This is a genomic window from Pseudomonas cichorii (genome assembly GCF_003700275.1).
In the GTDB taxonomy this organism is placed as follows: Bacteria; Pseudomonadota; Gammaproteobacteria; order Pseudomonadales; family Pseudomonadaceae; genus Aquipseudomonas; species Aquipseudomonas cichorii_B.
This window is the reverse complement of record NZ_RBRE01000035.1, coordinates 108,307-223,649: the sequence shown is the minus strand read 5'-3', so window position 1 is coordinate 223,649 and position 115,343 is coordinate 108,307. Positions and strand designations below refer to the sequence as shown.

Below are 115,343 nucleotides of genomic sequence, written 5' to 3'. Positions count from 1 at the left end.
GTTCCTGGAAGTCGAAGACGGTGCAGAACGCCTGCCATTGGCTATCACTCACCACGCCGATAAAGACCTGTTCGTTTTCTTGATCCGTATCGAACACGTCATAGATCGCCCAGGCAGAAATGCGGCTGGGCATGGGGGCGGCAGAGGCGCCCGTGACCACTTTCTGCATCATGTGCTGGGCCACAAGGAACGCCGAGTTCTCGAAGAGTCCAGTCTGGACGAATTGACCGCGCCCGGTTTCCTTGCGCTGCAGCAGGGCCGCCAGGATGGAGACGGCGCTGAACATGCCGCCCATTACATCGTTGACCGACGCACCGGCACGTAGTGGGCGCCCGACAGGGCCCGTCATGTAGGCCAATCCGGTCATCATCTGCACGACTTCGTCGAGTGCGGTGCGGTTTTCGTAGGGGCCCGGCAAGAAACCTTTCATCGAGCTGTAGATGATGTCCGGCTTGATGGTTTTGACCTGTTCATAGCCCAGTTCCAGTTTTTCCATGGCTCCGGGGCGGAAGTTCTCGGTGACCACATCGGCGGTGGAGATGAGTTTTCGCACCGCTTGCTTGCCTTCGTCGGATTTGATATCCACCGCAAAACTCTTCTTGTTGCGGTTGTAGGTCATCCAGTAGCCCGCGCCGGAGCCCATCAGGCGACGGGTGTTGTCGCCCTCTGGCACGGGCTCAACCTTGATCACCTCGGCACCGAGGTCGGCGAGCAGCAGGCCGCAGGTTGGGCCCATCACCATGTGGACGAACTCGATCACGCGGATCCCGGCCAGTGGCAGCTGTTTTTCTTCTGGCTGGCTCATACGCGCTCCTTGGCATAGGTGAAGTTCTTGCCCACGCCGGCATCCGGGATGAAGCCATACAGCGGTTCACCTGGCAGCCCTTTAACCAGCCAATCCCGTGCATGAACCAGGCGGTCAAGGTCAACGCCGGTGCGCAGGCCCATCGATTCGAGCAGGTAAACGAGGTCTTCGGTAACGATATTTCCCGAGGCGCCTGGTGCGTAGGGGCAGCCGCCAATGCCGCCTTGGGAACCATCGAACGTGGTGACACCGGCTTCCAGTGCCGCCACGACATTGGCCAGGCCCTGCCCGCGAGTATTGTGAAAGTGCGCACTGCCGCTGAGCGCGCCTATTTCGTTGCGTAGCCGGATGAATAGGCGGCGCACTTGAGTGGGGTTGGCATAGCCGACGGTGTCGGACAGGCCGACCTCATCTACACCGAGTTCGGCCATTCTCATGGCAATGGCGAGGGTCTCGTCATCCGTGACCACGCCTTGAAGCGTGCAGCCAAAAGCCGTGGAGACGCCTGCTTCTATTTGGATACCGGGGAAGCGTTCGTTGCGCAACGCAACCACTGCCTTCACCTCTTCGAACACCTGCGCGTGAGTCTTGCGGATGTTGGAGATCGAGTGCTGCTCACTGACAGAGATCGGCAGGGTGATCTTGTGTACACCGGCATGAAAGGCCGCTTCAGCCCCACGAAGATTAGGCACCAGGGCGGTCACGTGCAGGTTCGGCAGTGTCAGCGCATGGGCCACTACGAGCGCACAGTCCGCCATTTGCGGCAGCAGCTTGGGAGGCACAAACGAACCCACTTCAATCTCGCGTAGGCCTGCTGTCGCCAGGGCCGTTATCCATTCCAGTTTGAGTTCGGTAGACATGATGGCGTTGACGCTTTGCAGGCCATCACGCGGCCCCACTTCACTTACCAGGATGTCGATTTCAGCGGCGTCTTTCACAGTAGGTTCTCCTCATCTGCGGGACAGCCTGTTGAACATTCACGCAATGCGGCGGTTAGGAAAAGCACGTATTGTTATGTGTGTTCTGTCAGGCAGAATATTGTTCTATTTATAGTGTTAGCCTTAAAAATACCTGCTGTCAACGGCTGTCTCGATGCACTCTCAACCCCCTGCATCCCACGCATTCAAAGAGCTTCTGGTTATCCCGCGGAATAATCTTCGCTCTGCGCGCGCAACGCCCCAGCGAAATCTCGCGCTTGACAGGCGATCAAAATGCTTGGAAAGTTATTCCGTTAGAAGGAATGGTGTTCTATCTAGTAGAACATATAAAAACAAGAACTTCTGTGCATCTGGACGGCAGGGTGTTACCTGAAGCAATTAGGTTCGCCTTCCTTGTCACGATGCCAGTTGATACGCGGAGTGCTGCCATGAGCCTGTATCCCCCACCTCAGGAGAGGACCACCGAAGTCTTCACCCGGCTGCCCGAAAAGTTCTGGCGCAACGGCGACTCGGATTGGGTTCGCGCCAACAAACCGGGCCAGAAGGTTGCCAGTTTTCTGGAAGGACCTTCTTTCGACCGGGCCGGCAATCTTTACGTGACCGATATCCCCTACGGCCGCATCTTTCGCATTTCACCGCAGGGGGAGTGGGAGTTGGTCGTGGAGTACGACGGCTGGCCCAACGGCCTGAAAATTCATTGTGATGGCAGAATTTTCATTGCCGACTACAAGCGCGGCATCCTGGTGCTGGACCCGCTCAGCAAGCGTATTGAGCCTTTCCTTACCCACCGTCGCAGTGAGGGCTTCAAGGGCGTCAATGACCTGTTTTTCGATCGTGAAGGGCGTCTCTACTTCACCGACCAAGGCCAGACCGGCATGCAGGACCCCAGTGGCCGTGTGTTTCGCTATGACCTGGAAAACCAACGTCTGGATTGTCTGTTGGATAACGGACCGAGCCCCAATGGCCTGGTCATGGACCTGCACGAGCAAGCATTGCTCGTGGCCATGACCCGGGGCAATTCGATCTGGCGCCTGCCCATTCAATCGGACGGCACGACGTCCAAGGTCGGAGTGTTCACGGCCATGGCGGGCGGGGTGAGCGGCGCGGACGGCATTGCACTGGATGACCAGGGCAATCTGTTCGTTTGCGATGCGGGCAATGGCTGTGTATGGGTCTTCGATCGCCATGCGGTGCCTCTCTATCGCCTGCGGTCCTGCACAGAAGGACGGACCTTGACCAACCTGGCGTTTGGCGGTGAAGGCAATCGGCACCTGTTCGTGACCGACTCTTCAACCGGCCACATCCACAGGATAGCCATGGAGCATCCTGGCAAGCCGATGTTCTCGCACGCCGCTACGTAACTACTGATACGCAAGCCCAAGGCGCGTGGATTCGATTCGCCTCGAACCGCGCTAATGGCTGCTCTTTGCCCAAACAAAACCAATAAGAAGAGGGACACATGCTTACGATCCTCAGCTACACAATGATCGCCTGCTTCATGTACCTGATCATGAGCAAGCGACTGTCACCACTGGTTGCGCTGGTGCTGGTGCCCATCGTATTCGGCTGCCTCGCCGGGTTTTCCACCGCCCTGGGCCCGATGATGCTCGACGGTATGAAAATGCTCGCCCCGACGGGGATTATGCTCACCTTCGCCATCCTGTATTTCTGCATGATGACGGACGCAGGCCTGTTCAACCCGCTGATCAAGTTGATCCTGAAGCTGGTCAAGGGCGACCCACTGAAAATCGTGGTGGGCACCGCGATCCTCGGCATTTGCGTGGGCCTCGACGGGGATGGTGCAACGATGTACATCATCACCACAGCAGCGATGCTCCCGCTCTACCGCCGTACGGGTATAAGTCTGCAAGTCATGGCGACAGTGCTGATCCTGACCATTGGTGTGATGAACATCCTGCCGTGGGCCGGCCCGTTCTCCCGCGCGGCCAGTGCCATGCACGTCGACATTACCGACCTGTTTATCGAGATGATCCCAATCATGATTGCGGGGCTTGGCTGGGTGATCTTCAGTGCATTCTGGCTCGGCTTGAAAGAACGACGCCGCCTCGGGATCTTGACGCTCGACAACGATGAACTCATGGATCAGTTCACAGAGTTTCGCCTGGGTGACTGGCGCTTTCTGTTCAACGCCGCGCTGACCATCACCCTGATCGCGCTGATGATGCTCAACCTAATGCCACTACCGGTGCTGTTCACCATCGCCTTTGCCCTGGGCCTGATGGTCAACTTTCCCACGCTAAAGGCGCAGAAGGCGGTGATTGGCAAGCACGCCGACAACGTCATGGCCGTCACCTCGCTGATTTTTGCGGCAGGTATTTTTGTCGGCATCATGTCCGGTACCGGCATGGTCAAAGCTATCTCCGAAAGCCTGATCATGGTCATCCCGGATTCCGCCGGGCATTTCATGTCGGTGTTTACCGCCTTCATCAGCATGCCATTCACCTATGTCCTGACCAACGACGCCTTCTACTTCGGCATTCTGCCGATCCTGGCCGAGACCGCCAGCCATTACGGCATCGAAGCGCAGGAGATGGCGATTGCGAGCCTGATCGGTCAGCCGGTCCACCTGCTCAGCCCACTGGTAGCCTCTACTTATCTGCTGTGCGGCCTCCTGGATGTGGACTACGGCGACAACCAGCGAGCCTCCATTTTCTGGTGCGTCGGTACCTGCCTGGTGATGTTTGTAGCCGCTGTCGTGCTGGGTTCTATCGATATTTATAACTGAGGGTCTACGCCGTTATGCGGGGCGATTCACCACACCGGTTTTGCCATGGAGTATGACTTCACAAGCCTTCATCGGAATGAGCTTCCAACCCTCACACTCTGGCCGGTCACCTACACAGAAAAGCTGTTCGACATCACTCATATCTTCAAAGCTCACCGTTTGCGCAAGGATTACAACGAGCTTTTTGGCATTGCTGCATCGTTGTGCAAGGCTGTCGATTGGCAATACGAGCGTGAATGGCGCTGGGTAATTCCAGATGGCGATAGAGAGGTCAAAGGCTTCAACCGTCGAGCGCCCCTCAAGGCTGTTCATCTTGGGGCTGAAATCTCGGATGCGCATGCGCTTGAGATCTTGAACATCTGCAGCTAAATCGGCATCCCGGTCTACAAGGTTACGCTCGCGCCCAATGAGTTCCGGATGATCTCGCTGCCCACTAACCTAGATGATTGGTGTTCCATGAATGGACGGCAGCAGGGCAACATGCCTTGGGAGTGGATGATGCAGGAGGAGCCATTTCGGAGCGATCTGCCAGCAGAAGGCACTGACACGGCCTAAGTGCATTGTTGGTTACTGGTGTGAGGTGGCAGGCATGGTGAGAACTTCACGAGCCGCAGCACTAGGCGACTCGTGAAAGCCGATCGGAATCTACGATTCGAGCCCCAGCGCTTGTCTCATTCGCATGATCGCCATATCCGTCTCTCCGTTGGGCAGCGTCTCTGCTCGGTCAAGTACATCAACACGTGAGCCTGGAAGTGAGTGTGGGTGTCGAGAGCGACTGATTTAAATACATACATTTATGGTTTCGACTTCGGATCATAAGCTCTCGGGATCCCTAAAAAACATTTTGACTGGGCTATAGCGGAGTATTTTCAGCCTGAAAAAAACTAATTATGCCCCCAGTTTTGCCCCCATTTACACTGGGTGCGAAAGTGCTCGCGAGCGGCGATTTCTCATGGACACCAGTATGGCAGTGGCAGGCTTCCGGTGTAACTCCTCATTGGATCTGGAGGTAGGGTGCGGGGCTCATTAAGGACACGCTAATCCGCTCTCGCTCGAGAGTAACAACTCCGATCGGCTGTGTTCGACCCAATATTTGCATCCGCGTGCTGGGCTTGGAGGTTTCTACGAAATCAGGGGCTGATTCACTAAACCCAACAAGCCGCTCACGGATGATCAATTGGTTTTCACTCAGAGAGGCCCAATGCGGGTCACCACGTGGCGAATCTTCAGTTTTCGATACTGTTTCAAAAACTATCGGGCACCGATTATTCCGCTGAAAGCCTCAGACTGGACTATCGACTCGCAGAGAGTCGGGTCGGAGCTATTCTCATCAATAGTCTGTTTGGCCTCCGGCTGGGGGATCCTTTTCAAACCATCCAAAGAATGCGTGTTGGCGCTGATGCGGAAGAGCCCTACCTGTTGGGGCAAGACTGCCCCACCATGGATAGGTAGATACCCCGCGCAGACCGCCCTAGTCTTGAAGGCTGCTTGGGTCAGCGCTTTTTCGGCAGTTGAGTCAATTCTTCATCAGCACCTACAACCGGTAGAAATTATTGGCTCTGGATGCCTGATAGGTACGAGGTATAGCGCCCGCAGCTCCGATTTGATCTAACATTTGGGTGACGCATCATCAATCTTGAAAAGCGTTGGCCCGCACCCCCATCGCGGGCCTTTTTCTCGCTCAAGTAACTGCTGATTTACTATCTATAGTATAGGTAACTAAGCCAGCTCCTCGATCAAGTTGACGTGGTGGGGGAGAATCTTGAATTTCCTTTCTGGCGCCTCTTGGTACTTCGCAGCGCTCAGTGCGAGCTCTGTCAAATTGACATCTGCCTCGTTCAGTAAATGCCTCAGACCTTCTTTGGTTACGTTGTTCTGAAGTAGCATGGGCAGCAGGCTGATGAAGGTTGATGTATTGCTGCGCATCAGTTTCAGTGCAGTAATTGAGCTCGGGGTAGCGGTGTGGTCGAGGAGCTTGAGGTATTCATTTTCAGGCGACTTCAAGGCACCGACTGTCCACCGTACTCGGCGGATAGCAAGATGCTGTTGCATGAGTGCCCAGAAGTCGTCTCCATAAATGTCAATGCTCAACATTTCAGTTGTGGCATCCCACAGTGCTTGAAAGAGTGCGGAGGATTTGGGCGCGACTTCGGGCTCTAATGCGTCCTGGTCACTGGCGGTGCAATCAAGGATTCCCAACCCAATGTCCACTAGCGTACGCATTAAACCTGAGGCGTCTGCCGGCTTCCAGTCTCCCGAAATTTGGTATACTGGCCGGAACTCTAAGATCTCCCTCAAGACGACGCTGCCCTTCCACATCTTCAGCCAGTGATTTGTGAAGTCATCACTCAAGGCGATAGAGAACCCAAGTACTCGGCAGGCGTAAGTGTTAGGTTTGTTAGCATGATATTGATCTGTATGGCGCCTGAGTTGCTGACCCTTCTTCGAGTTCCAGTCAGTCGGTGTTAGGTACCATTCTTTTATGAAATTTTTTACATCGGGCGCAGAAAATTGCTCGGGCATTTTTGAATGCAATAGCGCGAGCATCGATTGATACACCCATGGCTCCCAAGAGTTGTCTAACATTTTGGAGATGCTTTTTGAGGACGAAGGGCTGATTTTTTCTGCTAATGCCCAGAAAATATCCTGGCTATCAAGAATTACTTTGCGACTAGGGGCTCTGATAGGAAAGTAAAGGTATTGGCGAGTGAGCCATGTGCCCCAACGTTTAAATATTCCTTCGAAGTCAGATCGTTGCGCCAGGGTATCCACGAAGCGGGTAAGGAGTGATCTGATATGCGGCTCCAAAACGGCTGGAGGGTGCTCCGGGCTGTCTCCTAAATGAACTATCTTGGCGCCTCCATGCCGGATCAGGCTGGGCAGCAATGCGCCACCCTGCCAAGAACCATCGCTTTCAAAGCTAACGGGAGCTTTAAGTGTCATGTGTTCCCAGAGTTCAAGGTTCCTGTCAAACTCGGGACTGTCGAGTATCCGATTAAGGAGAATCGGGCTCTGCATGAAGTTCATGAGTTCGAAAAGCTTGTTGGGGCTTAGGTTCGCCAATAATTTAACCCATGACCAACTGGAACTATTAGTGTAGCTCTCCCGGAGGTGCCCGTGCCAAATTTCATCTAAGGTGATTGGATTTTCAGGATCCATCCCATGTTTTTCGAGAAGTTCTTTCTCGGCATCGTTGAAATGCTTATCGGCTAATCCCAAGATTACAGATTTAAACTCAGTGTCTTTATTGGCTATGATAAGCGCGGCATCAACCCAAAAATTCTCAATCCACCGGGAGTGGCGAGCCAATTTCCAAAAGGCACTAAAGCGGTTTTCGGTTTCCGAAGAGGCCCATGCCACTACTATTGCAATGATCAAGGTCGCCTGTATGATTGGGTCGTCAGAAACGTCCCGTTCGTCGGGCGCGATATTCAATTGCGCTGTAAACCGGCTTAGCGCGGATTTCGGGTTGTCAGGTGTAGCTAAATAGTCCCTAATCGAAGAAATCAATTTCTGGGGAGGTTCAAAGTCGCCATCGGCAAAGCTCTTTATCAATGACATAGCGATGGTGTAGCTTTTGAACATGCGAGATTCATATGCTGGCGGTAATTGCCATTCTGTGCTCATGCCGATTTTCTCGATTTTGTATTAGACCTGTCCCAGGCTAAGTCAAAGAACTCTACCGCTTTATGGGTGTTGGCATCCCATCCGCGGCTGACAGCATTGACCCCCCGGTGAAAACCACCAACTGTGGCACCGAAGTGCCACAGTTCGTCGTCGATTATCGCAAATGGATCATGGATGTGGTTGAAATCACTGATCGAAAATAGAATTTTTATTTCAATGGGGGTGCCGATTTTCCTCGTGAATTGGTCACGAGTTCTTCCAGTTCGGCAAACTTAGACTCTATTAAGCCTTTTGATTTATGACCGCTTGTAAGGATCCTCACTGACTTTAGCTGCTCGGTAAGAAACCAATCTGCAACTCTCTGGATTCTGTTACTGTGATCATATTTTTCCCCGTCCTCAGAGAATATATGCTTGTCGATAATCCATACTCTTGACTGTGACGCGCTAATGGCTTGGGCAAATTCGTCGACTATCTGAACATGCTCAACATCCCTTCGGGCCATGATGGCATGAAAGCCGGGAAAGTGATGTCGGCTTTCGCCTTCCTGATATGACGGCTCGCGCGGGATCAATAACTGTGGAGTCAGTTGGATTCCGACGACTGTGTCAATGTTTACCGTAGATACGGGCGATAATTTACGCATCGGCTTCATCCGCCGGCGCTAAAAAATCATCCAAAGTGACCGATAGATCATACAAACTCATGAGGTGAGTTAGAATGATTTCGCCGTGTGGCACTCGCATAACGAGCGTTGGACGCGTGCCGATCGAGTTAAGCGAGCTGCCCAGCATCCAAACGCGACCGTCGACAGCGATAAATCGATCATGGAAGAGGCTGCTTTTTGATTTGACGACTTTGATTTCCAAGTCGTTATTGTGCACTCTGTGGAATGCGCCTAAGGTTTTTTCGAATAAAACTCGAAAATCCTGCAGCGGCTCTTCAGGCTCAGAGTCCGTCTCTTGATCTGCATTTTTGTTGAATGCCTGGAATGAAGTCAGGACTTTTATTTTGATGTCGTCGCGCTCAACGGCGAATAGGAATTGATTTATCTGGTTTGCATTAAAATAGGGGTCAGCTATAAATATTGACGAGCGTGCACTCTTGATTTTGCTTATGATATGGACAAGTGCTTCCTGGCGTTGTCCAGACATGAACCATGTCTGGTCATAAATTTTGGCGCTGTGATTAAGAATGCGTTCGCTTTTTGCGTCGATCAAGCGTCGGTACGCGTCCGTATTGTCTATCGGATCACCGTATGTTTGGGAGGAGGCTACCGTTTTCTTCTCAGTAACATAATTGTGCTGCGGGCTTTTCTTTCCATCCCTTTCCGGGACAGAAATTCTGTGTCGCTCCTCGATAACCTCAGTAGTCAGGTTCATCTGCCGCATGAATGACCGCATGGGTGTTTGGATCAGCACCCCTCGTTCTTTATGAGTTAGAGTTAATCCAGAGATATGGATCGCGGAGGGCCTATTGATTTCAACTAATCCATCCTCAGGAACGTCATAGGTTTCAACTGAGGTTAGCATTCCTTCTTGCCCTTCGAATGTCGTCACCCTGAGATCTCGAAGAGTCTGCCCTTGATGTGGCTTAAGATGAAAATACAGGGATTCAGAGCCGTCTTTTTTGGGGTCAACAAATTGCCTTATTGAGTGTACATCACGGTCAGGAACGGCGAGGGTCATGCCGCCTAGGTATTCTGGGTACTCTCTAAAGTCAACATGCATGTGATGCTCGAGGAAGCGGAAGGCTTCTTCGGATTCTTCGGTTTGTCCGTTAATATCCAGGAAGTCTGGCCAAGCTTGACTGTTGGAAATGCGGCGTGAATATCGAATAATGCCTTGATTGCGAAAAGGCATGGAGGAGTTTTCACGCTTAGCGGCTGGATCTTCACCCTCAATCGGCACACCTAATACTGGCCATCTAGGAAAGTCACTTAAGTGACCAACGTAGAGCGGGGTTCCATCACGTTCAAGTTTGTCATGGATGGGGGAGGGCGTTTTCATTTCATGAGATGCGCTTCTGTACCACTGAATCGCCTCTTCCGCTTCCAGAGTGATACGATCAATTTCAATGGTACCTTCCTTAAGTTTTTTTAAAAAAGGTTTGATTGGTCTTGGTGGAGGCTGTCGTCCTGGGGCCAGTAACCATACAGATGCGAAAGTCAATCGTTTAGGAGTGTCTTCTGCTGTGGGGGCAGGTGGCGTTAATACTGCTAAATGGACAACTGCATGCTTGAATCCTTCAAGAGATTTTGAATGTTGTTGATATTGTTCTTTGCTGTCCATGTGGGGCTCATTCTAAATGTTTGTTTGTGCGGTTCTGTATTAGGCGATTATCTAATTGGCGATAGTTTAAGCAGGGCAAGAAAGCAATCTTGCTTCTTGAGCGCCGCGTCCAGATGTTTGATGTAAATGGTCGTATACATACTGCTAAAGGGCGGACAGCAGTGTGCTAATCAGCAAAGGGGCACAAAAAAATCTGCTGAGTGAATCGTCCATGCGCTGCCTCAGGAGGGGGGTATTCTTCGGCCAGACTGACCCGCAAGATCCCACAGACGAGGAACGCCGAAGTTGAAGTTGTCTTGGGCGCTTCTCCAGCCGACTGCCTGGCACTGCTCCAGAATCGGCAGAATGTAGGTGATGTTGGTAGGGCCCGCCTTGCCTTCTGCTCTGTAACGAGTCACCCGGCAAAGAGGGCCGGTTTTTTCGTACGTATGGTTGGAACTGATTTCCACAGCGTGTGCTTGGCCGAAATGATTGTTACCGGCGAGGTAGTCCAACGTTTGCTGGAAAGCTGCCCGAGTCAGCGCCAACTGCGAGTCTTCCGATCCGGTCTCAATCACAACGCGATTTGCATCAACGGTCGTGATCCGGAAACGGGCGCCACGCGATGGTGTTTGCAGTTCCTTGCCTTGCAGGCGGCTGATCAATGCCCAGAGAGTATTGTCGACTTGAATGATGTGCTGCATGGGGTAATTTCCTTTATTGCTGAACGGACGCTAGATTTAACCTGAAGCGACTTATGGAATCTTGATACCCAACGCATTCAGCGATGGCGTATCCATCCGGCCATTCACGGTCAGCCCACTGTCTATCTGAAAGGCCATCAACGCACCACGTGTCGCCTTGCCCATCACGCCATCAATGGTGCCTTGATAATACTGGCGCACCATCAGCGCGGTCTGCACACGGATGACCAGGTTGCTTTTTTGCTCATTGGTCGCGCGGCTAGTGCTCGAACTTGTCCCGCTGGTAGTGCCAGACGACTTATAAAGACTGTTGCTGCTTGAGGTGCTGCTCGAAGCACTCGGCGCGCTGTAGCTTCGGGTACTGGTAGCGGGTGGACTGTAGTAGCGAGGTGCGCTATAGCCACCCGAGCCGCTGTAGTGAGAACTATGCGAACTGTGGGATCGGTGTGAACTGTGCGAGCGATGTGCCGCATAGATGTTGACGGTGTCTGGCGCATTGAGCGTATCGGCAAATACCGGGGGCTGTAGTTTATCGTTGGGTTGCCAGTTCGCATCGGCGAGTTGCAGATGGCCCGCCTGTGCCAGGGTGGTACCTGCTATTGGCAGCAGACTGATCCCACTGATCAGAACTTTCCAGCGGTCGAGCAATTTCACTGTGCACTCCTTGCATAGGCGCTAAAGGCCTCGGTCGATAGTAGTTGTACGCCGCGGCTCTGCCAGCGGTCGGTGTGGGATTTGAAGAAGCCAGAGCAATGTTTGACGGCAGCGCATTGTTGGCATGTATCGATGAACAGATTCTTCCAGTCTGAGATGCTCTGGCGGGCGAAACGCGAGAGGTGGGCCGGGATCAGGCACAGGGGCAAGTTGTAGATCGAAACCGGCACTCCGCGGTTGAACAGGAAATACACGGCCTGGCTCAACGACTCCTGATAGTCCAGCGGGTCAATCCACAGTTCTTCGTAGTTTTTCCTGGCCAGGCCGGTACTCTCGATACCCATCAGCGCAACATGCCGCACGAAGGGCAGGTTCCTGAATACGTAGTGAGCGAGTTCGGGCAAGCGTGGCGTGGTCAGGCGATTGAGCACCACGCGTATCTCGATGATCTGGTTGGCGCGGGCCAGGTTGTAAAGACCTTGCAGGGTTTCGCTGAAAGCGCCTGGAGCCTGCACCACATGGTCATGGTCTTCGGCATTGTCTGCATAAAGCGGGATGCCCCAGCTCAACTGAGGGTGGCCGATGGTAGAGATCGCTGCGATCCAGCTTGGGTCTTGGAACAGACGCCCGTTGCTGAGCACATGAATGGATTTCTGCGGCAAAACGGCTTTGCACTTGGCCAGGATTTCGAGCAAACCGTCGCGATAAAGCGTTGGTTCTCCGCCGCTGATTCCCAGGTTTTCCTCGCCCGGGTCCATCAGGTCGATCAGCCGTAGGTTCTCCTCGATGTGCCAACGGTCATCGATATCTTTGGGCGGCTGCGAGCACATCAGGCAGAGGCTGTTGCAACGGTCGGTCATGAACAGCAGGTTGCTGTCTGAGCCTCGTCGATAGAGCACTCGCACCAACGCGTTGCCTGGTGTGATGGCAATGACATCGCCGGGCTGCACGACATCCGTATCTTTTGGGGTGTGCAGGTGTGGCCGCGCGCTGTCGAAGTCTCCGATCAATGGCTCCGGGATCAGGAATCCACCCACTGGTAATGAGAGCAGATGCGGGCTCCGTAGCCGTTCTTCGTTTGGCAGCCAAAGCAGCAGGTCACCGAATTCAGCGCTTCCGGCACAAACAGCCAGGCCTTGTTCGATGAATTCATCCAGAGTGATGACTTTGAGCAGTTTCGGCTCATTCAGGTGATGGATTTCGAAGCGGGTATCTTTGCGCAGCATCGCCGTCAGCCCCTGTAACCCGGAAATCGAACATCGTTGTAAGAGCGCCTGCTCAACCAAGACAGCAGCACTCTCTGCACGTTGTCGTCGCCATCGCAAAGCAGGCCGAAAAGATGCTTCAGCAGCCCCATGTTCTTCTTGCAGAAGCTGCTGAACACTCGGTGTCCGATCGGGTCAGATTGACGGGCGTAGTGTTCGATGGGGTCAGCACCGCAGTACGGGACAAGTGCGCAATCGGAGCAGCCCGGCAGCGCCTCTGCTACACCACTGGCGAGCAACGCATTCATAACGGGCGATGCGAGTAATTCAGACAAGGGTTGCTGCACGGTGCCGAGCCTCAAGCCGTCTTCACCCATCTCCAGCAACATTCGGGCTTCGTCCGAGGGATAGACGTAACCGTCATAGTTGTAGACCAGCGCCGCAGTGCCTGCGCCAGCGGGGGAGCGCAGGTCTACATAGCCGGAGGAGAAGGGTGTCAGGATATTCTTCAGCAACAGGCTCGTATAACTCTCTGAAAGGTATACGCCCTGTTGGTTGATAAGCAGCAAATAGGCCAGTGCCTTCTTGTAGAAGGCCAGGTATCGCTCAATAGGGTAATCAAGTCGATGGGCACTCTTGGTGGCAAACCCATAGGGGCTCAAAGGCCGAAGCGAGATGCTGGAGAAGCCCTGGTTTACATACTCATCGATGATCGCTTCAGGTTGTTCGAGGCTTCTTGAAGTCAGCGTGGTCAGCGCGGAAACTGCATCATGGCCAAGGCGCTCACGGACCCACTGGATGCCTTTTACAGTGCGTTCGTAGGAGTCTCGTGACGGGGTAGGGCGGTTGGCATTGTGCAAGGGCGCCGGCCCATCGAGCGAGGTGGAAAACTGGATGCGATTTTGTTCTGCGAAGTCGAGTATTTCCTCCGTCAGGTGGTGCAGCGTGGTGGTAATGACGAACTGGATATCCCGTTGTTCGACCACGTTCCGTTCAACGACCCATTCGACAATCTGGCGGACGCGCCCGAAGGCCAGAAGCGGTTCGCCACCCTGAAACTCCACAGTCAGGGCGGGAGCGTTCGATTCGAACAGGCGATCGACCGCCGCCTGTGCATCCGCTTCCGACAGGTCGTGGCCGGATCCGCCCAGAGGGGCCCGCGACACCTGGCAGTACTGGCAGGTGTGGTTGCAGCGCAATGTAACCACGAACAAGTGCAGTGCAGGGCCCTGGAAGAGGAAGTCTTTGCGGCTGCGATACTGCGCGGCCATTTCCGGGAACGGGTCGTGGCGACCTGATTCGTAGATGAAGTGGCGGGCCAGCAGGTCCTTGTAAAAAGGCGTACTTGCTTGAACGTCGAAGTAACTGAGGGCTCGTAATTGCGCGTCGTTCACGTGCATGTACTCACCGGTATCGGAGGTGAGTAGGATGTCACGGTCTTGTCCCGTGTTCATGCGCATGAATCGAAAAGGCAGCAAGCGGTAGTGCTTGGCGTCTGTCGCAATTAGTGTCACTGGGAAATCCCACATCCAGCGAGCGCGGCTCGGGCCAGGATTTCACGTAACCCTGCTGTTTCGCGGTTGATATGGTCGCGCAGGGCGAAGTCGTTCAGGTGCTGGAGGATCAGTGAGTGAGCCTGCTCCGGGGAAAGCGTTAACCTTGCTTCAGCGGGGTGGGCCGTGAGGCTAATTTGATTGGCTTCAATACCGATCTGGATTGCGACAGTGTCGGCCAGTGAATAAGCGGCGCGTTGCACCACGCTGAGCGGGTAGGCTGAGATATCGAGCTTCAGCGTGACTGGCCATGTCATCGGAACCGCTCCTTAAAATCCGTTGGGAACGTGTGGATATTGCCGCTTTCCGAGGCATTATGCCATCATAATTTTTTACATTTGCACGCATCTATTCAGTGTGAATGCGAAGAATCATCAAATGTTCATCGGCTGCATGTTCACCGTTTCGCTGAAAATCTCAGGCCGGTATAGCAACTCACAGAGAGTCCGGTCAGAGCTATCCTCATCAATAGCCTGCTTGGCCTTAGGTTGGGGGCATCCTTTTCAAACCATCCAAAGCATGCCCTCAGATGTGCCCCCAATGTAGCAAACCACCGGAAATGAATGGAGCTCCATGGTTTGTGGAAAGGCAGAAATGATCAGCCGAACAGCCTGCCAGACGACGTCTAAAGACTCTCAGGATCCCCAAAAAACATCTGAATCCGCGACCTCAACCACCTTTCCCCCGGATCATTATCCTGCGCCCCGCGCCAGGCCATATGCAGTTCAAACGTCTGCGTCTCCAACGGCAGATCCTCCGCACGAACCCCGCCAGCCGCCGTCAACACCTGCGCCGCATAGTCCGGCACGGTGGCGATGATGTCGGTGCCGGTCAGGAGTGTGGCCAGGCCGTTGAATTGCGGGACGGCCAGGACGACGTGGCGTTTGCGGTTGATTGCTTCGAGGTATTCGTCGATGAAGCCGCTCAGGTCGCCGGCGAATGACACCAGGGCGTGCGGGCGGGTGCAGAAGTCGTCCAGGCTCAGGGCGCCGGGGATCGAGTCGGCGCGCAGCAGTTGCGGCTTGCTCCTGCGCAGTACCTTGCGCTTGGCGTTGGCGGGCAGGTCCTGGGTGTAGCTGACGCCGACCGAGATTTCGCCAGAGGCCAGCAGGGCGGGCATCAGGATGTAATTGACTCGTCGGATGACCAGCACGATGCCCGGTGCTTCCGAGCGCAGGCGCTTGAGCAGGGTTGGCAGCAGGGCGAATTCGACGTCGTCGGACAGACCGATGCGGAACACGGTGGTGCTGGTCGCCGGGTCGAACTCCGAGGCGCGGCTGACTGCCGTGGAGATCGAGTCCAGCGCCGGGGAGAGCAGGGCGAAGATTTCCGTCGCACGGGCGGTGGGTTCCATGCTGCGCCCGGTACGCACGAACAGCGGATCATCGAACAGCCCGCGCAGGCGCGAGAGGGCTGCGCTGATTGCCGGTTGTCCGAGAAACAGCTTCTCGGCCGCACGAGTAACGCTTCGTTCATGCATCAGGGTTTCAAAAACGATGAGCAGATTGAGGTCGACGCGACGCAGGTCGTTGCGATTCATGCGGGGTATCTCGGGCCATTTGTCGATTTGGTGCATTGCGAGGTTGCGATAGTACGAGCAAACGCCGATAACGCGCATCGAAAATTCATTGTGCCGCCTTAAATGTCCACACAGGTTGCAATGTTTCGTCGACATGCCAACAATGGCCGCCCATGAGTACACGGGCTTGCAGGGATTGTCAGGCGCTATCGCCCGGCCCATGAGAGACAATCGATGACAGGCATGTCGACTATTAATAGCTACTGATAGTGTTGTCGGCAGAGCCCGGATAGAGTTCACGGCATCAAGGTATACAAGGCGAGGTTCTAAATGTCCCGCACGATCCGTTTTCACCAGTTCGGCCCGGCCGAGGTGCTCAAGGTTGAAGAGCATCCTGACGCGCTGCCCGCTCCCGGCGAGGTGCAGGTGCGTGTCCAGGCAATCGGTGTCAGCTGGTATGACGTTCTCTGGCGGCAAAATCTTGCTTCCACCCAGGCGCGTCTGCCTGCTGGCCTGGGCTACGAGATGGCCGGTGTCGTCACGGCTCTCGGCGAAGGCGTCAGCGACCTGGCCGTTGGCGACAAGGTCGCCAGCTTTCCGGCTGCCGATGCCAACCGGCATCCGGTGTATGGCGAGTCCATCGTATTGCCGCGTTCGGCATTGACCCGTTATCCCGACGTGCTGAGCCCTGTCGAAGCCAGCGTGCATTACACGCCAATGCTGGTTGCCTACTTTGCCTATGTCGATCTGGCACGGATCAAGGCCGGGCAGACCGTTCTGGTCACGGATGCCAGTCACTGTTCCGGTCCGAGCTTCGTGCAGGTCGGCAAAGCGCTGGGCGCAAAGGTGATCGCGGCGACCAAAACTGCCGATGCGCGTGATTATCTGCTGTCGCAAGGTGCCGACAAGGTGGTGGTGACCGAAGAGCAGGATCTGCTCATGGCCATCAACAAGTACACCGACAATCGCGGCGTGGATGCCGTGTTCGATGGTCTGGGCGGTCCGCAGATGTCGATCATGGGCGATGTGCTGGCGCCGCGTGGCAGCCTGGTGCTGTATGGTCTGCAAGGTGGCAACCAGACACCGTTTCCAGCCTGTGCGGCGTTCCAGAAGAACATCCAGTTCTTCGTGCATTGCCTGGGCAATTTTACCGGCAAGCCCGAGCTGGATATCGTTCAGGACGCCGAGGCGCTGCAACGTGCCTTGCGCGACATCAATCAGTTGACGGCCGATCGGGTCCTGCTGCCGCTGCCGACTCGCAGCTTCCCGTTCGAGCAAGTGGTTCAGGCCCACCGTTACATGGATACCTGCCCGATTGGCGGACGCGCAGTGCTGGAAATCGATCCGCTGTAGTCCGTGCCACAAGTTCCTTGAAGCCCTCCTGTTCCGGAGGGCTTTTTTATGGGTGAAAGTTTCAGTCGGGATGCTTTTTCAGAGGCGGAGTTAGTTGTTTAAAGAATTCTCCGCGTGTCGGGATGAGTGGTTGTTGGGTGATGAGGTTTTAAAAGTTTTAGTGATGATGCTTTATGTTTAATTTGTCTGTCAGACACACACGGCATCGAATAGCATTTCCTACGGCCTGAAAAGTATTTTTTGTCGGGCGCTTCAGCGCTGTGAATGCGTAGCCCGTTTCCAGAGCGCTTGCCGGGTGGCTCAGGCTCGACAGGGCCGGGCATGGGGGGTGCGGGGTGGAGTGGTGCGCATTAAACCAAATGTTTATTAGTGGGCTTTGTTTAAACTTGGTGTATTGCTTTTGCTGTTGAACTGTACCTTGTAATTGTTTTAGGGATACCGATAATAGTTTGGTAATTCTTACTCAGGGAATGAGTCATGATCGATTATAAACTCGCGTATAAGCCTGATATTAAATGCCGCCCTTGTAGTGTGCCGTGCCTTGATAAAGGGGTGGGTGAAAAAGTATGAGCTCCATTCACGAACAAGCCATGAATTATGTCTACCAGCAAGTGTTGCAGCGCTTGCTGGGCTACTTCACAAGGGCCGAGCGCACGGCGCTGCAACTCTTGATTCAGCGATTGATCGTTGCAGCGGGCGGTATCGAGCGGATTTCCAGCTTCAAGGTGTTGATCGCTTTCGGCGGCGGCAAGGACAGCGCTTATACGCTGGCTTTCCTCAGGGCTGCGCAACTGAGTATTGCCGGTCGGTCGCCCGGGACCTTCAATCTGCGAGTGGCCAACATGCGCCATGTGGGCATGACCCAGGCGGTGATGGATAACATCCATCGCACCTACTCGGCGTTGTTCCTGTATGACGATCCGCGGGTGGAAATGCTGGTGGTCGACAATCAATACACCCAGACCTTCGAGCCGGACCTGCCGTTCTCCAGCGCCGGGCGCGAGCAGAACCGCTCGGACATGCTGCTTGGCGGTCATCTGACGGCGGGCGATGGGCGCACAACCTTCTGTAATCGTTGCTACCTTGGGCTGGCCGAGTTTCTGGGCCGGGCTTCGAGCTGGGGTAGTGGTGTGGATGCGGTGGTCAGTGGCGACTCGCGCAAAGAGCAGAAACACTACGTCACCTGGGCGATGCGTCTCGCCCAGCGCACGGGGCAGGGTAAAGGCAACTGGAGTGGCCAGAACCTCAATGGCATCCTGCGAACCATCGGCAACATTGGTCAGGCTTATTTCCATGAGCTCTATGGCGAAGGCGATGAAGAGGCCAAATCGCCGCGCGCCATCGTTTATCCCAATCAGGCGGTTGTCCCGGCATTCATCAGTATCTGTGACCTGGTCAATTGCAAGGTGGAGGAGCACTGGAATCTGCTGACTGAGTTTCTGGGCTTTCGCTTCGATGACCTGGCCTTTGCGTTCAGCGAGTCGGACTGCGCCAATCCGCTACTGATGGCCCATATCCGCGGTCTCAAGGCGCAATACCTGCAAGGCCGTCGCTATGCCGAGGGGATTGCCGAGTACCTGTCTCTGGCGCGGGTACTGATGCGCAGGAAACAGATGCCGTCGCGGCTGATCAAGCAGGCCATGGATAGCTATGAAGGCCCGGAACGTATCGAATCGCGTCGTGAGCTGGCCGCCAGTTATGCGCAGGACGGATTTGGCCTGAACGAGGCGCAACTGGTGTGCATGATCTTCTCGCCCTTTGTGGATCGCGGGCGGGAGCTTGAAGCCTTTCTGCGTTCCTGCCATCCGGGGATGCTGGTGGCATTGCCGGACCTGCACAAGGTGCTCTCGGGCCTGACCGCTCCCGAGCAGGTCATGCAATGGCTGGTCGATATCAGTGGCCTGAGCCTCAAAGGCTTACAAAACCTGTACTGCAAGTCGCGGGTCAACTTCGACAACGAGAGCTCGATCATCGCCAGGGTCCGTGCCGCCGACCCGGATAAATGCCGAATCGTGACGGTTGACCCCGAAACCGGTGGTGTCATGGCTGAAGTGCTCTCCGGCCGTTGAGTCTCTGTTCGGCGCATGGCTGCTGTCGTTGATGCGGTATCAGCCATGTCGCTATCGCCCTTTTGGCCAAGCGCCGGATCGTCTCCAATGAAAAACAAAACGGATTTCGCCTATCAGGCGGTCTACCGCTATCTCGTCCGTCTGATCGACGAAGTGCAAACCGACGCCACGACCAAAATGCCGTCTTTGCGGCAACTGGCCCGGCGTCTGCGGGTATCGATTTCGACGGTACAAAGCGCCTATTCGCTGCTGGAAAAGGAAGGGCGGGTGTGTTCAATGCCCAAGTCCGGTTATTACGCCTTGCCCAGCGGCAGCGGTGAGGAAAACCCGGAACCGCTCTTCGATAACGGTAATTTGCTGGAAGTCTATTACCGACATGTGCGCCGCCCCGGTGGCTGGGAACTGGGCAATGACGAACCGACGTTGCTGCAGTCGATGGAAAGCCCGCTGCTGGCCATGGAGCGCGAACTGCTGCGCTATTATCCGCGCCCGCTGAGTTCCGGATTTCAGCCCTTTGGCGATCTGGAGCTGCGTACCGCCCTGGCGGCTCGCTACACCCGTGATGCGCAGCGCTGCTGGCACCCGGAAAACGTCTATATCGGGCCGGATATGCCGGGCATGCTCAGCGCTGTGGTCGACGTCCTGCGCTTGCGTGGCGCCACTGTACTGGTGGAATCGCCGTGTTCCTGGACGTTGTTGCGGCTGTTGCAATCGTTCGATATTAGGGTCATCGAGATGCCGCTGGACGAGACAGGCGCCATCAATGCCGCGGCACTGGATCAAGTGCTGCTGACCGAAAACATTGGCCTGGCGGTTTTGCCTTCGCGGCTCAATCCGGTGCAGTGCAGCACCTTGCCGGCTGCCAACCTGCATGCCGTCGCCCAGTTGCTTAACCGTTATCGGGTCTGGGTGCTGGAAAACGACAGCCATGGCGAGCTGGTCTTCGATCCGCAGCAAGACCGCTTGCGGGATCTGGTCGATCCGCAACGGCTGTTGATTGTCGGCAGTTTCGACAAGCTGCTAGGCCCGGAAGCGCCTTATGGATATCTGCTGTGCAAACATTTCGATGTCCAGTGGCAGCAGTATTTCCTGTTGCGCGCTTTCGAGTTGCCGCCGATACGCCAGAAGGCTGTCGCCCGGCTGTGCAGCAGCGGACGGCTGGATGCTCATCTGGTCGAGCTCAGGGAACTGCTGGCGCAGCGCATGCAGATGATGGTGCAGTTGCTGGATCGCCATCTGGGGCAACTGCTGCGTTATGAGCTGCCGGAAGGCGGCTGCGGTATATGGGTGCAAAGTGTGCATCGGGTGGACATGCGCCAGGTGTTCGAGAGCCTTTTGCAGCAACGGATCATCGTTACGCCGGGGGAATTGTTCAGCCTGCAGGGCTTGCATCGACAAAGTCTGCGCATTGGTTACGCGATTGACTGGACGCAGAACATTTCCCGCCTGCTGACCGCTCTGGCCGAAGCCTTGAAGCAGGCACGGCTACCTTGAAGGCCCATGCGTAGAGCCGTCGATCCATTTGTGTTTGCCAGAGCCGGGTAAAGGCTGTTATCTGTACGCTTATCCAGTATCGGCAATCAACAGTTCCCTGTGCAGTGACCCTGACGATTCCTTCCCGCCCCGACCTGAAACCGCCCGCCATTGACGCCGAGCCCTCGCGTTATGTCGTGGCGGTGCGTGCGTTATGTGAGTTCACGGCCAAGACCGGCAGCCTGGACCTGCGCTTCACGCCTTCGCCGACGGCCCAGGAAGGGATTGCCGGGCACCGCACGGTGGCTGCGCGGCGGGGTGCGGCCTATCAGGCCGAGTTGTCGTTGAGCGGTGATTATCGGGAGCTGACGGTCAGGGGCAGGGCTGACGGCTACGATGCGGCGCTCAAGCAACTGGAGGAAGTGAAGACTTACCGCGGTGAACTCGATGCCATGCCTGCCAATCATCGCCAGTTGCACTGGGCGCAGGCGAAGATCTATGGCTGGCTGCTGTGTCAGCATTTGCACCTTGAAGAAGTCACCCTGGCGCTGGTGTATTTCAATATCGTCAGCGAGCAGGAAACGGTGATTCGCGAGCACTTCAGCAGCGAAACACTGCGCGGTTTCTTCGAGCAGCAATGCGAGATTTTCCTGTACTGGGCGCGACAGGAACTGGCGCACACCTCCTCGCGAAACCAGAGCCTGAAGACGCTGGCCTTTCCTTATCCGGCATTCCGTACCGGGCAGCGGATGCTGGCCGAATCGGTCTACAAGGCGGTCAGCACAGGTTCCTGCCTGATGGCCCAGGCACCGACCGGGATTGGCAAGACCGTGGGCACGCTGTTTCCGATGCTCAAGGCGGCACCGACGCAAAAGCTCGACAAGGTGTTCTTCCTCACCGCCAAGACCCCCGGTCGCAAGCTGGCGCTCGATGCCCTGCAAGTGATTGGGCGCAGCGCGCCGCAGCTCAGGTTGCGGGTGCTGGAGCTGGTTGCCCGCGACAAGGCCTGCGAGCATCTGGACAAGGCTTGTAATGGCGACTCCTGCCCGCTGGCCAACGGTTTCTATGATCGCTTGCCCGCTGCGCGCAGTGCCGCGCTGAGTGCGCCATGGCTGGATCAGGCTGGTGTGCGCCAGGTTGCCTTGCAGCATCAGGTCTGTCCGTATTACCTCAGCCAGGAACTGGCGCGCTGGTCGGACGTGGTGGTCGCGGACTACAACTATTATTTCGACCTGAGTGCCTTGCTGTTCGGCCTGGCCCAGTTCAATCAGTGGCGCGTGGCAGTGCTGGTGGACGAAGCCCACAACATGGTCGAGCGTGCCCGGCAGATGTACAGCGCCAGCCTCGATCAGCAAAGCTTCAATACCTTGCGGCAAAGCGCGCCGCAGCCCTTGCACAAAGCCTTGCAGCGACTCGCCCGACAATGGAGTGCGCTGCACAAGGAGCAGGCGGGCGATTATCAGGCTTACTCCGAGGTGCCGGGCAAATTCCTTAACAGCCTGAACCTGTGCATTACGGCGATAGGCGACTACTTCAATGAGTACCCGCAGGCGCTGGACGCAACACTGCAAGGCTTCTACTTCGAGGCCATCGGTTTTGCGCGGATTGCCGAGCTGTTCGATGAGCATTTCATTTTCGACATCGCGGTACGCGAGCGGGGCAGCAAGCGTCGGCTGTCCCGGTTGACCCTGCGCAATGTGGTGCCGGCCCGCTTCATTGCGCCGCGTCTGAGCGCTGCGCTGGGGACCGTACTGTTTTCGGCTACTCTGAAACCGCAGCGCTATTACGCCGACCTGTTGGGATTGCCCGGAAAAACCGTCTGTATCGATGTCGAGTCGCCGTTTCATCATGAACAACTGGACGTGCATATCGTCAGCCGGATTTCCACCCGTTTCAGCCATCGTCAGGCATCGCTGGCGCCTATCGTGAGTTTGCTGGGCGAACAGTTTCAGGCGCAGCCGGGCAATTATCTGGCGTTCTTCAGCAGTTTCGATTATCTGCAGCAAGTGGTTGAACTGATGCGCCAGAGCTGGCCGCAGATCGAGTTGTGGCAGCAGCAGCGCGGCATGAGCGAAGGCGAGCGGGAGGCCTTTCTCGAACGCTTTACCCTGAACAGCCAGGGCATCGGGTTTGCGGTGCTGGGCGGGGCGTTCGGCGAAGGTATCGATCTGCCCGGCGCGCGGCTGATTGGCGCGTTCATCGCCACCCTGGGTTTGCCCCAGTTGAACCCGGTCAACGAGCAATTCAAGCAGCGCATGGCTGCCTTGTTCGGCGCTGGCTACGATTACACCTATCTTTATCCGGGTGTACAGAAAGTCGTGCAGGCTGCCGGGCGAGTGATCCGCAGTCAGGATGATCGTGGCGTCGTCATGCTGATCGACGACCGTTTTGCCGAGCGCAAGGTCCAACAGTTGTTCCCGGCCTGGTGGCAGCTCGCCAAGTCAGTCACTTAGGGATCGATAGCCAAGCATTATGGTCAAACTGCCAGTAAACTGCCGCACCCTTGGCGTTTTCGCCAGAACCGAATTTCCTGTCCCCATTTCCGTGGAGGTTGTATGAGTCTCAGTCCTTTCGCCGGCAAGCTGGCCCCCGCGCAGTTACTGGTCGACATCCCGAGACTGGTAACGGCCTATTACACCGGGCAGCCGGATGCTGCGATTGCCACCCAGCGCGTGGCCTTTGGTACTTCCGGTCACCGTGGCAGCTCGTTCGAGCTGAGCTTCAACGAGTGGCACGTTCTGGCCATCAGCCAGGCGATCTGTCTGTACCGTCAGGCCAACGGCATCGATGGTCCGCTGTTCCTCGGCGCCGATACCCATGCCTTGTCGACACCTGCTGCTGCCACGGCCCTGGAAGTGCTGGCCGCCAACGGCGTACAGGTGATGATTTCCGCCGGTGACGAATATACGCCGACGCCAGCGGTGTCCCACGCGATCATCTGTTACAACCGTGGCCGCACTTCCGGCCTGGCCGACGGCATCGTGATTACCCCGTCGCACAACCCGCCGCAAAGCGGTGGCTTCAAGTACAACCCGCCCAACGGTGGCCCGGCCGACAGCCACATCACCAAGTGGATCGAGAACAAGGCCAACGAGCTGCTGGCCGAGAAGATTGTCGGCGTATCGCGCATCAGCCATGAAAAGGCCCTGCGCGCCGACACTACTCATCGCCACGATTACATCAACACCTACGTGGCAGACCTGAAGAACGTTATCGACATGGACGCCATCCGCAACGCCGGCCTGCGTCTGGGTGTCGATCCGCTGGGTGGGGCGGGTGTCGCCTACTGGTCGGCCATCGGCGAGCATTACGGTCTGAATCTGGACGTGGTGAACAAGTTCGTCGATTCGACCTTCCGCTTCATGAGCGTGGACTGGGATGGCCAGATCCGCATGGACCCATCGTCCAGCCATGCGATGCAGAGCCTGATCGGCCTCAAGGATCGCTATCAGGTGGCCTTTGCCTGCGACCCGGATCATGATCGGCATGGCATCGTGACCCCGACTGGCGGGCTGATGACGCCCAATAGCTATCTGGCGGTTTCCATCGATTACCTGTTCCAGAACCGCCCGCAATGGCGTGCCGATGCCGCAGTCGGCAAGACCGTGGTCAGCAGTGGCATGATCGACCGTGTAGCCGCGCGTCTGGGACGCCGTCTGTATGAAGTGCCGGTGGGCTTCAAGTTCTTTGCCGAAGGGCTGTTCGAGGGGGCGCTGGGCTTTGGCGGTGAAGAAAGCGCCGGTTCTTCGTTCCTGCGCCGTGACGGCACGGTCTGGACCACCGACAAGGATGGTCTGATTCCAGGCTTGCTGGCTGCGGAAATTACCGCACGCAAGGGCCGCGATCCGAGCGAAATCTACAAGACCATGACCGATGAACTGGGTGAGCCGTTCTCGACCCGTGTCGATGCCAAGGCCAGTCCGCAACAGAAGGCTCTGCTGAGCAAGCTGTCACCGGATCAGGTCAAGTCCACTGAACTGGCCGGTGAGTCGATCCAGCACATTCTCAGCAATGCGCCGGGCAACGATCAGGCCTTTGGCGGCCTGAAAGTGATGACCGAGAACGGCTGGTTCGCTGCGCGTCCATCCGGTACCGAAGACATCTACAAGATCTATGCGGAAAGCTTTGTCGGCGCGGATCATCTCCAGCGTCTGGTGGCTGAAGCTCAGGTTCTGGTCGACGAGGCAATTGCGCCGAAGTGACAGGCAGGGCATTCGGGCTACTCTTGCTGTGCGGCATGAGTAACCCGAAGCCGGATCAGTCGCGGTAAAACACCTGAACCAGGTGATAGCCGAACTTGCTTTTGATCGGCCCGTGCACGGTGCGCAGCGGTTTCTTGAAGATGACCTGATCGATGGCCCCGACCATCTGCCCGGGCCGCACTTCACCCAGATCGCCGCCGCGCTTGCCGGACGGGCAGGTTGAATGCTTTCTGGCCAGCACGTCGAAGGCCTCGCCCTTGGCGATACGCAGCTTGAGCTGTTCGGCCTCTTCAGCGGTTTTCACCAGAATGTGGCGGGCTTGGGCTTTCATGTCGCAATATCACCTGTCAGAAAAGGCTGCCATTATGCCTGTCCTGTGCGGTTGCATAAATCTGCTCCTGGAACGTTGTTGAACTGAAGGGCAGACAAACGTTTTCACATTTTCCTGTGCGGTGTTGATTATGGATTTCCCGGCGTTGTTGAAGATTCTGGCCAGCCAGGACGGATCGGACCTTTATCTTTCCACCGGAGCGCCGCCGTGCGCCAAGTTCAATGGCGTACTGAAGCCGCTGGGCACCGAAACCCTCAAGCCCGGTGAAGTGGCGCTGGTCGCCCAGGGCCTGATGGACGAGGAGCAGAAGCTGGAATTCCAGCGTGAGCTGGAAATGAACCTGGCAGTGTCGCTGGCCGGTATCGGTCGTTTCCGGATCAACATCTTCATGCAGCGCAACGAGGTTTCCATCGTCGCGCGTAACATCAAGCTGGACATCCCGCGTTTCGAGGATCTGCACCTGCCGCCGATCCTGCTCGATGTGATCATGGAAAAACACGGGTTGGTGCTGTTCGTCGGCGCGACAGGCTCGGGTAAATCCACCTCGCTGGCGGCGCTGATCGATTACCGCAACCGCAATGCCAGTGGCCATATCATCACCATCGAAGACCCGGTGGAGTTCATCCACCGGCACAAGAAATCCATCGTCAACCAGCGCGAAGTCGGGGTTGATACACGCAGCTTCCGCGCAGCGCTGAAAAATACCCTGCGCCAGGCACCGGACGTGATCCTGATCGGCGAGATTCGTGACCGGGAAACCATGGAGCATGCGCTGGCCTTTGCCGATACCGGTCACCTGGCTATCTCGACCCTGCACGCCAACAACGCCAATCAGGCGCTGGACCGGATCATCAACTTCTTCCCGGAAGAACGCCGCGAGCAACTGCTGCACGACCTGGGTAACAACCTCAAGGCGTTCGTTTCCCAGCGTCTGGTCAAGACTCCGGATGGCAAGCGCCGTGCGGCAGTGGAAGTGATGATGGGCACGCCGACCATTCGTGACCTGATCCAGCGTAACCAGTTGACCGAGCTCAAGGGCATCATGGAGAAGTCCGGCAGCCTGGGCATGCAGACTTTCGATACCGCGTTGTTCAATCTGGCCGTGGAAGGGGCGATCAGTGAAGAGGAAGCCTTGAAAAATGCCGACTCGATGAACAACGTCAGGCTACGTCTCAAGCTGCATGGCGAAGGCGGGGTCAGCAACCTGACCACCGCACCGCCTGCACCAGTGGGCACCGGCTCGGCGAAGATGTCCGATTGGGGGCTGGTGGACGAGAAGGACGAGTAGTAGCGAATTTATTCGCGAGAGGCCGGTAAAACCGATAAGAATTTGCCGGCCGTAATACTGTCTTCGCGGATCAATCCGTCCCCACACAGACTAAACACACACAGATTGTGTTCACTGCGCCAACCAGCCACCATCGACATTCCAGGCTGCGCCGCGGACCTGGGTGGCAGCATCGCTGCACAGGAACAGCACCAGTTCACCCAGTTGCTGCGGGGTGACGAAATCCAGCGACGGTTGTTTCTCGGCCAGCAGCTCATGACGAGCCTGAGCCGGATCGCCTTGGCGATTGTCGATCTGTTGCTGCACCAGCGGCGTCAGCACCCAGCCCGGACAGATGGCATTACAGGTCACCTGACTGCGAGCCGTCTCCAGACCCACCACCTTGGTCAGGCCAATGACCCCATGCTTGGCCGCGACATACGCCGCCTTGCCGGTCGAACCCACCAGCCCGTGCACCGAGGCGATATTGATGATCCGCCCCCAGTCCTTGCTGCGCATGCCCGGCAGGCACAGGCGCGTGGTATGGAACACCGAAGACAGGTTGATCGCGATGATTGAATTCCAGCGCTCGACCGCAAAATCCTCCACCGCATCCACATGCTGAATACCGGCGTTATTGACCAGAATGTCGACTCCGCCAAACTCGCGTTCGGCATATGCAATCATCTCGGCAATCTGATCCGGATCGCTGACATCGGCCGGATGATGGCCGACGCTGCCGCCAAACTGTTGCACCTGAGCGGTCACCGCCGAAGCATCGCCGAAACCGTTGAGGATCAGGTTCGCTCCCGCCTTGGCCAGGCTCAGGGCAATGCCCAGGCCGATGCCGCTGGTAGAACCTGTGACCAGTGCGGTTTTTCCTTGCAGATTCATGATCGACTCCTTAAACGATGCCAGTGGCATAGAACGCTGCGATCACGACAAAAACCGCCAGTGTCTTGATCAGGGTGATACCGAAGATGTCCAGGTAGGCTTCGCGGTGCGTCAGCCCGGTCACCGCCAGCAAGGTGATGACCGCGCCATTGTGCGGCAGTGTGTCCATGCCGCCGCTGGCCATGGCCGCGACCCGATGCAGGACTTCCAGCGGGATATTCGCGGCGTTGGCGGCCGCAATAAAGCTGTCGGACATCGCCGCCAGCGCAATGCTCATGCCTCCAGAGGCCGAGCCGGTGATCCCGGCCAGCAAGGTTACGGTGATCGCCTCATTGACCAGCGGGTCCGGAATGCCTTTCAAGGCATTGGCCAGGACCAGAAACCCTGGTAACGAAGCGATCACCGCACCAAAGCCGTATTCGGAAGCGGTGTTCATGGCCGCCAGCAATGCGCCATTCACTGCGCTTTTGGTACCTTCGGCCAGTCGGCTGCGAATGGCACTGAAACCGAATATCAGCACCATCACAATCCCGGCCAGCAGCGCGGCTTCCACGGCCCAGATCGCTGTCAGCCTTGCGACTTCGGTCTGGATCGGTGTTGCCAGACCCGGCAGCGTCAGGGTATGGGTCTTGCCGTACCACTGTGGAATCCACCAGGTAAAAAGCAGGTTCATGACTCCGACCAGCACCAGCGGCGACAGCGCGATCCACGGGTTGGGCAGCTTGAGATCGGCAGCGGTTTCCGGCTCGTTGCGCAGTTCAGTGCCATAACCTTCCCCGGCACGTACAGCCTTGTTGCGCTGGCGCTGCAGGTACAACATGCCGGCGCTGAACACGAACACAGTGCCGATCAGACCCAGCCATGGCGCGGCCCAGGCAGTGGTATTGAAAAAGGTCGTGGGGATGATGTTCTGGATCTGCGGGGTGCCGGGCAGGGCATCCATGGTGAACGAGAACGCGCCCAGGGCGATGGTCGCCGGAATCAGGCGCTTGGGAATATTGCTCTGGCGAAACATCTCGGCAGCAAACGGATAGACCGCAAACACCACGACGAACAGCGACACGCCGCCATACGTAAGCAGGGCGCAGACCAGCACGATCACCAGCATGGCCTGGCGCGTACCCAGCACGCCGATGGCGGCTGCCACGATTGAGCGGGAAAACCCGGAAAGCTCGATCAGCTTGCCAAACACGGCGCCGAGCAGGAACACCGGAAAATACAGCTTGATGAAGCCGACCATCTTGTCCATGAACAGCCCGGTAAACGCAGGCGCCACCGCTGAAGGATCGGTCAACAGCACCGCACCTAGAGCGGCAATGGGGGCAAAGAGGATGACGCTATAACCACGGTAGGCGGCGAGCATCAGCAGCGTCAGCGCTGCAAGAGCAATCAGTACGCTCATGGAAATATCCTTTACAGACGGTGTGAAAACTACTGCGCTCGGTCAGGCTGCGTTTTCCCGCCGTCTGTACTGTTATTGTTTTATGGGTACGGTCAAGCCGCCGCATGGTCATAGCGGGATTCGTGCCATGAATATAAGTTATTGATATATAAAAGAATTGCTGGGATTAAGCTCAGCCAGCGTCCCCCAATCGAGACATTCCACACCGCCGTGGGAGCGAATTCATTCGCGAACAGCCCGTACACCCAGCCAACCTGCACCTTCTGGCACGCGGGTTTCGCGGATAAATCCGCTCTACAGGGCCTGGAGTCTCTGAAAAGAGACTCGTCTCCCTTTATTGAGACTCGGCAATCCCCAGCATCGCCATCTTCTTGTACAGGGTCGAACGGCCCAGGCCGAGCTGATGGGCGGCTTGCACCACATTACCGGCGCATTGCAGCAAGGTGGTTTCGATCAGTTGCCGATCACAGCGCTGGCGGGCCTGGCTGAAGGTTTCCTGAGCCTGCGGACGGTTATCGCGAGCGCTGCCGGCACTCACCGGCAGTAGCGTGCCGATGGCGGCGTGGATGTCCTTGGCCGTGAGTTGCAGGTTGTCGCTGAGCAGGGCCGCACGTTCCAGAACATTGCGCAGCTCACGGATATTGCCCGGCCACGCATGTTGTGCCAGCAGCTTCAGGGCATTGGCTTCCAGCTCATGCTGGCTGTGCAGTTCTTCGAGGATGGTTTCGCTCAGCACTGGCAGGTCTTCCAGGCGCTCGCGCAAGGGCGGGACCTGAATCGGCAGGACGCTCAGACGGTAATAGAGATCGGCGCGGAACTCGCCACGCTTGATCGCCGCCTCCAGATCGGTGGACGTGGCGGCTATCAGACGCACATCACTCTGGAACACTTCATTGGAGCCTACAGGTTCGTATTCCTTTTCCTGTAGCACCCGCAGCAACTTGCTTTGCAAGGCCAGCGGCATGTCGCCGATCTCATCGAGAAACAGCGTACCGCCCTGGGCAATTTTCAGTTTGCCCGAGCGCCCCTTGCGCACTGCACCGGTAAAGGCACCGGGGGCCGTACCGAAAAACTCGGCTTCAAGCAGCGCTTCTGGGATGGCCGCGCTGTTGATGCTGACAAAAGGCTTGTCGGCACGCGGCGATGCGTTATGGATGGCATGCGCCAGCAGTTCCTTGCCGGTACCGGTCTCGCCGAGCAGCAAGACCGGCGATTCGGCACTTGCACTGCGCCGGGCACGGCGTTTGACTTCCAGGGTCGCTTCGCTGATGCCGATGAAATGCGCAAAACTGTACTTTGCCTGCCGTGCCTTGAGCAGCGAGCGGGTACTGGCCAGTTCCTGCTGCATGCTCAGGTAGCGCTTGAGCAGGGGCGACAGGGTTTGCAACTGGTCGAACAGCGCGAAGCCGATGGCGCCAATCACTGCGCCTTCGTTGTCATGGATTGGCAGGCGCATGACCACCAGCGGGTCTTTTGCCGTGTCCATCATGTCCAGCAGGATCGGTTGTCCATTGCTCGCCACCTGACGCAACAGACTGCCGGGAATCACGCTTTCGCAGGGTTGGCCAATCGCCAGGCTGGCATCGTGCAGGCCAAAGCGCCGGGCATAGCGTTCATTGATCCAGACAATGCGCGCATCCTTGTCGACGATCACCGTGCCTTCGCTGGACTGCTCGATGATCTCGAACAGCGAGCGGGTCGCAAGCCGCTGGATGTTTTGGTAGTCGCTGAGAGTGTTGTCTTTCATGGGGATGTTCCGTCATTTGACCCCGGCGTCTGGCCGAACAGAATGCCTGTTTTTATCCTGGGTGCGCTGCCGCCAGCAATTCCCTGGTGTAAGGATGCTGTGGCGAAGCGAAGACATCGTGGCTGGCACCGCGTTCGACGACCTTGCCGTCCTTGACGACGATCAGATCATGGGCCAGGGCCTTGACCACGGCCAGGTCGTGACTGATGAAAAGATAGGTCAGGCCGTGTTTTTCCTGCAGTTCGCGCAATAGCGCAACGACTTGTTTCTGTACCGTACGATCCAGTGCCGAGGTCGGCTCATCGAGCAGGATCAGGGCCGGCTTGAGCACCAGGGCGCGGGCAATGGCAATACGCTGGCGCTGACCGCCGGAGAACTCGTGGGGATAGCGATGACGGCTCTGCGGATCAATACCGACTTCTTCCAGCGCCCGGATGACTTCGGCTTCGCACTGCGGGGCATCCAGTTGCCGGTGAACCTCCAGACCTTCGCTGATGATCTGCGCCACTGACATGCGCGGGCTGAGACTACCGTAGGGGTCTTGAAAGACCACCTGCATCTCTTTGCGCCAGGGGCGCATCTGCTTCTGACTCAAGCCGTCCAGAGCCTGACCCCGAAAGCGGATACTGCCACGAGACTCCAGCAGGCGCAGGATTGCCTGACCAAGTGTCGACTTGCCGGAGCCGGACTCTCCCACGATCCCCAGGGTCTTGCCGCGCTCGATGCTCAGGCTGACATCGTCGACGGCCTTCAGGTATTCCTTGTGGCGGCGCAGAATGCCACTGGCCAGGGAAAACCAGACGCGCAGGTTCTCGACTTCCAGTACTTTTTCCCGGGAGTCGCGTGGCAAGGGTTCACCGGCGGGCTCTGCATCGAGCAACAAGCGGCTGTAAGGGTGTTGCGGGGCCTTGAACAGCGACTGGCAATCGGCCTGCTCGACGATTTCGCCGGCGCGCATCACGCACACTCGCTGGGCAATCCTGTGGACCAGATTCAAATCATGGCTGATCAGCAATAACGACATGTTCAAACGTTGTTGCAGTTCCTTGAGCAGCAACAGAATCCTGCGCTGCACGGTGACATCCAGCGCGGTGGTCGGCTCATCGGCAATCAGCAGTTCCGGTTCGCAGGCCAGCGCCATGGCAATCATCACTCGCTGGCGCTGACCGCCGGAGAGTTCGTGAGGGTAAGCCTTGAGGCGCTTTTCAGGCTGCTGGATACCCACCAGTTCCAGCAGTTCAAGGATCCGTTTCTGCGCTTCCCGACCACTGATGCCCCGGTGCAACAGCAGCGTTTCGCCGATCTGCCGGGCGACCGTATGCAGCGGGTTCAGGGAAGTCATGGGCTCCTGAAAGATCATGGCAATCCGGTTGCCGCGCAATTCGCGCAAGCTCCGGTCACTGGCGCCGATCAGTTGCTGGCCACGATAGGTGATGCTGCCGGTCGTGGTGGTGCCGCTTTTGGGCAGCAGTTGCAGAATCGAATGCGCAGTCACCGACTTGCCCGAGCCGGATTCGCCCACCAGCGCCAGGCATTCGCCCGCACGGATATCCAGGCTCAGGTTGCTGACGACCTTCTGCCCGGCGAAGGCGATGTTCAGGTCTCGGATTTCGATCAGCTTTTCTGACATTTCAGGGGCTCGAATAAGGGGCTCGAATCACGATCGGGGATCAAGATCGAGGATCAAGATCGGGGATCAAAGGCATCACGTAACGCCTCACCGATGAACACCAGCAGCGTCAGAATCAACGCCAGGGCGAAAAAGGCTGTCAGACCCAGCCAGGGCGCCTGCAGGTTCTGTTTGCCCTGGCCGATCAACTCGCCCAGCGAAGCACTGCCGGCCGGCATGCCGAAACCGAGGAAATCCAGCGCGGTCAGGGTCGAAATGGCACCGGTAAGGATGAAGGGCAGGTAACTCAGGGTCGCGGTCATGGCATTGGGCAGGATATGCCGCACGATCACCTTGCGGTCACCCAGGCCCAGGGCACGGGCAGCCTTGACGTATTCCAGGTTGCGGCCACGCAGGAACTCGGCACGTACCACGTCCACCAGCGTCAGCCAGGAAAACAGCGCCATGATGCCCAGCAGCCACCAGAAACCTGGCTCGACAAAACCGGACAGGATGATCAGCAGATACAGCACCGGCAACCCGGACCAGACCTCCAGCAGGCGCTGGCCGATCAGGTCCACCCAGCCACCGTAATAACCCTGCAAGGCACCGGCCGCGATCCCGATCAGGGCGCTGATGGCGGTCAGGATCAGGGCGAACAGGATCGACACCCGCGCGCCGAAGATAACCCGTGCCAGAACATCGCGAGCCTGATCGTCGGTGCCCAGCCAGTTACTGGCCGAAGGCGGGCTGGGGGCCGGAACCGCCAGGTCGTAATTGGGCGTATCGGCACTGAACGGAATCGGTGGAAACAGCATCCAGCCATCACCTTTTTCGATGAGTTCGTGGACATATTCGCTGCGGTAATCGGGCTGGAAGGGCAGTTCCCCGCCGAACTCCTGCTCGGTATAGCGTTTGAAGGCAGGGAAGTAGAGCGAGCCCTGATAACTCACCAGCAGCGGTTTGTCGTTGGCAATCAGTTCGCCACCCAGAGTCAGGGCAAACAGGGTGCAGAACAGCCATAACGACCACCAGCCACGACGGTTGGCGCGAAAGCGCTCCAGGCGGCGCTGGGCCAGCGGCGAAAGTCTGCGCATCAGGCATTCCTCGCGCTGAAGTCGATTCGCGGATCGACCAGGGTGTAGCAGATGTCGCCTGCCAGCTTTATCAGCAGGCCGAACAGGGTAAAGATGAACAGCGAGCCGAACACCACCGGATAATCCCGCGAGACGGCAGCTTCGTAGCTCATGCGTCCCAGGCCATCGAGCGAGAAAATCACTTCGATCAGCAACGACCCGGCAAAGAACACGCTGATAAAAGCCTGAGGCAGGCCGGACACCACCAGCAACATGGCATTGCGAAACACATGGCCGTAGAGCACCCGTCGCTCGCTCATGCCCTTGGCTCGCGCGGTGGTGACGTACTGGCGGGTGACTTCATTGAGAAAGGCGTTCTTGGTCAGCAGGGTCAGGGCCGCGAAGCCACCGATGACCAGCGCCGATACCGGCAGTACCAGATGCCAGAAGTAATCGGCGACCTTGCCAAGGGCCGATAGCTGCTCGAAATCATCCGATACCAGGCCGCGTACCGGGAACCAGTGCAGCGAAGTGCCGCCGCAGAACACCACCACCAGCAGCATGGCGAACAGAAAGGCGGGCGTGGCGTAGCCGATGATGATTGCGGTGCTGCTCCAGATATCGAACGGGCTGCCGTGCCGGACGGCCTTGCGGATGCCCAGGGGAATCGATATCAGATAGGTCAGCAGCGTGGCCCACAGTCCGAGGGAAATGGAAACCGGCATCTTTTGCAGGATCAGGTCGGTCACCGTGGCGCCACGAAAGAAGCTGTTGCCGAAATCCAGCCGTGCGTAGTTTTTCAGCATCAGCCACAGTCGTTCATGCAGCGGCTTGTCGAAACCGTACTGGCGCTCGATTTCCTTGATCAGCTTGGGATCAAGCCCCCGCGAAGCCCTGGATTGGCCAGTGGCGACCGATTCTGTTGCAGTGGCTCCGACATTGCTGCCGCCAATGCCTTGCAGGCGGGCAATGGCTTGCTCCACCGGCCCGCCAGGGGCGGCCTGTACGATAAAGAAATTGACCAGCAGAATGCACAGCAGTGTAGGAATGATCAGCAGCAGGCGGCGCAGGACATAACCAGGCATTCACTGCATCTCCGAAACAAGGGCTGAAGCGCCGCGTTTTGCTGCGAACTGTTGATTATTCAGCGGTGTGGGGCTGATCTCCCACCAGGTTTCGATGGCTTCGCTATTGCTGGCCTGGATTCTCGGTATACCGAAGCGATTCCACCAGACGGTCGATGCACCTGGGGGGTAATAATTGGGTATCCAGTAATAATTCCATTGCAGCACCCGATCCAGGCTGTGGGCGTAATCGGTCATGGTCGCCTTGTCGCTGGCCTTGACCAGCCCCTCTATCAAGCTGTCCACGGCGGGGTCCTGCAACGCCATGTAGTTACTGGAGCCCGGGTCGTTGGCCACTCTGGAGCCAAAGTTGTTGTAGAGGTCCGCCCCCGGCGAGGTCGAGACGTTATAGCCAGTGACGATCATGTCGTAATCACGGGCCATGACCCGGTTCAGGTACTGGGCGGCATCGATCCGGCGCACCTCGAAGTGGATGCCGATCTGCGCCAGATTACGCTTGTAAGGCAGCAGCAGGCGCTCGAAACCGGGCTGGCCATTGAGAAAGGTAAAGCTGAACGGCTCGCCCCGGGCATTGACCAGTTGATCGCCTTCGGGTTTCCAGCCGGCTTCCTGCAACAACGCCAGCGCTTGCAGTTGCTTGTCGCGAATAAAGCCCGTGCCGTCGGTTTTCGGGCTCCTGAAGACCGTGGTAAAGGCTTCGTCGGGGATCGAGCCGCGCAAGGGTTCGAGAATCTTCAGTTCGGCCGCGGTTGGCAACTGGCTGGCTGCCAGTTCCGAATTCGAGAAATAGCTGTCCTGACGGATGTACATATTGCGCATCATCTGCCGGTTGGCCCACTCGAAGTCCCAGAGCAGAGACAGCGCCTGACGCACGCGGCGGTCCTGGAACATCGGCCGGTTCAGGTTGAACGCGAAACCCTGCGAACTCTGCACTGCGCCCTTGGCCAGATGAGCCTTTTGCAACAGGCCCTCGCTCAACGCCGGGCTGTCATAGCGGATCGAGTAGCCGGTGGCCGAATACTCGCGGTTGTAGTCGTAGGCACCGCCCTTGAGCACCTGGCGCGCCACATCGGTATCACCGAAGTATTCAATGCTGAACCGGTCGAAGTTGTACATGCCCTTGTTGACCGGCAGGTCCTTGCCCCACCAGTTCGGGTCGCGCTCGAAAGTGATACTGCGTCCCGGATCGACCCGGCTGATCGTGTAAGGCCCGCTGCCCGGCGGGATCTCGAAGCCTGCGCCGCCGGCAAAGTCACGGGTTTTCCACCAGTGTTCGGGAAACACCGGCAGCGAGGCCAGATCCAGTGGCAGGGTGCGGTTATCGTTATTCTTGAAGTCAAAGCGAATCCGGCTCGCAGACTCCACTTCCAGGCCTTTCACCGCTTCAAAGCGCGTGCGGTATTGCAGGCTGCCCTGGGTCATCAGCAGCTCATAGGTGTATTTCACGTCATTGGCCGTGATCGGCGTGCCATCGGCAAAGCGCGCATTGGGCTCCAGATAGAAACGCAAGGACAGTCCGTCAGCCGAGCGCTCCATTTTTTGTGCGACCAGTCCATAGACCGTGTAAGGCTCATCCAGCGATTTGACTGCCAGCGGTGAATACAGCATGCCGTTGATCTGCGAAACGCCGATGCCTTTATCGGTGAACGGCATCAAATGGTCGAACTGGCCGATTTCCTGCGCCGAGCGGCGCATGCTGCCACCTTTGGGGGCATCGGGATTCACATAGTCGAAATGCTGGAAGCCGGCGGGGTAACGTGGCGCTTCGCCATAAACGGTCAAGGCATGCTGTGGTGCCGCAAGCACCTGTTGAAAACCCGTGATCAGCAGCAGAGTTGTAGCCATCAACGATAGGAAAGCAGAACGCATTAAGTGAGTCCTGACTGACGTCGCGCGAGCGAATATCAGGGTTAAAGGCATAATCTGTGGGTTTTCTGAGGGGACAGAGTCGTTTGCCAAGGTACCGGATCGCACCGGCTTTGTAACCGCACAAATGAAAACGGCCCATCCGAAGATGAGCCGTTTTTTGTGAATCAGCGCAGCAGGATCAGTCCTGGCGGCTGGTCACTTCCAGCAGGTGATAACCGAACTGGGTTTTCACCGGGCCTTGCACGACATTGACTGGCGCGCTGAAAACGACGGTGTCGAATTCCTTGACCATCTGGCCAGGACCGAACGAACCCAGGTCGCCGCCCTGACGGCTCGACGGGCAGCTGGAGTTGGCCTTGGCAATCTCAGCGAAATCGGCGCCGCCTTCGATCTGAGCCTTGAGTTCGTTGCATTTGTCTTCGCTCGAAACAAGGATGTGGCGGGCAGTGGCTTTAGCCATGGGAAAGTTTCTCCTGTCAAAAAAAAGAAAGAGCCTACCGGAATCAAGGCTGCATTTCCTGATAAAAGTTCATCGCCAACCGATTACCTGTAGCGCAAACGGTCCACTGCACCGCGCAACAGCTGTTCGCTGGCCTCCCAGCCAAGGCAGCCATCGGTGATGGAAACCCCGTACTTGAGCGTTTCGCTCAATGGCTGGCAGCCCTCGAACAAGTGACTCTCCAGCATCATGCCGATCAGCGACTGGTCGCCCTGCAAGCGTTGTTCGAGTACGTCATTGAAGACCTGAGGCTGGCGCAGCGGATCCTTGCCGCTGTTGGCGTGGCTGCAGTCAACCATGATCCTTGACGCGATTCGTTGCTTTTCAAGGCTGGCGCGCACCTGGGCCACGCTCTGGCTGTCGTAGTTGGGGCCGCGATGACCGCCGCGCAGGACAATATGAGTGTCCGGGTTGCCCTGAGTCTCGATGATCGCCGGATGGCCATGCCGATCAATGCCGAAATGGCGATGGGGGTGGGCTGCCGAGCGCATTGCATCACTGGCTACCGCAACGCCGCCATCCGTACCGTTCTTGAAACCGACCGCCATGGGCAGGCCGCTGGCCATTTCCCGGTGAATCTGCGATTCGGTGGTACGTGCGCCAATCGCGACCCAACTGAGCAGGTCATCGAAGTAGCCAGCCGCCATGGGTTGCAGGATTTCCGTGGCAATCGGCAAGCCCATGAACAGCATTTCGCGCATCAGGTGGCGCGACATCGCCAGGCCTGCGGCCATGTCATCGCTGCCATTGAGCTGTGGATCATAGGCCAGGCCTTTCCAGCCGATGGTGGTGCGCGGCTTTTCGACGTAGGCGCGCATCACCAGCAGCATCTGGTCGCTGACTTCGGCAGCCAGGCAGGCAAGGCGTTCGGCGTATTCAAGGGCCGATTGCGGGTCGTGAAGAGAGCAGGGGCCCATGACTACCAGCAGGCGAGAGTCTTCACCGGTCAAGATGGCGTGTACGGCGCGGCGGTGGGCGGCGACCTGTTCGTTCAGGGCGGCATCCAGAGGCAGGCGGCTTTTCAGCTCAAGGGTGCTGGGCAGGCGCGTTGGGGCAGGCAGGTTGTCGAGCAGGGTGACAGTGCTGCTGGACAGGTCGGACGGTTTTACGGCAACGGACGAGTTCATGATCGGCTTTCCTGGGGCTGGCGGGTGTGTTCCCGCTCAAGACCCTATTGGGGTGTTCGACAATTGGCCTGGCTGGCCATGCGTTTGGAATTGCCACCTGGCAGTGACCGATCGGAGGCGGCTGGCTGTCCCGAACGGAGATTGCTAAATCGCCAGGCGAAGTCGATGTCGTTGCGGTAATAAGAAGTGCTGTTCATGTCGTATTCCTCAAATGAATTCAATCGGGTTTGCTGTGGCCCAAAAAACAAAACCCCCGGTCGGGTAGCCGACCGGGGGTAGAGAATTCTCTGGTTGGCGTCCCCTGAATCTGGGCGCCTTGTTGGGTATCAGGCGCGCCAGTGGCTAAACCAATACCCATAATAAAAGTTGACCGGCAGGCAGACAGCAGCCGAAGCAATCCGCGCAGCAACGCCCGCTACCGAGCGTTCAACGCGGGCAGGGTGCAGAAGCTGTGTTGTGGCGGATGGCAACATGATATGTCTCCGTGGGTTGAAAGCGAGCTTACCGCAGGGATGTGCGCTGATTCAATTGGAAAATTCAATCCGCTGAATTGATTGCCTGTATTGCATAAGCGCCGCCTCAGGCCCCTGAACTTGTGAGCCTGAGTTTAAAAGGTTTTTTTGCTGTGGACAGGTTCTGTCAGAAAAGTCGACACCGGCAGTCGGATTATTGCGTCAGCAATTGCAGTTGTGTGAGTGGTATATATGCTCAGTCATTACTTTCTTGTTCTGGGCCACTGCTCTGCGAAGGGATGACGCCTATCTTCATGCCCAGTAAAACCGCCACTTTATGGGCTTCTCCGCGCCGACCTTTCTTGCGACCTGCCAGTACCTGGTAAGTGGTTGCGGGGTCAACGCTGTTTTCCCGAGCAAATTCTTGAACAGATTTTCCCTGTTGTTCGAGCCAGGCCTTGGCTTGTGCAGCAGTACGTATTCCGGGCATAGTTCAAAACCGTTCAAATAAGTTTAATTCTGGCTGGATTCTACCATTCGTAAGAATGGGGTCAACAAGGTTATGCATTCAAATGAGTGGAATTGGATACCGATTAAGAAAAGAAAGAGAGCGCCTGGGGCTTTCTCAACGCGCCTTCGGTGAAATCGGTGGCGTGGAAGCTAATGCCCAGGGGAAATATGAAAGTGGTGATCGTGCGCCCAAGGCTGACTATCTTGCAGCCGTCGCGGCCAAGGGTGTTGATGTGCTGTACGTGCTGACCGGAACGCCCACGCCGATTCCCATCGACAACCTCAGCACGGCCGAGGAAAAGGTTCTGGGCAGCTACAGAACGTTGCACAAGGAGGATCAGGATGCAATAAGCCGTTTGACCATAACTCTGGCCGAACTATCGGCTTCCTACAGCATCCACAATAAATCGTTGCCTGACGATCACTGATGGCAGATTTGCCAATTGAGCGCTTTCGAGAAAAAACTCTGGCGTCTTAATGGGTTAGTGATAGTTTGTTGGTAACGCTGTCCACATAGCGATGTGAGCCGGATCTTGCCTTGTGCCAGGGTTCGCTGTCTTTCAGTACGTACGTACCAGAGCCCTCGGGTAATTGACCCGGATTGCGCGAAAATCTCTTCATGTTGCGTTTCACAGGCTCGAAGGGGCGGTGTCCACCGTCTGGCCTCATGAAACCGATGTAGCAATCTGCTTTCTACTGAAACGGCAACAGACCCTAGGTCTGACTCATGGTTTTTGTTATGGTGGTTGGCATTCGTTATGACTGTTGCGTGAGGTGTCTGCTTGATTAGGGTGCTAGTTGTCGATGACCATGATCTTGTTCGCACGGGCATCACTCGCATGCTTGCGGACATAGACGGCTTGCAGGTTGTCGGTCAGGCTGACTCTGGTGAAGAGTCCTTGAAGAAAGCCCGCGAGCTCAAACCCGATGTCGTCTTGATGGACGTTAAGATGCCCGGCATCGGCGGTCTTGAAGCGACTCGCAAGTTGCTGCGCAGCCATCCGGAAATCAAGGTCGTGGCCGTGACAGTCTGCGAGGAAGATCCTTTCCCGACGCGCTTGCTGCAGGCCGGTGCCGCTGGTTACATGACCAAAGGGGCAGGGCTGGCGGAAATGGTTCAGGCCATTCGCCTGGTATTTGCCGGTCAGCGCTACATCAGCCCGCAGATCGCCCAGCAACTGGCACTCAAGTCCTTTCAGCCGCAGGTCAACAATTCACCGTTCGATCTGCTTTCCGAACGCGAGATCCAGATTGCGCTGATGATTGTCGGCTGCCAGAAGGTCCAGACCATTTCCGACAAGCTATGCTTGTCACCCAAGACGGTTAATACTTACCGCTACCGTATTTTCGAGAAGCTCTCGATCAGCAGTGATGTCGAACTTGCTTTGTTGGCTGTACGTCACGGCATGGTTGATGCCAGCGCCTGAACATGACCCAATCGTTTGATCCAAGTGCGTTTCTTGCAACATGCAGCGGCCGTCCCGGCGTTTATCGCATGTTCGATATCCAGGCCCAGTTGCTGTATGTCGGCAAGGCCAAGAACCTCAAGAAACGCCTGGCCAGTTATTTTCGCAAGACTGGCCTCTCGCCCAAGACCAACGCTCTGGTCGGCCGAATCGCCCAGATCGAAACCACCATCACGGCCAACGAAACCGAAGCGCTGTTGCTGGAGCAGACCCTCATCAAGGAGTGGCGGCCTCCGTACAACATCCTGCTGCGCGACGATAAATCCTACCCTTATGTGTTTCTCTCCGATGGTGGGTTTCCACGCCTGAGCATTCACCGGGGCATAAAAAAGGCCAAGGGCCGTTATTTCGGTCCTTACCCAAGCCCTGGCGCAATTCGTGAAAGCCTGAGCCTGCTGCAAAAGACCTTTCTGGTTCGCCAGTGCGAAGACAGTTATTACAGGAACCGCAGCCGACCTTGTCTGCAGTACCAGATCAAGCGCTGCAAGGCGCCTTGTGTCGGGCTGGTGGCGCCGGAGGTATACGCCGAGGACGTGCGTCACTCGGTGATGTTCCTCGAAGGGCGCAGCAATGCCTTGACCGATGAACTGAACGAGTCGATGGAGAAGGCCGCCATGGCCCTCGATTTCGAGCGGGCTGCCGAGTTGCGCGATCAAGTGGCCTTGCTGCGCCGGGTTCAGGATCAGCAAAGCATGGAAGGCGGAACCGGAGACGTGGACGTGGTGGCGGCGTTCGTCAATCCAGGCGGCGCCTGTGTGCATTTGATCAGCGTTCGTGGTGGGCGTGTGCTGGGTAGCAAGAATTTCTTCCCGCAGGTAGGGATCGACGAGGAAGTCGGCCAGGTCATGTCGGCCTTTCTGGCGCAATACTTTATCGGTGGCGTTGATCGTGAATTGCCCGCCGAGGTGATCGTCAATGTGCTTCATGAGGACTTCCCGACCCTGATCGATGCCATCGAGGCGTCCCGTGGTCGCGAGATAACCATCAGCCACCGGGTGCGTGGCACTCGTGCACGCTGGCAGCAACTGGCGGTGACCAATGCCGAGCAGGCCCTTGGCGCACGCCTGGCCAACCGGCAGCACGTGACCGCACGATTCGAGGCGCTGGCCAAGGTTCTCAAGCTCGATGAGCCACCGCAGCGGCTTGAGTGTTATGACATCAGCCATTCCAGCGGCGAGGCGACCGTAGCATCCTGCGTGGTATTCGGGCCGGAAGGACCGATCAAGGCCGATTATCGGCGCTACAACATTGAAGGTGTGACGGCCGGCGATGACTATGCCGCCATGCATCAGGCCCTGACCCGGCGCTTCAGCAAGATCAAGGACGGCGAGGGCAAGTTGCCCGATATCCTGCTGGTGGACGGTGGCAAGGGCCAGTTGTCGATGGCGCGCGATGTGCTCAATGAACTGGCGGTTCCCGATCTGATCCTGCTGGGTGTTGCCAAGGGCACGACCCGCAAGGCCGGCTTCGAGACTTTGTATCTCAATGATGCCGCCCATGAATTCACATTGCCGGGTGACTCGCCGGCCTTGCACCTGATCCAGCAGATCCGTGACGAGGCTCACCGTTTCGCAATTACCGGCCACCGGGCGCGGCGGGGCAAGACACGTCGCACCTCGACCCTTGAAGGTATTGCCGGTGTGGGCCCGACACGACGTCGCGATCTGCTCAAACACTTCGGTGGATTGCAGGAATTGGCCCGTGCCAGCATCGATGAAATAGCAAAAGCACCCGGAATTAGCAAAAAGCTGGCAGAGTCGATTTATGCAAACCTGCACAGCGAGTAGAATGCCCGCTCACCTCGTAGCCAGTTGTGCCGATGAATATCCCTAATCTGATTACCGTTCTACGTGTTTTACTGATCCCGATCTTCATTCTGCTGTTCTATTTGCCCTATCACTGGAGCTATACGGCGGCCAGTACTGTCTTCGCATTTGCTGCGGCGACCGACTGGCTTGACGGTTATCTGGCACGTCGTCTCGAACAAAGCACGCCATTTGGTGCCTTTCTCGATCCGGTGGCGGACAAGCTGATGGTCGCAGTTGCGCTGGTGCTGCTGGTTCAGACCCATGCCAACCTGTGGCTGACCCTGCCGGCAGCGGTCATCATCGGTCGCGAGATCGTGATCTCGGCACTGCGCGAATGGATGGCTGAAATAGGTGCCCGTGCCCAGGTAGCGGTTTCCAACATGGGCAAATGGAAGACGGCGGCACAGATGCTGGCGCTGGTCATCCTGCTGGCCAATCCTCCTGCCGTCACGTTCTGGGTCATTCTGGGTTATGCATTGTTGCTGGTCGCGGCAGGGCTGACTTTGTGGTCGATGGTGCAGTACCTGAGAGCCGCCTGGCCTCATCTGAAAACCACTGCCGAAAAGAAATAAGTTTTTTGAATCAAGGGCTTGACGAAAAAACGATAGCGTATAGAATGGCGGCCATCACCAAGCGGGAATAGCTCAGTTGGTAGAGCACGACCTTGCCAAGGTCGGGGTCGCGAGTTCGAGTCTCGTTTCCCGCTCCAGTATTTAAAAAACGCTACTCAATAGAGTGGCGTTTTTTTTTTTGCGTTTTTAAATTTGGTTCTGTTCTTCCTCGCGTCAGAAACCTCAATCATCCCGACGCCCCCGGATATTTTCAAAAATTCCCGTAACCCTTAACGATGCCTTAATCGGAACCCCTCAAATTGCAGCCACTTGAAGCAGACGCCCTTGGCGCTGCAAGCCTGCCAACTTGAGAGACGTATCCGATGACTACTACAAAATTTTTCCTGGTTTCATTTTTTGCCCTGTGCTGCGCCACTGTCTTTGCCCAGGACGGTGCCGATATGATTCAAAAGCGTCAGGAAGCCTTTGCCCTTGAGCGCCAGCAGGCCCGTGAGGCGTTGGTCAAGGTTCAGGACAAAGTCGAAAAGAGCCAGACCGCCGCCAGTGCTGCCAATCCGAATGCCAAGCCTCAGGACATAAATGAAAAGCCTGCCAGCTAAACCCTAAACTGCGCGGGGAGCGGGTATCCGCCTTGATCTGATACGCTCCGCGCAGGCAGCAGAGTAGCGTTTACGCGGTATTCTTGCCGTTGTGAAATCCTTTCCCCCAGAAGAGTCGGTCATGCATGTATTGCTGTGTGAGGATGATGAGCTGATTGCCAGCGGCATCGTCGCGGGTTTGAGTGCCCAGGGTCTTAATATTGACCGGGTTGCCTCAGCATCCGCCGCTTATGCAATGCTGGACGTCGCGCAGTTCGATGTGATGATTCTCGACCTGGGGTTACCGGATGAAGATGGAATCAGTCTGTTGCGTCGTTTGCGTTTTCTTGGCCAGGCGATACCGGTGCTGATACTGACCGCACGCGATGACGTGGACGATCGGGTCAAAGGGTTGCAGGCCGGGGCCGATGACTATTTGCTCAAGCCGTTCGATCTTAGAGAGCTGTATGCGCGTCTGCACACGCTGGTGCGCCGGGTGGCCGGGCGAGCGGTCAATATCATTGAGCATGGGTGCGTCACCCACGATCCCAGTACCCGGGAAACCTGGCTGGCGGGAACGGTCATCGATCTTTCACGTCGCGAGCAGGCATTGTTGCTGGCATTGCTCAATAATCCGGGCAGAGTGCTGTCCATCGAGCAGTTGAAAGACAGCGTCTACGGCTTTGGTGATGAAGTCGAGAGCAATGCCTTGAACGTCCATATCTTCCATCTGCGTCGCAAGTTGGGTAACAGCATTGTCGAGACGGTGCGTGGCTCGGGTTATCGACTTGGCGCGGCCTCCGTTGCGCAGAGGGCTGATTCATGAGCTTGCGCCTGCGCTTGAGCCTGATTCTGGGGATTGCCTTTATCGCGGTCTGGGCGCTGGCCGCTACCTGGATGTTTCAGGATCTGCGCAGCCAGATGATGTATTCCCTGGATCAGCGGCTCGTGGCCTCGGCGCGAATGGTCGCTTCGCTGGTCGATCAATTGCCCAAACCGCTGTCGAGCCAGGAGGGTGGCGCTCACTTCAGCGCCGACCAGATGGGCATTCCCGATGGCATGGCCTGTGAGGTCAGCTCTTTGCGCGGTGAAATCATCGCCAGCAGCCACAACACTGCGGGCAATATTATCGCCAGCCCGAACGGCGGCTTTTATGATCAGGAAATCGACGGCGAGCATTGGCGAAGCTTTACCCTGGTGCAAGGTGATGTGCGGATCACCACGGCGGATCGTGAGCAGGAGCGCGAATCCCTCAATCATTCGGTCTTGCTGTCTGCCTCGCTCCCGATCCTGGTGGCGCTGCTGGCGTGTGCCGCGATGCTGTGGCTGGGCATAGGCAAAGGTCTGGCGCCGCTCAACCGCATGCGCGACGAACTGAGAAAGCGCAACATCGATTCCCTTGAACCACTCCAGCTCAAGATGCTTCCCAACGAACTGCAACCGTTGCTGGAAACCCAGAACCACCTGCTGGTTCGGATCAGCCAGGCCATCGAACGTGAGCGGCGCCTGACCGGCGATGCCGCCCACGAACTGCGCAGTCCGCTCACTGCGATAAAAACCCATTTGCAGGTTGCGCAGATGACCTCCGGCGAAGCCCGTGATCTGGCCTTGATCCGCGCCGAACAAGGCACGGATCGCCTGCACAATACCCTTGAGCAATTACTGTTGCTGGCGCGCGTGGAGGGCTGTCTGTCATTCGATGATGGCAGCCAGTGCACGGTCAAACAGGCGGTTGGCCTGGCTATTCAGGATGCAGGCAGCAGCACGGAGCGAGTCCGGCTGAGTTTTCAGGGCGCCACGCCTTCAGCCATCCTGGACATGCCCTCGGTACTGGCCGTGGCCGCACTGCGCAACCTGCTGGACAACGCCCTGCGACATAGCCCTGCCCATACGCCGGTCGCGGTCAGCGTGGCAGACAACGGCAGGTTCGCATTGGTCAGTATCAGAAACGCCAGCTCTGCAATCTCCGAAGACAATCTTCGGCATATGACCGAACGCTTCTGGCGCAGCAGCTCAAGCACCGGCTGCGGATTGGGCCTGGCAATCGTTCAGGCCATCGTCCAGCGCTGCGGTTGTACGGTTGATTTCGAGAGCGGCAGCCTGGAGTTTGTCGTGACGTTGGGGCTTCCTTTACAGAGAGATGCCGGTTCGGCCCGTCTGACCGAGTCCAGGCTGATTCAGCACTAGGCTTCACGTTTCACTGCCGACATGTTTTGTCATGAAACTAAAACCCCAGGCACCCGGTCTTTAACCTCGCAGAGGTTGGCCATATCGCAAGACCTCAAGTATTAAAGATGCTCGCCTTGGTCACTCACTCGGATCGCCGCAACAATCTTTCCCTCGACAGCCTCAATTTCTTCCTTGCGGATGTTCGCGACGGGCTGGGGCCTTACCTGGCGATTTACCTGCTGGCTGTTCATCACTGGGATCCGGCCAGCATCGGTGTGGTGATGACGATTGCCGGGATAGCCGGGTTGATTACCCAGACACCGGCTGGAGCACTGGTCGACAGCGCGCGTGCCAAACGGGCGATCATTGCAGTAGCCGCATTGTTGGTGACCGTCAGCTGTTTGCTGTTGCCTTTCGTGACCTCATTCACTCTGGTGGCCCTGACCCAGGCCATGAGTGCCGTGGCAGCATCGGTCTTTGCCCCGGCGATTGCCGCAATTACCCTGGGCATTACCGGTCCTCGGGCTTTTACACGGCGTACCGGGCGCAATGAAACCTTCAACCACGCCGGGAATGCCTGTGCTGCGCTGCTGGCGGGTGGCTTCTCCTACTTGTTCGGACCGGTTGCCGTCTTCTACCTGATGGCGGTCATGGCGCTGGGCAGTGTGATTGCGATCAGCTTCGTGTCGGCAGAGGCGATCAACCATGATCTCGCCCGCGGGCTGGATACGCGCAAGGCTGGGGATTCCAGGCCGCCTTCAACGCTGTCCGTACTGCTCACCAACAAGCCGTTGCTGCTGTTTGGCATCTGTTGTGCGCTGTTTCATCTGGCGAATGCCGCGATGCTGCCGCTGGTGAGTCAGAAGCTGGCGCAGGTCAATCTGCAGATGGCCACGCCCTTGACCTCGGCCTGTATCGTTGCGGCGCAACTGGTCATGGTTCCGGCGGCGTTGCTGGTGGGGGCCAAGGCCGATCTTTGGGGGCGCAAGCCATTACTGTTGATTGGCTTTCTGATCCTGCCGTTACGCGGCGCGCTGTATACCCTGTCTGATGACCCTTACTGGCTAGTTGCCGTGCAGTTGCTGGATGGCATCGGTGCTGGCATTTTCGGGGCGCTGTTTCCGGTGGTGGTCAAGGATCTTACGTACGGCACCGGGCACTTCAATATCAGCCTTGGCGCGCTTGCGACGGTCTTTGGTCTTGGCGCCGCACTCAGTAACAGTCTGGCGGGTTTTGTGGTGCAGGAAGCTGGCTACAGCGCAGCGTTTCTGACCCTTGCCGCTGTCGCTGCGCTGGCTCTGATCCTGCTGTGGGTGGCAGTTCCCGAAACATTGCGGCGCTCGGATGTCGATCCGGAGTCCGCCCCGGACGCAAGTCCCGCCGCTATACCTTGATCATCAATTGCTTCTGGGTATCGGCCACGCCATGCAGTAGCTCGATGACCCAGTCGATGAACACCCGCACCCGTGGTGATAGCTGCCGGTGCGGCGGGTACACGGCGGAAATCGTCCAGGACGGTACAGGGTAATCGCTCAGTACCTGAACCAGACGCCCTTCGGCCAATTGCCGCTGAACGTGATAGCGGGGCACCTGAATCAGGCCGAACCCGGATTCGCAAGCAGTCACGTAGGCATCGGCACTGTTGACGCTCAGTACGCCAGGCAATTGCAGCTCACGTAACTGGCCTGCCACTTCAAACTCGAAGGGGAAGGGTTTGCCGTTGCTGGACGGAAAGTTGATGGCGTGGTGGGTAGCCAGGTCGTCAAGGTTCTGTGGCGTTCCGGACCGGGCAAGGTAGTCGGGACTGGCGCAGGTCAGTTGCAGCATTCTGGCGATGGGGCGTGCAACCAGTGCCTGATCCACGACACTGCCGGCCCGGATTGCGCAATCGACACCTTCGCGTTGCAAATGCACTTGCCGGTCTTGAAAGCCGATGTCCAGTTGCAGGTTCGGGTAACGCTGATAGAAATCCGGCAACCGGGGCAGAATCCAGGTGCAGCCGAAAGCGACCGGCATGTCGACTCTCAAGGTGCCGTGCGGTTGGCTGCGTTGCACTGACAGAGAGCTTTCGAGGTCATCGATATCGTCCAGCAATTGCCCGCAGCGCTGGTAATAAGCCTCACCGTCGAGCGTGACCCGCACTTGGCGCGTGGTGCGCTGCAGCAACTGTACGCCAAGGTGTGCTTCGAGTTGCTGGATGAGCAGGGTGACCGTCGCCCGAGGCAAGTTCAGGTTCTCTGCCGCCTTGCCAAAGCCACCCAATTCCACAATGCGCCTGAACACCTGCATGGCTTGTAAGCGGTCCATAGCTCTGACTCATTATTTGTGAATTCTGAATAGTTAAACCAAAAAACTGCGGTTTATCCAGAATAACCCTTGATAGACACTGATTCGGTCGTTCCCATATCGAGGAGAAAAATCATGATCACACGTCAACTGGGCCAGAACGGTCCGCTGGTTTCTGCCATCGGGCTGGGCTGCATGGGCATGTCGGACTTTTACACCACAGGTGGCAACGAACAGGAAGCCATTGCCACGCTGCATCGTGCCGTTGAGCTGGGAGTCACGTTTTTCGATACGGCGGACATGTATGGCCCCTACACCAACGAAGCGCTGTTAGGTCGTGCCTTGCAGGGCAAGCGTGAAGGTATTTATCTGGCGAGCAAGTTCGGTCTGGTGCGCAGTAGCGATCCGCATGCCCGGGACGTCAACGGCCGCCCTGAATATGTTCGTGAATCCATCGAAGGCACTCTCAGACGTCTGGATACCGACTATCTGGATCTCTACTATCAGCACCGCATCGATCCCGATGTGCCGGTCGAAGAAACGATTGGCGCCATGGCCGATCTGGTCAAGGCCGGCAAGGTGCGGCATATCGGTATTTCCGAGGCCAGCGCCGCGACCATCGAAAAGGCTCATGCCGTGCACCCGCTGGCGGCGGTGCAAAGCGAGTATTCATTATGGTCCCGCGAGCCGGAACACAACGCCGTACTGGAGACCTGCCAGCGCCTGGGTATCGCCTTTGTCGCCTACAGCCCGTTGGGGCGCGGTTTCCTGACAGGCGAACTACGTTCCCCGCACGACTTTGCCGCCGATGATTATCGACGCACCAGCCCGCGTTTCCAAGGCGAAAACTTCAAGCGCAACCTGGCGCTGGTTGATCGGGTCAAGACCCTGGCTGCGCTCAAAGGTATCAATGCTTCGCAACTGGCCCTGGCCTGGGTGCTGGCCCAGGGCAATCAGATTATTCCGATTCCGGGCACCAAGCAGCGCAAATACCTGGAAAGTAACGTGGCGGCGGCTGCGATTACCTTGAGTACCGAAGAGCTGAATAGCCTGGAGGCCATCTTTGCGCCAGAGGGCGCGGTGGCGGGGGAACGTTACAGTGCTCAGGTCATGACGTTGCTGGATGGGTGATCGTTGATTTTCGCGAGGTTTTTTACGCTGCTTTTAGATCAAATATGCATTTGGGTTATGAGCATGTAACCCGTGGCGATATCCATTGCAGCCAATTTGTCGCTATGCAGAAATCATTGGCTGCAATTGCAGTTCTTCATCTGTTTAAGCAGCAAATATGCCGACGATCCGCGCAGAACCGCTGGTTCTGACAGCTTCTGATGCTGCTTTGCCAGCATCTTGTCGTGTCCGCATCGGAGTCTAGAATCGGCCCCCATCAGCTCCACACCTATCGTCGAATATGAAGAGGATTTCACCATGATGAACGCGATGCAGATGCCGATGAGCGCCAACATGTCGATGATGCCAATGATGGGCATGCCGATGATGATGGCGACCATGACTTGCAGCATGGTCGAAGACGGCATGATGTGCACCATGAAGCCGGCCGCTGGCATGGACATGGCGATGTTCAAGAATAACGCCGAAATGATGCAGATGATGATGAACTGCGGCATGCCGGTGATGATGCAGTGCGCCAACCTGTCGATGATGTGCATGTCCGAAGCGGCCATGTCGATGTCCATGAGCATGCCGATGATGGGTATGTCGATGCCAATGAACGGTATGGCCATGCCGATGATGAAGTGCATGATGGAATGCACCATGATGGCTGACGGCATGACCTGCAAGATGATGCCGATGGCGGGCATGAGCATGGACATGATGAACAACTGCTGCATGCTGATGATGAAAATGATGAACGACTGCAGCATGCCGATGATGATGAGCTGCAATGGCATGCCGATGATGTGCTGCACCTGCTGAGATGATGCGCAGTGCCGCGAAGCTCAGTCGCGGCGCTCGGGGTGGGTGACCACCAGATAGGCCACCGCCTCGCTGTCTACCGGGTTCCGGTAGCGGTGGGGCTGGTCGGCATAGAACATGATCGAATCCCCGGTTGAAAGCAGGAAACGCTCCTCGTTGACGCTTATCTCCAGCGCACCCTGCGCAACTACCAGGTTTTCCTGCACGCCCGGCCCATGCTCGGCGGAATGTTCCTCTCCCAGCGGGCTGATCCGCAACTCATAGAATTCCACATGGCGTGATGTGTCGTACGGGTAGAGTGCCCGGCTGACAAAATCACCGCTGGCACTGACCAGACGCTTGCTGTCGCGTGCCGGCATCAGCGTTACGCCCTCGCATTCGCGATTTTCCAGAAATGCCGCCACCGAAACCCTGACGCCTCTGGCGATCTTGCACAGCACCTTGATCGACGGCACGCTGCGCCCGGATTCGATCTGCGCCAGCATCGCCCGACTGACCCCGCTCAAACGCGCCAGGGCATCCAGCGACAATTGGCGTTTGCTGCGCAGGCGTTGCAGATTGTGGGCAACGCGCTGGCCGATCAGATCGTCTTCGTGGGTGACCGTCTCTTGTGCAAGGCTCAGGGGCTGATCAATCGATGTTGCCAGGAAACGATCCGATATGGTCATGGCGTTACGCTTGACGAGGAGGCTTGGATGACGCGAGGCCCTCGTTCCCCGGTTGCAGGGCAATACCCGCCTGCTGCGCATACATCGCCCACATCAGACGGCCCAGTTGCTGTGCTTGCCGGCGTTTGCGAAACAGGCTGAAGTCGATGATCTGTGCAGAATGGCTCATGAGGAAATCCTTGTGGGCGAAGCAGGGCATGGACGGAGATTAAGAGCTTTTTTATAGAACTATAAATACTTTGTTTTCATGTGTTGATTCGATTATGGAATATGAGGTTTTGGGGGCCGGCTTCGATATCGCTTGGGTCTAGGCCGGGCTCAAGGGCCCGTCCAGCAGCGCCAGGCTCAGTAGCCGCGCTGATGATCTACCAGATTGTTCAGGGCCAGGCCCTGGCGATAGCGGTTGAAGTTGTCGATGAAGTCTTCGGCAAAACCACGAATGCCATCGGTGGACAGTGCGCAGGTGTGCGGTGAGATGAATACCCGTGGGTCGCTGTACAGCGGATGACCGGCCGGTAGCGGTTCAGGTTCGGTCACATCCAGTGTGGCGCGGCCAACCCAGCCGGCTTCCAGGGCTTCGAGCAGGGCCTGCTGATCCAGTAACCCGCCACGGGCAATATTGATCAGGTGCAGGCCCGGCCTGGAACTTGCCAGCACTTCACGATTGATCAGGCCGCGGGTCTGGGCGGTCAGTGGTGCGGCCAGCACCAGATGATCGGATTCGGCGAACAGGTGGTGGAGGTTGTCGGCCACTTCGACCTGTGGCAGCTCGGTCAGCGGCTGGTCCGGTCGCCCCAGGGCAATCACTCGCATGCCCAGCGCCGTCGCCTTGTTCGCCAGACTGCGCCCGATACTGCCCAGGCCGAGAATGCCCAGGGTCTTGCCACGCACCGGCTGTAACTGGCTGAAGTTCCAGTCGTCATCCTTGACCCAGATATCCGGCAGTCGTTTGGCGGCGGAAAACACTGCCGCCAACGCGAACTCGGCGACCTGTTCGGCATTGCTGCCCTTGCCGCTGGTAACCGGTGGTCCCTGGAACAGCCAGTCCGGATAGAAGTCGATGCCCGAAGACACCAGTTGCACCCAGCGCAACGACCATGGCCAGCCGCGTGGCGCTTGATCCACGCGGCGGCCACGCACGTTGACCGGGCGCAGGATCACCACATCGGCACGTTCGGCATGGAATTGCTCGGGCGTCAGGTCCAGGACCCGATGATCGGGTAGTTGCTGGCGCAGTAATTCGTTGGTCTGGGCATCCAGTTGGCTGGCGATCACGCTGACGTTGCTCATCGGGTACTCATTGCAGAAGACAGAAAGGGGCGCCCGGCCGGGCTTTTTATGACCGTATTCTTGGTTTTCTGCCCTGTAAAATTCTTTTTGGATCTAAGCTAATGGCGTTAATTAAAAAATTACGCATATTAGGATATGACCAAAATGCATTTCACTGATTATTAACTTGACGGTACAGTCACTCCCCAGAACATTCGCGACCGCACCGGCGGAACGGATAGCCCATAACCTGACAACAGGCTGCCGTTCAGCCATGGAGATCGTCCGCGATGCCACCCTTTGCAAAAATCCTTGCGCTTGGCGCCGCCTTGCTGCTGGCAGGCCCGGCCCTTGCCGAACAACGTATCGAACTGCGTATCGGCGACCAGAAAGGCAATATGCGCGCGCAGCTGGAGGCCGCCGACGCCTTGCGTGACCTGCCTTATGACATTCGCTGGGCGGAATTTCCGGCCGCCGCTCCTTTGGCCGAAGCCTTGAATGCCGGAGCGGTGGATGCCGGAATCATTGGCGATGCGCCGCTGCTGTTTGCCCTGGCTTCCGGGGCTCAGGTCAAGGCCATCGCCGTGGACAAATCCGATGCCTACGGCACGGCGGTCCTGGTCGAGCCCAAATCGCCCCTGCTGGCTGCGGCCGATCTGAAAGGCAAGCGCATTGCGACGGGGCGCGGTTCGATCGGGCATTACATTGCGCTCAAGGCGCTGGCCAGTGCCGGCCTGAGCGAGAAGGATGTGGAATTTCGTTTCCTTGGCCCGGTGGATGCCAAGGTCGCGCTGGCCAATGGGTCGGTAGATGCCTGGGCCACCTGGGAGCCCTACACCGCGCTGGCCGAACTCAGCGGTCAGGGCAGGGTGCTGGTCAATGGTCGCGGGCTCTCCAGTGGCAACAGTTTCCTTGCCGCCACCGACAAGGCACTGGCCGACCCGGCCCGTCGCGAAGCGTTGCAGGATTATCTGGCCCGGCTGGCCAAGGCGCAGGTCTGGGCTTACCAGAACCTCGACAGTTATTCACGGACGCTGGCGCAGATCATCGGCTTTCCCCAGGAAGCTGCGCGGCTGCAATTCGAGCGACGTAAATTGCGCTGGCAGGCCGTGGATGGCAAAACCATCGCCGAACAGCAGGAAACCGCCGACTTCTATCAGGCCCATGGTTTGATTGCCAAACCGCTGGACGTCAAACCGACCTTCGCCAGCGGCTTCGTGCTGCCAGCCGCCGATGCGCTGACGCAGAATCCCTGACCAAGCTGCACGACATGACATCATCAGGGAGCGGGCGGTTGCACTCCCTGGACGATGTAGACGTTGGATTTTCCGGCCTGATGGCGGATCGGTTTGATCTCTTCATAAGCTGCCGAGTGATACCACGCCCTGGCCTGTTGAATGCTATCGAACGCGATGACGACCAATCGGCCCATGGGCTGCTCACCTTCCAGCCCCTCGACTTCGCCGCCACGCACGATAAAGCGCCCGCCATATGGCTTGAAAGTGCTTTCAACCCGTTCGCTATAGGGTTTGATGGCGCCTGGCGTGACGGGCTCGAACTCGGCGACGTAGTACGCCAATGGCGGCGCAGGTGTCTGTGCGCAAGCCATATTCATTGCAAGGCCAGTCACGGCCATGAGCAGACAGGCAAATCTATTCATGATGTTCTCCATGGCTGGCAGAGCCTGTCACTTCGAGCTCAATTGCACCGGTGTCGTCTCGATCAACTTGCGCGAGCGAATCATCGAGCGGGTTTCCTCTACGTAGCGTTTGAAATGCGCAGAGGCGATATGTGACAGATAGGCTTGCTCGCTGGCATAGATTTCAAAGAAGTGGAGTTTGTTGGGCTGGTCTTTCTCGGCCACCGAGTAAATGGCGATCACGCCCGGTTCGTCCCGTGCAGAGATTTCCATCTCTTCCTTGACGATCTGCGAGTAGCGCTCCAACTGCTGCGGATCAATCTCAAGCTGAGCCACACGCACCACCACCGAAGGGGGGAATTGCTGTGCCGCAACCAGGCTCGATGCAAGCAGGCAGAGTGTCGTTGTGCAGGTGGAAAACAAATGGCGAAGTTTCATGGTCGATCCCTTGTATTGATCAGCGGATGGCCTTTTCTCATGAAAATGACTCACGACACCGGCCGCCTGGATTGCATTTCCCCATCCGCTGTAAAAGGCCGCATGGGCCAGTTACTCGCTGATTTCCTCCGGGGTACGGCGTTCACCAATGCAACTGCCAGACAGGTTGGCAATGATGCTGTGCATCAGGCTCAACCGAAAGTATGGTATTGGTTGATTGGCTATTAACTAAAAGTTGATAGTTCGCAGACCATGCGACCGCCATACAGCAGGGAAACTGGAGAGCAGCATGTCTGCACCGCAGGCACTGGTCGATGCAGCCCGCAATGGCATTGGTATCGCGCAGGTCGCCGTGCATCTGGCCTGGGATGATCTGGTGGCTGGCAGACTCAAAATTGTCATGTATCGACAACATCGCCCCGCGCTCTATGAAATGGTGATCCAGTACCCGCACCGCGCCCTGATTGCACCGCGTGTGCGGGTAGTGGTGGATTATCTGCTGGAAGCATTTGCCGCGAGCAAGGCGCTTCATGTGCCCATCGATTCGTTGCGGGCGTACACAGCCTGATGTGCTGTGCACGCCCCGGACATCCGTTTCAACGCATCTGCAGAATGATCACATTGCTGCTGGCCGGGTTGGTCCGCTCACGCAGGTCCTGCACATCCTTGACGCTGACCGGGCCGCCCTTGTTACCCCATGAGCTGCGGATAAAGGTCAGCACGTCTGCGGTTTCCTGATCGGAGAGCTGATTGCGAAATGGCGGCATGCGATAGGCATCCGGTACGCCATTGGCAACGATGCGGCCCGAGCCGTTCAGAGTGACGTTGATCGACGAGGCATGTTCCTTTGCCAGAGAAGACGAGGCTCCGGCCAGAGGCGGAACCCATTCGCCCTGACCACGTCCGTCCGGAGCATGGCAGGAGCTGCATTTGGCCATGTAGGTGCGCGCCCCCGGAACCTTCAACTGCTCGCTGACCGTCAGGGCGCCATTGGCAGTTGAGTCGTACTGCCAGGGTTCGCCGTCACGCCTGGCATCGCCCGGCAGCGACTTGAGGTAATACGCCACGGCCTTGAGGTCTTCGTCGGTCATGAACTGCGTGGAGTTGTTGAACACGTCGGTCATCGAGCCGAACACCACGGCATGCTGGTTGCGGCCGGTCTTGAGGAAACGTGCGATGTCTTCCTCGCTCCAGCGCCCCAGCCCGGTGTTGGGGTCATTGCGCAGGCTCGGCGCATACCAGCCATCGAGCAATGCGCCGGAAACGAACGCCGGGCTGCGCTCGTCGAGGGCCTTTTCGTTCATCGCCAGGCCGCGCGGGGTGTGACAACTGCCGCAATGCCCGGGACCCTGCACGATGTAGGCACCGCGAAGCCACAACGGATCCTTGGCGGTTTCAGCCTTGAGATAACTGCCCGAGTCGGTGAAAACCGCATTCCATAACGCCAAAGGCCAGCGCATGTTCAGCGGCCAGGGGATTTCCCCCGGCTTGTTTTCCTGTTTGACCGGCTTTACGCCCTGCATGAAATACGCATAGAGCGCACGTATGTCGTCCTCGCTGAGTTTTTCATAGGACGGGTAGGGCATTGCCGGATAAAGCCGGTGTCCGTCACGGGCGACTCCCAGGCGCAATGCCCGGTCGAATTGCGCAAAGTCATACTTGCCGATGCCGGTTTCCTTGTCAGGCGTAATGTTGGTGGCAAAGATCGAGCCCATGGGCGTCGCCATTTCCAGGCCACCGGCGAACGGTGCACTGTCCGGTGTGCTGTGGCACGCCACGCAGTCGCTGAGCCGGGCAACGTATTCGCCACGCTGGATCAGCTCCGCGGATGCTGTCTGAGGGCTGGCCACGCCATCGAAAGGCGAGGCGGGTGTGCGGGTCACGAACCAGGCGACACCGACAGCCGCCACGACACACACCGGCACCAGGATGGCAGCAACTTTCTTGATTCTGCTTGTGGTCATCTGTGAGATCCGAAGTGTCAGGCCTGTTGGTCTTTGAAGGTGTAGCGCGACAGCGGCATGCTGCGGATCCGCTCGCCGGTCAGCCTGGCGACCGCATTGGCCACGGCAGGCGGAACGGCCGGTAGCGGCGGTTCGCCGATGCCGCCCATCTTGGCGCCACTTTCGATGATCTTCACATGCACGCGGGCCATGCGATCGGGCGGCAGGATGGGATACATGTCGTAGTTGCGGGCCGCCGGAATACCTTTCTCGTAGACCGCTTCTTCAAGCAGGACCTGGGAAAGCCCGAGGGCGACGGCTCCGTTGACCTGAGCTTCGATGATGGCCGGGTTGACGATGCTGCCCGGATCGATGGCCTGCCAGATGTCGTGTACCTTTACCTGACCGTTCTTGATTGAAACTTCGGCGATAACCGCCGTTTCGGTGCCGAATGGTGACGCCATGGCCACGCCACGTGCGCGACGTGTGCCATCCTCGGCTGTGAAGGGGCCGCGCTTCCAGCCACCGGACAGCTCACCGACGGCGCGCAGCAGGTTGGTCAGTCGCTCATTGCCTTGCAACAGGTGCATGCGCAATTCATAAGGATCCTGTCCGCCCTTGTCGGCCAGTTCGTCGAGGAAGGTTTCATACAGGAAATCGTTCATCGAATTGCCGACCGAACGCCAGTAACCGAGCATGACCGGACTCTTTACATACAGCTGGGCAATCCTGCGGTTCGGAATCCCGTAGACCTTGCCGGCCAGACCTTCGAGGGCTGTTGGATCAAGCTTTTCTCCCTGCTTGTTGCTGATGCCCTCGGTGGGGCCTTCGGTGGCGCTCACGGCTTCCAGCGCGACAGGCATGCCTTTGGCATCGAGCCCGGCGCGGAAGCGAACCACGGCCATGGGCCGCAATACATCGCGCAGGAACTCTTCTTCACGGCTCCAGATCAGTTTGACGGGCCGCCCGACTTCCTTGGCCAACTGCAGGGCCTGGGGATACGGGCAGGCGGTGTTGTAGAGAAAGTGACGCCCGAAGAATCCGCCCAGCACCGGAGAGTGAATATTGATTTTTGCCGGCTCAAGGCCGGTGCGCTTGGCCACATCGGCGAGGAACAGATCCGGCGCCTGATTGGGTACCCACAGGTCCAGAGTGCCGTCCTGGTTGAAACGCGCCAGGGCCGAAGGCGGCTCCAGTTGCGCATGGTGGACAAACTGGCTGTAGTAGGTGGCGCTGACTACGGTATGTGCGCTATCCAGAGCCTTGGCAGTCTCGCCAACCACTTCGTCGTCCTGGCCTGCGCCGGGTTCGTTGGCCAGTCGCTCACTGAACGCGGCCGTGGAGAAATCGGCGGGCATGTAGCGCAGTTCCGAGTCCGGCCCCGGCTCTTTCCAGTCCACCTGAACGGCTTCGACGGCACGCTTGGCATTCCACCAGCGCTCGGCCACCACGGCGACAGCGCCGGGCAGGCGGTGGACGGAGTGCACGCCTTTCATGGCCTTGATCTGTTCTTCGTTGCGAATCGCGCCCACCGTCAGGCCCAGCCTCGGGGCGTGCTGAACGGCGGCGTGCAGCATGTCATCGACACGACAATCGATGGTGTAGATAGTCTTGCCGGTGGACTTTTCGTAGCCATCGAGGCGTTTGACCGGCTTGCCGATCCAGCGGAACTGGCTCGGGTCCTTGAGCTTGACGCTGTCCGGATCCGGCACTGGCAGGTCCATGGCGCGTGACGCCAGTTCGCCATAGCTCAGGGTTCTGCCGGACGCCGCATGGACGACCTGGCCGGGCTGGGTGGTGAGCTCGCTGACCGGCACGCCCAGACGCTCCGCGCCAGCCTGCAGCAACATCGCACGGGTCAGGGCACCGAGACGGCGCATGGTCGGATAACTCATGCGCACCGACATGCTGCCGCCGGTGATGCGCATGCCGTTGCTAAGCACCACGTATTCACTGCCGGGAGAAGCGTTTTCGACGATAAAGGTCGCAGGATCGGCATCCAGCTCTTCGCCGACAATCTGCGCCATGGCGGTGAAGATGCCCTGGCCGCCCTCGACGAAGGGGCTTTGCAGGCGGATCGTATTATCCGGCCGGATTTCGAGAAAGGCGGGCACGCGGGTCCCCGGTACTTCCGTTGCCACTCTGGCCTGGGCACGCGCCTGGCCCAGCGGCAGGCCGAAGCCAAGGACCAGCGCTCCAGCCATGGTGCCTGCCGACGCTATCAGGAAGCGCCGGCGAGAAATATTGATCGCTTCCCCGGTCGGAAACGCCTCGCTTGAGTCGGGACTGTCCGCCAACTTTGTCATTATGATTTCCTCTGGCCGTCATCCCTTCAGGAAGCGTCCATTGCTCAGGTTCTGGATCACGGTTTTGCGGCCTGGTTTCCGAGGTCTGTGCCTCGTGAAGATCCTAGGACTTGCCAGAAGCCGCAGGCGCGAACTGGGTGACTTGCTCACCGGCCACTTCATGCACTGCGCTGTTGATGAAGTTGTAGGTCCCACAGCGACACAGATTGATCATCGCTGCGCCGATTTCTGCATCCGAGGGATGCGGGATTTGCTTGAGCAAGGACGTCGCGGCCATTACCTGGCCGGACTGGCAGTAGCCACATTGCGGGACTTGATGCTTGACCCAGGCCGCGACGACGCGCTTGCCAACGGCATCCTCTTCGATGGCTTCAATCGTTGTGATCCTGCGGCCGATCACGCCCTCTACCGGCGTGACGCACGAGCGCACAGCCATTCCGTCGACCAGTACGGAACAGGCCCCGCACTGGGCGAGGCCACAACCGTACTTGGTTCCGGTCAGTCCGAGTTCATCGCGAATTACCCAGAGCAGGGGAGTATCGCCATCGGCCTGAACCTGATAGGTCTTGTCGTTAATCTGCAATTCCATGATTATCCAGCCATCTCGTGGGGGAAGGACTCCAGTGTTTCAGTTGCGCAACACTGCTGGAACGGTAGCACGCACTTCGAGAGGCTCTATGCCATCTGGCTGCTAGAGCATATGAGCAGGATTGATAAATGAGGGTTTGGCCCCTGCGGTATTCAGTCATCCGGCCCGGCATCCGCTTGCCGGGCCAGAAGACGAAACCTGCGGCCCCGGAGCTGAGTCTGTCGCTTATCCCCGCACATCCCGCATCAACAACCCGAACCTCAACTCCACTTCTTCTGGAATCGGCAGGTACACAACATGCCCATCCCCTGGCGCGACGTTGATGCTTTCGCCCTTGCTGTTCTGCAATTGATGCAGATCGAAGTGGAAGTTGCCCCTGGGCGTCATCAATTCCAGATGATCACCCAGGCTGAAGCGGTTCTTGACTTTGACTTCAGCCAGGCGATCCCGACGTTCACCGGTCAGTTCGCCGACAAACTGTTGCTGTTCTGACACCGAGCTGCCGTTCTGGTAGTTCTGGTATTCGTCATGCACATGACGGCGCAGGAAGCCTTCGGTGTAGCCGCGCTGGGCGAGGGATTCGAGGTCGGTCATCAGGCTGCGGTCGAAGGCGCGACCGGCCACCGCGTCGTCGATGGCGCGCCGATAAACCTGAGTGGTGCGGGCGCAATAGAAATGCGATTTGGTCCGGCCTTCGATCTTCAGCGAATGCACGCCCATGTGGGTCAGGCGCTCGACATGCTGCACGGCGCGCAGATCCTTGGAGTTCATGATGTAGGTGCCGTGCTCGTCCTCGAAGGCAGGCAGCAATTCACCCGGACGATTGGCTTCCTGGAGCAGGAAAACCTGATCGGTTGGCGCGCCTGCACCCAGGGTCGGTTCGGGTTCGGGCGCAAAGGTCTGCACGATGTCGCCGGTGAGGTTTTGCGTGGCTTCCTGAGCCGAATATTCCCAGCGACAGGCATTGGTGCAACTGCCCTGGTTGGCGTCGCGCCTGTTGATATAGCCCGACAGCAGACAGCGCCCGGAATAGGCCATGCACAGCGCGCCATGAACGAATACCTCCAGTTCCATGGCGGGAACCTGCTGGCGTATTTCGTCGATTTCTTCCAGCGACAGCTCTCTGGACAGAATGATCCGGCTCAGGCCTTGCTGCTGCCAGAACTCGACACTGGCCCAGTTCACGGTATTGGCCTGTACCGACAGATGGACAGGCATCTGCGGGAAGTGTTTGCGCACCAGCATGATCAAGCCGGGGTCGGACATGATCAACGCATCCGGGACCATGGCAATCACTGGCTCCAGGTCCTTGAGGAAGGTCTTGAGCTTGGCGTTGTGCGGCGCGATGTTCACTACCACGTAGAAGCGCTTGCCTTGCGCCTGTGCTTCACGAATGCCGAGTTCCAGGTTGGCATGATCGAATTCGTTGTTGCGTACCCGCAAGCTGTAGCGCGGCTGACCGGCATACACCGCATCGGCGCCGTAGGCGAAGGCGTAACGCATGTTTTTCAGGGTGCCGGCGGGGGCAAGCAGTTCCGGGGTAAAGGCTGTCATGGCGGTGTCGGTCGCAAAAAGTCGCGAACGGTAATCGCCTTGCCGGTCGCCTTCATTGATCTGGATCTATGAAACGGCTCGGGCAGGCAATCCGGGTCCCGTTTGTGACAGGGCTCGGGTTGCCTGCATGACGGCGTCAGGCATCCACTTGCCTGATCAGGGTGTGCAGATACGCAATGCCTTTCTCGGTGATCGCATTGCGCAAGGTTCGCTCGGCGGCGGTTACCGCGTTATGGCTGGCGGCCCGGCAGAAGCGGTAGACCAGATCGACGGTTTGCTGTTTGTCTGGTGCCAACTGGTTGTTCACATCGCAATGGGCGATCAACAGGTTGCGCAGGGTCAAGGTGCGGATGGCCAGGGTGGTCGCCCATTCGGTCAGGCTCAAGCCGTAATCCTGTCCGGCACTGGTGTTGGAAATGAACGGGAAGCCGGTGCGGGTCATTTCGGCAGCGATGAAGCGCTTGAGGATCAGGTCCAGGCTGTGTTGCAGTTTTTCGCTGTACAGGCGGCGATACTCGGCGCGCAGCGTCCATTGCGCCTGGAGCGGAGTGGCGCCGGGCACGATCAGCGATGCGGTGAGAATCTGCTGGCGCAAGGAGGAGGGCGCGCCCGGTGCGTTGAGGATATTGATCAGGACGATCAGCAGGGGATCGGCCAGGATCTGTTCATCGCTCTGTTGTGGATGGTGCACGGTATGCTCGTTCAACTTCGGGATCTGTTCGATCCAGCGTGAATGCGGCAGCTCCGAAAGTTGCGCTGAGATGTCGTAGAGGCGCAGCAATACTTCGCCTACCGGTAGTTGTTTCGACAGGGTAATCTGCAGAAGCGATTCCACCACCGAGCGCCACTGCGTCTGATCGATGCCTGGAAACTCCTGATTGGCGGCGGCGTAGAGGTGGTGATCGTCTTGCGGACCTTCTTCAATCTGGAATGGGGTTTCACCAAACAGCCCGATACGGGCGACTTCAGGGCAGCTCATGGTTGCGGACTTCACCAGCGAGTTATTGATGCGGCGATACATGCGAGGGTAATTGGCGCAGGTGTCCGTGAGGACCTGTTCACCCTGTTCAGCATGTATCTGGCAACGTCCGCCTTGCAGCGCACCGCACTGGCCGCCGGCCTTGTTCATCTGGTAACCGGAATCGTCCTTGACGATCAGGTTCAACAGCTCGGGAAAGTCCCGGCTATACAAGTCGTGACTGCGATTGCTCACCGCGATGCGCCAATTGCCCTTGCAGCAATTGTCTTCGCAACGTTCGGCAATGCATGAAAATTCCTGTACGTATTTGAAAGCCCTGGCGGACTGAATGCCCATGAATACTCTCCCGCAGCCTAAGATTCGTTTGAACCTGAGTGGTCGTTGTGCGGGAGTTGTTCCATGGTCCAGGGTAAATGCTGATGCCCGGCGTGGTTAGCCAGGCAAGGGCTCCCGCACCCGAGCGGGGCGGGAGCCCTTGTTGTTACTGGGCCATCTTGGCCATGACCGAGGCATAGCCAGCGGCTGAGCCAAGCACGTCGGCCTTGCCCTGGGCGATCAGGATCGCATCGGAAACTTCCCGGAATGCCCCGGTCCCGCCGGAACGTTGCAGCACATGGGAAGCTTGCTGCTGCACGTAGACCGGCGCGTCGGCAACCGCAAACGAAAGGCCACAGGCAGCGAATGCCGGCAGGTCGATGGAGTCATCGCCGATGCAGGCCGTCTGCCTGGCGGTCACGCCTGCTGCAGCCATCAATTGCTCGCAGGCGGCCTTTTTATCCTTGATACCGAACTGACAGAGTTCGACGCCCAGGTCTGCCACGCGCTTGCGCAAGGTGGCCGAGTCACGTCCGGACAGGACGGCCACGCGCACGCCGTTTTCCTCAAGCATGCGCATGCCCATGCCATCGCGGACGTGGAAGCGTTTCAGGCATTCGCCGGTGGCATCATAGAAAATCCCGCCATCGGTCAGTACGCCGTCGACATCGGTGATGACCAGACGAATATCGGCCAATGCAGGCAGGCCTGGCAGTTCCTGGCCGGCCATCAGGGCACGGACCTTTTCCAGGCATTCAGGGGTGTCGACGCCAGGACCGGTCGGCTCGACCACCCAGGCGCGAATGCAGAAGCCGGCGGTCAGCAGGCGCAACTGTTCGAGTTTTTCGGCGTGTTCGATCATTGGCTGGGTCAGGCCCGAGTAGCTGGCCAATACTTCGCGGCGGTAGGCGTAGACCCCGACATGCTTGAGGTAAGTGGCCACTTCGCCGTCACGCGGATAGGGAATCGGCGACCGGCTGAAGTACAGCGCATTGCCGTTGTCCGCCAGCACCACCTTGACGGTATTGGGATTGCCGGCTTCGGCCGAGTCTATCGGATGGCAGAGCGTACCGACCTGAACCGACGGATCGGCGCGCATGCCGCTCACCAGCGTGACGATATCGGCGGGTCTTACCAGCGGCTCGTCGCCTTGCAGGTTGACGTAGATGTCGGCATCAATCTGGCCCATGACTTCAGCCAGCCGGTCGGTGCCCGAAGGATGCTCTGCGCTGGTCATGACGCAGGTCGCGCCAAAGCTGCGGGCCGCGTCGGCAACCCGTTGATCGTCGGTGGCAATTACCACAGTGTCGGCAATCCCGGTTTGCAGAGCGCGCTCATAGACATGCTGCACCATGGGTTTGCCGGCTATATCGGCAAGCGGCTTACCGGGCAGGCGGGTGGATGCGTATCTTGCCGGGATGACGATGGCGACACGTTGTGAATGGCTGGCCATGAAGGATCCTTAAACGGTTTCAGTGCTGCAGAGCAAAAGCGGATCATACCAGTGCCAGCGTCGCTACGAGTCAAAGTTCCAGTTTGTAGCCCACGCCATACAGCGAATGGATGGGATCTTCCTGCGCACTGGTCTGGACAAGCGTGAAGACCCCGAATAACCCAACCTAGAACCTGGCACTCAGGGTCGCGACAACCGATGCCGGTGCCCCCGCATAGTTACCGTCGGTGCCGGCGACGGTTTCGATGTATTTGCGGTCCGTAAGGTTGCGGCCATTGAGCGATACCCGAATGTTTTCATCCAGGTCATAGAACACGCTGGCGTCGACCCGCGCATAGCCGCCTGCGTCATAGCTGTTATCGATATCACCCTGACGCTCGCCGACGGCAATCACCCCGGCACCAAAGCCCAGCCCCTTCAACTGTCCTTCCTGCAACTGATAGCTGGACCACAGCGAACCGCTCAGGGTCGGCACACCTTCAAGCTTGTTGCCGACCTCAATGGTAGTGTCCTTGGTCACTTCGGCATTCAGCGCGCTGATATTGCCAATGATTTCCCAGCCTTCCAGCGGTGTACCGCTGACGTCCAGTTCGACACCGCGTACCCGCTGCTCGCCGGTCTGTAGCGAATAGTTATCGTCATCTGGATCGGTCGCGGCCACGTTCTGGCGTGTGATCTCGAAGGCCGACAATGTGGCGCTCAGGCGCTCCGGAATCAGCTCGAATCTTGCGCCGACTTCATACTGAACGCCTTCCTCCGGGTCCAGCGGGCGGCCATTGCGCTGGATATCGCTCTGTGGCGCGAACGAGGTGCTGTAGCTGCCGTAAAGCGAGAGCCAGTCGGTGGGCTGATAAACCAGTCCGACCCTTGGCGAGACTTTAGCGGGATCGACATCGGTTCGGGTGATGTCGGCAGTACCGAGGGTCGTGTTTTTCTGTCGGGTATCGTCGTAACGGGCACCGACGATCAACTTCCATTGTTCATTCAGGTCGATTTGATCCTGCAGGTAAAAGCTGTAGGCGGTCAGGTCGAAACTGGCTTTTTCACTGAATGCAAAAGGCCCCGGTGTCGCGCCGTAGACCGGATTGAAAATATCGATGGAGGCAAGGGAGGCCCGGTCGCTGCGGCTGCGGCGCTTGCCGTCGATATACTCGAATCCGGCCAGCAACGTATGCGCCAGGCCGCCAGTGGCGAAGCGGGCGATGGCTTCAAACTGCATGTCCAGGGTCTTGATCCGTTCCTCGCCGTCGGTGGCACGGCGGGCCAGGGTACGGTCATCGTCACCAATGCCGCGCAAGTCGACGACATAACGATCCTTGTGCGACTGGTCCCAGCGAGTCATCTGGCGCAGGGTCAGCCATTCATTGACGTCATGCTCGGCGCGATACCAGAGTGCAAACTTGTTGGCCTTGTCCCGCGCCCAGGCTTCGCCCAGATAGCGGTCGGCATTCATGTCGATCTTGCCGTTGACCGGAATCAGCCCGCGATCAAACGGGCTGGTCTGGTCGATGTATTCCATGCCGCCATCGATACGGGTCGACTCACTGGGCTCCCAGCGCAAAGATGGCGCCAGATAGGTGCGCTTGCTGTCGCGAAAGGTATCGCGAAAACCACGCTCGGTCTGGGTGGCGGCGGTCATGCGTCCGGCGAGGGTTCCGGCTTGGTCCAGCGGGCCACTGGCGTTCGCTTCCAGGCGGTAGAAGTCATAAGAGCCCGCCTGAACCTTGACCTCGGCCTCCGGGGTGAAAGCGGGCCTGCGGGTGACCAGATTGATCAGTCCACCCGGATTGCCGCGGCCATACAGCACCGATGCCGGGCCTTTGAGGACTTCGGCGCGTTCGACATTGGCCAGATCGCGCAGTGCCTCGGGGCGCGAAGCCAGCGGGTTGATCAGCATGCCGTCGACCGCATAGTTGGTGGCCTTGAAGCCACGAATCACGAAGCTCTCTGACGAGCCACCATGGGAATTACTGCGCTGCACGCTGCTGACATTGGTCAAGGCGTCCGCGAGATTATTGGCCTGCTGGTCCTCGATCACTTTGCGCGACACCACCTGAATCGATTGCGGCATGTCGCGCAGGGCCGTATCGGTCTTGCTGCCGGTGGCACTGCGAGTGGCCCGATAACCCTGTACTGCGCCGTCGGCATGTTCGATGAATGCATCGGACGTGATGAGCGAAGGCGCCAGATCAAGCGAACCGCTGTCAGGTTGCGCGAACAGCAGCAGCGTGCGGTCATCAGTCAGCGTCCAGGCCAGTCCCGAGCCCTTGAGTAGCTGTGCCAGTGCATCGCGCTCACTGAGCTGGCCATTGACGGCGGGAGCCTGCTTGCCTTGAGCCAACCCGGCATCGAAGCTCAATTGCAGCCGGTTCTGCCGGGCAAACTGCGCCAGCGCCGAAGCCAGCGGCTGGGCAGCGATGCTGTAGCGTGCGGTGTGCAGGTTACCTGCCGTTTCAGAGGCCAGAATATTGTCCATCGGCAGCATGATGGCCAGGGCCAGAGTCGGCAATGCAGGGAAGCGCGACATTGATGAAATCCTTTATACGTCTTGATTGCATTTGAGATAAATTCTCAAATCGATCATTAAAGACGTAGCGCTGCGGATTTTTTTCCACTGGCGGACAAAAAAATCAAAAACTTCCCAGCATGTGCACCCAGGGCGTCACTTGGCGACTTTCAACGGCCAGTGACTGCGCCAGGGCATTGAGCGCACGTTCAGGGTCGTTCAGATCGAATACCCCGGTAATTCTGCGCTGCTTCAAGGCCGGGTCGGCAATCACGATCCAGCCACCGGTGTAGCGCTGCAGGTGCTCGGTAATTTCGGCCACGGTCTGGTTCTCGACGAACAGCGAGCCACTGCGCCACCCCGCGACCTGTGCGGGATCGAGCCGTGAGCGTTCGACCTTGCCCGAGGACCAGTTGAATTTCAGTCGCTGGCCGGGCAGCAGGCGCTCACTGAGCGGCGGCTGTGCATTTTCTGCCTGCACCTGGCCATGCTCCAGAGCGACTTCGGCGTATTGCTCCTTGAGTTGCAGATCGAAGGCTGTACCCAGAACCCTGACCGACAGCTTTCCGGCGTTGGCAATGAATGGGTGTTGCGGGTCGGAGGCCACCTGAAAATAAGCCTGGCCTTGCAACAACTCCACTTGCCGGGCATTGCCACTGGCCAGGCGCAAGGCGCTTTGCGGGCCGAGAGTGACTGCCGAACCGTCCACAAGCTGGATGGTTCGGGTTTCTCCGGCGCCGGTATGATAATCGCCACGCAGGGCAAGCCCGGCCTGTGGCGCGATGAGCAGCGCGACTGCCGCCAGCCCGGCAGCGAGGGCCAGGCTGCTCCAGAGCCGGTAGGGCCGTTGCCTTTTCTGCGCACTCGGAGCGGGCAGGGCAACGGGTTCGGTAATTGATGGCAACTCACCCAGCGCGCCCCAGAGTTTTTCCATCCTGCGCCATGCCGCACGGTGTTCGGGGCTGGCCTGCAACCACTGTTCAAACTCCTCGCGCGCCTGTGGCTCTTCCTGCAGGCGGATCTGCCAGTCACCGGCCTGTTCCAGCGCGTCGTCCTTATGGCTCACAGGGACGAGTCCTGTGAGCTGAAATCTTCGTCGTCCACTTCACGCGCCAGACGCATCAGGGCATCGCGGAGCAGGCGATGTGCGGTAGTCAGGGAAACCTGCAGATGCTCGGCAATCTGCGCCAGCGTGCAACCGCCAAAACGATGCATTTCCAGCGCACGGCGGCTGTTTTCGGGCATCGCCTCAAGCGCGCCGGACAGCCGCTCAAGGGTCATGCTGTGCTGGCACATATCTGCAGGATCATTGATATGTGCCGGTAATAGCCAGCCAGGCGGGGAAAGCTGATGTGCCTGTTCGCGGCTGCGGCTGCGCATGAGGTCCAGCGCCAGATTGCGCACGATCCGGTACAGATACGCGGCAGGCTGTTCTATCGTCGTCCTGGCGCTGGCCTGTTGTGGTACGAAGCGAATCCAGGCCTCCTGCACGATATCTTCCGCCTGCATGCGATCACCGGTGATCCTGGCTGCGTAGCTGACCAGTTCCTGACGAATCCCCAGAAACGTGTACAGGTGCCCGGATGAGTCGGTCATTACAGTGATCCCGAACGTGATGACGGGGCAGAGCTGCCCGAGAAAGGCGCGCAGTGTAGACATTAACGATAAGTATTTTCAATTGAGAGGCATTTCACTCATATCTGCAAGGATGTAATTCTCTTTCACGGCTTCGGCGATTTTGACTAGACTTATTCGGTCGCTGAATCGTTTAATCAGGTTCAGTTGTCCCCATAATTCCAATAAGGACCACCCCATGAAATCGCTTGCCTGGCTTCTCGGTGTTACCGCCATCGCTTCGGCCTCCAATAGCTTCGCCTGGGACTATGTGCTGCTCGATACCGACAAGGCCGCCCAGAACCAGCAGATCACCAGCACCCAGCTCGGGATCAAGACCGACAAACCGTTCACGGTGACGATGCGCACCCTGCATGGTGGTCGCCAGGAAGGCGTGAGCATCATCGAGATCGACAACGGCACCATGAAACTCTCGGTCGTCCCCACACGCGGCATGAACGTATTGAACGCCTCGGTCGGTGATGTGCGCATGGGCTGGGATTCGCCGGTGAAAGAAGTCGTCAACCCGGCCTTTATCGAGCTGAACGGTCGCGGTGGGCTGGGTTGGCTGGAAGGCTTCAACGAGCTGGTGACTCGCTGCGGCTATGAATGGGTGGGTCATCCCGGCATGGATAACGGTGAACTGCTGACCTTGCACGGCCGCGCCGCGAATATCCCGGCCAACAAAGTGACCCTGCATATCGACGAAAAGCCGCCTTACGCCATCCGCCTCAAGGGCGAGCTGAAAGAACAGGCCTTCAAGAAAGTCGATTTCTCGGTCCAGACCGAACTGGTCACCGAACCTGGCAGCGCACGTTTCACCCTCAACGATACGCTGACCAACAACGGCGATTATCCGAAGGAATATCAGGCGCTATACCACAGCAACTTCAGCACGCCGTTCCTGGAGGAGGGCGCACGCTTCGAGGCACCGGTGCAGCAGGTCTCGCCATTCAATGAAAAGGCCAAAGGCGACTTGCCCGACTGGCAGACCTACCGCGGACCAACACCTGACTACGACGAAACCGTCTACAACGTCGTGCCTTATGGGGACGCCAAGGGCGATACCCTCACCGTACTGCACAACAAGGCCGGCAGCCTTGGCGTAGCCATGGGCTTCAACACCCGGCAGTTACCGGTGTTCTCGCTCTGGAAAAACACCGACACTCGTGGCCAGGGTTATGTCACCGGCCTGGAGCCAGGTACCAGCTTTTCCTACAATCGCCGCTACCAGCGTCCGTTGAACCTCGTACCGACCATCGCCCCTAAAGAACAGCGCCAGTTCCAGATCAGCTACAGTTTGCTGGCCGACAAAGGCGCAGTCGACACGGCACTGGGTCAGATCAAGAACATCCAGGGCGACCGCAAAACCGAGGTTCGCCAAGAGCCGCTGGTGGATCTGGGCAAAGAGTAGTTCCCGGCTGGTTGAACGGGCATGGACGGAATTATTTCATTCTCGTTGTTGACATGCCCGGCCAACCAGTCCAGAATTGCGTCCATTCCTGATTCAGGAAGCAGAAAAAACCCTTAAGATTCAACGGGTTGAGGATAAAGCCAAGGCTAAATCCGAAGAGTTCAAAACGGTTGATGTGGTTTTTGTAGCATCAGGCGTCTGAGGCCGAGTAGCAAAATGGTTATGCTGCGGATTGCAAATCCGTCTATGCCGGTTCGATTCCGACCTCGGCCTCCACTATTGAAAACCCCGTAGATTAGCGTCTACGGGGTTTTTTATTGGGTGCTGAAAAGGAAATGTGCTCCCGGCCCGCCAGTGCATCATTATTCGAGCACTCAGGCAGTGCGTATTTCAAGGCTTGAACGCCTGGAGTAGTCTAGTGTTCATAAGCCGATCATCGGCAACAGATTGGCGTGGAGCTTGTCTGAGTTGGTGAAACGACTTTTTAGCAGAGGGCGCATGATGTTTTCAAAATCAGATCTTCAGCGAGTCCTTGAAACGGCTTTTTTGCCATCCAGGTGCGAATGCCTCATCGCTGCGAACGACAGCTTCTCGGTGAAGCTCATAAATCCTGAGTCAGGCGATATCGAGCTGTATGTAACGGGGATGCCTTTATCTGATCTTGCGACCAGCAGATCCATAGCGCGGCTGGTGCTCTCCCTGAAAGAGCAGAGGGACCTCATGCGCCAGATGGACTTGTCCATGAAGCGATTGGCATAGCGCACAAACGAAAAGCCCGGCACTGTGCCGGGCGTATGTCAGCTGTAAGCGGCGTATATCAGTTGATTCCCCACTTGTGCAGCGCGCCAGTGTTGCCCATTCCCATAAAACCGCAGCCTTTGGTTTCGTAATATTCAATGATGCCTTTGGAGTTGACGGTCATCTTTACTGAGCAGGCGGTATATTTACGCTCTGTAGAGTATGTTTCAACGTGTTGTACGTAGCCTTGGGAAGTGTCGGTATAGGCTCCACTGGGCCTGACTTGATCATAATACCCTTCGTCGCTATACCATTCGTAAAATGTATATTCAGGGTTGCTTATTGATCGGGTGACGTACCTGGGCTGGCCCATTGTCGGAGCGAGGCGAGCGACGGCCTGATCTACGTTCTTGCCCATCAGCTCGCTGGCTATGCTCCTCTCGGGGTTTATTGTGCTGCAGCCGGGAAGTCCCAGAATCAATAGCGCTGGCAAGATAAACCTGTACATGTTTTTGGCTGCCGTCATTTTGGGTATACAAATTTTGCGTGGCAGCAAAGAGAGGGGCAATAGTGCAGATGTACTAGTTCGCAATAGTACTGGACTGATTTTTCACCAGATCATGGAACCACCTCTACCCAACACCCACTCACCCTCCAGATCGGTCAGCACAAGCAAGTATTGGCTGGCATGTACATATATCCCGCGGCTGCAAGATCACAGGCATGAGAATGCCGACGGCGCGACCAATTTATTATGACAAAGGAGGGTTGTATGAATCTGATTGCACTGACTGCCTGGATCATTGGTGCGCTGGGCCTGGGAATGCTGCTCGGCGGGATTGTCCTGATGCGCAGTCCGGCGATATTCATTGTCGCGGGCATGGGGTTTCTGGGTTGGACGTATGTGGTTTCCAGGGCGACTGATCGTTTGCAGCGCAGGCAGGCCGTGAGAGGTGGCTAACGAGAATCTGTGACGAGGCCGAAGAATGAAAAGGGTGGCAGGTAACTGCCAGCCACCCCTGTCCGGATCTCTTCAGTCAATCGATGTGCCTTCGCCCACATCGGCCCATGCTTTCCACGTTTCGAGCCGTGCGGCATAGACATGCGGGACGACTTGGGCGGCGAGGGGGCCGAAGAAGATTCGTAGCGGTGGATTTTCTGCATCCACAATTTTCAGCAGTGCCTGACCAACGATTTGCGGATCGGCCATCGGCATGGCGGCGAAATTGGCGTTGACTGCTTCGTGCACTTCTTTATAGGCCGGCAATGGCGCGGAATATACCGAAGAGCCCGCGAACTCGGTGCCGAATGGACCGGGTTCTATGATCGAAACCTTGATGCCGAATGCTGCCACTTCCTGGGCCAGAGAGTCGGCCAGGCCTTCGATGGCTGCCTTCGACGCGCTGTAGGCACCTGTCGCCGGGAACGAGGCGAGGCCGAGCAGGCTGGACAGCATGATGATGTGGCCACTGCCTTGGGCGCGCATATAGGGCAGTGCCGCCTGCGTTACCCAGAGGCTGCCAAATACGTTGGTATCGAATTGGGTGCGGACATCCTGTTCGGTCAGCTCTTCCACAAGACCAAAAACACCATAACCGGCGTTGTTGACGACCACATCCAGTCGGCCGAAATGCTCATGTGCCTGTTTCACGGCGGCAGTTACCGCGGCTTTGTCGGTAACGTCGAGCGCGATGGGCAGTATCGCATCGCCATGGGCGGCAGCCAGATCGGCCAATGAATCGGGGTTGCGTGCGGTTGCTGCTACCTTGTCGCCGCGTGAAAGCGCCGCTTCCAGGAAGCGACGGCCAAAACCGCGGGATGAGCCTGTGATGAACCAGATTTTACTCATGAAATGTATCCGTAGTTGTGTGACTTTGGTTGCTAATAGAGACTCTAGCACACAAGTGGAACTGAGTACCATTTGTGGATTTCAAGCTCGATCTGTACTATCGCGCCATGAAAAAGCCAACTCACACTCCATCTGCTGCCGAGGTTGCACCGCTGTCCCTGCGTGAACGCACACGTCTTGCGATGCGTGCAGAAGTCAGTGATGTGGCGTTTCGGCTGTTCGCCGAACAAGGGTTCGAGAAGACGACCGTCGATCAGATCGCATCCGAGGCAGGGTTGTCGCGCACCACGCTATTCCGGTACTTCGGCACAAAAGAAGAAATCGTCCTCGGCAAACTGGTCGATATCGGCCATGAAATTGCCAAGGCGCTCGCGGCTCGCCCTCTGAGCGAACGGCCCTGGCAGGCGCTGCGCCGCGCCTTCGATGTGGTCATAGAGACTATCGACGGTGATCCGGATCAGTCTTTACCGTTGATGCGGCTTCTCGGCGAAGCGTGCGCCCTGACAACCCGGCAGTGGGAGAAAAAGCAGGGTTGGCAGAGCATTCTGGTGCCGGAAATATCGAGGCGGCTCGCGGATGAAGGGCAGATTGCCGCCGACCTGCACGCCAATGCGCTTGTCTCGGCGGTCATCTCCTGTTTTGACACGGCAATAGATGTGTGGACAGCCAGTGAAGGAAGGGTTTCTCTGGCGGGTCTGCTGGATCAAGCGATGAGCGCGCTTTGCGAGTTGGGCGAATAAAACAAGTAACAGAGGCATTGCGCAACGCCTCGCTGTCTGGCTTAAAGAGCAGTCATCACCTACCTGGTTCAAGCACGTCGACCTGATTTAAACATCGGGTCCAGGGTTATTGCTCTATATCCCTGTCACTTTGAATGCTTGCCTTCGTCCTTGGCGGTCTTTTGAGCCGTTGAATCATGCGCGGTCCCGGAAGAGCCATCTGGACGATGCGCATCGTTATCGCGCTCGACTTCGCCTGACTTATCCGCCGACGGTACGCTCTTCTTCTTTGTATCAGTAGTGTTTTTCATTGTGGCCTCCCGGGCCTTTTCCAACAGGTATTGATGGCTGTCTGAAAAGTGGAGGGCAGAACTACCGAGTTGGTTCCATTGAACCTCCTGTGCGGAGCCCGGTGGCTGACTGCCGGCAGATCTTGCGGCACTTCCTGCTATGGGCGAATATTCGCTGCCTCCGCGGCATTTGCTTGGGTTGCGGGGGAAGACGGATTGTTCGATGACTAACCAGGAGGTTGCAAATGAAGAAAGTGATGTTTGCTGTCGTGCTGCTGTGTGGTTTTTCCCTGAATGCCCAGGCTGCATGCCCGGTGTTCGGCCCGTCCAAGGACCCATGCAGCGGCCCGGTCTTCGGTCCGAGCGTATGCGTGTGTCCATAAGGTAAGTCGAACGGCAGGTTCGGCTGATGCCGGGCCTGCTCGCTGAAGCTGGTTCGGCTTGAATGAACGCAAATGTGTATAACGGAATCATCGGGTAACAAACAAAGAGACTGCCGCAACAGTTTGGCAATTCCTTGTTGTGTGGGGTGCCCCTGGCTGGGTGAAAACTGTTGCAGATAAAGGGTTCTGGTTTTAACAAGTCATAGAAAACATAGAGTTAAAACTCATGCCGGGTATCTGGAAAGTCAGCATATTTATTTTGACGCGAGACTTTTGCTCGATGCCGCAGATCGGTATCAAAGGCCGTTGATGGCACCGCGCTGAGGAAAAATCCAATGTTGGACTAGACTGAGGTGTAATTCGCTAAACAGCGTCACAAGGACGGTCAAATGCTTTCTCATCTCGAATTGCGTCACGTTATGGAAGTCGCCTTCAGGCCCACTGTCTGCAAATGCACCATCACTCCGGACGGATTGATGAGTATCGAACTGAGTAACCCGGAAACTCATATCAAAGAACTGACCATGACCGGGATTCCGACTGCCCGGCTGAGTGGCGGTCGGGCGATTGCCGCCTTGGTGGGAGAGATCAAGGACGAAGCACGCCGGGCCCAGGCTGCTGGCAAGGAAGATATCAAACGGCAAGGCTAGGCGGCGTTGCTCTGGCCTCTATAAAGCTTTCTTGCGAGTATGAGGCCATCTAGAGCTGATCAGTTGTGTGTCTCATGGGGCTATCACCGAAGCGCAAAGTCATTCCACGCAATGCGGTGCGCAAGGCATGGCAGAGCAACCCGCACTGGATCGAAGCTTACGGCTTTTCCGAATACTCGCTGGAAGCCGTATTCGATGACAGTGACGACGTGCGTATTTGCTGGTGCTGTGGCGATCAGGGCTATCAGGAGGTTGCCCACATTATTCCGCACTCCCTGGGCGGCGCGCATGCAGTAGAGAATCTCTTCCTGCTATGTGCCGAATGCCATCTGGCTTCGCCGGACTGCTACAAGAGCCAATACTTCGTTGACTATGTAAACCGAAACGCTGGCAGGTCCAGTCGCCTCATGGCCGAGGCGTTTACCCGGGCATCCGGAAGACTTCTTGAGTTCTTGCAGCAGCATCCCGAGTTGTCAGCAGCAATCGCGGATAAGCAGCCCTCACTCATTACCGAGGACTGTTTGTATCGGCGAACAACTACCCACGGTTCAAGCATTTCCCTCAGCACCAGGCTCGCCCGCGCAGAAATGTATGTGGACGAGTTGATTGAATATGCCCGTGAGCACAATCTGGCCTCTACCATGAGTTCCGATGGCTGTTCAGGCGTAACGTCGGGAGGTGGGTGAGGGGAAGAAGTTGCGGCAATAATTCAGAGTTGCGGCAACTGAAACAACAAGGGCCTACGCACAAACTGCACGTAAGCCCTTGATCTATATATGGTGCCCCGAGCCGGGGTCGAACCGGCACGTCCAGAGGACGAGGGATTTTAAGTCCCTTGCGTCTACCAATTTCGCCATCGGGGCGGTAGCGCCAAGGCAGGGAATATATACATCCCGACCCCATGAAGCAAGCGTGCAAGACCGGCAGATGGCACAAGATGTTACTTTTAGCCATAAATGAAAAGTCTCGGTAAATCATGAGGCTACGAAACCTGCTTGCGGTTGAGGCAGAGGTTCCGGGTCGCGAGGTCCGACATCTGTGTGGCAACCGCTCGCGTCATGATTTTTTCGCGGCAATCTCGATGCTTTCCGCCAGGGTGCGCAGGTAACAGGCCAGTGCGACTTCCTCAAGGTGCAAGCCCTTGCGTTTTCTGCTGGGTGGCAGCTTCGCCAGGTTGCCGAGCAGGAAGCCTTCCAGCACTGCCGGGTGGATATAGCACTTGCGGCAGATGGCCGGGGTGTTGCCCAGTTGCCGTGATACGGCCTTGACCATCTCGACGATGTGTTTTTTGGCATCGGCTTCCGGTTCCCAGTGCAGTTTGCGCAGGGTGGCCAGTGCCTGTGCGCTGGCTGCCCAGGTTCGATAGTCCTTGGCGGTGAAGTCGGCGCCTGTGAGGTCTTGCAGGTAGGCGTTGATATCCGAGGAGCTTACGGTGTGTCGTACTCCGTCATCGTCGAGGTACTGGAAGAGATTTTGCCCCGGTAATTCCATGCAGCGCTTGATCACATTGGCCAGGCGTCGATCCTTGACGCTGACGCGATGTTCTATGCCGCTTTTGCCGCGGAACTCGAATACCACCTGGCTGCCATGCACTTCGACGTGTTTATTGCGCAGGGTGGTCAGCCCGTACGAGCGGTTTTCCTTGGCATAGCGGCTATTGCCGATGCGGATCAGGGTGGCATCCAGCAAGGAAATGACCGTGGCCATGACTTTTTCGCGGCTCAGGCCGGGTTGTGCCAGTTGCGCCTCGATCTGTTTACGAACCTTGGGCAGTGCATGGCCGAATTCGATCAGGCGCGAGTATTTGTCCTGATCGCGGATTTCCCGCCAGCGCGGATGATAGCGATACTGCTTGCGGCCGCGTGCGTCGCGTCCGGTCGCTTGCAGATGCCCGGCCGGGTCGGCGCAGATCCATACATTGGTGTAGGCGGGCGGTATGACCAGCGCGTTGATGCGTGCGATCTCTGCTTGATCGCGGATGCGTTGGCCATCGGTATCGAAGTAGGCAAATTTGCCGCGCAGGATCTTGCGGGTGAAGCCGGGCTGTGAATCGTCGACATAGTGAAGCTCAGGCACAGCAGGTGAACTGGCGGTCGAAGAGGGCATGATCGTGTTTCCAGGTCGGTTATAGACACTGACCGCGCCTGCCCTATGGGGTGCCAATTATTTATCGGCTGTACTCATGCCAGAACCGCTACAGCCTTGATCTGTGCCCAGAGTTGCTGGCCGGGACAGAGATGCATGTTGTCGTAGGAATAGCGAGTGATGCGTGCCAGCAACGGCGTGCCCCCCGCATCCAGGCGTACCAGCCTGTGCGCGGTATTGTCGGCGGCGACTTCACTGATCACGGTGACCGGCAAGCGGTTGAGAATACTGCTCTGATCGTCCGCCTGCAGGTTGAGGCTGACATCCCGTGCCTGCACCTTGACGCGCAAGGTCTTGCCCTTTGTCAGTTCGGCATGGGCAACGGTCAAGGGCAGGTTGCTGCCGGGCAGGGTGATGGTCAGTAGCTGGTAATGAGGATCGTAGGCGCTCACGGTGCCCTCGATTACCACGCCGGCATCGTCGCCCATGGCCAGGGGCAGATCGAGTCTGGCGAGGGTTTCCCTGATCGGGCCGCAGGCCAGGGCGCGGCCTTCCTCAAGCAATACCAGATGGTCCGCCAGGCGTGCGACTTCATCCTGCGAGTGGCTGACATAGAGCATGGGGATTTCCAGCTCGTTATGCAGGCGCTCCAGATACGGCAGGATCTCGCTCTTGCGTCGGCTATCCAGCGCGGCAAGCGGTTCGTCGAGCAGCATCAGCCGTGGGCTGGTCAACAGGGCGCGAGCGATGCCGACTCGCTGGCGTTCACCGCCGGAGAGCTTGTCGGGCTGGCGATCGAGCAGGTGATCGATGCCGAGCAATTCGGTTGCATGCTGCATCTGTATGCTGCGCTCGTTCCTGGGGATGCGCTTGAGGCCGAACTCCAGGTTGCCGCGTACTGACAGGTGGGCAAACAGACTGGCTTCCTGAAACACATAGCCAATCGAGCGTTTGTGCGGGGCGAGGAATATGCCGTTGGCAGAGTCTTGCCAGACCTCGTCGTTGATCCGGATATAACCCAGTTGCGCCTTTTCAAGACCGGCAATGCAGCGCAGACAGGTCGTCTTGCCCGAGCCGGACGGACCATACAGGGCCGTCACGCCGGTGCCCGGCAGCGTCAGGTCAACATCGACCTGAAAGGTCGGGAAAGCCATTTGCAGGCGAACAGCGATGGGCGATGCCATGAATCAGCTCCAGCCTGTTTTGGACTTGCCGCTCGAATAGAGCGCCAGAAGTACCAGAAATGAGAACACCAGCATGGCCCCCGCCAGCCAGTGGGCCTGCAGGTACTCCATCGATTCGACGTGGTCGAATATCTGCACCGACACCACGCGGGTTTTTTCGGGGATATTGCCGCCAATCATCAATACCACACCGAATTCGCCCACTGTATGGGCAAAACCCAGAATGGCCCCGGTGATGAAGCCCGGCCTGGCCAGCGGCAGAATTACATGGAAAAAGGTATCCCAGGGACCGGCCCGCAAGGTGGCTGCAACTTCCAGCGGGCGCGTGCCGATGGCTGCGAAGGCGTTTTGCAAAGGCTGTACGACAAAAGGCATCGAGTACAGCACCGAGCCGATCACCAACCCGGCAAAGCTGAAGGTCAGGGTGCCAAGGCCCAGACTCTGGGTCAGTTGGCCGACAAAGCCGTTAGGCCCCAGCAACAGCAGCAGATAAAAACCGATGACCGTCGGCGGCAGCACCAGCGGCAACGCGACCACTGCACCGACAGGGCCTTTGAGCCAGGAACGGGTCCTGCTCAGCCACAGGGCGATAGGCGTGCCGATCACCAGCAGAATCACAGTCGTCAGCGATGCCAGTTGCAGCGTCAACCAGATTGCCGCGAGATCGGCACTCCCCAGCGGCATTTACAGCTGATACCCGAAGGATTTGATGATGCTGGCCGCCTGCGGACCCTTAAGGTACTCAACCAGCGCCTTGGCGGCTGCGCTGTCCTTGCCCTTGGTGAGAATCACCGCATCCTGCCTGATCGGATCATGCAGCTCGGCCGGAACGATCCAGGCGGAGCCGCTGGCGAGTTTGCCGTCCTTGTAGATTTGCGACAGCGCGACAAGGCCCAATTCGGCATTGCCGGTAGACACGAACTGATAGGCCTGGGTGATGCTCTGGCCTTCGACGAGCTTGGCCCTGGTCGCATCGCTCAGTCCCAGCTTGCCCAGCGCCTGTGTGGCGGCCAGGCCGTACGGTGCGGTCTTGGGGTTGGCGATGGACAGGTGTTGATATTGATTGGCCTTGAGCACGTCGCCCTTGCTGTCGACATAACCTTCTTTGGCCGACCACAACGCCAGGGTGCCTACAGCATAAGTGAAGCGCGAGCCTTTGACGGTGTCGCCTTCCTGTTCAAGCCTGGCTGGAGTGGTGTCGTCGGCGGACAGGAATACCTCGAAAGGCGCGCCATTCTTGATCTGGGTGTAGAACTGGCCCGTGGCACCAAAGGCCGCGACCAGCTTGTGGCCGGTGTCCTTCTCGAAATCCTTGGCGATGGCCTGGATCGGTGCTGTGAAGTTGGCAGCGACGGCGACTTGTACTTCATCGGCAAACGCAGGCGTCATGCCCAGAGCCGCGATGGCGAGGGCCAACGATTTGAGGGTAGTGCGCAGCGGGAACACTCGCATGAAACGGCTCCATGGGTTTTGACAGGGGGGGTGATGAGTGCGCAAATCCCTGACGGCAATTCGCTATATATTTAAATATATAGCGATGGTGTATCTGCATGGAAGCGCTGTTTCAAATGCAGGCAAGTATTTTCAGCCAGTTGCTGTGCCGCTTCGGCAGATATCAGTCTGATTTGACTTTAGAGACGGTCGGTCTAATATTGTCGCCATGACGACATTACCCGCAGCACTCCCCGAAAAGCCAAGACGCCCCGGTCGCCCGCCCAAGGTCGCCCGTGAGAGTCTGGAAACCCGCGAAGCCCTGATCCGTCGAGGGCTTGAAGTCCTGACCGAGCAGGGCTTCACGGCCACCGGTATCGATTACATCCTCAAGGAAGTGGGCGTTCCCAAAGGCTCCTTCTATCACTACTTTGCAAGCAAGGAAGTCTTTGGCCGTGCGGTGCTGGACAGTTATGCCAGCTACTTTGCCCGTCGTCTGGACCGCTGGCTGCTGGATGAATCGCTGTCGCCCCTGGAGCGGCTGGTGGGTTTTGTACAAAACGCCAAGAGCGGCATGGCGCGTCATGAGTACCGACGCGGCTGCATGGTGGGCAATCTTGGTCAGGAAATCAGTGTGTTACCTGAGGGTTTTCGAGTAGCACTTGAAGATATCCTGCTGGATTGGCAGGCGAAGCTCGCGCATTGCCTTAAGTCTGCACAGCTGGCGGGCGAACTGGCCCGGGATGCCGACTGCAATGAGCTGGCCGCTTTTTTCTGGATCGGCTGGGAAGGCGCAGTGCTGCGGGCCAGGCTGGTCAAAGGTGACAAACCCCTGAATACCTTTATTGCCGGCTTTCTTCGTGGCTTGCCGCAATGATTGTTCGGGTCTATTTAAAGACGATCGGTCTAAATTGGAGGTGCACATGTTCAAAGGCATTTTGATCAACAAGGACGAGCAGGGTTATCGCGCTGACCTGGCAGATATCGATGAAGCTGCGCTGCCGCCCGACGATGTCACGGTGCGGGTATCCAGCAGCACTCTCAACTACAAGGATGCGCTGGCCATAACCGGTGCAAGCCCGGTAGTGCGCAGTTTTCCCATGGTGCCGGGTATCGATCTGGCGGGCACGGTCGAAGCCAGCGATACGCCGGAGTTCAAGGTTGGCGATCAGGTCCTGCTCAATGGCTGGGGCGTTGGTGAGGCGCATTGGGGCGGGCTGGCGGAAAAGGCGCGGCTCAAGAGCCAGTGGCTGATTCCGTTGCCCGAGGCTTTCACTCCGGCCCAGGCCATGGCCATTGGCACCGCGGGATATACTGCGATGCTTGCCGTGATCGCTTTGCAGAAACATGGCCTGACCCCCGACAGTGGCGACGTGCTGGTTACCGGCGCCAATGGCGGCGTAGGCAGTTTCGCGGTGGCGATTCTTGCCAGGCTTGGCTATCGGGTGGTGGCCTCCACCGGCCGTCCTGCGGAAAGTGCCTATCTGCAGCAACTGGGCGCAGCGCAGGTCATTGATCGCGCCAGCCTGTCCGAGCCGGGGCGTCCATTGGCCAGGGAGCAGTGGGTAGCAGCGATTGATTCGGTCGGCAGCCATACGCTGGCCAATGTCTGCGCCGGGATTCGCTATCGCGGTATCGTTGCAGCCTGTGGTCTGGCGCAAGGCATGGAGTTTCCGGGTTCGGTCGCGCCTTTCATCCTGCGTGGGGTGACACTGGCCGGGATCGACAGCGTCAATCGCCCCCGCGCCGACCGCCTGGAAGCCTGGACGCGGCTGGCCACTGATCTGGATCCTGAGCTGTTGCCGCTCATCAGCCGTGAAATCGGCTTGAGCGAGGTCATTGATATCGCCCCGCAACTGATCGCCGGGCAGGTACGTGGTCGTCTGGTGGTGGATATCAGCCGTTGACGCCAGGGTTGTGCAGGGAAAAGTCCGTGACGTCCAGAATCTCGATCCGTTGTGCTGCGGGATGCAGCGGGTTGAGCATGATGTTGCGGGCCTGCGGCAAAGCTGCAGACGGGATGATCAGCCCAAACTGCTGACTGCGCATGAGCCAGGCCGTGCCAAAACTCATGCTCTGGATATCCGCCGGATTGCTGGCCCAACCGGCGTCTAGCTGCTTCAGTTCGGGTTCGCAGTACAGCTCCGGTTCGTCCGGCAGCTTTACACGCACCAGCTTCAGCGCGAAGCGTGGCGTTTCGGTGCAATGGATCACCGTTTCCAACGCACAGATTGCCGCGCTCATGCCGAAATACAGCGCCTTGTACTCCTGATGATTCCAGCGCCCGCCATACAGCGCTGCAGGCTGGCCGCTCAGGTCGCTGGCGAACCTTGCCGAAGCGATTCTCCAGACCTCCATCACATGACTCCGCCATAGACGATGGCGGCGAGTGCTCTGTGCACCTGCCGGCCGCCAATCTCCGTTTCACAGCGCCGCAGGGGACGTTCATCGTCCAATGCCGCATTGATCGTCATCATCCAGTGACTGGCGCGTTCAGGCGTCTCGAACACCTCCATGGCTTGCGTGGCAAGCAGGGCGAGCCGGTCAAGGCGTTCCGAAGCCACCTGATCCAGCGGCTGTTGCTGGCGTTGACGCCGCTCCAGAGTCGATATCGAAGCATTGAGCAACGCTTCAAGCTGTTCATTACTCAGCCGGAAAGCCTCGCGAACCGAGCGGATCCAGCCGGGAGCAAAGCCCGAGCGGATATTGTTCAGGCGCTCGTTTTCGGTACGTTTACTGACTTGATGGGCAAGCAGCCAGAACTCGGCGCTGGACTCGCTGATGGGTGGGTGAGAGGGTGCGCGGGTGGACATCGAATGCCTGTCTTTTGCCGTGAGAAAACGCTCAAAAAACTATCGCAAACCGGCTATTCATCAAGTCGAAAGTTGTTACTGGCGATTGCCCGCAACCACCGCGCAAAAAAAAGCCACCTCACTGACGTGGGATGGCTTAAAAAGATCTAACCAAAGGAGTGATGAAGTAGAGCAAGTATTCAGGCCTGCGATGCGGTTTCGCAGGCTATCCACGTGTTCGATCATCACGGCTAACGGTAACACCGCTTTAGGCCATCCGATTATCAGCATCAATGATAGTGACTATCATTACTCCACTCTTGCATGTTCAAGCCGCGTAATTGCAACGCTGAGAATGTTTTATGCGAGAGACACGTCCTGTATCCAGGCCCGGCCTTGCTATGGACTGCTTGAGCCAATGTATCGCAGGTTTTCTGCAACTGGTTTCCTGCCCGGTGCGGCTGTAGCGATCTGCCATCAAAAAAATCGATTTCTGGTTCCTGACTTATCCAGCCATTGGATAGCCAACGATTTTCCGTGAATTCATGCTTTGCCCATCTATAACGCACGGGTTTGAGCATGGAAAAGTTCGATATTCACCGTACAACCAACTTTGAGGCCCTGGTTCACGAATACGGCCTCGATGGGAGCCGTCTGTTGCCATGGGATGGTTATCCGATGCCGTTTGCCGGGGGCTGGTGCGTGGTGCGTCCGGGCACCAGCAGCGAGGCTCACACCCAGATCGATCAGGAAATCTTCATCGCCATCAAGGGCCGTTCCAGGCTGGTGGTGGGCGAGCGTGAGATGGAGTTTGCGGTCGGCGATATTGCGGCGATTCCCAAACACACCAATCACTACGTCATCAATGATTCCGATGAGGACTTTCATTTCTACGTGGTCTGGTGGGACATGAATTATGTAAATGCCTTCGTCGAGCAGCACAATGAAACGACGGGGTGCCTCAATGACTAAGTTCATTGTCACCATCACGCCGCCCACACCCAACGGTGATCTGCATATCGGCCATATCGCCGGGCCATTTCTGGCGGCCGATGTATTCACCCGTGTCCAGCGCCAGCGTGGCCATGACTGTGTACTGGTTTCCTACTCCGACGACTATCAGTCCTACATGCTGCGCAAAGGCAGGGAGCTGGGTGTCGACCCGGTGCAACTGGCCAATCGCAACTCGGATCGCATCGAAGCGTCACTGGCAGCGATCAATATCCAGCCCGACAACTGGATGCGCCCATACGACAATCCCTGGTTCGCGCAGGCGGTGGGCGAGGTGTTCGACAAGGTTCGCCAGTCCGGTTTCATCGAATTTCGCGATGCCGAAGAGCCGTATTGCCCGGATTGCCGGGTATGGGGCTATGAAGCTTTTGCCCGGGGCAATTGCAACTATTGTGGCGCCGAGTCCGATGCCAGCCAGTGCGAGAACTGCGCCCAGGCACCCGATGCCGAGCTGATGACGGATCTGCACTGCAAGTTGTGCAAGGCCCCGTCGCAATGGAAAACCACCCACCGTGCTTTCCTGAAGCTGGCGGCTTTCAAGCCGGTATTGCGTGACCGGCTGCTGGGCCGCAAATGGCGCAAGCCGCTGGATAACTGGCTGCGCGACACGTTGGAACACGTGCATGACTGGGGCGTGACCCGCCCGGAAGACGGCGGGCTGGATCTGCAGGCCGATGGCTCCTGCCGGGTGCACACCTGGTTCATGGGGCTGGCCGGTTACATGGCGGCTTTCCGCGAGTATGCCGAGCGCATCGGGCGTCCCGAGCTGTTTCGCCAGTATTGGCAGTCGGGGCAGGGCACGCTGGTGCATTTCCTGGGCTTCGACTGTGTATTCAGTCACGCCATCGTCTATCCGGCACAGTTGTCGGCACTCGACGACATCAAGGTCAATCAGCGTTTCATTCCCAACCAGTTTCTCAAGCTCGATGGCCTGAACCTCTCGACCAGCCGCAACCACGCCATCTGGGTCGGGGATCTGGCCCGGGAAGCCTGCGCAGACAGCGCCCGCCTGTATCTGGCCAGTATCGCCCCGGAAGAAAGTGAAGGCGATTTCCGCCTGCAGCACTTCCTGCAGTGGCGTCAGGGTGTATTCAACGAGTTTTTCCCGGCCCTGCTGGAAGCCGGACAACGTTGCGATGACTGCTGGTGGAGTGGCGTCTGCGGCCAGGACGCCGGGTTGCTGGAGGCGTTGCGCCTGCAATGGGTCCGGGCTTCAGACCCCGAACACTTCTCAATGAAGGGCATGGCTCAGGTACTGCTGGATGTGATTGCCATAACCCGTACGCGCCTTGATGAAGGACGTGCGGTGATCCATCTGGCGGCGTTCCTGGCGGTGATCGGCAAGCCGCTGATCCCGGAGATGTCAGCCCGCATCGTCACGGCCTTCGGCCTGCCCGAAGCGCGGGTCAATGCCACGGTCATGTCCGGCTCGGCCGCTGAATACTCTATCTGAGCAGGAACATCTCGATGTTCATCGATTATGAAATTGCGGTGATTGGCGCCGGCATCGTGGGCGCCAGTATTGCCGCGAAACTCAGCAGCACCGGTGTGTCTGTGGCGCTGCTCGACAAGGGCGCGGCCGGTGCGCTGGGCTCCAGTGGTTACTCCGGTGGCCTGGTGCGCCTGTACGACACTGACCCGTTGCTGATGGAACTGGCCGCATATTCCATTGGTTTGATGGAAGAGGGCATCTTTGCCACGACCTATTCCAGCGCATTACGCCGCACCGGGATGATCTATCGGGCTGCACCGGATCAACTGGAAACCATCTGGAGTGCGATTCGCCAGCACGCCAAAGTGCGTTATCCCATGCATCTGGTCGGCACCCATGAGCTGGATGGCGTGCATTACCCGCATTGCCACAAGGACGCGCGGGTCAACCTGTTCGAGCCGCGGGCCAGTGTCGGCAATGTGCGTCAGGCGGTGGCCTCGTTGAGCAATGTGGTGCGCCAGTCCGGATTGCTGCTGGAACACAGCGAGGTGCAGTCCATCGATTGCCGTTCCAGTCACGATGTACGCATCGAGCTGGGCAATGCCACCTTGCGCTGCCGGGCGGTGGTCGTGGCCGCTGGTGCCTGGAGCGAGCGGTTGTTGCCGGGAATGGATTTCGGTCTGCAAACCCGTTCGATTCCACTGGCGCGGGTGATGACTGAAAACACCTGGTTAATGCCGATTATCGATGCAGTCACCCAGACTTACGGGATTCCCCTGACCCGTAATATCGTCCAGACCGGCTGCGGCTTGCGAGAGACGGGAGCCTTGCCGGAGAGTCTGCCGCGGCCCGATGAGCGTCATGTGCTGGACGCCAGTCAGCGGGTGCAGCAACTGTCGGCATCGGCCACCGACAGCTCGATCAGCGTGCTGGATGTGTTGCCGGGTTTCGATAGCTACAGCCCCGATGGCAGGCCGCTGCTGGGTTTTTGTGCGCCCTACAGCCCGATTTACCTGGCCACCGGAATGTCCGGGCTTGGCTTCAAGCTTGCGCCGGGGATTGCGCAGATCGCCTACGACCAGTTGCGCAGCCATCTGGCCGGGCAGGAACTCAACCAGGACTGGAAGGCCCTGTCGCCAGCCCGAGTCCAGGCAAATGCTACCGGTCCGAGTGTGCAGCCATGATTCCCTTGCGCAAGCCCCGCGCATTGCGGGTCGGCGTCAGTGCCTTGTTCGATCCCGATGACACGCCTCATGCACGAACTTTTCTGCGGGCGCTGGCTGTGGCCCGCAACTGCATTGCCGGGCTGGACCGGGTGGAGTGGTGCTTTCTCGACGATGGCGCCAATGCCTGTCGCGGTGCCGAAGTGGCGCGGCAGATGATCGCCCGGGAAGTGGATCTGGTCGTCGGGCATTTCTCTTCCGATGCCGCAGTGAGTGCGGCTGCGCTCTATCGGCAGGCAGGCATTGCCCTGTTGACCCCGGCGGCGACGATCGACTGCCTGACCCTTGAGCATCACAACGCCTTTCGCTTTTGCCCTTCGGACCGGCAACTGGCCAGGGATCTGCTGGCCTGGCTGCAAACCCGTCAGTGGCAGGCCGTGCATATCGAGGCTGACGACAGCGCCCATGGCCAGGCATTGGCCAGGGCCATCGCCGATGCAGCGCGACAGGCCGGTGTCCGCCAGGTCAGCACGCCCGGGCAGGCGCAGGTCGAGGTATTCGCCGGGCGCCTGCAGGCCAGTCGCGAGCATTGGCTGGCACGACGTGAGGCCGGCAGCACGCGGCCTCTGGTACTGACCGACGATGCCGCATCGCCTCATCTGGGCCATGCCCAGGCGCTGGATCGTGACACCTATGTGATCGGTTTCGGTATCGCGGGCCCGGCCCGGGAGTCGGGCGCTGCGCCATGTTCAGCAACGACTTTGCACCAACTGTTGTTCGGCGCACTGCCGGAAACCTATTACCGCGAAAGCCTGCTGATGTTTTACGTGCTGGCGGTACTGGCCAATGGCGCAGCGCGAAAGAGCGAATTGTTGGAGGTATTGAACAGCACAACTTTCAGTACACCGCTGGGCCTCGTCAGTTTTGATCAGGGCGAGTGCAGAGGAACGTTCAACAGTATCTGGAAGCTGGGTGAGGGAGGCCTTGTCCCTGTTATCGAGTAACGCAATCTGTTTTTTACTCCAGTTCTAAGGATGGTTCTTCAATGAGTAATTTGGCACCACATACAATTGATACCGATGCAGTCTGTATTGGTTTCGGTCCTGCCGGTATTGCACTTTCCTGTGTGTTTGAAGATGCACGGGAAGTTGCCGATCCATTGTCCGGGTTACAAGTCCGTTATCTCGAAGCCGCGCAGGATACGCAATGGCATCGTGAACTTCTGCTGGCCGGAACGGATATCAATCATCATGTCTTTCGCGACCTGGTGACACCGCGTAATCCGCGCAGTCGTTTTTCATTTGCCATGTACCTGAAAAGCCAGGGACGCCTGTTCGATTTCGGTCTGCTGGGCAGGCCAGCCAGCCGGCATGAATGGTCGGACTATGTCGCCTGGGTTTCCCGGCAAGTCGACAGCCACACCCATTTCAATGCGCCGGTCACGGAGATCCTGCCGGTCATTCGTGACGGTCGCTTGTGCGAAGTGCAGGTCCGGACCCCGGAGGCCTGTTTCAACACGCGCAATATCGTGCTTTCCAGCGGCAGCGCGCCACGCATTCCGGTCGAATTCCAGGCGCTGCTCGGCCCGAGCCTGTTTCATACCTCGCAATTCCTGACACGCCTCAAGGCGTTTGGCGACACGCTGCCCAAACGCTGGCTGGTGCTGGGCTCGGGGCAGAGCGCCAGTGAATCGGTGCTGGAGCTGCTGGGTCGCGACAGCAGCCTTGAAGTGCATTCGGTACATCGTTCCGCAGGCTTCAAGCTGACCCAGTTGGGCCAGTTCCCCAACCGGGTGTTCGCCCCGGATCACGTGGACTACTTCCACAGCCTCAACCATGCCGCACGCCACCGATTCCTCGACTGGAGCCGTTCGACCAACTACGCGGGCATCGATCCGGACGAAAGCCAGAAGCTGTTCTCCATGATCTACGAAGACTCGATTGCCGGGCGCAAGCGTCTGCAGACCTATGGCTACCAGATCGTTTCCCGTATCGAAAAACTTGAGCAGGGCTACCGCGTGACCTTGAACGATACCTTCAGCCAGCGCACCGAAGTGCTGGAAGTGGAGGTGATCGTGCTCGGCACCGGCTATCAGCAATATCTGATTCCGCCGTTGCTGAGCAACCTGCAACCCTGGCTCAAGGCGGATCTGGATGGCGGCCTGGTCATCGACCGCGACTACAACGTCGCCACTCAGGGCGACTGCGACGTGGGCATCTGGGTCAACGGCCTTTCCGAGCGCACCCATGGCATCAGCGACAGCCAGTCGTTTTCCCTGATGGCATTGCGCGCCGAGCGCATCGCCAATGCACTTGGACAGACCCTCAATACCCCGGCCGATGCTGCGCTCCTGACACAGTGAAGTGATCCTCATGTACGACAATATCTGCGATATCGTTCACGACCAGGCCTTTCTCAAGGTAGCGGGACTGGGTCATGACTTTTTCCTGAAGATGGAATCGCTCAATCCGGCCGGCTCGATCAAGCTCAAGACCGCCGTGGGCCTGGTGGATGATCTGCAGGCGCGTGGCCTGATCGGCCCGGAGACCATTCTGATCGAGTCATCGTCCGGCAATCTGGGCGTGGCCCTGGCGATGATCTGCGCTGAGCGCTCGATCCGCTTTACCTGCGTGGTCGACCCCAACAGCTCCAACCACAACATCCGCATGATGCGCACCTATGGCGCCGAAGTGCTCCAGGTCGATACCCCGGACGCCAACGGCGGCTTTCTCGGCACGCGCATCTCGCTGATCCGCGACAAGGTCGGCAGCGACTCGCGCTATGTGTGGCTCAACCAGTATGAAAATGCGGCCAATCCCCGCGCCCATGCCCGCACCACGGCGCGCTCGATCGGCCGCCATTTCGGGCATGTCGACTACCTGTTTGTGGGCGCCGGAACCACCGGCACGCTTATGGGCTGCGTGCAGTATTTCCAGCGGCATCATCCGACCACCAAAATCATTGCCGTGGACAGTGTCGGCTCGGTGACCTTCAACACCCCGGCCAGTCGCCGCTTCATTCCCGGGCTCGGCACCAGCCAGCGTCCGCCGATCTTCAGTGCCGAAGGCATTCATGCCCTGGAAATGGTCCCGGAATCGCGCACCGTGGCCATGTGTCGGGTACTGGCGCGCAGCAAGGGATTACTGGTCGGTGGCTCGACGGCCACGGTGATTGCTGCCGTGCATGCCTGGCGCGAGCGTATCGAGCCAGGCTCGGTGGTGGTGGCGTTGTCGCCGGACTGGGGCGAGCGCTATCTGGACACCCTCTACGACGATCAATGGGTCGAGCAGCGGTTTGGCAGCGAAGTGCTGAGCATGACCCTGGCCGACATGCCCATCGTTCCCGGATGGACCACTTACCTGGCTGCCGAACGCCTGCGACAGACACCTTTTCATGTGGTGGACGGCGAGGCAGTTGCGCGGATTCTGGCTGCCGACCCGCAAGCCTGCATCGACGATGTACAGCGGGCCTATCTGGAGCATGAAGCAGGGCGCTCGATAAACCCCGACAGCTATTTCCTGCGCTTTCCCCAGGCCCCGGCCAATCGCATCATTGCGCTGCCGGCCAGCCTGTCGGGTGAGCAATCGGTCAGTGGCATCAAATGGATTTCCAGCTTTCCCGGCAATATCGATTCCGGACTGCAACGCGCCTCGGCGGTTCTGATCCTCAACGATCCGCTGACCGGCTATGCCTTTGCCTGCCTGGAAGCATCGCGGATCAGCGCCATGCGCACGGCTGCCTCGGCGGTGCTCGGTGCACGCTGGTTGAATCGCCAGCAACGCCGTGCCAGGCGCATCGCCTTTATCGGCGCCGGGTTCATTGCCCGCACGATTCTCGACATGTTTGTCAGCGATGGCTGGCAGGTTGATGAAATCAGTGTCTTCGACAAGCACCTCGAATCGGCGCTGGCATTGATCGAGCATGCTTCGAGCCACCATCAATTGACCAGCCATCCGGCGGATCTGGAAAGCAGCCTGCAAGCAGACGTGGTGGTGTTTGCGACCACCGCGCCGCAGCCGTACGTAGCGGATTACCCGTTTCGTCCCGAACAGGTGATTCTCAATATCTCGCTGCGCGATCTGGGGCCGCAGGTGATTGCCGGCTGCAACAATATCCTTGATGACGTCGAGCATTGCCTCAAGGCCAGCACCTCGCCGGACCTGGCGGTGCAGCATTATCAGGATCGCTCGTTCATCACTGGCACCCTGGCGCAACTGATGCTGGGCCAGATCGAGCTGAAGCCGGACCGGGCGACGATTTTCTCGCCTTTCGGGCTCGGTGTGCTGGATCTGGCCGTGGGACAGCGGGTCTATCAGCAGGCGATTACGGACTGTACGGCGCTGTCCGTGCCGCGATTCTTTTTTGAATCGAATCGGTGGTGATGGGCATGCAGACTCTTTCCATCGAACGTTTTATCGAGCCGGCCCAAAGCATCGAACCGGCTACACGCAAGGTTGCGATTATCGGTATGGGCTCCCGGGGCCTGAGTATTCTGGAGCAATTGATCGGCATGGCTCGCGATGACCGCAGCCAGCGCTGGCTGATCGAGCTGTTCGATCCGCAGTCGCCCGGTAGCGGCCTGCATCTTGCCGAACAGCCGGATTACCTGATGCTCAACACCATGGCCGGGCAATTGTCGGCGTTTTCCAGTGCCTTTCCTGCCTGCGAACCGGCGGGCATGACATTTCTGCAATGGTGCACGGCCCATGGTCTGCGTCTGGATGAACGTGGCCATACCAGCGACAGCGAAAGCGCTCGCCCCATCGCATTTGGTGACTTCGTTCCGCGCAAATTGCTGGGGCGTTATCTGCAGGACAGTTATCGGTTCCTGCTTGAGCAGTGTCCGGCCCATGTCCAGGTTCGTCATTACCGGCAAACAGTGATCGCCTGCCAGCCATTGCCGGATGCGCCGGGCTTCAGGTTGCAGACCGCCAATGGGCAACGCTTCACGACTGAGGCGCTGTTTCTCACCAGCGGTCATGTGGTCGAGGCGCAGGCGCCACAGCACAGCGGCGAGCGGGTGCTGATCGAAGGGCTTGGACTGACCGCCATGGATACCGTGGCGGCTCTGACCCAGGGTCGAGGCGGGCGCTATGTACGTGACTCAGGCATCGCAGGCTGGCGTTATCAACCCTCGGGGCGCGAGCCGCAGATCTATCTGTTCTCCCGTTCCGGGCTGGCGTTCCATTCCCGTCCGCAATGGCGACAGGGGCGCGGAGTGGCGCTGCCCAGGCTGTTTTTCACGGCCCAGGCCATCGAGACCTTGCGCCAACAGCGTTTGCACGGGCAACTGGACTTTGTGCAAGACATTCTGCCGCTGATCGAAGACGAAATGCGTGGGGTGTTCTATCAGGCCCGTGTGCACCTGGAGGCTCCGCTGCAACTGGCGAGTCTTCAGCAGGCGCTATGGGACGCCGTGCAGCCTCAGGCCCGTGAGGCACTCTTTGCCCGCCTGGCCGACCAGTGGGGCGCATTCGAGCCCGGCCAATGGCTGTCGCCCCGGCGCTGGAGCGGCAATCCGGAGGATTACGGCCAGTGGTATCGCCAGTGGATCGAGGATGACCTGGCTCTCAGCCGTCGCGGTACGGCGCAGAGCCCGCTCAAGCAGGCACTGGAAGTCTGGCGTGATTACCGCGACCTGCTGCGAACCCTGGTGGATCGCCAGGGCCTGACGGAGCGTTCGACGCTTGAGTTCTATGCAATCTGGGCCGGGGTGTCGAATCGTCTGGTCGGCGGGCCGCAGAAAGAGCGTTACGAAGACCTGCTGGCCTTGCTGGATGCCGGCGTGGTCAGGGTCTTGCCGCCCATGGACGATGCGCGCTGTGCAGGCATCGACTTCGACCGGGTGATTCAGGCCCGGGTCCCGCACAGCGGCCTGGCGCACAACGACCAGCCGCTGGTCAGGGATCTGCTGCGTCAGGGAATGCTCCGCGCCGCCCATGAATATCCCGCCGATGGCATCGAGACCGACAGCGTCGGGCGTGCGCTGGACGTGGAGGGTTCTGTGCAGGAACGGCTCTGGGCGCTGGGCCCGGCGGTCGAGGGCTGCACCTTCTACAACCATTACGTCCCCACGCCGGAGCCGACCTGCCGGGCTCTGCTCGAAGCACGGCTGGCCGTCGAGGCGTGCATGAGTGCTCTGGGCGTTAACGCTGCAACTGCCCGAAAACCGTCATCACAAAACGTGTAACCCCATTATTTATTGCATTGAACAGGATAGCTCTCCATGTACGAGATCACGTTATTGACCGCGCTCGCCGGTGCTTTCATCGTCTTGATTATCAGTCCGGGCCCCAACTTTCTGGTGATTACCCAGCTGTCCTTCAGCCAGTCGCGACAACAAGGTATCTGCGCCGGGTTGGGCGTGGCTTCGGGAAGTATTATCTGGGCATTGTTGGCAGCCACCAGCCTGGGGGTGATCTTTCAACAATTGCCCTGGCTGCAACCGGCCTTGCAGTTGCTCGGTGGCACTTACCTGACCTGGCTCGGCAGCAAGAGCCTGCGCAGCGCCGGGAGCCAGCCCACGCCGCGTGACATCTCGGCACTGGGCATTGGCAGCCTGAGCCGTGCCTATCGCTTTGGCCTGCTGACCAATCTGACCAATCCCAAGGCGCTGGCTTTCTACACCAGCGTGTTCACCACCGTCACCACGCCGGGCATGCCGATGTGGGTACGTACTGCCGGGGTTTCGATCATCGCAATCCTGGCCATTTCCTGGTTCGTACTGTTGGCAACGCTGTTTTCGATTCCGGCCATTCAAGCGCGTTATCAGCGCATGAAAAAGGCCATCGACATCATTACCGGGCTGTTCATGATCGTATTTGGTCTGCGTTTGCTGATGGGTTTATTGCCTGCCGGTTTTATCAACTGAAACGCTCGCCTGAATAAAGGAATGCACAGATGCACACTAACGACTGGAACTACCCGACTTCAATTCGCGTGGGAGCAGGGCGTGTCCGGGAACTGGCCGAAGCCTGTCTGGCGACCGGCATCAAGCGTCCGCTGCTGATTACCGACAGGTTTCTGGGCAGCACCGACATGATTCGCAGTGCCCAGGCCGATTGCCACGATGTGCTGGGCCACTGCGGCCTGTTCGATCAGGTCAAGGGCAATCCCACCGGCGACAATGTTGCCCAGGGCCTGGAAGCCTACAAAGAGGGCGACCATGACGGCGTGATCGCCTTTGGCGGCGGCTCGGCGCTGGATGCGGCCAAGGCAGTGGCGCTGATGTCGGGCCAGACCCGCCCGTTGTGGGACTTTGAAGACATCGGTCAGAACCACCTGCGGGCTGATCCACTGGGTATTGCGCCGGTGATTGCCTTGCCCACCACTGCCGGGACGGGCTCGGAAGTCGGCCGGGCCTCGGTGATCACCGACGAGGAGGCGCGGGTCAAGCGCACCATCCTGCATCTGCGCATGATGCCGCGGATTGCCATTCTGGATGCCAACCTGACCCTCGACCTGCCCACGCATCTGACTGCCGCCACCGGAGCCGATGCGCTGACTCATTGCATGGAAGCCTATTGCTCGCCGGTCTATCACCCGTTGGCCGAGGCCGCGGCGGTCAAGGGCATGCAACTGATCAAGGTCCATTTGCCCAGGGTGGTGGCCGACGGTCACGACCTTGAATCCCGCCAGCAGATGCTGGTGGCTTCAAGCCTGGGCGCGGCAGCCTTTCAGCGCGGGCTGGGCGGGGTGCATGCCATCGCCCAGAGCCTCGGCGCGCTGTATGACCTGCACCATGGTTTGCTGAATGCGATTCTGTTGCCCTATGTGCTGCTCGCCAACGAGTCGGCCCTTAACACCCAAATGGATGATCTGGCGGTTTTCCTGCGCCTGCCGACGCCGGGATTCACGGGTGTGATGGACTGGTTGCTGCAATTGCGCGAGCAGATCGGCATTCCACATACCCTGGGGGAGATTGGTATCGATGAGCTTGATGCACAACTGGTGGGTCGCATGGCCTTCGCCGATGGCTGCTCGCATACCAACCCGATCCGCCATTCGGCACAGGTCTATTCGCAGACTTTCATTCGTGCGGTCAGGGGCTGCTAGCCGATGCTGTCTGTCGATGGAGCAGTGATTGAGCGGCTGGCCGAGGTCTGGCAGGGTTTTATCGATCAGGGAACGATTGTCGGCGGGGTACTGCTGGTGGCACAGGACGGTGAGATTCGCCATGCCTGCGCCCGAGGCTGGGCTGATCGTGAACGCCGGATACCGGTAGAACGCGCTAGCCGGTTTCGGCTGGCTTCGCTGACCAAGCTGCTGACTTCGGTCACGGCTCTGCGCCTTTGTGAGCTGGAGGTCTTGTCGCTGGATACGCCGATCAGCGACTGGCTCAAGTCGTTTCGACCCCGACTGGCCGATGGCCGAGAGCCGCCGATCACGCTGCGGCACTTGTTGTCACACTCTTGCGGCCTGAGCTACGGCTTTGAACAGCCGCCAGGCAATGCCTATGCTCAGGCTGGAATTTCCGATGGGCTGGACCTGGTGTCGCTGGACCTGCAGCAGAACCTGCAACGTCTGGCGAGCGTGCCGCTGCTGTTCGAGCCGGGAAGTGGCTGGGGCTATTCGCTGGCCACTGACGTGGTCGGAGCCATAATCGAACAGGCTAGCGGTCTTGCGCTGTCGCAAGCGCTGGACCGTTGGGTGACGGGGCCTTTGGGCATGAATGCAACCGCTTTCAGCCTCGCTGAAGGTCAGCGGCTGGTTCGTGCCTACAAGGACGGTAGCGACGGGCCTGAACCGTTGGGTGATCATGATGTGTTGGTGCTCGACAGCGGACATGCCGCTGTTTCATCGCTTCGGGCCTTTGCGCCAGGAGCATATGTCTCTGGCGGCGCGGGCCTGCTGGGTACTGCCGATGATTATCTGCGCCTGCTGGAATGCCTGCGGCTGGGCGGTGCGCCGCTGTTGACGGCGACGAGCACCGCCAGCCTGCTGGGCAATGCGATTGGCGATATTGTCATGGAGGGCAGGGGCGCTGGCTGGAAGTTCGGTCTTGGCCCGCTGATCCTGAGCGATCCGGCACAGGCCAGGCATCCGCAAGGTGCGGGCTGCTGGTCGTGGTGCGGTTTGTATGGCAGTCATTACTGGGTCGACCCCGTGGCTGGAATCAGTCTGGTCGCCCTGACCAACACTGCCGTGGCCGGTGCCTGGGGCGCGCTGGCCGACGGGCTGGTCGAGGCGATCTACGGTCACCGCCCCGGCAGAACCTGACGTGCGGTATCAGGCCCTGGCAAACTGCTTGCGGTAACTGCTGGGGCTGATGCCTACCAGATTGCGGAAATGCCGACGGAAGGACTCTTCCGAACCAAAGCCGGCTCTGTCCACCACTTCGTTGAGGCGAATCCGCGAAGATTCCAGCAATTCCTTGGCGTAGGCGATTCGCTCACCGAGCAGCCAGTCATAAGGCGTCAGCCCGGTGCTTTCCATGAAGCTGCGGTGCAGGGTGCGGGTACTCACTGCGGCGCGGGCGGCCATTTCCTTGATGGTGTGCGGGCGCTGCAAGTCGCTGCGGATCCAGTCCATCAGGTTGGAGATCGGCCCGTCGCTGGCCGCAACCAGTTGCCGTGAAGCGTACTGCGATTGGCCGCCTTCACGATGGGGCGGGATCACCATGCGCTGCGCCACCATGTTGGCGACCCGCGAACCGTGATCGTTGCGCACCAGATGCAGCATCATGTCCAGGCCTGCCGCAGACCCGGCCGCGGTGACGATATTGCCTTGATCGACATACAACTCGTTGGGCTGGATGGTCAGGCCCGGATACATGGTTGCCAGCAGGTCGGTGTAACGCCAGTGGGTGGTTACCTTGTGCCCGTCGAGCAGGCCGGCGGCGGCCAGCACAAAGGCACCGGTGCAGATCGAGCAGATACGTGCGCCGCGGGCATGGGCGGCCTGAAGCTGTTCGATAAGCCGCTGAGGAATACCGGCTTCCACGCCGCGCCAGCCGGGCACGATGATGGTGTCGGCGTTTTCCAGCAGGACATCGCCGGGAGTGGGCACGATGGTAATGCCGCCTGCGGCCGTGATCGGACCGTCGTCCACGGGGAAGGTGGCGAACTCATACCAGTTGACGCCCAGCTCGGGGCGTTTCAGGGCAAAGACTTCAACCGTGCAGCCAAACTCGAAGGTGCAGAGCTGATTGTAGATGAGGGCAACAACGAGATGATTTTTCATGGCGCGATGTTACCGGATATTGGCATTACCGACAGTAGTTGGCTGTGATGCTACTGGGTAATCTGACGGCTGTCACCAAGTACTCTGGAGCCCCTTCATGTCACTCAATATCGGTATCTACGTCTATGACGACGTCGAAGTCCTTGACTTCGCTGGGCCCTATGAAGTGTTCACGACCGCAACCCGCATGCACGCACGCAAGAGCCGCGACGATCGGCCGCTGTTCAATGTCTTCACGATTGGCCGCAGCACCGCGCCGGTACGCGCCCGGGCAGGCCTGAAAGTCGATCCGGATCACTCGATCCACGATCACCCGGCCATGGATTGCCTGATTGTCCCGGGCGGTGTGGTCAACGCCGAGCTGGAAAAGCCGGATGTCATCCACTGGATCAGCGATCAGTCGGTACCCGGTCGTGTGGTTGCGGCCGTCTGCACCGGCGCATTCATGCTGGCCAAGACCGGCAAACTGGCGGGCAAGCAGGTCACCACTCACTGGGAGGACATTGCCGATCTCAAGGAAATGTTTCCTTCCATCGACGTACTGAGCACCCTGCGCTGGGTCGACGAGGGTGCGTTCGTGACGTCGGCCGGCATTTCCGCCGGTATCGACATGAGCCTGCATCTGGTCGAGCGTTTGCACAGCCGTGAACTGGCGGAACGTACTGCCCTGCAACTAGACTTCGACTGGACCGAAAACGACTAAGCAATCCTGTCAGCGCATTTTTTCTGCTTTTAAGGCGTACCGTGCCGATATTCCCTCTGGCTTGCAGCTGTTGAGCGGTGGAGGGAGTATCACTGCTGTCGGTACGCATTCGTACTGCACCTGTGTCGAAAATGCAGCGGTCGATTTACCCTGTCTGACAACCCTTCTGCGCTGCCTGATGGCACGTAGCGGGCGTTTGTTTGCGGGGATTCTTGTATTCCCTCCACCAACCTGCTCAATTGCAGGCCCGCGCCCACTATCGCCACGTCCAGAGTGCAGGAAATATGAAAACCCACTTTTTCAAAGTCGTTCAAATCGTCGCATTGCATGGTTCGTTCTCGGAAGCTGCTGCCATTCTGGGCTGCAGTCAGTCCAATATCAGCTACGCCATCAAGGAGGTGGAAGATTTCTTCGAGAAGCGTCTGTTCATCCGTAGCCGCACAGGCTGCACCTTGACCCCGGAAGGGAAAGTCATCACCCAGACACTCGGCCACATCATGGCAACGCTTGAGCAACTAAAAAAAATGGGGTTAGCGGCAGCGTAAAGGTTCATTACTCCACCCACATTCTGGAAACCAGCCTGGATGCAGCACTGGACTTTCTGGCCCGGATGTACCCCGATATCCATTTGAGCGTTGTGCGCAGCAACGAACAGCAGCCTTCCCTGGACCCCTTGAGAAAGGAACTGGCCGATATTCTCATCCTGCCCAGCACCGTGCTGAGCGATCACTATATCGAGCACCACCACTGGAACGACTACTACGTGCTGGTCTGCAGTGCAGGCAGGCAGGCCTCCGAGCGCAGTTTCAACGAGCTCTCGCAGAGCGTTCGCTATATCGCCTGGCGTCATCCTGGTCTGGAGCGCTTGCACAATCATCTTGCCACGACCCAGTTGCGTCTCAGCCATCGCGGCGAACTCAGTTGCCTGGAAACCCTCCTGGACCTGATTGCCAAGGGGCATTGCATGTCGATCCTGCCCCGCGCATTGCTGGTCGGACGCTTCCGGGAACTGGAGCAGGTTTCACTGCCCTTGAAGGTCATGCGCCATATCAGCGTCGTGGCACGACCGACATCGTTGCTATCCAATGCCGCCAACGCCGTGCTGCAGGTCCTGAAGAAACCGTCGGTTATCCCGGTCCAGCACCTGGTCACGTAACACCGGATAAATGCAACGTTTTCCCGCGCTGGTGCTCATAACCATAGTTAATGAATTCGGGACAGTTCGCGTGCGGGCTGTTCTGAGCCACCCTAATGGACGTGGATGACTGAACGTTATGACGATACCGGACAAGCAATACCTGGACTGGCTGGTCGAACAATCGATGCTCAATGCCGCAAGGCTGCGCGCCAGGACTTATGGCGGGCAGGGCAGGTTATGGCAGCGACCCTTCGCGCATGCTCGTCCCAGGGATGCTTCGGCGATAGCCTCGGTCTGGTTCACGGCTTATCCGGCTTCGATCATCACCCGCGAAGGCTGTACGGTCCTGGAAGCTCTGGGCGATGAGGCGCTGTGGCACTCGTTATCCGAGATTGGCATCCAGGGCATCCATAACGGGCCGCTCAAGCTGTCCGGTGGCCTGCAAGGCCGCAATCGCACGCCCAGCATCGACGGCAATTTCGACCGGATCAGTTTTGGTATCGACCCTGATCTGGGTACCGAAGCCCAGTTGTTGAACCTGAGCCGTATCGCTGCCGCGCACAATGCGGTGATCATCGATGACGTGATTCCTTCACACACCGGCAAGGGCGCGGATTTCCGTCTGGCGGAACTGGCTTACGAGGATTATCCCGGCCTTTACCACATGGTCGAAATTCGTGAGGAAGACTGGCTACTGCTGCCGGAGGTCCCGAGCGGACGTGATGCCGTCAACCTGATGCCGGAAGTGGTCGATCAGCTTCGCGACAAGCATTACATCGTCGGCCAGTTGCAGCGGGTCATCTTTTTCGAGCCGGGGGTCAAGGAAACCGACTGGAGCGCTACAGACGTAGTGCAGGGCGTGGATGGCAAGGCCCGGCGCTGGGTTTACCTGCACTATTTCAAGGAGGGCCAGCCCTCGCTCAACTGGCTGGACCCCAGTTTTGCCGCGCAGCAGATGATCATCGGCGACGCACTGCATGCCATCGACGTCATGGGCGCCAGGGTTCTGCGCCTGGATGCCAACGGTTTTCTCGGTGTCGAGCGCAAGCTCGATGGTACGGCGTGGTCGGAAAGCCACCCGCTGTCGATCACCGGCAACCAGTTGCTTGGTGGCGCAATCCGCAAGGCCGGCGGTTTCAGTTTCCAGGAGCTGAACCTGACGATCGACGACATCGCGGCCATGTCCCATGGCGGGGCCGATCTGTCCTATGACTTCATTACCCGGCCGGCTTATCAGCATGCATTGCTGACCGGCAGCACCGAGTTCCTGCGCCTGATGCTGCGCCAGGTGCATGTGTTCGGCATCGATCCGGCGTCGCTGATCCATGCCCTGCAGAATCATGATGAACTGACCCTTGAACTGGTGCATTTCTGGACCCTGCATGCCCACGATACCTATCACTATCAAGGGCAGACCTTTCCCGGCAATATCCTGCGCGAGCATATCCGCGAAGAAATGTACGAGCGTCTGGCCGGCGAGCATGCGCCTTACAACCTCAAGTTCGTCACCAACGGGGTTTCCTGTACCACGGCCAGCATCATTACCGCAGCGCTGGGGATCCGTGACCTGGACAGCATCACCGCGGCCGATATCCAGCAGATCCAGCACATTCACTTGTTGCTGGTGATGTACAACGCCATGCAGCCGGGCGTGTTCGCCTTGTCCGGCTGGGATCTGGTCGGTGCGCTGCCACTGCCTGCCGAGCAGGTCCAGCACCTGATGCAGGACGGCGATACCCGCTGGATACACCGCGGTGCCTACGACCTGGCGGATCTCGATCCGGATGCCGAGTTCTCCGCAGGCAACATGCCTCGCCCAAGGACTCTGTATGGCAGCCTGATCAGCCAGTTGCAGCGCCCGGATTCGTTCGCTTCGCAACTGAAGAAAATACTCGCCGTGCGCCGCGCCTACGACATTGCCGCCAGCCGCCAGATACTGATCCCCGATGTCGAGCATCCGGGCCTGCTGGTCATGGTTCATGAACTGCCCGCCGGCAAGGGCACCCAGATCACGGCCCTGAATTTCAGCGCGCAGACCATTGTCGAGACCCTGCACCTGCCGGATATTGCGCCTGGACCTGTGGTGGACATCATCAATGAGCGGGTGGAAGGCGACCTGACGGATCAGGGCGAATTCACCATCACTCTGGATGCCTATGAAGGCCTGGCGTTGCGGGTAGTCAGTACCATTCTTTAATGACTCGGGCTGACGGCCCCGGCATTGCGTCCGCCCGACCAGCGCCTGTAATCGGCGGGTGTCATGCCGGTCAACTGGATAAAGGCGCGCCGGAATGCGGTTTCCTCGCTGTAGCCGCATTTGAGCGCGACTTGCTTGACGCTGCTGCCCGGGGTTTCCAGCAGCACACAGGCCGTTTCTATCCTGACCCGGGTGATGAACGCCTTGGGCGATTCGTTGGTCAGCTCCGTCAGCCGTCGATGCAGGGTCCGCTCGCTCATGTTCAAGGCCTTGGCCAGTCCCTGGGCGGACAATTGGGGGCTGATGTGGCGAATGATCTGCTCGGCCTGCAGCAACAGTGGATCGGCGGCATTGATGAAGCCTCGGGGCGCATAAAGCAGTTGCGGCAGCGGCATGCTGTCGGCCACTGAAATGTCGGCGGCCAGCCTGGCGACCTCGGCTCCGGCCTGGCGTCTGATTACATGCAGGGCCAGGTCGACCCACGACAGCGGGCCGCCAGTGGTGATGATCCCGTCCTGTTCTTCGACTGCCGTTCCCCATACCGGCAGGGCCTTCGGGAAACGTTGCCTGAAGGCATGATGCAGCCACCAGGTCGTGGTGCAGCGCCGGCCATCGAGCAGGCCTGCTTCACCCAGCACAAAGCCCCCGGCGCAGGCCGCACCCACCAGTACACCTTGTTCATGGCGCGCTTTCAGCCAGCCTGCCGCTTGCCGGACCGAGTCGCAGAGTGGCGGCAGGCCGTCCGCTCCGAGGGCCATGCCGGTGACAAGTGCGACATCGCAGTGCGGCAAGTCATGAAACGAACCATCCACCGGAATCTGGCGACCCTGAGGATCGCGCAATGGCTGGCCATCGGCACTGACGATCGTGGTGAAGAATTCAAGGCTGGCCTGAGCATAACTGTGGCGCACTGTTCCAGTCGGTGGCGAACGCAAGGCCTGATTGGTCATCCAGAACAGATCGGACAGGCCGGCGATGGCCGACAGCAGGCTGCCATCCACCGCCACGATTGCAATGTGCATGGAAATTTCTCATGAAAACTACCGGTGGCGAGTTTTGCATGAAAACTGTCTTGTTTGCCATCTGATGCCATTGGCAGAGGCGCTATAGACTTTTTCCATCAAGACCTTCAGGCATTTCGACATGAGTTTTCCTGGCCGTTCGCGGCATCCCGCTCTACTGATCAGCCGACTGGCTGCGGCGCTCGGATTGACCCTGCTGTTCACTGCCGCTCAGGCCTCGGCAGCCTCTAGCGCCCAGGCAGAGCAGGGCGTGCGCAATATCGTGCTGGTACACGGCGCGTTTGCCGATGGCTCCAGTTGGTCTCCGGTGATTGCCAGATTGCAGGCCAAAGGTTATCGCGTTACCGCAGTACAGAACCCGCTGACTTCACTGGACGACGACGTGCTCGCCACCGAAAGAGTGCTGAGTCATCAGCAAGGCGATGTGTTGCTGGTCGGCCATTCCTGGGCAGGCGCGGTAATCAGTCAGGCAGGTAACGCCGCCAATGTGAAAGGCCTGGTCTATCTCTCGGCACTGGTGCCCGACAGCGGAGAGTCGGTGGTCGACCTGCTGCACAGGCTCGATGCTCCGATGGACGACCTCATTGCTGACGCGCATGGCCTGATCTGGCTGGACGATCCGCAGGCATTCCATCAGGTCATGGCCGCCGATCTGCCGATGAAAAAGGCCCGCGAACTGGCCGCGATCCAGCAACCCATCGCGGCAGCCAGCTTTGCCGGCAAGGTCCGCCATGCGGCCTGGCACGACAAGCCCGTTTGGTACCTGCAGACGCTGGATGACCAGGCTCTGAAGCCGAGCGTGCAAGCGACCATTGCCCGACAGATCGGCGCCAGGGTCAGTGCGATTCACTCCAGTCATATGTCTTTGCTGTCGCACCCCGAACAGGTGTCCAGGCTGATCGAGCAGGCAGCACATGAAGCAGGGCAATGACTCAGCGGCGCGCCCCGAAACATTCGTAACCCCGTAAACGTGAGGCTGAAATGAACATCCTGCATATCGACTCCAGCATTATGGGCAGTGGTTCTGTAACCCGGGATCTGTCTGCCGCCACTGTTGCCCATCTCCAGGCTTCGTATCCTGCCGCTCAAGTGCAGTACCGCGATCTGGTCGCCAATGAAATCAGTCACCTGAGCGGCCCCATTGCAGCCGGATTTCGTCCGGGCGCAACCACTGAGTTCAGTGACACCGTCCGCCAGGAGCACCAGCTATCCGAAACGCTGGTGCGCGAGTTTCTGGCCAGCGATGTGCTGGTGATCGGCGCGCCGATGTACAACTTTTCCGTAGCCAGCCAGTTGAAAGCCTGGCTGGACCGGATCGCGCAGATCGGCCGCACCTTCAAATACACGGAAAACGGCCCGGTCGGGCTGACCGTCGGCAAGCGGGTGATTATCGTATCGGCCCGTGGCGGCTTTTATGCGCAGGGTCCTGCGGCGCACATGGACTTTCAGGAGCACTATCTGAAAGCGTTCTTCGGCTTCCTGGGTGTCAACGATGTGTCCTTCGTCAGGGCCGAAGGCGCTTCGCGCGGTGAGGAAGTGCGCAGCAAGGGGATCGGGCAGGCCAGGGAAGCCATTAGCGCTATCGCCGTCCGGTAAACCCTGTGCGGGAGCGGATTTATCCGCGAAGGTTGTCGCGCAACAGTGGCGTCAGCTCATCCAGCAGCACCTGAACCGAACGCAAGGCCCGGCAATCGGGGCGTGTCAGCAACCAGAGGTCCGTGCTGCAGCCTTCCAGAGGCGGGCTCAGCACTTCTACACCGGTCAGGTTGCGAGCCATGAAATCGGGGATGGCGGCCACGCCAAGCCCGGCTTCCACCAGTTGCGAGACGGCCGAGATGCTGCTGCACCGATAACGTGGCACCACCGCAGGAAATGCCTGCCTGCGCCAGATCACCGAGGTATGGTCCGGCATGGAATCATCTGGGCTGATCCACGCAACCGAGGCCGGCATCTGCTCCAGCGGCTGGCGATAATCGGGGTGTCCGCACATCACATAGTGGGCGCTGCCCAGTTGCCGGCCTATCAGATGTTCGGGCGGGGTGTTGGTCAGGCGCAGGGCGATATCTGCATCGCGGCGACTGAGGTTGGCGAAAGTGTTGGACGTCGCCAGCTCAAGGGTCAGGGCCGGGTAGGCGGGCATGAAACGGGCGAGGGCAGGCAACAGCAGGTTATGCAACACCGCGTCGGTGCAGGTCAGGCGCACCGTGCCGCTGACCACATGCTCGCCTTGTTGCAGGGCCACGCGCGCAGCATTCAGTGCCTGTTCAGCGTACTCGGCCTGCTCGGCCATGGCCTGGGCCGTGTCGGTGGGAATGTAGCCGCGGCGGTTTTTCTCGAACAATGCCGCTCCCAGTGCGGCTTCGAGTCGCCGGATGGAACGGAATACCGTGGAGATATCGACCTGCAGCAGCTCTGCAGCCCGTGCCAGCGTGCCTCCACGTACCAGTGCCAGCACCAGTGACAAGTCAGCGTGACTGATCTCATATTGCATTACTGCATACTTCCATTGCCAGAACGCCCATGCCCATTGCAGTGCTGACTATCTTAGACTCATTGCCATTGTGCGCGATAGCGGCTTCTTTGAGGGCCTGCGCTGCGCTTATCTCGTTAAAGGGGGCTTAACCATGTCGCGTCTTCCACTGATTGGCGTTACCGCCTGCCGCCAGCAACTGGGCAAGTATTCGTCCCATACGGCGGGTGACAAATATGTCGAGGCCGCAGGGTTTGCCGGTGTTCCGGTGATCTTGCCGGCGCTGGGCACGCCCACTGAACCAGCGCAGTTGCTGGCCCATCTCGACGGCCTGCTGTTTACCGGCTCGCCGTCGAATGTCGAGCCGCATCACTATCAAGGGCCTGCCAGTGCCGAAGGCACCCAGCATGATGTGTTCCGGGATCGCAACACCTTGCCGTTGTTGCGACAGGCGATTGCCCAGGGCGTACCGGTTTTCTGTATCTGTCGCGGCTTTCAGGAACTGAACGTGGCGCTGGGCGGCAGCCTGCATCAGCGGGTTCATGAGCTGCCGGGGTACCTGGACCACCGCGAGCCGCAAAGCGATTCACTGCAAGAGCAATACGCTGCACAGCATGAGGTACGGGTGCAGGACGGTGGTGTACTCGACTCCATCGGCCTTGCTCCGGGCTTTGCAGTCAACAGCCTGCACAGTCAGGGCATCGATCGCCTCGCGGCCGAGCTGCGCGCCGAGGCGTTGGCGCCGGACGGTCTGGTCGAGGCGGTCTCCATGCCGACAGCGCCCGGATTTGTACTGGGCGTGCAGTGGCATCCGGAATGGCAGTTCATCGACAACCCGGTATCGCTCCGTCTGTTCCAGGCATTTCGCGAAGCCTGTCAGGTTTATGCGCAACGCCGCAGCCAGCAATAGTCAGGCAATGTTCTGTACGTCGACAAACGTGATTTAATACCCGGCTTTTGTGGGGTTGTGGTGGCTGCATCATCAACCGCGCTCATTCACCGAATATTTCTCATATAAGGCGGCTATGGACACAGGAGCACGACTCAAGCTGGTGCGCGAAAGCTACAAGTTATCTCAGCGCGAACTCGCCAGACGCAGCGGTGTGACCAATGCCACGATCTCTCTGATCGAGCAGAATCGGGTAAGCCCTTCAGTCAGTTCCCTCAAGAAGCTGCTTGAGGGGATTCCCATGACCCTGGCGGACTTCTTCACCTTCGATCAGCCTCCCGGCCAGGACCAGTATGTGTTCCGCGCTGGTGACCAGCCCGATCTGGGCCGTAACGGCCTGCGCCTGCTGCTGGTCGGGGCGACCTTGCCGAGCCGCCAGATGCGCTTTCTGCGCGAACAGTACGCGCCGGGCGCCAGCTCGGGTGATGAGCCCATCGTGCATGCCGAGGGCGAGGAGTGCGGTCTGGTGATTCGCGGGACGGTCGAACTGACCATCGACGGCCAGACCAACATCCTCAACGCCGGGGATGGCTATTACTTTCCCAGCACCCTGGCGCATCGCTTCCGCAATATCGGCCAGGACGAGGCCGAGATCATCAGTGCCAACACCCCGGCCAACTTCTGAATAGTCCCCATCGCTTGCCGATGGGGAACCCGCTGCTACCTCAGCGCAGACTCCAGGAAACCCCGGCGTAGACACCCATTCCGTCGCCCGGCGTGGAGCGGGCGACATCCTGGCCGCGGTCGTCATAACCCGGCGTTACGGTGCTGGCGTAACGCTTGTTGGTCAGGTTGCGCAGGTCCAGCCAGGTCTGCCAGTCATCCTTGGGTGAGGCATAGCCCAGCGTCGCACCCAGCAGGGTATAGGCGTCCGCGTAATAAGAGTTGGCGTAGTCCACGGCAATTCTTGACGCATGCTCGGTGTTCAGCCCGACGTAAAACCCGGTGGGATGGCTGTAGCGCAGTTCGGCCTGGTAATAGTGCCTGGGAATGCCGGCCAACTGGTTGTCACCGAAACGATCGTCATCGCGATAATGAAAGTCGCTGTAGGTGTAGGCCTGACGCAAGGCCAGCTTGCCGGCCGCGCCGCCTTGCCACAGCGGGCTGTCCAGGCTGGCTTCGACACCCTGGTGGATGGTCGGGCTGGCGTTGGATTCGGCGATGATCTGGGAAGTGGTCTGGGTCGCCGCCTGGGTTTCGACGCTGAGCAATTCGTGGCGGACCTGCGAATAATACCAGGCAAGCTCCCAGCGGCCAAACCAGTCTTCACCGCGTCCACCCAGTTCCAGGGTGGTTGCGGTCTGGTTTTCCAGTTCTACACCCGCACGTTGCAGGCCGGTAGCCGCTCCGCTGCCGGCCGGGAAGAATTTGTTCGAGCCCCAGATCATCGACCAGGCATGCGGCGGCTCGACTGAGCGGCTGAGGTTGCCGTACACCTGCAATTGCGGGGTGAAGTCGTAGCGCAGGCCGAGGCGGGCGGCGTAGTCCCAGTCATGGGTGCTGACCGGATCGTTGACCTCGGGATAGGTGACTTCCGTTTCGCGGCGGGTATAGATCGCGGCGACGCCGGTGGTCAGCCACAGATCTGGGACCAGTTCCAGATCGTTGCCCAGATGCAGTGCGGTATCGGAGCCCAGGTAGCTGTAATCCCGGGTCTTGGTACCCACGGCAAAGCCTGCGGTGTTGCCTGCGGGAATCCGCACGTATTCGGAAGCTCCATTGTTCGGCAAGCCCTTGGTGGTGCGCAGGCCGATAGTGGTGATGCTCTGATGACCGGCCAACTGGTCCTGACGAATGTAGTTCAGCGTGCCGCTGACATCGGTGTAGGCGACCTTGAGGCGGTTGGTACCTTCGCGCAGGTCCATCGGATAGTCGTGATAGACCAGGCCGGCTTCCACTCTGGCATTGTCGTCCAGATAGAAGGTGGTCTTGTTGGCCAGCCAGGTGCTGCCCGGTTGCAGGCGCTTGGAGTCGCGAGCCACGTTGAGGGCGTTGGCTGCACGCGGGTCGTGGCGGATCTGGTCTTTGGTAAGCCGTCCCGGTGTATCGTTGTCGGTTTCCCGATAGCGGAAGTAAAAGCGCGTTTCGATATTCGGGTTGAAGCGATAGCCGACATTGGCGGCAATGCCTTTGCTGCCACCGGCGCTCTGATCCTGAAAGCCGTGATAGTTGGAGTCGGTCAGGCTGACGTAGTAATCCAGATCGCCCAGCACCTGGCCGGAGCTGATCTGCCGCTTGCTGTAGCCATGGCTGCCAGCTTCATAGCGCAATTGCAGCTTTGGCGCGTCATAACCGGTGCGGGTCAGGTAATTGATCGATCCGCCCAGCGCCAGGGAGCCCTGATCGAAGCCGTTGGCACCGCGGCGCACGTCCACGTGGCTCAGCCAGAGAGGTTCCTTCAGTTCATAGGGCGTACCGCCCGGACCGGTCAGCGGCAGGCCGTCGAGCATTTCAAACAGGCCGGATGCATGCGAGCCCGGCGCCCGGTTGATCCCCGAGCCGCGAATGGAAATCTTCGCGCCTTCGTTGTTGGCGGCCCTGGCGTAGATCCCTGCCTGGTATTTGAAGACATCTTCGTTGTTGGCCACGCGGCCTTGCTCGACGTCATCCAGATCCACGACATTGGTGGCGCCCGGCACCTTCTTCACTTCCTCCCGCGCCACCTCGGCGGCGCTGGCGGTATCGGCAGACACTTCAATATTTGCCAGATTGATGGTGTTTTCAGCGTTGGCGATATTGGCGCAGACGAGGGCTGCGCTGAAGCCAAGCAGCCTTGCAGCATTCAGGCGCGATAGCGGGAAAGGTGGAGTGTGTTGCAAGTGCATGAACCTTGTGCATTGAGAACGGCCGATATGCCGTCGCAGAGTAGCTATTCGATGCTGAACAAGGCATTGAGGTCACTTGCAAAGGATTGCGATTCGCGAATGAATTCTCTCCCATCCTGTAGAAGCCAATTCATTCGCGAAAAGTCAATCACGGCAACGCTACCCGCCGCAAGCGCCCACTCAGCGCAACCACTTCATTTGCCCGATTGGGCAACAGGCGTCCGCTCAGCCCCATGCCCTCACTGACGATCACGGCATTATCCAGCAGGCACAGGTTCGATGGCGTATCCAGGCCGGTCGCAAGAACCACGACTTCCCGGCTTTGCAGATTACAGCCCAGCAGTCGGCCACTGAAGCGCTCGAAACCGCCATGCAACGCTTCACCCGCCCACTCAGGGCGCAAGGGTTGCAGCAGCCGGTTACACAGCTCCAGCACCAGCACGCTACCATCCGGGCGCAGCGCCAGGCCGGTGGGCAGTTGCAGTCCGCTGATCAGCACTTCGATCCTGCCGCTGTCGGGCCAGACCCGGATCACCTGGCCGGCCTTGTCGACAAAATCGATGCCTTGTCGGGCCGGATCCGCACGTAACTCACCGGAAAAAAGGCTGATCAGCACCGCCCTGGTCGAAGGTTCGTAAACCAGCGTCACTGGCACCGCTTCCTGACCTTGAGCCAGGTCAGGCAACTGGACCAGCACCCGTTCGCCTTCCGGCTCAGTGAATTCCACCAGTTGGTTGGTATCGGGCTTGACCGCCAGCCAACTGCGCCGCGGCGGGTAATAACACAGCGAGTTGAGATTGCCCCGACTGTGAAACACCGCTTCGGGCGGTGAGCGCTGGATGTCCAGAATCTTCGAGCCCTGCACGTAATCGGTCTGGCTGAGCAGATAGCGTCCGTCGCCTTCGGCGATATCCGAGAGGCCCATGATTTCGTCACGCAACATGCGCTGCTGCATGTTCATGGAGCGAAAGCCCTGCGCGAGGATTTCCGCGGGCAGCCAGGCATCCGGCATGTGCGGATCCGGTCGCAGCAGGCTTAAGCGACCGCTGAATGGCGCGTCCGCCAGCCCCGATCCGGCTTCGCTCAGCAACAGGCTGCCATCGGGACGTGCACACAGGCCGCGTGGGTTCAACAAGCCTTCGGCAATCAGAGTGCTGCGGCACAGGCGTTCGACAGGCTGTGCGGGAATCTCGATGGAACCCGTCAGGGAAATCTCCATTGCCATGGAGTGCAGATCACTCATGGCAGCGGCTGCCAGGGCGTGCCTGTGAGATAGGCACTGAGCAATGCACGCTGACTGGGCGACATCGAACGAACCACCGGCATATACAGGGTGGTGCCTTTATAGGTGTCCGAGATGCGTCGTAGAATGGTGTCCTTCGCGGCCATGACGGCATTTGGCTGGTTGAGTGGCACGTAGCGCGACATGGCAGGGAAAGCCAGATAGTGGAAGCGCAGTACGTTGGGGTACATCTGATCCCAGGTGATGATGCTGCCCTTGGCGATGCCAAAGTCGGTCTGGGCGTATTTGCGGAAGTTGGTGAAGTACGACGAGTTGTCCACGTTATAGGTCAATACGCTGAAGCCCGCCTGGCTTTCAGTATCCGGTTTGAGGGTGACAGTGACATCGACCGAAAGCTGATTAGCCAGTATGGAAACTGATGATGGATAGCTCAGGCAATCCAGGGTGTTGCCAATGGATATTCCAATATTGGTGGTGGAAGGAACAGGTCCGCCCAGATACCTGACCTGTAACGGGATAGTCAGGCCGTTGGGGTAGTCTTCCAGATAGATATTTCTCTGATCGGCATACAGTCGATAAGCCGTCTCGGTAATATTCAACGATGTTTCTTGGCCCTTCCATGTGTCGAGCACCTTATTGGGAGCTGTAATGGAGAGCGGCTGGGTTTTTGCCTGTATCACCTGGCTGGCATCCAGAAGCAAATCCACGATGCCCCCATACAGGTAATAGTTCAGCGCAAACTCACTGTCCGCAGGCAGAGTTGCCAGCGTTGTCGGGGATGTAGTGCCGACACCGAAACTGATAGGACCGTAATCGGCATTGGGACCAATAGGGCTGGTAGTGGCAGTGCGATCAGACCTGAACGTCTCTTTGGGGATCAGGTTCACCATATCGATGCTCAAGAGTCCGTTGTCATTGAGATTCGCGAAGCCGGCATTGCTGGTGTATTGATTGACCAATTGTCGACCTGCCTGGCAGATAACAGGTTCGTCGGCAAAGGCCGGTGCAAGAGTCCCTATGACCCTGCCGATGCTTGGATTGGAGGTGAACCTCTTGGCGGCATAATCTGCATCCAGTTGTGGCGTGGTCATGGTCGGGCACATCTCGAACATGACGAAGCGCAGGACGATACCGGTTGCACCGGGTGCCTTTATGATCGCTTGCAGGATTTCACTGTTCTGGTTGTAACTGACGATACTGCTTAACGGAAAGGTCAACTGGAATGTGCCGCTGAAGTAACAGGATCCGGGCGCATCCATGCTCTCGGGTCCAAGTATCCGCTGTTTCACATCCATGCTGCTGCATACGCTATTGCACCGAATCAGCAGTTGTACATCGTCGCTGTTACCGATCTGCAAACCACCGACAAATATTTGGGTGGTGTACATTGAGGTCGGGTCCAGATCCACCATCATCGGTCCGGATGAGCCGCTCTGGCCGGTTGCCGGGTCCAGCGAGCCGAGCAGATAAACGGGTTTTCCCACAAGGTCGCCTTGCTTGCTGATAGCCCCTGGATTGCCCTGCGAACTGATCTGCGTGTCCATTTCGACGAGATGCTGGCCATAGTGATTCCAGCCGCCTTTGGTATAACCGGTGGTTGGCGGAGAGCTGGAGGGCGCGTTGATCTTTTCGTTCAATTGCTCATCGGTGTAAGGCTGTGCCTCTGGAGCAATGGTGGAGGTGGTTACGTCGAACAGATTGAACTTTGTATCGTTGTCCTCATCGAGAGTCGCCGAATTGTTCGGCACACTGACATCCGTGCTGATGCCACCCCAGAAATTCAATCGTGGTCCATTGAGAATGCTCATGATCTATTTCTCATCCTTGGCGCCTTGGGCGGCGGGCTTTGCAAATTTGAACATGTAGGAAAAATCGGCCTTGTAAGGGCTGCCTGGCGGTGTCGCCATGGAATGGCAGTTCATGCAACTGCTGTTGGCCTGGATATAACTTTCCATCGTGACATTGGCCGAGAGTGCCGGTGTCGGCTGGCCCAGCGGGTTGCCGGGGTTGTCGGGATTGAACGGCCGTTGAGTGGTGACGAGCTGGTAGTACTTCAAGGCGCTCTGCTGCAGGCCGGGAGCGAACTGGAATGCCTTGTTGAGCAGTTCGGTGGAGGCGGCAATCGGCGTTACCCGGTTCAGCGGGTTCGGGGTCTGGAAGGTGGTGCCGGCCTTGGGTACGCATACCATCGTGTCGCCTTGTGTCTGCCAGTCACAGGGCGACTGATTGAGACTGGCAGGTTGCGCGTGGGGGTTGAAGTAGGAGTAATTGATGCCGGAGGTCGGGTTGTCTATCCATTGACCTCCCGACTCCTTCTTGGGTGGCACGTTGTCGACCTGCTCGAAGGTGGACCAGATCCACTGTGGATAGCCCTGCGCCTTGGTGATGATGTGCAGGCCCACCAGCCCCAGATAGGCATCTGCAACAGCACCGGTGCGCTTGCCCTGGTCATCGAACAGATCGACCTGCGAATGAACCGTCAGGTAACGACTGGCATTGTCGGCGGGTGTGAGGATGCGCCAGCTCGACTTGATCTCGATGACCCCGTTCGGGAAGGAAATGTTGCTGGCCCTGGACACGACATTGGCGTTGTAGAAGTTGTTGGCCACGATGTAGTTGTACGAAACCTCGTTGGCCGAGATGTCGTAGTAGGTCGGGTTACCGCTCTGATCGATCAGCCAGCCGCCGACAGCCTGATCCACTGCCTGGAGTACACCGGTGTTTTTCACGGCCGCAATATTGATCAGGCCCAGATTGCGGCTGGATAGCGGCGTATTCCAGGGCCCGGGATTACTGCCGTCCGCCGGGAATATTTCACTGACGTTCTTGTAGCTTTGCCAGACGGTATAACCCGCATCGCCGGGTTGTTTGTTGCAGTCTGGAGTTCCGCGCTGACCATCCGTTACCGGCCAGTTCAGCGCGATGAACATCTGCCAACTGTAAAGATCGAAGGCATCCTGGCCGCTTTTGGCGGCTGGAGCATTACCGGGAAGCTGGCAATTGAGGCTCGTCACCGACACGTCCGGCATTGGCTGTTCAAGCGCCAGCGCAGGCAGGCTGACCAGGCCGAGCAACGTCATTCCAACACGAAATCGAGTATTCATGGCATCTGTCCTTGTCTGTCAGGGCTTGCTGGGCATCAGGTTGTTCCACTGTGCCTTCTTGCCATTGCTCAAGTTGCCGGGCGGATTGAACAACTGGCAGGGCTCGGGATTCGCCGGGCACATTTTCGCGACCTGCGCCCAGGTCGTGGCCGGGTCCGGCTTGGTCACCCGGAAATTGGTGTAGTTCTGGCTGACAATCGGGGCGTTGGCAGTGGAAACGTCGCCGGAAAAGAAGAACGACTGAGGATGCCTGAACGGTGGCTGGCCCTTCAGATCGCTGCTGGCGGTCTTGAGGAACGAATAACCGAACAGGATCGGGCCATCCGGCCCCGGCACATCGATGGAGTAGGCCTGCACGCTGGCGTTGAGGTTCTTGCTGCGCTCGGCGCTATAGGGCAGGTGCTGGATGAAGTCCTGGCGCGGCGGGTGATTCATGGGCGAGAACATGCAGCAGGCCGGCATGCCTTTGGGGCGATCCTGTTCGTAGGTCAGGAAATACGCCTTGTTGCCCAGCGAAACGAAGGTACAAGTGTAGTTGTTGTCCTTGATCGGAAAGATCGGCAGGCAGTATTTCTCGTAGTGCTCCATCATCGCGCCGTAGCCATCGCCATCGGCCGGGATGTAGGTGGTGTCGTAATAACTGGTGCCCTTGGACACGCTGTAATCGCCGGGTTTCAGGGTGCTGGGCGGACTGCTGTAAGGTGGCGGGTTGGTCTTGTAGCTATCGCCGGTCACCCGGTACATGGTCCAGTCACTGACCCAGAACGCCGGGAAGAACGGATCGCTGGGGTCGGTCGGATTGCGTTTGGCGATACAGTTGCCGTTCTTTTCATTGCAACCGGCAGTGTTGTGCACGCCCATGCTGGGATAGATGGCGCCGCCGTCCTGTGCGAGCAGCGTGTTGCTGAACAGCAGACTCGACAACATCAATAACCGGATCAAAACGCTGGATTTCATAAGACACTCCTTTGAAAGGGCGGGCGGCCGATTTGCCACCCGCTTTCCTGCCGGTTGTTAACAGTCTTGCGGGAAGTCGCTCATGCTCAGGGGCGTGGGCGGGTAATTACCCTTGACGAGGGATTGCGCCCAAAGCTCCAGAACGGCCCGGCGGCTTTGTGGCATGTCGCGGGTAATGGGCATCGCCAGGGTGCTTTCTTCCTGATATGGCTTGCTGATAAGCACAATCAACTGATCGACCGCGCCTTCTATGCGCTTCAGGGAGTTGAGCGGCATGTATTTGGCCATGATCGGATACAGGTAATAGAAGGGCTCCAGGATTCGTGGGTAGATGAACTTCTCCCAGATCAATACACGGGCATCCTGCTGTTCGCAGATACTGTTCCAGTAGCTGATGAAGTCCTGTTGCAGTTCCGGCTCCAGAGGAAGAACCCGCAGTGGGGCCAGGAAGTCGGTATAGGCCGACAGGTAGTTGAAGCTGAAAGGAACCTGGGGAGACTCTTCGCCTTCTTGCACGAAGAAACGCAGGGTTGGGAAACCCGGAGCCTGTGCGGTAAAGGTCAATTGAGCGATACCGTTGGCATCTGTCTTGATCTTCGCCACACTGTAGTTCACGGTACTGCCGTTTTTTCCTTCCAGAGTGTCTTGCTGTGGAATGGCATTGGCTAGCGATAGACAAGGCGTCAGTGCCAGCGCTGTCGGGTTGCTCAGGTAGGTCTGATAGGTGACTTCTTCCGGAGAGTCGTTCTTCGCTACGCTTGCAGCCAGGGGAGGTAAAAACTCCGTCAACTGGCGACCGCTACCATCGGCGGCCAGGCTCAATACGGGGGTTGTGTCGAGGAACTGCGGCAACACGGATGTGTTCTGCTTGTAAGTGGGTGGGTAGTTTTTGAAGAGAGTGAAATCTGCTGCATTGCTGAAAGCCAGGTAATAGCTGCTGGTGGTCACTGAAAAGGCGTTGTTGTATTCCGCTACCCATACCTCGGTATTCGCCGCCGGTTTGCCATCGTACTGAACCATGATGTTCAGCGTCTTGGTATCGCCGACATCGATGAAGCTGGCGCTTTCCACGACTTCGGCGGTCCACATCTGTTGGCTGGCAGCGGTTGACGGTGTCGAACCTTGCAACTGGAGCTCTAGCGGGCCGCTTTGCAGTTTAGTGATGGCGTCGGGTGTAAGGGCAAAGTCGAGAATGCCGGAGCGCTTGTCGAAAGCCGCTTGTTTATATTGATCGAATCCGAAGCTCGCTACAGGGCAGAATTGCCCTCCGCTTCGAACTCCCACCTGATAGTCACCTGCCTGGAATTTTTCCGGCATGGGGACTGCGGCCTTGTCGTCTACGGTATAAAACGGAAAACCGGTTCCCAGGTCCAGTGACAGAATGTTGCTTTCAGGCTGTACCTGAGCCGAAATCACACCAAGCTGGATAGTGGCTCCAGGCGGAAGAGGCGTATCGCCCGGCTTGGTCTTGTAAACGCTGATGGGGGATGCCGGAACCAGACGACGCCCGGCAGGTGCAGTCGGGAATTCATCCTCGAACCATAGCCCCAGGGTGCCAGCCGTACGGCTATAAGCCGGGTTGAAGAAGATATCGGCAACGTTATCCAGGCCTTTCTGATACATGGCCTGCATTTCTGCCAGTATTTTTGCCGGATCCTCATCGCCCGTAGGGTGTGTGATAAAGGGCGGGTAATCGTTGAAAATGCCGTTCTTGTCGTAGTAAGTCAGATAGGTCGAAAATCGGAACATCAGGCCTTTGGCATTTTGCTGTTCCATCTGCTGCTTGAGGTTTTGCAACAACACAGAGTTTCCGCTCACCCATTGCAGGTTTTCCTTGGGAAAACAGGTCTGCCAGGTGGTGGTGACATAATTCAGGCCGCCGAAGGCCCCCCAGTTGAAATTCAGAAAACGATCAAGCATGCGGTACTGGCGATCAAGGGTCAGACCACACTGGCTATCGCCTATGATCAGCTTGTCGAAGTACAGCGCTGTGAAGGTGTTCTGCCAAGGGCTTACATCAACGAAACGGGCTGGTGTCTGTGCAGTGCTGCCAAAAGGATTGCCTACCAGTTGGTAGCTCTTGTTGACCAGATCATCCTGGCTGATATAGCTGTTGTTCTGAAGTTCTCCGCCAATGACCAAGGACTGAATATCCTTGTAGCCCACGGTGCCGCAGCCATTGTCACCAAACAGGTTCCATTCGCCGGGAGTGCCGCCTGCGCCGTAATTGCCCGGTACTTCCAGGACGTAATCAGGCACTTTCGGAATCGGTGCGATGGTCCAGGGCATCAGAGTGCTGGCAGCGTTTTCAGGCGTGATGCCATACTCCTTCAGAAACGGCCAGTTCATCTGCATCTTGACCGCGTCGTATAGCGGAAACATGTCGTTGTTATTGGCCGTTGGAGGGTTCCAGAACATATGGCCGTTGAAATAGATACGAGGGAAATTCAACACGCTCATGGGGTCACTCTCCTTTAGGTGCAGGTCGTTGCCACTGGGCACGTTTCAGCGACCAGACGAAGTCCAGTTTCTGGTAGCCGGCATAGACCGAGTCCGGCAGTTCCTTGACCGGATAGACGATGCCGTCCTTTTCCGGGAGCGCAAAGTTGAAATAGTGTTTTGTCTTTGAATAGGCCGCTGTGCTGTGACAGGCCAGGCAGTCGGAATTACTCTGGAAAGCCGATTCCAGTTGCGAGTTGGCCAGCAACTGTCCGTCGTTCTGGTACTGGACGCCGATCAATTCGTACTGCGCCAGCGCCGGGTATTGGGCCTGGAAGGTGGCGTTGACCGGTTTCGCCTCCGCTGTTGGCCCGGTGATATTGGTCATGGGCTTTGCCGGAGTGTCATTCGTCACGCTGTACTTGCTGTTGTTCCTGTTTTCAAAGGTGGTCCAGACCCAGCTTGGCGACAGCTTGTTGATGACGTGCATGCCACTGAGAGCGGCATAACCCACGTTGTAGGTTTTCTCGTCGTCCGCCAGGTAATAGGCCTGAATGATGTAGTAGCCATCGTCCGTCAGTTGCTTCATGAACGCCTGATCTGCACCGATCCACAGCCAGGAGGTTTTCAGCTCCCAGGCTGTGGAGGGAAAGTTCAGGCTGCTGGTCAGGGCCGCCTGGCCGTTCGCGTTGTAGACTTTTTGCTGCACGATGTAATTGAAGGTGTCTTCACTCATCTGCAGGTGAAAACGCACCGGCTGGCCCCGTTGCGCCGCAGGCACCTGATTGCCCATTTGCAGAATCAGGCCGTCCACCTGCTGAATGCTGTCCAGGTTCTGGAAAGCGCGCTGCATGTTCAGGCCCAGTGTTTGGGCTTGTTTGCTCACATCGGCTGGCAGCGGTTCGCGCTGGGCATAAGGCAAAGGTTGAGCGCCATTGCCCAGATAGACCTGATCGCTGGGTTTGAGGGTTTCCCAGACACGATTGGGGTTGCCCTGGGCTGCGGGCTGGTTCAGGCAGGCAAACCAGTTCCAGGCCATGGTTTCAGGGCTCTGCTCGAAGGTGGTCCAGGTCGTACCGGGATTCGCTCCGAATTTGAACAGGTTGGTGCAATCGAAAGGGGCTGGGCTCTGTGCCTGAGCCAGACCGGCCACAGCACTCAGAACGCTTACACTAAGGGCTCGCCGCATGAAATCTCCTTGGCATTGGCCTGATCACGGTATGGGTGCCCCCGGAAGTACTCCAGGAGCAGTTGCTTGACGTCGGTTGCCGCAACACGGCTGGGCAACGACAGTTCGCAATTGGTAATGAGCAACGGGCCTGACTGTTCATCGCTGGGCAGGCGTCCGTGGCTGCCGCGAATCAGTCGGGTATCGAGGGGAATCAGGTCCATGTAGTAGCGAAAGCCGAGCTTTTTCTGCAGCAGGCGGCGCGCCACTTTCAGTTTCGGGAAACGGATGGCCGGATCGATGAACAGCTCCAGCGGGTCGTAACCGGGCTTGCGGTGAATGTCCACGGTGCGGGCAAAGTCCGGCGCCTTGCGATCATCGAACCAGTAGTAGTAATCGAACCAGTAACCGGCTTCTGCGATGACCACCAGTTCACCGCTGCGCGGGTGATCGAGTTGCCAGGCTTGCTGTTCGGTCTTGTCCAGCACCTGTTCGATGCCCGGCTGGCGCTGCAGCAGGGCTTTGACCCTGGCGATATCCCGGGAGTGCTTGATGTAGATATGGGCGATCTGATGATCGGTGACGGCAAAGGCTGCGCTGGCACCCGGATCGAGCAGTTCCCAGGACAGCGACTGGCGCACTTGCAGCAAACCTTCCGAGCGCAGCAGCCGATTGATCGACACCGATTGATGGACTGCTTCTATGCCGTACTCCGAGAGCAGCATGACC

The 115,343-nt window shown here is 58.3% G+C and carries 105 protein-coding genes and 3 tRNA genes (2 of these 108 only partly in view); 51 read left to right on the top strand and 57 right to left on the bottom strand.

The window, feature by feature from the left end; genetic code table 11:
- Positions 1-805, bottom strand: partial view of a CaiB/BaiF CoA-transferase family protein gene (locus ALQ04_RS08870; protein ID WP_122315370.1) — the 5' portion only. It extends 398 nt beyond the left edge of the window; the window shows 805 of its 1,203 coding nt (coding positions 1-805); the start codon lies at positions 803-805; the stop codon falls past the left edge of the window.
- Positions 802-1,743 (bottom strand): hydroxymethylglutaryl-CoA lyase, encoded by a 942-nt coding sequence (locus tag ALQ04_RS08865; RefSeq protein WP_122315369.1) that lies wholly within the window; start codon positions 1,741-1,743, stop codon positions 802-804. The genes ALQ04_RS08870 and ALQ04_RS08865 overlap by 4 nt, the downstream gene beginning before the upstream one ends.
- A gap of 428 nt (positions 1,744-2,171) precedes the next feature.
- On the opposite strand from ALQ04_RS08865, the gene ALQ04_RS08860 reads away from it, so the two are divergent.
- From ALQ04_RS08860 to ALQ04_RS27210, 3 genes are all read left to right on the top strand, one after another.
- Positions 2,172-3,104 (top strand): SMP-30/gluconolactonase/LRE family protein, encoded by a 933-nt coding sequence (locus tag ALQ04_RS08860; protein ID WP_122315368.1) that lies wholly within the window; start codon positions 2,172-2,174, stop codon positions 3,102-3,104.
- Positions 3,105-3,202: 98 nt separating this feature from the next.
- A complete protein-coding gene (locus tag ALQ04_RS08855) occupies positions 3,203-4,489 on the top strand; it encodes a CitMHS family transporter (RefSeq protein WP_122315367.1) in 1,287 nt (428 codons plus the stop codon).
- 45 nt (positions 4,490-4,534) lie between these two features.
- Complete coding sequence (locus tag ALQ04_RS27210) at positions 4,535-4,858, top strand: hypothetical protein (RefSeq protein ID WP_409077246.1); 324 nt, start codon at positions 4,535-4,537, stop codon at positions 4,856-4,858.
- 1,350 nt (positions 4,859-6,208) lie between these two features.
- Here the strand turns inward: ALQ04_RS27210 and ALQ04_RS08840 are convergent.
- The 8 genes from ALQ04_RS08840 to ALQ04_RS08800 form a co-directional block, all read right to left on the bottom strand.
- On the bottom strand, positions 6,209-8,116 hold the full coding sequence (locus ALQ04_RS08840) for a hypothetical protein (RefSeq protein WP_259644971.1): 1,908 nt from the start codon (positions 8,114-8,116) through the stop codon (positions 6,209-6,211).
- A 638-nt stretch (positions 8,117-8,754) separates the two neighbouring features.
- Positions 8,755-10,407: a VPA1262 family N-terminal domain-containing protein gene (locus ALQ04_RS08830; RefSeq protein WP_122315364.1), complete on the bottom strand. Its 1,653-nt coding sequence runs from the start codon at positions 10,405-10,407 to the stop codon at positions 8,755-8,757.
- Positions 10,408-10,628: 221 nt separating this feature from the next.
- Complete coding sequence (locus ALQ04_RS08825) at positions 10,629-11,090, bottom strand: hypothetical protein (RefSeq protein ID WP_259644970.1); 462 nt, start codon at positions 11,088-11,090, stop codon at positions 10,629-10,631.
- 51 nt (positions 11,091-11,141) lie between these two features.
- Positions 11,142-11,744 carry a His-Xaa-Ser repeat protein HxsA gene (hxsA, locus tag ALQ04_RS08820; protein WP_122315363.1) on the bottom strand — a complete coding sequence of 201 codons (603 nt, stop codon included), beginning with the start codon at positions 11,742-11,744 and terminating at the stop codon, positions 11,142-11,144.
- Positions 11,741-12,970, bottom strand: coding sequence for a His-Xaa-Ser system radical SAM maturase HxsC (gene hxsC / locus ALQ04_RS08815; RefSeq protein ID WP_122315362.1), 1,230 nt, complete (start codon positions 12,968-12,970; stop codon positions 11,741-11,743). The genes hxsA and hxsC overlap by 4 nt, the downstream gene beginning before the upstream one ends.
- A 5-nt stretch (positions 12,971-12,975) precedes the next feature.
- Positions 12,976-14,463, bottom strand: coding sequence for a His-Xaa-Ser system radical SAM maturase HxsB (gene hxsB, locus ALQ04_RS08810; protein WP_122315361.1), 1,488 nt, complete (start codon positions 14,461-14,463; stop codon positions 12,976-12,978).
- Entirely contained in the window at positions 14,460-14,759 is a 300-nt protein-coding gene (gene hxsD, locus ALQ04_RS08805; protein WP_034103415.1) for a His-Xaa-Ser system protein HxsD, read from the bottom strand. Before hxsD ends, hxsB begins: the two co-directional genes overlap by 4 nt.
- A 368-nt stretch (positions 14,760-15,127) precedes the next feature.
- Entirely contained in the window at positions 15,128-16,042 is a 915-nt protein-coding gene (locus tag ALQ04_RS08800; protein WP_122315449.1) for a LysR substrate-binding domain-containing protein, read from the bottom strand.
- Between the two features lie 309 nt (positions 16,043-16,351).
- Here ALQ04_RS08800 and ALQ04_RS08795 point away from each other — a divergent pair, with 309 nt between their 5' ends.
- The 5 genes from ALQ04_RS08795 to pgm all read left to right on the top strand — a co-directional run bounded on the left by ALQ04_RS08795 (position 16,352) and on the right by pgm (position 25,118).
- Positions 16,352-17,374 carry a zinc-dependent alcohol dehydrogenase family protein gene (locus ALQ04_RS08795; protein WP_122315360.1) on the top strand — a complete coding sequence of 341 codons (1,023 nt, stop codon included), beginning with the start codon at positions 16,352-16,354 and terminating at the stop codon, positions 17,372-17,374.
- A 566-nt stretch (positions 17,375-17,940) separates the two neighbouring features.
- On the top strand, positions 17,941-19,443 hold the full coding sequence (locus ALQ04_RS08790; protein WP_122315359.1) for a hypothetical protein: 1,503 nt from the start codon (positions 17,941-17,943) through the stop codon (positions 19,441-19,443).
- An 87-nt stretch (positions 19,444-19,530) separates the two neighbouring features.
- Complete coding sequence (locus ALQ04_RS08785) at positions 19,531-20,937, top strand: PLP-dependent aminotransferase family protein (RefSeq protein ID WP_122315358.1); 1,407 nt, start codon at positions 19,531-19,533, stop codon at positions 20,935-20,937.
- 104 nt (positions 20,938-21,041) lie between these two features.
- Positions 21,042-23,369 carry an ATP-dependent DNA helicase gene (locus ALQ04_RS08780; RefSeq protein ID WP_409077245.1) on the top strand — a complete coding sequence of 776 codons (2,328 nt, stop codon included), beginning with the start codon at positions 21,042-21,044 and terminating at the stop codon, positions 23,367-23,369.
- A 102-nt stretch (positions 23,370-23,471) separates the two neighbouring features.
- Complete coding sequence (gene pgm, locus ALQ04_RS08775) at positions 23,472-25,118, top strand: phosphoglucomutase (alpha-D-glucose-1,6-bisphosphate-dependent) (protein WP_122315357.1); 1,647 nt, start codon at positions 23,472-23,474, stop codon at positions 25,116-25,118.
- 55 nt (positions 25,119-25,173) lie between these two features.
- Here pgm and ALQ04_RS08770 read toward each other — a convergent pair whose 3' ends face one another.
- A complete protein-coding gene (locus tag ALQ04_RS08770; protein WP_122315356.1) occupies positions 25,174-25,449 on the bottom strand; it encodes a peptidylprolyl isomerase in 276 nt (91 codons plus the stop codon).
- 130 nt (positions 25,450-25,579) lie between these two features.
- On the opposite strand from ALQ04_RS08770, the gene ALQ04_RS08765 reads away from it, so the two are divergent.
- Positions 25,580-26,737, top strand: a complete 1,158-nt coding sequence (locus tag ALQ04_RS08765; protein ID WP_122315447.1) for a PilT/PilU family type 4a pilus ATPase — start codon at positions 25,580-25,582, stop codon at positions 26,735-26,737.
- Positions 26,738-26,848: 111 nt separating this feature from the next.
- Here the strand turns inward: ALQ04_RS08765 and ALQ04_RS08760 are convergent, their stop codons facing one another.
- From ALQ04_RS08760 to ALQ04_RS08715, 10 genes are all read right to left on the bottom strand, one after another.
- Positions 26,849-27,610, bottom strand: coding sequence for a 3-hydroxybutyrate dehydrogenase (locus ALQ04_RS08760; protein ID WP_122315355.1), 762 nt, complete (start codon positions 27,608-27,610; stop codon positions 26,849-26,851).
- Positions 27,611-27,620: 10 nt separating this feature from the next.
- The gene (locus tag ALQ04_RS08755) at positions 27,621-29,012 is read right to left on the bottom strand and encodes a GntP family permease (RefSeq protein ID WP_122315354.1); all 1,392 of its coding nucleotides are present in this window, start codon (positions 29,010-29,012) and stop codon (positions 27,621-27,623) included.
- Between the two features lie 334 nt (positions 29,013-29,346).
- On the bottom strand, positions 29,347-30,759 hold the full coding sequence (locus ALQ04_RS08750; RefSeq protein WP_122315353.1) for a sigma-54-dependent Fis family transcriptional regulator: 1,413 nt from the start codon (positions 30,757-30,759) through the stop codon (positions 29,347-29,349).
- 52 nt (positions 30,760-30,811) lie between these two features.
- The gene (locus ALQ04_RS08745; RefSeq protein ID WP_122315352.1) at positions 30,812-32,389 is read right to left on the bottom strand and encodes an ABC transporter ATP-binding protein; all 1,578 of its coding nucleotides are present in this window, start codon (positions 32,387-32,389) and stop codon (positions 30,812-30,814) included.
- A 53-nt stretch (positions 32,390-32,442) separates the two neighbouring features.
- On the bottom strand, positions 32,443-33,465 hold the full coding sequence (locus tag ALQ04_RS08740) for an ABC transporter permease (protein ID WP_122315351.1): 1,023 nt from the start codon (positions 33,463-33,465) through the stop codon (positions 32,443-32,445).
- Complete coding sequence (locus tag ALQ04_RS08735) at positions 33,465-34,529, bottom strand: microcin C ABC transporter permease YejB (protein WP_122315350.1); 1,065 nt, start codon at positions 34,527-34,529, stop codon at positions 33,465-33,467. Before ALQ04_RS08735 ends, ALQ04_RS08740 begins: the two co-directional genes overlap by 1 nt.
- Complete coding sequence (locus ALQ04_RS08730; protein WP_122315349.1) at positions 34,530-36,398, bottom strand: extracellular solute-binding protein; 1,869 nt, start codon at positions 36,396-36,398, stop codon at positions 34,530-34,532.
- A gap of 178 nt (positions 36,399-36,576) precedes the next feature.
- Positions 36,577-36,921 carry a peptidylprolyl isomerase gene (locus ALQ04_RS08725; RefSeq protein ID WP_259644977.1) on the bottom strand — a complete coding sequence of 115 codons (345 nt, stop codon included), beginning with the start codon at positions 36,919-36,921 and terminating at the stop codon, positions 36,577-36,579.
- A 20-nt stretch (positions 36,922-36,941) separates the two neighbouring features.
- Positions 36,942-38,024, bottom strand: coding sequence for a 3-deoxy-7-phosphoheptulonate synthase (locus ALQ04_RS08720; protein ID WP_122315347.1), 1,083 nt, complete (start codon positions 38,022-38,024; stop codon positions 36,942-36,944).
- A gap of 708 nt (positions 38,025-38,732) precedes the next feature.
- Positions 38,733-38,966 (bottom strand): DNA-binding protein, encoded by a 234-nt coding sequence (locus tag ALQ04_RS08715; protein ID WP_122315346.1) that lies wholly within the window; start codon positions 38,964-38,966, stop codon positions 38,733-38,735.
- Between the two features lie 82 nt (positions 38,967-39,048).
- On the opposite strand from ALQ04_RS08715, the gene ALQ04_RS08710 reads away from it, so the two are divergent.
- From ALQ04_RS08710 to ALQ04_RS08670, 9 genes are all read left to right on the top strand, one after another.
- Positions 39,049-39,414 (top strand): helix-turn-helix domain-containing protein, encoded by a 366-nt coding sequence (locus ALQ04_RS08710; protein WP_122315345.1) that lies wholly within the window; start codon positions 39,049-39,051, stop codon positions 39,412-39,414.
- Between the two features lie 354 nt (positions 39,415-39,768).
- Entirely contained in the window at positions 39,769-40,413 is a 645-nt protein-coding gene (uvrY, locus tag ALQ04_RS08705) for a UvrY/SirA/GacA family response regulator transcription factor (protein ID WP_025260379.1), read from the top strand.
- A 2-nt stretch (positions 40,414-40,415) separates the two neighbouring features.
- Positions 40,416-42,239, top strand: coding sequence for an excinuclease ABC subunit UvrC (gene uvrC / locus ALQ04_RS08700; protein ID WP_122315344.1), 1,824 nt, complete (start codon positions 40,416-40,418; stop codon positions 42,237-42,239).
- Between the two features lie 32 nt (positions 42,240-42,271).
- Entirely contained in the window at positions 42,272-42,832 is a 561-nt protein-coding gene (gene pgsA / locus ALQ04_RS08695; RefSeq protein ID WP_122315343.1) for a CDP-diacylglycerol--glycerol-3-phosphate 3-phosphatidyltransferase, read from the top strand.
- Between the two features lie 61 nt (positions 42,833-42,893).
- Positions 42,894-42,969 (top strand) — tRNA-Gly (locus tag ALQ04_RS08690).
- Positions 42,970-43,194: 225 nt separating this feature from the next.
- Positions 43,195-43,431 carry a hypothetical protein gene (locus tag ALQ04_RS08685; protein ID WP_122315342.1) on the top strand — a complete coding sequence of 79 codons (237 nt, stop codon included), beginning with the start codon at positions 43,195-43,197 and terminating at the stop codon, positions 43,429-43,431.
- 121 nt (positions 43,432-43,552) lie between these two features.
- On the top strand, positions 43,553-44,236 hold the full coding sequence (locus tag ALQ04_RS08680; protein ID WP_122315341.1) for a response regulator: 684 nt from the start codon (positions 43,553-43,555) through the stop codon (positions 44,234-44,236).
- Entirely contained in the window at positions 44,233-45,597 is a 1,365-nt protein-coding gene (locus tag ALQ04_RS08675; RefSeq protein ID WP_122315340.1) for an ATP-binding protein, read from the top strand. Before ALQ04_RS08680 ends, ALQ04_RS08675 begins: the two co-directional genes overlap by 4 nt.
- 116 nt (positions 45,598-45,713) lie before the next feature.
- Positions 45,714-46,973 carry an MFS transporter gene (locus ALQ04_RS08670; protein WP_122315446.1) on the top strand — a complete coding sequence of 420 codons (1,260 nt, stop codon included), beginning with the start codon at positions 45,714-45,716 and terminating at the stop codon, positions 46,971-46,973.
- On the opposite strand, the gene ALQ04_RS08665 is transcribed toward ALQ04_RS08670, so the two are convergent.
- On the bottom strand, positions 46,963-47,886 hold the full coding sequence (locus ALQ04_RS08665) for a LysR family transcriptional regulator (RefSeq protein ID WP_122315339.1): 924 nt from the start codon (positions 47,884-47,886) through the stop codon (positions 46,963-46,965). The genes ALQ04_RS08670 and ALQ04_RS08665 overlap by 11 nt on opposite strands.
- 114 nt (positions 47,887-48,000) lie before the next feature.
- On the opposite strand from ALQ04_RS08665, the gene ALQ04_RS08660 reads away from it, so the two are divergent.
- Both ALQ04_RS08660 and ALQ04_RS27205 read left to right on the top strand, forming a co-directional pair.
- Entirely contained in the window at positions 48,001-48,996 is a 996-nt protein-coding gene (locus ALQ04_RS08660; protein ID WP_122315338.1) for an aldo/keto reductase, read from the top strand.
- A 297-nt stretch (positions 48,997-49,293) separates the two neighbouring features.
- Positions 49,294-49,803 (top strand): hypothetical protein, encoded by a 510-nt coding sequence (locus ALQ04_RS27205; RefSeq protein WP_259644969.1) that lies wholly within the window; start codon positions 49,294-49,296, stop codon positions 49,801-49,803.
- Positions 49,804-49,826: 23 nt separating this feature from the next.
- Here the strand turns inward: ALQ04_RS27205 and ALQ04_RS08650 are convergent, their stop codons facing one another.
- The 3 genes from ALQ04_RS08650 to ALQ04_RS08645 all read right to left on the bottom strand — a co-directional run bounded on the left by ALQ04_RS08650 (position 49,827) and on the right by ALQ04_RS08645 (position 51,761).
- Positions 49,827-50,471, bottom strand: coding sequence for a helix-turn-helix domain-containing protein (locus ALQ04_RS08650; RefSeq protein ID WP_122315337.1), 645 nt, complete (start codon positions 50,469-50,471; stop codon positions 49,827-49,829).
- 4 nt (positions 50,472-50,475) lie between these two features.
- A complete protein-coding gene (locus tag ALQ04_RS26915) occupies positions 50,476-50,640 on the bottom strand; it encodes a hypothetical protein (protein WP_183142138.1) in 165 nt (54 codons plus the stop codon).
- 176 nt (positions 50,641-50,816) lie between these two features.
- A complete protein-coding gene (locus ALQ04_RS08645) occupies positions 50,817-51,761 on the bottom strand; it encodes a D-isomer specific 2-hydroxyacid dehydrogenase family protein (RefSeq protein ID WP_122315336.1) in 945 nt (314 codons plus the stop codon).
- A gap of 269 nt (positions 51,762-52,030) precedes the next feature.
- Here ALQ04_RS08645 and ALQ04_RS08640 point away from each other — a divergent pair, with 269 nt between their 5' ends.
- Positions 52,031-52,996 carry an ABC transporter substrate-binding protein gene (locus ALQ04_RS08640; RefSeq protein ID WP_122315335.1) on the top strand — a complete coding sequence of 322 codons (966 nt, stop codon included), beginning with the start codon at positions 52,031-52,033 and terminating at the stop codon, positions 52,994-52,996.
- A gap of 23 nt (positions 52,997-53,019) precedes the next feature.
- Here ALQ04_RS08640 and ALQ04_RS08635 read toward each other — a convergent pair whose 3' ends face one another.
- The gene (locus tag ALQ04_RS08635) at positions 53,020-53,400 is read right to left on the bottom strand and encodes a DUF1330 domain-containing protein (protein WP_221033395.1); all 381 of its coding nucleotides are present in this window, start codon (positions 53,398-53,400) and stop codon (positions 53,020-53,022) included.
- 27 nt (positions 53,401-53,427) lie between these two features.
- A complete protein-coding gene (locus ALQ04_RS08630) occupies positions 53,428-53,817 on the bottom strand; it encodes a putative quinol monooxygenase (protein ID WP_122315333.1) in 390 nt (129 codons plus the stop codon).
- Between the two features lie 289 nt (positions 53,818-54,106).
- On the opposite strand from ALQ04_RS08630, the gene ALQ04_RS08625 reads away from it, so the two are divergent.
- The gene (locus ALQ04_RS08625) at positions 54,107-54,385 is read left to right on the top strand and encodes a LysR substrate-binding domain-containing protein (RefSeq protein ID WP_122315332.1); all 279 of its coding nucleotides are present in this window, start codon (positions 54,107-54,109) and stop codon (positions 54,383-54,385) included.
- A gap of 28 nt (positions 54,386-54,413) precedes the next feature.
- On the opposite strand, the gene ALQ04_RS08620 is transcribed toward ALQ04_RS08625, so the two are convergent.
- The 9 genes from ALQ04_RS08620 to ALQ04_RS08580 form a co-directional block, all read right to left on the bottom strand.
- Positions 54,414-55,781 carry a cytochrome c gene (locus ALQ04_RS08620; RefSeq protein ID WP_122315331.1) on the bottom strand — a complete coding sequence of 456 codons (1,368 nt, stop codon included), beginning with the start codon at positions 55,779-55,781 and terminating at the stop codon, positions 54,414-54,416.
- A 17-nt stretch (positions 55,782-55,798) separates the two neighbouring features.
- On the bottom strand, positions 55,799-58,066 hold the full coding sequence (locus ALQ04_RS08615) for a xanthine dehydrogenase family protein molybdopterin-binding subunit (RefSeq protein ID WP_122315330.1): 2,268 nt from the start codon (positions 58,064-58,066) through the stop codon (positions 55,799-55,801).
- Positions 58,067-58,169: 103 nt separating this feature from the next.
- The gene (locus tag ALQ04_RS08610; RefSeq protein WP_122315329.1) at positions 58,170-58,655 is read right to left on the bottom strand and encodes a (2Fe-2S)-binding protein; all 486 of its coding nucleotides are present in this window, start codon (positions 58,653-58,655) and stop codon (positions 58,170-58,172) included.
- Positions 58,656-58,880: 225 nt separating this feature from the next.
- Positions 58,881-60,209 (bottom strand): tRNA 5-hydroxyuridine modification protein YegQ, encoded by a 1,329-nt coding sequence (gene yegQ / locus ALQ04_RS08605; RefSeq protein ID WP_122315328.1) that lies wholly within the window; start codon positions 60,207-60,209, stop codon positions 58,881-58,883.
- Positions 60,210-60,345: 136 nt separating this feature from the next.
- Entirely contained in the window at positions 60,346-61,524 is a 1,179-nt protein-coding gene (fliB, locus tag ALQ04_RS08600) for a flagellin lysine-N-methylase (protein WP_122315327.1), read from the bottom strand.
- 145 nt (positions 61,525-61,669) lie between these two features.
- On the bottom strand, positions 61,670-62,956 hold the full coding sequence (gene kdsB, locus ALQ04_RS08595) for a 3-deoxy-manno-octulosonate cytidylyltransferase (protein WP_122315326.1): 1,287 nt from the start codon (positions 62,954-62,956) through the stop codon (positions 61,670-61,672).
- 166 nt (positions 62,957-63,122) lie between these two features.
- Complete coding sequence (locus ALQ04_RS08590; RefSeq protein ID WP_122315325.1) at positions 63,123-65,483, bottom strand: TonB-dependent receptor; 2,361 nt, start codon at positions 65,481-65,483, stop codon at positions 63,123-63,125.
- A 103-nt stretch (positions 65,484-65,586) separates the two neighbouring features.
- Entirely contained in the window at positions 65,587-66,528 is a 942-nt protein-coding gene (locus ALQ04_RS08585; protein WP_122315324.1) for a FecR family protein, read from the bottom strand.
- On the bottom strand, positions 66,525-67,058 hold the full coding sequence (locus ALQ04_RS08580) for an RNA polymerase sigma factor (protein WP_122315323.1): 534 nt from the start codon (positions 67,056-67,058) through the stop codon (positions 66,525-66,527). The genes ALQ04_RS08585 and ALQ04_RS08580 overlap by 4 nt, the downstream gene beginning before the upstream one ends.
- A 217-nt stretch (positions 67,059-67,275) precedes the next feature.
- Here ALQ04_RS08580 and ALQ04_RS08575 point away from each other — a divergent pair, with 217 nt between their 5' ends.
- The 3 genes from ALQ04_RS08575 (at position 67,276) to ALQ04_RS08565 (ending at position 69,249) form a co-directional block, all read left to right on the top strand.
- Positions 67,276-68,490: an aldose 1-epimerase family protein gene (locus ALQ04_RS08575; RefSeq protein WP_122315322.1), complete on the top strand. Its 1,215-nt coding sequence runs from the start codon at positions 67,276-67,278 to the stop codon at positions 68,488-68,490.
- 202 nt (positions 68,491-68,692) lie between these two features.
- Positions 68,693-68,766 (top strand) — tRNA-Cys (locus ALQ04_RS08570).
- 225 nt (positions 68,767-68,991) lie between these two features.
- Positions 68,992-69,249: a DUF1652 domain-containing protein gene (locus ALQ04_RS08565; RefSeq protein ID WP_122315444.1), complete on the top strand. Its 258-nt coding sequence runs from the start codon at positions 68,992-68,994 to the stop codon at positions 69,247-69,249.
- 58 nt (positions 69,250-69,307) lie between these two features.
- On the opposite strand, the gene ALQ04_RS08560 is transcribed toward ALQ04_RS08565, so the two are convergent.
- Complete coding sequence (locus tag ALQ04_RS08560) at positions 69,308-69,754, bottom strand: hypothetical protein (protein WP_147466575.1); 447 nt, start codon at positions 69,752-69,754, stop codon at positions 69,308-69,310.
- 246 nt (positions 69,755-70,000) lie between these two features.
- Here ALQ04_RS08560 and ALQ04_RS08555 point away from each other — a divergent pair, with 246 nt between their 5' ends.
- Entirely contained in the window at positions 70,001-70,189 is a 189-nt protein-coding gene (locus ALQ04_RS08555) for a hypothetical protein (RefSeq protein WP_122315320.1), read from the top strand.
- Positions 70,190-70,261: 72 nt separating this feature from the next.
- Here the strand turns inward: ALQ04_RS08555 and ALQ04_RS08550 are convergent, their stop codons facing one another.
- Positions 70,262-71,077 carry an SDR family NAD(P)-dependent oxidoreductase gene (locus ALQ04_RS08550; protein WP_122315319.1) on the bottom strand — a complete coding sequence of 272 codons (816 nt, stop codon included), beginning with the start codon at positions 71,075-71,077 and terminating at the stop codon, positions 70,262-70,264.
- A gap of 74 nt (positions 71,078-71,151) precedes the next feature.
- On the opposite strand from ALQ04_RS08550, the gene ALQ04_RS08545 reads away from it, so the two are divergent.
- A complete protein-coding gene (locus tag ALQ04_RS08545; RefSeq protein WP_221033394.1) occupies positions 71,152-71,817 on the top strand; it encodes a TetR/AcrR family transcriptional regulator in 666 nt (221 codons plus the stop codon).
- Between the two features lie 125 nt (positions 71,818-71,942).
- Here the strand turns inward: ALQ04_RS08545 and ALQ04_RS26910 are convergent, their stop codons facing one another.
- Positions 71,943-72,107 carry a hypothetical protein gene (locus tag ALQ04_RS26910; protein ID WP_183142137.1) on the bottom strand — a complete coding sequence of 55 codons (165 nt, stop codon included), beginning with the start codon at positions 72,105-72,107 and terminating at the stop codon, positions 71,943-71,945.
- Between the two features lie 224 nt (positions 72,108-72,331).
- On the opposite strand from ALQ04_RS26910, the gene ALQ04_RS26905 reads away from it, so the two are divergent.
- From ALQ04_RS26905 to ALQ04_RS08535, 3 genes are all read left to right on the top strand, one after another.
- Complete coding sequence (locus tag ALQ04_RS26905; protein ID WP_183142136.1) at positions 72,332-72,469, top strand: hypothetical protein; 138 nt, start codon at positions 72,332-72,334, stop codon at positions 72,467-72,469.
- 389 nt (positions 72,470-72,858) lie between these two features.
- On the top strand, positions 72,859-73,119 hold the full coding sequence (locus ALQ04_RS08540) for a DUF1652 domain-containing protein (RefSeq protein WP_122315318.1): 261 nt from the start codon (positions 72,859-72,861) through the stop codon (positions 73,117-73,119).
- Positions 73,120-73,193: 74 nt separating this feature from the next.
- Positions 73,194-73,805 carry an HNH endonuclease gene (locus ALQ04_RS08535; RefSeq protein WP_122315317.1) on the top strand — a complete coding sequence of 204 codons (612 nt, stop codon included), beginning with the start codon at positions 73,194-73,196 and terminating at the stop codon, positions 73,803-73,805.
- A gap of 91 nt (positions 73,806-73,896) precedes the next feature.
- Here the strand turns inward: ALQ04_RS08535 and ALQ04_RS08530 are convergent.
- From ALQ04_RS08530 to modA, 5 genes are all read right to left on the bottom strand, one after another.
- Positions 73,897-73,982, bottom strand: a tRNA-Leu gene (locus tag ALQ04_RS08530).
- A 193-nt stretch (positions 73,983-74,175) separates the two neighbouring features.
- Entirely contained in the window at positions 74,176-75,225 is a 1,050-nt protein-coding gene (locus ALQ04_RS08525) for a DNA topoisomerase IB (RefSeq protein WP_122315316.1), read from the bottom strand.
- 74 nt (positions 75,226-75,299) lie between these two features.
- On the bottom strand, positions 75,300-76,388 hold the full coding sequence (modC, locus tag ALQ04_RS08520) for a molybdenum ABC transporter ATP-binding protein (protein WP_122315315.1): 1,089 nt from the start codon (positions 76,386-76,388) through the stop codon (positions 75,300-75,302).
- Positions 76,389-76,391: 3 nt separating this feature from the next.
- Entirely contained in the window at positions 76,392-77,072 is a 681-nt protein-coding gene (modB, locus tag ALQ04_RS08515; protein WP_122315314.1) for a molybdate ABC transporter permease subunit, read from the bottom strand.
- A complete protein-coding gene (modA, locus tag ALQ04_RS08510) occupies positions 77,073-77,840 on the bottom strand; it encodes a molybdate ABC transporter substrate-binding protein (protein WP_183142135.1) in 768 nt (255 codons plus the stop codon).
- A gap of 208 nt (positions 77,841-78,048) precedes the next feature.
- On the opposite strand from modA, the gene ALQ04_RS08505 reads away from it, so the two are divergent.
- Together ALQ04_RS08505 and ALQ04_RS08500 are read left to right on the top strand one after the other, a co-directional pair.
- Positions 78,049-78,696, top strand: a complete 648-nt coding sequence (locus ALQ04_RS08505; RefSeq protein WP_122315313.1) for a TetR/AcrR family transcriptional regulator — start codon at positions 78,049-78,051, stop codon at positions 78,694-78,696.
- Positions 78,697-78,742: 46 nt separating this feature from the next.
- Entirely contained in the window at positions 78,743-79,726 is a 984-nt protein-coding gene (locus tag ALQ04_RS08500; RefSeq protein ID WP_122315312.1) for an MDR family oxidoreductase, read from the top strand.
- Here ALQ04_RS08500 and ALQ04_RS08495 read toward each other — a convergent pair.
- Both ALQ04_RS08495 and ALQ04_RS08490 read right to left on the bottom strand, forming a co-directional pair.
- Positions 79,716-80,177: an RES family NAD+ phosphorylase gene (locus ALQ04_RS08495; protein ID WP_122315311.1), complete on the bottom strand. Its 462-nt coding sequence runs from the start codon at positions 80,175-80,177 to the stop codon at positions 79,716-79,718. The two genes, ALQ04_RS08500 and ALQ04_RS08495, sit on opposite strands and share 11 nt — an antisense overlap.
- Positions 80,177-80,632: an antitoxin Xre/MbcA/ParS toxin-binding domain-containing protein gene (locus tag ALQ04_RS08490; RefSeq protein ID WP_122315310.1), complete on the bottom strand. Its 456-nt coding sequence runs from the start codon at positions 80,630-80,632 to the stop codon at positions 80,177-80,179. The genes ALQ04_RS08495 and ALQ04_RS08490 overlap by 1 nt, the downstream gene beginning before the upstream one ends.
- Here ALQ04_RS08490 and ALQ04_RS26710 point away from each other — a divergent pair.
- Genes ALQ04_RS26710 through ALQ04_RS08440 form a run of 11 tightly spaced genes read left to right on the top strand, consistent with a single transcriptional unit; the run spans position 80,625 to position 93,436 of the window.
- Positions 80,625-81,152 carry a hypothetical protein gene (locus ALQ04_RS26710; RefSeq protein ID WP_147466574.1) on the top strand — a complete coding sequence of 176 codons (528 nt, stop codon included), beginning with the start codon at positions 80,625-80,627 and terminating at the stop codon, positions 81,150-81,152. The genes ALQ04_RS08490 and ALQ04_RS26710 overlap by 8 nt on opposite strands.
- 38 nt (positions 81,153-81,190) lie before the next feature.
- A complete protein-coding gene (locus ALQ04_RS08485; RefSeq protein ID WP_122315309.1) occupies positions 81,191-81,583 on the top strand; it encodes a cupin domain-containing protein in 393 nt (130 codons plus the stop codon).
- Positions 81,576-83,075 (top strand): methionine--tRNA ligase, encoded by a 1,500-nt coding sequence (locus ALQ04_RS08480; protein ID WP_122315308.1) that lies wholly within the window; start codon positions 81,576-81,578, stop codon positions 83,073-83,075. The genes ALQ04_RS08485 and ALQ04_RS08480 overlap by 8 nt, the downstream gene beginning before the upstream one ends.
- A gap of 14 nt (positions 83,076-83,089) precedes the next feature.
- Positions 83,090-84,238: an FAD-binding oxidoreductase gene (locus tag ALQ04_RS08475; protein WP_122315307.1), complete on the top strand. Its 1,149-nt coding sequence runs from the start codon at positions 83,090-83,092 to the stop codon at positions 84,236-84,238.
- Positions 84,235-85,221: an ABC transporter substrate-binding protein gene (locus tag ALQ04_RS08470; protein ID WP_122315306.1), complete on the top strand. Its 987-nt coding sequence runs from the start codon at positions 84,235-84,237 to the stop codon at positions 85,219-85,221. The genes ALQ04_RS08475 and ALQ04_RS08470 overlap by 4 nt, the downstream gene beginning before the upstream one ends.
- Positions 85,222-85,262: 41 nt before the next feature.
- Positions 85,263-86,579: a SidA/IucD/PvdA family monooxygenase gene (locus tag ALQ04_RS08465; protein ID WP_122315305.1), complete on the top strand. Its 1,317-nt coding sequence runs from the start codon at positions 85,263-85,265 to the stop codon at positions 86,577-86,579.
- 10 nt (positions 86,580-86,589) lie between these two features.
- On the top strand, positions 86,590-88,599 hold the full coding sequence (sbnB, locus tag ALQ04_RS08460; RefSeq protein WP_122315304.1) for a 2,3-diaminopropionate biosynthesis protein SbnB: 2,010 nt from the start codon (positions 86,590-86,592) through the stop codon (positions 88,597-88,599).
- 50 nt (positions 88,600-88,649) lie between these two features.
- Complete coding sequence (locus ALQ04_RS08455; protein WP_409077247.1) at positions 88,650-90,407, top strand: FAD/NAD(P)-binding protein; 1,758 nt, start codon at positions 88,650-88,652, stop codon at positions 90,405-90,407.
- A gap of 36 nt (positions 90,408-90,443) precedes the next feature.
- Positions 90,444-91,088, top strand: a complete 645-nt coding sequence (locus ALQ04_RS08450; RefSeq protein WP_122315303.1) for a LysE family transporter — start codon at positions 90,444-90,446, stop codon at positions 91,086-91,088.
- 29 nt (positions 91,089-91,117) lie between these two features.
- Positions 91,118-92,272 carry an iron-containing alcohol dehydrogenase gene (locus tag ALQ04_RS08445; protein WP_122315302.1) on the top strand — a complete coding sequence of 385 codons (1,155 nt, stop codon included), beginning with the start codon at positions 91,118-91,120 and terminating at the stop codon, positions 92,270-92,272.
- A gap of 3 nt (positions 92,273-92,275) precedes the next feature.
- On the top strand, positions 92,276-93,436 hold the full coding sequence (locus tag ALQ04_RS08440) for a serine hydrolase (RefSeq protein WP_122315301.1): 1,161 nt from the start codon (positions 92,276-92,278) through the stop codon (positions 93,434-93,436).
- 9 nt (positions 93,437-93,445) lie between these two features.
- On the opposite strand, the gene ftrA is transcribed toward ALQ04_RS08440, so the two are convergent.
- Complete coding sequence (gene ftrA / locus ALQ04_RS08435; protein WP_122315300.1) at positions 93,446-94,399, bottom strand: transcriptional regulator FtrA; 954 nt, start codon at positions 94,397-94,399, stop codon at positions 93,446-93,448.
- 97 nt (positions 94,400-94,496) lie between these two features.
- Here ftrA and ALQ04_RS08430 point away from each other — a divergent pair, with 97 nt between their 5' ends.
- The 4 genes from ALQ04_RS08430 (at position 94,497) to treS (ending at position 98,437) form a co-directional block, all read left to right on the top strand.
- Positions 94,497-95,102 (top strand): DJ-1/PfpI family protein, encoded by a 606-nt coding sequence (locus tag ALQ04_RS08430; protein ID WP_122315299.1) that lies wholly within the window; start codon positions 94,497-94,499, stop codon positions 95,100-95,102.
- 284 nt (positions 95,103-95,386) lie between these two features.
- Entirely contained in the window at positions 95,387-95,647 is a 261-nt protein-coding gene (locus ALQ04_RS08425; RefSeq protein ID WP_122315298.1) for a LysR family transcriptional regulator, read from the top strand.
- Positions 95,648-95,682: 35 nt separating this feature from the next.
- The gene (locus tag ALQ04_RS08420) at positions 95,683-96,258 is read left to right on the top strand and encodes a substrate-binding domain-containing protein (RefSeq protein WP_259644975.1); all 576 of its coding nucleotides are present in this window, start codon (positions 95,683-95,685) and stop codon (positions 96,256-96,258) included.
- A 118-nt stretch (positions 96,259-96,376) separates the two neighbouring features.
- Positions 96,377-98,437 (top strand): maltose alpha-D-glucosyltransferase, encoded by a 2,061-nt coding sequence (gene treS, locus ALQ04_RS08415; protein WP_122315296.1) that lies wholly within the window; start codon positions 96,377-96,379, stop codon positions 98,435-98,437.
- On the opposite strand, the gene ALQ04_RS08410 is transcribed toward treS, so the two are convergent.
- Positions 98,434-99,459 carry a GlxA family transcriptional regulator gene (locus ALQ04_RS08410; protein WP_122315295.1) on the bottom strand — a complete coding sequence of 342 codons (1,026 nt, stop codon included), beginning with the start codon at positions 99,457-99,459 and terminating at the stop codon, positions 98,434-98,436. The genes treS and ALQ04_RS08410 overlap by 4 nt on opposite strands.
- Before the next feature lie 121 nt (positions 99,460-99,580).
- Between ALQ04_RS08410 and ALQ04_RS08405 the strand changes: the two genes are divergently transcribed.
- Both ALQ04_RS08405 and ALQ04_RS08400 read left to right on the top strand, forming a co-directional pair.
- Complete coding sequence (locus ALQ04_RS08405) at positions 99,581-100,390, top strand: alpha/beta fold hydrolase (RefSeq protein ID WP_122315294.1); 810 nt, start codon at positions 99,581-99,583, stop codon at positions 100,388-100,390.
- Between the two features lie 50 nt (positions 100,391-100,440).
- A complete protein-coding gene (locus ALQ04_RS08400) occupies positions 100,441-101,055 on the top strand; it encodes an FMN-dependent NADH-azoreductase (RefSeq protein WP_122315293.1) in 615 nt (204 codons plus the stop codon).
- A gap of 19 nt (positions 101,056-101,074) precedes the next feature.
- Here the strand turns inward: ALQ04_RS08400 and ALQ04_RS08395 are convergent, their stop codons facing one another.
- The gene (locus ALQ04_RS08395) at positions 101,075-101,950 is read right to left on the bottom strand and encodes a LysR family transcriptional regulator (protein WP_122315292.1); all 876 of its coding nucleotides are present in this window, start codon (positions 101,948-101,950) and stop codon (positions 101,075-101,077) included.
- Positions 101,951-102,083: 133 nt separating this feature from the next.
- On the opposite strand from ALQ04_RS08395, the gene ALQ04_RS08390 reads away from it, so the two are divergent.
- Together ALQ04_RS08390 and ALQ04_RS08385 are read left to right on the top strand one after the other, a co-directional pair.
- Positions 102,084-102,839 (top strand): gamma-glutamyl-gamma-aminobutyrate hydrolase family protein, encoded by a 756-nt coding sequence (locus ALQ04_RS08390; protein ID WP_122315291.1) that lies wholly within the window; start codon positions 102,084-102,086, stop codon positions 102,837-102,839.
- Positions 102,840-102,954: 115 nt separating this feature from the next.
- Positions 102,955-103,503, top strand: a complete 549-nt coding sequence (locus ALQ04_RS08385) for a cupin domain-containing protein (RefSeq protein WP_122315290.1) — start codon at positions 102,955-102,957, stop codon at positions 103,501-103,503.
- 40 nt (positions 103,504-103,543) lie between these two features.
- Here the strand turns inward: ALQ04_RS08385 and ALQ04_RS08380 are convergent, their stop codons facing one another.
- The 8 genes from ALQ04_RS08380 to ALQ04_RS08345 all read right to left on the bottom strand — a co-directional run.
- Complete coding sequence (locus ALQ04_RS08380; RefSeq protein WP_122315289.1) at positions 103,544-105,703, bottom strand: TonB-dependent receptor domain-containing protein; 2,160 nt, start codon at positions 105,701-105,703, stop codon at positions 103,544-103,546.
- 148 nt (positions 105,704-105,851) lie between these two features.
- The gene (locus ALQ04_RS08375; protein ID WP_409077244.1) at positions 105,852-106,946 is read right to left on the bottom strand and encodes a hypothetical protein; all 1,095 of its coding nucleotides are present in this window, start codon (positions 106,944-106,946) and stop codon (positions 105,852-105,854) included.
- Positions 106,943-108,754 (bottom strand): hypothetical protein, encoded by a 1,812-nt coding sequence (locus tag ALQ04_RS08370; protein WP_122315288.1) that lies wholly within the window; start codon positions 108,752-108,754, stop codon positions 106,943-106,945. Before ALQ04_RS08370 ends, ALQ04_RS08375 begins: the two co-directional genes overlap by 4 nt.
- Before the next feature lie 3 nt (positions 108,755-108,757).
- Complete coding sequence (locus tag ALQ04_RS08365; RefSeq protein ID WP_122315287.1) at positions 108,758-110,050, bottom strand: hypothetical protein; 1,293 nt, start codon at positions 110,048-110,050, stop codon at positions 108,758-108,760.
- A gap of 18 nt (positions 110,051-110,068) precedes the next feature.
- Entirely contained in the window at positions 110,069-111,007 is a 939-nt protein-coding gene (locus ALQ04_RS08360) for a hypothetical protein (RefSeq protein ID WP_122315286.1), read from the bottom strand.
- Between the two features lie 57 nt (positions 111,008-111,064).
- Positions 111,065-113,467 carry a hypothetical protein gene (locus ALQ04_RS08355; RefSeq protein ID WP_122315285.1) on the bottom strand — a complete coding sequence of 801 codons (2,403 nt, stop codon included), beginning with the start codon at positions 113,465-113,467 and terminating at the stop codon, positions 111,065-111,067.
- Between the two features lie 4 nt (positions 113,468-113,471).
- Complete coding sequence (locus tag ALQ04_RS08350; protein ID WP_122315439.1) at positions 113,472-114,635, bottom strand: hypothetical protein; 1,164 nt, start codon at positions 114,633-114,635, stop codon at positions 113,472-113,474.
- A protein-coding gene (locus tag ALQ04_RS08345) for an alkaline phosphatase family protein (RefSeq protein WP_122315284.1) crosses the window boundary here: on the bottom strand, positions 114,614-115,343 show its 3' portion. 710 nt of this gene lie beyond the right edge of the window; the window shows 730 of its 1,440 coding nt (coding positions 711-1,440); the start codon falls outside the window, past its right edge; it ends in the stop codon at positions 114,614-114,616. Before ALQ04_RS08345 ends, ALQ04_RS08350 begins: the two co-directional genes overlap by 22 nt.

Coding starts and splice junctions, on each gene's coding strand:
- ALQ04_RS08750 (WP_122315353.1), bottom strand. CDS start 30,759: ATGAAAGACAACACTCTCAGCGACTACCAAAACATCCAGCGGCTTGCG.
- ALQ04_RS08360 (WP_122315286.1), bottom strand. CDS start 111,007: ATGAAATCCAGCGTTTTGATCCGGTTATTGATGTTGTCGAGTCTGCTG.
- ALQ04_RS08350 (WP_122315439.1), bottom strand. CDS start 114,635: ATGCGGCGAGCCCTTAGTGTAAGCGTTCTGAGTGCTGTGGCCGGTCTG.
- ALQ04_RS08710 (WP_122315345.1), top strand. CDS start 39,049: ATGAGTGGAATTGGATACCGATTAAGAAAAGAAAGAGAGCGCCTGGGG.
- ALQ04_RS08445 (WP_122315302.1), top strand. CDS start 91,118: ATGCACACTAACGACTGGAACTACCCGACTTCAATTCGCGTGGGAGCA.
- pgsA (WP_122315343.1), top strand. CDS start 42,272: ATGAATATCCCTAATCTGATTACCGTTCTACGTGTTTTACTGATCCCG.
- ALQ04_RS08380 (WP_122315289.1), bottom strand. CDS start 105,703: ATGCACTTGCAACACACTCCACCTTTCCCGCTATCGCGCCTGAATGCT.
- ALQ04_RS08800 (WP_122315449.1), bottom strand. CDS start 16,042: ATGAATCGCAACGACCTGCGTCGCGTCGACCTCAATCTGCTCATCGTT.
- ALQ04_RS08720 (WP_122315347.1), bottom strand. CDS start 38,024: ATGAACTCGTCCGTTGCCGTAAAACCGTCCGACCTGTCCAGCAGCACT.
- ALQ04_RS08395 (WP_122315292.1), bottom strand. CDS start 101,950: ATGCAATATGAGATCAGTCACGCTGACTTGTCACTGGTGCTGGCACTG.
- ALQ04_RS08430 (WP_122315299.1), top strand. CDS start 94,497: ATGTCACTCAATATCGGTATCTACGTCTATGACGACGTCGAAGTCCTT.
- ALQ04_RS08620 (WP_122315331.1), bottom strand. CDS start 55,781: ATGACCACAAGCAGAATCAAGAAAGTTGCTGCCATCCTGGTGCCGGTG.
- ALQ04_RS08500 (WP_122315312.1), top strand. CDS start 78,743: ATGTTCAAAGGCATTTTGATCAACAAGGACGAGCAGGGTTATCGCGCT.
- ALQ04_RS08385 (WP_122315290.1), top strand. CDS start 102,955: ATGGACACAGGAGCACGACTCAAGCTGGTGCGCGAAAGCTACAAGTTA.
- ALQ04_RS08575 (WP_122315322.1), top strand. CDS start 67,276: ATGAAATCGCTTGCCTGGCTTCTCGGTGTTACCGCCATCGCTTCGGCC.
- ALQ04_RS08390 (WP_122315291.1), top strand. CDS start 102,084: ATGTCGCGTCTTCCACTGATTGGCGTTACCGCCTGCCGCCAGCAACTG.
- ALQ04_RS08745 (WP_122315352.1), bottom strand. CDS start 32,389: ATGTCAGAAAAGCTGATCGAAATCCGAGACCTGAACATCGCCTTCGCC.
- ALQ04_RS08475 (WP_122315307.1), top strand. CDS start 83,090: ATGTTCATCGATTATGAAATTGCGGTGATTGGCGCCGGCATCGTGGGC.
- ALQ04_RS08635 (WP_221033395.1), bottom strand. CDS start 53,400: ATGAATAGATTTGCCTGTCTGCTCATGGCCGTGACTGGCCTTGCAATG.
- ALQ04_RS26910 (WP_183142137.1), bottom strand. CDS start 72,107: ATGAAAAACACTACTGATACAAAGAAGAAGAGCGTACCGTCGGCGGAT.
- ALQ04_RS08590 (WP_122315325.1), bottom strand. CDS start 65,483: ATGTCGCGCTTCCCTGCATTGCCGACTCTGGCCCTGGCCATCATGCTG.
- ALQ04_RS08630 (WP_122315333.1), bottom strand. CDS start 53,817: ATGAAACTTCGCCATTTGTTTTCCACCTGCACAACGACACTCTGCCTG.
- ALQ04_RS08640 (WP_122315335.1), top strand. CDS start 52,031: ATGCCACCCTTTGCAAAAATCCTTGCGCTTGGCGCCGCCTTGCTGCTG.
- ALQ04_RS26915 (WP_183142138.1), bottom strand. CDS start 50,640: ATGAGCCATTCTGCACAGATCATCGACTTCAGCCTGTTTCGCAAACGC.
- ALQ04_RS08540 (WP_122315318.1), top strand. CDS start 72,859: ATGCTTTCTCATCTCGAATTGCGTCACGTTATGGAAGTCGCCTTCAGG.
- ALQ04_RS08740 (WP_122315351.1), bottom strand. CDS start 33,465: ATGCGCAGACTTTCGCCGCTGGCCCAGCGCCGCCTGGAGCGCTTTCGC.
- ALQ04_RS08555 (WP_122315320.1), top strand. CDS start 70,001: ATGAATCTGATTGCACTGACTGCCTGGATCATTGGTGCGCTGGGCCTG.
- ALQ04_RS08610 (WP_122315329.1), bottom strand. CDS start 58,655: ATGGAATTGCAGATTAACGACAAGACCTATCAGGTTCAGGCCGATGGC.
- modC (WP_122315315.1), bottom strand. CDS start 76,388: ATGGCATCGCCCATCGCTGTTCGCCTGCAAATGGCTTTCCCGACCTTT.
- yegQ (WP_122315328.1), bottom strand. CDS start 60,209: ATGACAGCCTTTACCCCGGAACTGCTTGCCCCCGCCGGCACCCTGAAA.
- ALQ04_RS08830 (WP_122315364.1), bottom strand. CDS start 10,407: ATGGACAGCAAAGAACAATATCAACAACATTCAAAATCTCTTGAAGGA.
- ALQ04_RS08440 (WP_122315301.1), top strand. CDS start 92,276: ATGCTGTCTGTCGATGGAGCAGTGATTGAGCGGCTGGCCGAGGTCTGG.
- modA (WP_183142135.1), bottom strand. CDS start 77,840: ATGCGAGTGTTCCCGCTGCGCACTACCCTCAAATCGTTGGCCCTCGCC.
- ALQ04_RS08715 (WP_122315346.1), bottom strand. CDS start 38,966: ATGCCCGGAATACGTACTGCTGCACAAGCCAAGGCCTGGCTCGAACAA.
- ALQ04_RS08770 (WP_122315356.1), bottom strand. CDS start 25,449: ATGAAAGCCCAAGCCCGCCACATTCTGGTGAAAACCGCTGAAGAGGCC.
- ALQ04_RS26905 (WP_183142136.1), top strand. CDS start 72,332: ATGAAGAAAGTGATGTTTGCTGTCGTGCTGCTGTGTGGTTTTTCCCTG.
- ALQ04_RS27210 (WP_409077246.1), top strand. CDS start 4,535: ATGGAGTATGACTTCACAAGCCTTCATCGGAATGAGCTTCCAACCCTC.
- ALQ04_RS08580 (WP_122315323.1), bottom strand. CDS start 67,058: ATGACCGACTCATCCGGGCACCTGTACACGTTTCTGGGGATTCGTCAG.
- ALQ04_RS08535 (WP_122315317.1), top strand. CDS start 73,194: ATGGGGCTATCACCGAAGCGCAAAGTCATTCCACGCAATGCGGTGCGC.
- ALQ04_RS08490 (WP_122315310.1), bottom strand. CDS start 80,632: ATGTCCACCCGCGCACCCTCTCACCCACCCATCAGCGAGTCCAGCGCC.
- ftrA (WP_122315300.1), bottom strand. CDS start 94,399: ATGAAAAATCATCTCGTTGTTGCCCTCATCTACAATCAGCTCTGCACC.
- ALQ04_RS08425 (WP_122315298.1), top strand. CDS start 95,387: ATGAAAACCCACTTTTTCAAAGTCGTTCAAATCGTCGCATTGCATGGT.
- ALQ04_RS08685 (WP_122315342.1), top strand. CDS start 43,195: ATGACTACTACAAAATTTTTCCTGGTTTCATTTTTTGCCCTGTGCTGC.
- ALQ04_RS08365 (WP_122315287.1), bottom strand. CDS start 110,050: ATGAATACTCGATTTCGTGTTGGAATGACGTTGCTCGGCCTGGTCAGC.
- ALQ04_RS27205 (WP_259644969.1), top strand. CDS start 49,294: ATGATGAACGCGATGCAGATGCCGATGAGCGCCAACATGTCGATGATG.
- ALQ04_RS08375 (WP_409077244.1), bottom strand. CDS start 106,946: ATGAGTGATCTGCACTCCATGGCAATGGAGATTTCCCTGACGGGTTCC.
- ALQ04_RS08485 (WP_122315309.1), top strand. CDS start 81,191: ATGGAAAAGTTCGATATTCACCGTACAACCAACTTTGAGGCCCTGGTT.
- hxsC (WP_122315362.1), bottom strand. CDS start 12,970: ATGCTGCGCAAAGATACCCGCTTCGAAATCCATCACCTGAATGAGCCG.
- ALQ04_RS08410 (WP_122315295.1), bottom strand. CDS start 99,459: ATGCACATTGCAATCGTGGCGGTGGATGGCAGCCTGCTGTCGGCCATC.
- pgm (WP_122315357.1), top strand. CDS start 23,472: ATGAGTCTCAGTCCTTTCGCCGGCAAGCTGGCCCCCGCGCAGTTACTG.
- hxsD (WP_034103415.1), bottom strand. CDS start 14,759: ATGACATGGCCAGTCACGCTGAAGCTCGATATCTCAGCCTACCCGCTC.
- ALQ04_RS08790 (WP_122315359.1), top strand. CDS start 17,941: ATGAGCTCCATTCACGAACAAGCCATGAATTATGTCTACCAGCAAGTG.
- ALQ04_RS08825 (WP_259644970.1), bottom strand. CDS start 11,090: ATGCAGCACATCATTCAAGTCGACAATACTCTCTGGGCATTGATCAGC.
- ALQ04_RS08615 (WP_122315330.1), bottom strand. CDS start 58,066: ATGACAAAGTTGGCGGACAGTCCCGACTCAAGCGAGGCGTTTCCGACC.
- ALQ04_RS08400 (WP_122315293.1), top strand. CDS start 100,441: ATGAACATCCTGCATATCGACTCCAGCATTATGGGCAGTGGTTCTGTA.
- ALQ04_RS08650 (WP_122315337.1), bottom strand. CDS start 50,471: ATGACCATATCGGATCGTTTCCTGGCAACATCGATTGATCAGCCCCTG.
- ALQ04_RS08755 (WP_122315354.1), bottom strand. CDS start 29,012: ATGAGCGTACTGATTGCTCTTGCAGCGCTGACGCTGCTGATGCTCGCC.
- ALQ04_RS08550 (WP_122315319.1), bottom strand. CDS start 71,077: ATGAGTAAAATCTGGTTCATCACAGGCTCATCCCGCGGTTTTGGCCGT.
- modB (WP_122315314.1), bottom strand. CDS start 77,072: ATGCCGCTGGGGAGTGCCGATCTCGCGGCAATCTGGTTGACGCTGCAA.
- ALQ04_RS08735 (WP_122315350.1), bottom strand. CDS start 34,529: ATGCCTGGTTATGTCCTGCGCCGCCTGCTGCTGATCATTCCTACACTG.
- ALQ04_RS08355 (WP_122315285.1), bottom strand. CDS start 113,467: ATGAGCGTGTTGAATTTCCCTCGTATCTATTTCAACGGCCATATGTTC.
- ALQ04_RS08450 (WP_122315303.1), top strand. CDS start 90,444: ATGTACGAGATCACGTTATTGACCGCGCTCGCCGGTGCTTTCATCGTC.
- ALQ04_RS08560 (WP_147466575.1), bottom strand. CDS start 69,754: ATGACGGCAGCCAAAAACATGTACAGGTTTATCTTGCCAGCGCTATTG.
- ALQ04_RS08565 (WP_122315444.1), top strand. CDS start 68,992: ATGTTTTCAAAATCAGATCTTCAGCGAGTCCTTGAAACGGCTTTTTTG.
- ALQ04_RS08405 (WP_122315294.1), top strand. CDS start 99,581: ATGAGTTTTCCTGGCCGTTCGCGGCATCCCGCTCTACTGATCAGCCGA.
- ALQ04_RS08765 (WP_122315447.1), top strand. CDS start 25,580: ATGGATTTCCCGGCGTTGTTGAAGATTCTGGCCAGCCAGGACGGATCG.
- kdsB (WP_122315326.1), bottom strand. CDS start 62,956: ATGGCCAGCCATTCACAACGTGTCGCCATCGTCATCCCGGCAAGATAC.
- ALQ04_RS08465 (WP_122315305.1), top strand. CDS start 85,263: ATGAGTAATTTGGCACCACATACAATTGATACCGATGCAGTCTGTATT.
- ALQ04_RS08855 (WP_122315367.1), top strand. CDS start 3,203: ATGCTTACGATCCTCAGCTACACAATGATCGCCTGCTTCATGTACCTG.
- ALQ04_RS08625 (WP_122315332.1), top strand. CDS start 54,107: ATGTCTGCACCGCAGGCACTGGTCGATGCAGCCCGCAATGGCATTGGT.
- treS (WP_122315296.1), top strand. CDS start 96,377: ATGACGATACCGGACAAGCAATACCTGGACTGGCTGGTCGAACAATCG.
- ALQ04_RS08730 (WP_122315349.1), bottom strand. CDS start 36,398: ATGCGTTCTGCTTTCCTATCGTTGATGGCTACAACTCTGCTGCTGATC.
- ALQ04_RS08675 (WP_122315340.1), top strand. CDS start 44,233: ATGAGCTTGCGCCTGCGCTTGAGCCTGATTCTGGGGATTGCCTTTATC.
- sbnB (WP_122315304.1), top strand. CDS start 86,590: ATGTACGACAATATCTGCGATATCGTTCACGACCAGGCCTTTCTCAAG.
- ALQ04_RS08480 (WP_122315308.1), top strand. CDS start 81,576: ATGACTAAGTTCATTGTCACCATCACGCCGCCCACACCCAACGGTGAT.
- ALQ04_RS08505 (WP_122315313.1), top strand. CDS start 78,049: ATGACGACATTACCCGCAGCACTCCCCGAAAAGCCAAGACGCCCCGGT.
- ALQ04_RS08785 (WP_122315358.1), top strand. CDS start 19,531: ATGAAAAACAAAACGGATTTCGCCTATCAGGCGGTCTACCGCTATCTC.
- ALQ04_RS08525 (WP_122315316.1), bottom strand. CDS start 75,225: ATGCCCTCTTCGACCGCCAGTTCACCTGCTGTGCCTGAGCTTCACTAT.
- ALQ04_RS08660 (WP_122315338.1), top strand. CDS start 48,001: ATGATCACACGTCAACTGGGCCAGAACGGTCCGCTGGTTTCTGCCATC.
- ALQ04_RS08665 (WP_122315339.1), bottom strand. CDS start 47,886: ATGGACCGCTTACAAGCCATGCAGGTGTTCAGGCGCATTGTGGAATTG.
- ALQ04_RS08645 (WP_122315336.1), bottom strand. CDS start 51,761: ATGAGCAACGTCAGCGTGATCGCCAGCCAACTGGATGCCCAGACCAAC.
- ALQ04_RS08495 (WP_122315311.1), bottom strand. CDS start 80,177: ATGGAGGTCTGGAGAATCGCTTCGGCAAGGTTCGCCAGCGACCTGAGC.
- fliB (WP_122315327.1), bottom strand. CDS start 61,524: ATGGGCATTCAGTCCGCCAGGGCTTTCAAATACGTACAGGAATTTTCA.
- ALQ04_RS08795 (WP_122315360.1), top strand. CDS start 16,352: ATGTCCCGCACGATCCGTTTTCACCAGTTCGGCCCGGCCGAGGTGCTC.
- ALQ04_RS08680 (WP_122315341.1), top strand. CDS start 43,553: ATGCATGTATTGCTGTGTGAGGATGATGAGCTGATTGCCAGCGGCATC.
- ALQ04_RS08470 (WP_122315306.1), top strand. CDS start 84,235: ATGATTCCCTTGCGCAAGCCCCGCGCATTGCGGGTCGGCGTCAGTGCC.
- uvrC (WP_122315344.1), top strand. CDS start 40,416: ATGACCCAATCGTTTGATCCAAGTGCGTTTCTTGCAACATGCAGCGGC.
- ALQ04_RS08760 (WP_122315355.1), bottom strand. CDS start 27,610: ATGAATCTGCAAGGAAAAACCGCACTGGTCACAGGTTCTACCAGCGGC.
- ALQ04_RS08840 (WP_259644971.1), bottom strand. CDS start 8,116: ATGAGCACAGAATGGCAATTACCGCCAGCATATGAATCTCGCATGTTC.
- ALQ04_RS08860 (WP_122315368.1), top strand. CDS start 2,172: ATGAGCCTGTATCCCCCACCTCAGGAGAGGACCACCGAAGTCTTCACC.
- ALQ04_RS08370 (WP_122315288.1), bottom strand. CDS start 108,754: ATGAGCATTCTCAATGGACCACGATTGAATTTCTGGGGTGGCATCAGC.